Raw genomic sequence first — 115,343 nt, forward strand, 5'->3', positions numbered from 1 at the left:
TACTCTATATGAGATATCGCTATCGTTATCCCTCTCGCCTTCTCCTCAGGCGCCTTGTCTATCTGATCAAATGGAACATACTGCGCTAACCCATGCTGCGATAAACAACGCGTTATCGCAGCAGTTAAAGTGGTCTTCCCATGATCTATATGCCCTATGGTACCTACGTTAACATGCGGCTTCTTCCTTTCAAACTTCTCCTTAGCCATATCTATACCCCCTTGTTAAAGATAATAACAGGCAAAAATAAAAAGGTGGAGCCCACGACCGGAATCGAACCGGTGACCTTGTCCTTACCATGGACACGCTCTACCGATTGAGCTACGTGGGCCCATTTGGTTTGGTGGGGAGGGGAGGATTTGAACCTCCGAAGGCAATCCGCCCGCGGATCTACAGTCCGCTGCCTTTGACCCCTTGGCTACCTCCCCACTTTGCATTAAAAACGAAAGTTTGGAGCCGACGGCCGGACTCGAACCGGCAACCTACTGATTACAAATCAGTCGCTCTGCCAGTTGAGCTACGCCGGCAAACTTCGCCAACCCAAGCCGAAATACATTATAAAAGAGAACTTCTTTTAAGTCAATAGGGTTACGGCTCTATTATATTAAGAGTGTTAATTGAAATCCTCAAAAAGAATTTAAAAATCAAATTAAAAAGCGACTGGCTGTGAGTAAATACTTTGAAAATAAGTAGCTAACGGACTTACTAAGGGAATAGACCAAATAAAAGTTAAATAATGGGGATTTTTTCAGATGCCTCCACACAAGCTTCTATAATAGAATTCTTATGAAATTACACAGGAAGATAGATTTAAGCTTAGTAATAACAAAGCACAATCTAAAGCTAGCAAAGTTCATAAACAGAAGAACAGCCATAATGAATAAAGGTGAAGTTGTAGAAAAGGGGGCAAATTCTCCACTCCTTGCCCAGAAAGAAAACCCGTGAAGAAAAAACACCAATGGTTAAGTCAGGAGAAAAGGAAAGGGAGATAAAAGCTAGTTATTTATATAAGGAGTGGAGTTTCCCCCGTAGGGGGAGAGACTACGGGGGAAACTCGGCGCTTAGCTAAGCTCCACTCCTTTAAGCGAGGCGGCGGCAAAGAGTCTGTTTAAGGCGTTAACATACGCCTTTATACTCGCTTCTATAATATCCGTGCTTGTACCTCTACCAACCACGGTAAAGTTGTCATACTGGAGAGTTATAACCGCTTCGCCAAGCGCATCAGAACGCTCACTTGTAGCTTCTATTCTATAACTCTTCAAAACAGGATCTATACCAACTATTCTTTTTATAGCCTTATAAGAAGCATCGACAGGACCATTTCCAACAGCAGCATCCACTTTTTCAAGACCATTTTCAAGAAGAGTTACTGTAGCGGTAGCCTTACCCCCATTGTCTATAACCAGGGAAAAACCCTTAAGCTCAAATCTCTTTGACGCAGAAACACCTATAATTTCATCAGCAATGAAGGCCTCTATATCACTATCTGTAACTATCTCCTTCCTGTCACAAAGCTCCTTAAATAGTTTAAAAGCCCTCTCAAAAGATTCTTCATCTAAGTTAAACCCCATCTCTTCTAGACGTTTCTTAAAAGCATGCCTACCAGAGTGCTTACCTAAATATAAGCGAGTTCCAGGAAAGCCCACATCTTCTGGGCGCATTATCTCATAAGTAGCTCTATTACAAAGAACCCCATGCTGATGAATTCCAGATTCATGAGAAAAGGCATTAGCACCAACTATAGCCTTATTAGGAGGAACAATCACACCTGTAAGTCTCGAAACAAGCCTGCTTGTCTCATAAAGTCTTTGAGTATCTATCCTAGTATCCAACCCAAATATATCCTTTCTAGTTTTCAATGCCATAACTATCTCCTCTAATGCAGCATTTCCTGCTCTCTCTCCGAGACCATTTATAGTACACTCAACCTGACGAGCTCCAGCCCTAATCCCAGCAAGGGAATTAGCTACAGCAAGCCCAAGATCATTATGACAATGAACTGACCATATGGCAGTTTTCCCACCGTCAACTCTCTCTATGATAGCCCGAACAAACTCCCCAAACTCACCTGGATAAGCATAACCTACCGTATCTGGAATGTTCAAAGTAGTCGCACCACAATCTAAGGCCAACCTAAAGATTTGGACAAGGAAATCCAAATCCGATCTACTTGCGTCTTCAGCTGAAAATTCGACATCATCAACTAAACTCCTAGCATAAGTAACTGCCTCTTTAACAGCTTCAAAGACTTGCTCTCGCGACATTTTAAGTTTATACTGCATATGAATATCGCTTGTAGCTATAAATGTATGAATCCTCGGTCTATCAGAGTATTTAACTGCCTCATAAGCTGCCTTTATATCTTCTTTACGAGCACGAGCTAACCCTGCTATTATAGGTCCTTTAACTTCCTGAGCTATTCTCTTAACTGCTTCAAAATCCCCCTCTGAAGCTGCAGGAAAACCTGCCTCTATTACATCTACCCTTAAACGCGATAATTGATGAGCAATCTGGAGCTTCTCAGCTATGTTAAGATTGATACCTGCTGCTTGCTCTCCGTCCCTCAGGGTCGTGTCGAAAATAATAACCCCATCATCACCCATCATTTAATCCCCCCTATACTGGTGGCTTTTTGTTTTCAAGCCAAGGCATCATCTCTCTAAGTTTAGATCCTACCTTCTCTATAAGATGCTCTCTTTCTTTAGCAAGCCAAGCCTTAAAGCGCGGCCTTCCACACTGATTTTCAAGAATCCAATCCTTTGCAAAAGACCCGTCTTTAACTCTTTTAAGAAGCTCCCTCATTCGATTTCTCACATCTTCATTTATAATATAATTTCCAGCTATCAAGTCTCCGTACTTAGCAGTATCGCTAACCGAGTACCTCATCCAGGAAAGCCCACCCTCATATATAAGATCAACTATAAGCTTAAGCTCATTCAAACATTCAAAATATGCAATTTCCGGCTGATAACCCGCTTCAACAAGTATTTCGAAACCAGCTTTAATAAGCTCGCTAACCCCACCACATAAGACAGCCTGTTCACCAAAAAGATCCGTTTCTGTTTCCTCAGCAAATGTAGTTACAATAACTCCTGCACGACCTGCACCTATGGCACTTGCATAGGCTAAACCGATCTGCTTAGCTTTACCCGAAGCATCCTGATGTACAGCCAGCAAAGCTGGAACACCTTTTCCCTCCTTATACATCCTTCTAACTAAATGACCAGGACCTTTAGGGGCTACCATGAAAACATCAACGTTCGGAGGAGGCTCTATCTGATGATAGTGAATAGTAAACCCATGAGAGAAGCCCATTGCAGCACCAAGCTTTAAATTATCCTTCACATATGTCTTGTAAACATCTGCTTGAACGCTATCCGGAATAAGGAACATAACTATGTCTGCAACCTTAGTAGCCTCGTCCACTTTCCTAACGTCAAATCCATCATTTTTTGCAATCTCCCAAGATCTACTCCCATTATAAAGCCCAACTACCACATCAACACCGCTATCTCTTAGGTTTTGCGCATGAGCATGCCCTTGGCTACCATACCCTAAAATCGCTACCTTTTTCCCTTTTAAAAGGGATAAGTCCGCATCCTTATCGTATAAAACTTCTGCCATAATAAAACTACCTCCTTTCAAGGCTTTCCTCAGTTATGATATCTTTAAGAGTACCACCAGGGACCATCATCGGTAAAACCTTCTCCTCTTGGGGAATAAGAAAGTTCACAACTACAGGCCCTGGTGTCTCTAAAGCCCTTTCTATCGCACCTCTAACCTGTGATGCTTCGCGGACTGTCCAGCCTTGAGCCCCTAAAGACCTCGCCAAACCTTCATAATCAGGTTCCTTTGAAAAAATCGTTTCAGAGTAACGCTTACCAAAGAATAGCTCTTGCCACTGTCTAACCATACCTAAAGCCCTGTTATTAAGTAAAAGAACCTTAACAGGCAAGTTATAGCGAGCACAGGTATCAAGCTCATGAACGGACATCATAAAACTACCATCCCCCGCAATATTAAAAACCGGCATCTCACAACCACAAGCTATACAAGCTCCCATTGCCGCAGGAAGACCATATCCCATCGTTCCAAGTCCTCCTGAAGTTATAAATCTTCGTGGTTTATTTACCTTGTAGTACAGAGCCGCCCACATTTGGTTCTGTCCTACCTCTGTAGTTAAAATAGCTTCCCCTTTGGTGATCTCCATAACAGCTTTTAATACATGTTGAGGTCTAACCTGACCAGAATATTCCAAGTCAAATCTCAGCTCCTCTTTCCAATCAGCAATTTTCTTCAACCACTCCCTTCTACGACTTATATCAACTTTACCAACAGAATCTACTATCTCCTTGATGATCTTCCTAGCATCTCCAACAAGATAAATATTCGGTCTAACATTCTTTCCCACTTCCGCAGGATCGTAATCTATATGAACTACCTTAGCTGAGTTAGCAAACTTATCAGGCCTTCCTATGCTTCTATCACTAAATCTCACACCTATAGCAACAATAAGATCGGCCTCACAAAGAGCTTTATTAGCTGCTGGAGTTCCGTGCATTCCAACCATTCCCAAAGAAAGCCAGTGTTCTTCAGGAAAAGCTCCCTTCCCCATTAAGGTCGTCGCTACAGGTATTTCAAGCTTCTCTGCCAAGTTTAGTAACTCAGTGCAAGCATTAGATATGATAACTCCACCTCCAGCTAAGATAACCGGCCTTTCACAATTCAGGATTGCCTCAATTGCTTCTGGCATCTTATCTAAATTCCAAAAACCCTCTGGATTATATCCCCTGAAGTTTAAATCCGTCCCTCTAAAAACCCCCTCCTGCCTTTGAACATCCGATGGCAATTCAACCAAAACTGGACCAGGTCTCCCTGTCTTAGCTATATAAAAAGCCCCTCTAATTGCGAAGTAAATATCACCAAACTTTTTCACTTTAAAGCTGTGTTTAACTATTGGTAAGGTGATGCCAACTATATCAGTTTCTTGAAAAGCATCCTTCCCTACAAGGGAAGTAGCTACTTGACCAACTATTGCAACAAGAGGAACAGAATCCATATAGGCTGTTGCTATACCGGTAACGAGGTTAGTACTACCTGGGCCAGAAGTTGCAATACAAACACCTACTTCCTTACTTACACGGGCATAACCATCAGCTGCATGAGCTGCAGATTGCTCATGCCTAACCAAAATATGCTTAAAGCTCTTTCTCTTATAAAGCTCATCATAAAAGGGCATTATAGCACCACCTGGTAGGCCAAAAGCTACTCTAACATTCTCAAGCTCCAAACATCTTAATACAGCCGCAGCTCCTGTCATTCTCTCCTCGCTCATGATTTTCTAACCTCCATTAAAACCAACTCTTTTCATAGCAACACTACCACTACAGGCAATTTCTCTAATTCCATAAGGTTTGAAAGCACTAATACAAGCATTTATCTTATCCTTATCACCAGTAACTTCTACAACGATTCCTTCCTCACCCACATCTATCACATGAGCTCTAAAAACATCTACAAGTTGAAACACTTCCAGCCTTTTAGCAGCATTAGCCTCAACTTTCACCAAGGATAGTCCCCTCTCAACAAAGTTTCCACTAGTTAAATCCTCAACTGCTATAACCTCTACTAACTTCCTAAATTGAGCAATAATTTGCTTTACAGCCTCATCATCCCCTTCAAAAACTATAGTAAATCTAGAGATTCCAGCACCATTTATTCTTCCAACGCTTAAACTTTCAACATTATATCCCCGTCTAAAAATCAAGCTAGCAATCCTACACAATACGCCGGGGTGATCCTCTGTCCAAATACTAATTACATGCCTCACTTCCATCCCTCCCAAAAGTCGTGTAAAAGTAAAATAAAAGGGGCGGGGGCCCCTTTCCCTTACGGCGGGGCCCCCGCCCCTTAACTACTCTCATCAGAGGAGAAACTCGGCTATACGCCGATCACCCCTGGAGGGGACCCGCGCCGCAGGCTAATAATAACTAGAACTAGAGCTATAATAACCATAAAGCCCATTGAACTGTTATAAGCCTGCATCTGCAAGTCCTCCTTCCTCCAAGGATTTGATTAGAATTTTAAACAGTAATTCTCACCTTGTCAAGAGGATTAAAAAAATTTTATTTATCAAAATTAATACATTCCTATAAATAGCCTAGTTCTCAACTTCGTATCCCATTCTATTTACTTATAAGTTTAGCATCTCACTTTTATGCTATCTTTCCTCTCTCTTTGAGAACAACAACTGCTTGTTCTACATCTGCAGTGCTACCCCAAAAGACTATAGTATTAAACTGTTGAGGGCAGTTCCCCACAATTTCTGCTGCTTTAACGTTAACAACTTTAGTAACTATATCAACAATTTCTATTATCTCAGCAACACTTCCTTGAACAAGTAACAAAGCTTCACATCCTTCCAAACCCATATCAACCCTAGGCCTCAATCTACTTTTAATTATTTCAAGACAAATATCCGTTGGCCTGAGTATCACGTGAGCCTTTACGCTCAAATATATCCCCTCTTTCCTTAGCAAGCTAATATATCATCTATCCTTTTTTTTAACTCAATCAAACCAAACCCGGTCAAAGCTGAAACCTCGAATACTTCTTTGACACCTGCATCTCTTAAAAACTTCCTTGCCAAATCTATTTTCAGCTCTTTACCGTCGTAAAGCAGATCTATCTTATTTATAACTCCTAAAGCAACTGCACGTAAAACCTTAGATATTCCTGAAGGAAAAGGCTTAGGATCCACAGCATCCACAACGAGAAGAACAATCTTCGCCTTTGATGAAAACACTATTAAGGCATTATAAAATCGAGGTATATCCAGAAATTCACCAGGAGTATCTATTGAAAAAGCATCGACATCGACGCTCTCAGTTTTTTTTACCCTCTTATTCCTTAACCCCAATTTCTCTAAAAGCGTAGTTTTTCCAACACCTGTGCTGCCTATAACCATCACTCTTTTCTTCATGAAGACGTCACCTTCGCAGGGAAAAAACCAAGTACTTCATGCAAAAATTTCACCACATTATAAAGGGCCACTTCTACCGAGGAAACATCTCCACTTATAATTACACAACCAGTAAACCTATCAACAAACTCGATATGAACAGCAGCCGTTTTAGAGGCTATATCAGCAGCTATAATAGCTCCCTCACCGGGAGTTATAGTCATAATGCCAATAGCACCTTTGTTGTCAATACCTATTCTGTCACAAATATCGTCACGTGGATTTCTTATAATATGGGCTAATGTTACCTGTTTACCAGGAACATATTCCTGGACTATACGTTGCTTCCCATTACTATTTAAGAGCTTTTTAACTTCATCCGTCACGCTGATAACACCCCTTAAGATATTTATCAAATAGGGGTGTTGTCCTTTCTAGAACAACACCCCTACACTAACTAAAACAGGTTAAAAATTATAAATAAAATCTAAACGTGAATATATACTAGATCACATCACTTACCTTTGGAACCGAAAATCATATTAGCTACCATAACTGCCGTTATACCAGCAGTAAGCTTTCCAACTATCATAGGGAAAATCATCTCTTTTGCTACACCTGCAGTAAAGCCCAGATGATCTCCGAATGTAAAAGCTGCGCTCACCGCAAAAGCACAGTTAAGAATCTTTCCTTTTTCATCCATTCTATCTAAGATCTGAAACATAGGAATATTATTAGCCAATGTAGCTACAAAACCAGCAGCAGCAAAGTCATTAACACCTAATCTCTTTCCAACAGCCATAAGAGGCTTATTGAAAACCGTCGTAAGAAACTTAACTAAAGGAAATGCGCCCGCAAGCATTATCGCTATAGAGCCAATAATCTGTATACCATCCCATATAGGAGCCATACCAGGAATCACAACTACTCCTGTAAGGGTCTCAATGATAGCCGATGCTAATCCCACAGTGATAACAGCTACTATGAATACCCCAAATTTTTTGAATCCAGCTATCATTTTTTCCGGAATAAGCCACAAACCTATAGCTATAAGTGCAGCTACTATGATTATAGGAACAAGATTAGAAAGAACCATAGAAATTGGAAAACCAGCTGTTAAGCCTCCAGCCAAGCATCCCAAAGGTATAGTTATCATCCCAGCAAGAATTCCCTTAGCTAAAGGTGTACGATCTTCTGGCTTTATTATTCCCAAAGCCACCGGTATTGTGAAAACTATCGTTGGACCCATCATAGCACCTAGTATTAGACCTGCGAATAACCCAGCTTCCTTTGTAAGGGCTAATTGCATAGCTAAGGGATACCCACCCATATCATTAGCTAGAAGTGTAGTAGCAAACATCGCAGGATCTGCACCTAACGCAGTATATATAGGAACAACAACAGGCCTTAATATCTTTGCCAAAACAGGTGCAAGCGAAACAACACCCACCATAGCTAAAGATAAAGCTCCCATCGCGTTAAATCCCTCTTCGAACTTCTCTCCATAACCAAAACGATTACCTAATATCCTATCTATTGCTCCCAGTGCCATGAAAAAAACCATTATATTAACTATCCACTGATTTATCGCTTCCACCGATCCTCCCCCCTTACCGACATCTTTTACTAATTCTCCTTAACCTTCTTCCAGCTTAGGCAAAATAAGCTCTACCTCAGGATGCGGTCTCGGAATGACATGAACTGCTATGAGTTCTCCCACACGCTTAGCAGCAGCTGCTCCTGCATCAACAGCCGCTTTAACTGCCCCAACATCACCTCTAACCATAACTACTACAAGTCCTCCCCCCACATGTTCTTTGCCTATCAAGGTAACATTTGCTGCCTTAACCATTGCATCGGCAGCCTCTATTGCACCAACCAAACCTTTAGTTTCAATCATTCCAAGAGCTATTTGTGTCGACATAAGCACACCTCCTCTCCACTGCTTTAAAATTACTTAGCTAAATAAGAAATAATAACCCCTCTCTCAATTCACCCCCTTTCTGTATGTAGGTCTTAACCTTCAAGCTCAACCTTTTTAACCCTCTCGCCTTCAAACAGTTTGATAACCCGTTTAACTATTTCATCAACAACACTTTTATCTTTAACACCATACTCAGCACACAGTGCCGAAACTATATTAGGAAACTCACTGGTTTCCACATAGATAAACTTTATACCTAAGCTCCTCGCTAAGTCCATAACACCGGGAGGGATTATAAGGTTTCTGCTAACAATCATACTTTTACTGCCTCCATAGTAACATTTCTCCACGTCCTGTTTTGAAAGAATCTTTTTACCCATATATTCACCTCCCCGAAACCTATATCAAATTGACAAGTACATACTCCGATATATAAGGTATGATTGAAAAAGTAAGTATCATCCCCTCTCCAGCAATTCTATCTCTACCAGCATTAATAGCAGCTTCCACAGCACTAACATCCCCTATCATAGTTACAAAGGACTTTCCCCCTATACCTATAGCTGGTCTAATCTCAAGTAAATGGATATTCCCTGTTTTTACAGCAGCATCAGCAGCATATATACATGCTGTAACAGTAAAAGTCTCTATAACCCCCAATGCCCAATGAGTTTTAAAATCTTTTGGAGCAGCAATTTCAGTCATTCCCTCTAAAGCCCTGAGAACCTCTTCATGGACTCCCGAAATAACCACAGCATCTGCCTTATACTCCCTTACAACATCTACTCCACGATCAACAGAACTATTAACAGCCGCCACATCTCCACCCACCATCACTAGAAATTTTCCGGGACATATAGTCTTCGCAACATACAGCTTCACTGGTGCGACCTTCACCATTGCATCGGCAGCTTCTATTCCCTTAGCTATACTTATACTCTCTAATATTCCTAGTGCCTTACCCATTCTTTCTCTCCCCTTTTATCACTACCGCCTCATCCGAAACAGAAATAACTTTACCTGATATACTAGCATGAACATTAACTCCAAGCTTACCCTCTGGTACTTTTCCTAAAACATCACCTTCAACTACATAATCCCCAACTGAAACAATAGGAGTCGCCGGAACCCCAATGTGCTGCTTCATCAAAATGGTAACTTCCTTTGCCTCAATTCTATCCTCTAAAAGAGGAGCATAGCGATCAAATTCATAAATACCTATCCTCATCATTAACCTCTTAGTAGGAACCTTCCTATATTCTCTATCCTCTCTTACAACTATATCAGCTTTAGGTGGATACCTAACTCCTTCCTGAATAAGCTTAGCCTTTATGTATTGATTAACTCTTCTTGGAGATAAAAGTTGAGGGCAAGAGTATGCTTCGCAAACACCACATTCAGAACATAACAAAGCACTCTTTCTAACCTCTATTCCCATATCAAAAGCCATAGAAATCATAATTCTATGAGGCTCCAAATCATGTCCTAAAAGATAACGAGGACATTGATCGGTACAGTATCTGCATTGTATGCAACAAGTACGTGCTCTTTTTAGAATATAATCAAGAGGAGCAGTAAACTGAGAAACCGCCGGGTGCCCCTTTTCAAAAATAAGTATTCCCCCTGTAGTTTTGGTAACTGGCACATCTGGAGATATTACTCTACCTGTCATAGGACCTCCTTCTATCAAAACCTTTCCATCGTAATTAATACCAATAATATCAAGAACCTCTTTCACTTTAATCCCCACAGGAACCCTGACAGTAACAGGATTTCTCACATCGCCACCAATAGTTATAAACTTATCAATTACAGGTGCTCTTTCTACAAAAGCCCTATACACGTTATATATAGTCTCTACATTGTTTACTACGGCTCCCACCATTATCGGAATACCAGCAGCTGGTACCGGTCTCCGAAGAATTTCATAAACCAGTACATGTTCATCACCTTCTGGATAGTAATCCCCACATTCAAAAATATCAAAGGCATAATTACGCTCACTCAATGAGTCTTTAATTAACTTCACTATTGATGAATACTTACCTTTAAGGGCTATTACTCCCCTCTTAGCCCCAACATAATCCACAAGTATCTTAAACCCCTCAAGAAATTGGAAAATCTTCTTAGCCAGCAGTTCTTTAGTAACCCAAAGGAGAGGCTCACACTCTGCACCGTTAGCAATATACTCATTAATACCCTCTTTCCTGAGCTTTGCATATGTGGGAAACCCTGCACCCCCTGCTCCTACAACACCCATCTCTTGCAGAATCAAAGCCAAGTCTTCCAAAGCTCTCACTCCTAAATCAAATCTACTTAACATCCATAGAATCTACTATTCCCACAACAGCAGCATCCACAGGTATTTCCTCGCCCGTAGATATCTTTCTCGCAGAACTTCCCGTGGTCACTATAACTAACTCTCCTACACCAGCTCCTATAGTGTCCACCGCAACGAAAGCCTCCCCTATCTCACGCTGATACTCATCTATCTGCTTAACGATAAGAAGCTTATAACCCTGTAGACTTTCCTCTTTACGAGTAGCCCAGATACTTCCAACAACCTTCGCTATTAACACCTATCCCATCCTCCTAACTACTTCTATCTTTTTGTCTCGTATAATATCAGCAGCCAATGGGGTAATTAAAGAGCAAGAATCGATGATTATCTTGGAGCACCCCATCGATACAACACCGTTTACAGTTTCAGATGTTAAGACTCTGCCCTCAAAAATAAACTCTTTTTTCTTAACGCCCTCACTTAGGCCAGACTTACTAATCTCTACAGAAGATTTACCATTTTCTAAACACAATGATACTTCCTCAACTTTACAGAGGATTACTCCCAGTTTAACAAGTTTCTTGGCTATCTCTTCTAAAAGGAAAGCGTAATCAGTACTTACCCCTTCAGTGCTTAACGATTCACAGACAGCTATTACTTTCTTACCCATAATTAAAGCGCAAGCAGCTATTTCACTTGCTAGACAATCTCTTATACCCCAAGCTATCTTAGCAGCCGTATTTTGAGTAAGCGTCGGGAAAATCACAACTTTAGCCTCATTTACCTCTTCATAGAAGCGCTCTTCATTAAGCAAGTCAACCTCAAGTCTTGACCTCACCTCAGAAAACTGCTTCATTCTCCTTGCAGACTCAGAAAAAGCAACAACTAATTGGAATCTCTCCTTAAGCTTCAAAAGTTCATCTATTGCTTTTTCAATCAATCCAGGTGCTCCAGTAAACACCACTATTACCTTTTCTTTAGGAGAAACTTCTTTCTTTAATTTCTTTAAAACCTCATTAACAATTTCTTCAACTATAATCTTCTTATCCTCAGCTTTTAGCGATACCATGTCATTCCTCACCTCCTCAGGCAGCTAAGAGCTATGCCCAAGGGAGTAACAAATAATGGATTTCTAGGCTTCCATACAGCAAGACCAAGCTCCTGGGATATTATATCCTCAATGCCTTGCAAACACGCAGTTCCTCCCACTAAATAAACGCATTCAACTTCAAAGCCATTTAAATGTCTATGAATAATGCTCGCTACTTTCTGTACAACTGGCTTAACAATCATAAGTACGTCTTTTGCATTCTTTGGATCCTTTTTATACTCTTCCGCCTCCTCAAAGCTAATCTTTAAAGCTCCAGCTATGACTAAAGAGAAGTGAGTCCCCCCTGTAGGTTCATCAGCTGTATAAATAACCTCACCATTATTAACCACAGCTATACCCGTTGTGCCTCCCCCAACATCAACTATTACCCCATCTTTCACTCCCAAGACATAATTTGCAGCCGTAGGTTCATCTATCATCCTTATAACTTCAAAGCCAGCACCCTCAGCAACATAAAAGTGAACCTTTTCAACCGCTTTACCCGTACCTGGAGGAAAAGCAGCAGCAGCTTTTCTTAATTCAACGCCAAGTTTCTTTTCTAATTCCGATTTAAGACTCCTTACAATCCTAACCGCTCCAGTAAAGTCCACTACAACGCCATCTCTAACAACCTCAGCGAATCTATAAGCGCCAGCTACTGGGTTACCATTAGAATCTACTACTGTCACCACAACATAAGCCGTCCCTAAGTCTACACCAGCAAAGAGCTCTCCTTTCCATGCTAATGGAGATTTTATTGCTTCATCCATTAAAGCCAATAAGCTTTCAGCATTTTCAGGAGAAAAGGAAGACATACTTATATTCCCCCCACCTCCATGTAAACTATATCACCTGTCTTAACCCCCAACGCATTAGCTTCCTCTACATCGAGATGACATTCTAAAGCATAATTTTCACTAACTCTAACTAATACTCCACCTAAAACTCCACATCTTATACCTTTCTCAAATCGTATTCTCACTATATCACCATCTTTAACCCCTAAAGATCTAGCCTCTTCAGGTTTCATATGAATATGCCTTTGAGCGACTATTACTCCTTCCTCAAGCTTAATTACACCAGCCGGTCCTATAATATATATTCCAGGAGTTCCCTTAAGCTGGCCTGAATCCCTAACTACCGGCTCAACACCTAGGTGATAACAATCGGAAATTGAGACTTCAACTTGACAACTCTTTCTAACAGGTCCCACTATCCTAACGTTATCTATCATTCCCTTAGGACCTAACAATTTTACAGTTTCATTTGCAGCAAATTGTCCCGGTTGCCTAAGATAAGCTTTCACCGTTATTTTATTCCCCCCAAAAAGTATCTTCTCCGCATCCTCAGATATATGAACATGTCTATTGGAAACACCAACTATCACAGGTACTCTTCTTTCCCAAGCTAAAATCTCTTCGACTATTTTTTTTACGAGTTCCTCCCCAAAATCCGCCATGTTTTATCCTCCTTTTGGATACCTGCCAGCTCGTAACCAACACATCATTACATACAAAGCGCTGCTAAGTCTATTAAAGGCTATCAGTATATCCTCCCTCTTAACCCCTTCAAATTCATCATAAAATGCTTCACATGCGGCTATCTCACACTCTCTTATCTGTGTTCTAATCAAGTTCAAATAAGCCATAACCTCTCCATTCTCCCAAGATGGAATAAAGTGATCTATTCCTATAAACTTCCTAGGATGGTGTGAAATATCTCTAATATCCGACCATGATAAACCAAACAATTTAAATTCTTCTAAAGGCTCACCTAAAACCTCAGCTCTTAGTATCTTCCTAACTATAGATAAAACCTCTTCCAAGTGACTAACAACTTGTGGGAAGCCAGCCTTTGCTATTTGTGTTTGAGCCAGAATAATATGGGCCTCTAAAGAGTCTATTTTCCCCCTCAACTTAATTCTTGGGTGGCTTTTAGAAACTAACTTATTACCACTTAAGTGAGTAAAGTGCTCTGGCTTCTCATCAACCCCTAACCCTGCACTTAATAACTCAAATCTCGCCTTAGCCTTAGGTTCTTCTTTCTTTTTCTCCGGCTCTTTTTCCTCAGTAGATTCCGCTTCCCCGTAAACAATTTCGATCTTATTTTCATTAAGATAACTCAAAGCTGCCGGCGTAATTATCGTACCTGGCGGCACCACAAAGCGCCGCACAGGCCCCCTTTTTCTTAACTCGTTTCTTAACTCTATTTCTGTGAGAACTTTCAATATCATCTACCTCCCAGGATCAAAAGCTAAGTTGTTGAACCGGCTTCTTCCTCCCCTTTCTTAAGCTTAGGAAGTATGTACTCAACCTCGGGATGAGGCCTGGGAATAACATGAACAGAAACTAACTCACCCACCCTTGCAGCGGCTGCAGCTCCAGCATCTGTTGCAGCTTTAACAGCACCTACATCGCCCCTAACCATCACAGTTACATAACCTCCTCCTATCTTTTCCTTACCTATAAGCGTCACATTCGCAGCCTTCAACATAGCATCAGCAGCTTCTATTGCTGCTACAAGCCCTCTTGTTTCTATCATACCGAGGGCTATCTGATTAACTGCCATTTAAAATCCCCTCCTTTCACACACTAAAAAATTAATAAATATATATCTTTCAAGATAACCTCTTAATTACTTCCTCAACAATACGCCTTACCAACTCTGGATCTAACCTCTTTTCAGAGATTGAGATCCCACCCTTAAGGTATGTTTCCAATTCCTCAACCGTCCTGACAGGATAAGCAAGTCTTTTTATATTCATTAAATGCTGTGGTCCTATATTATCAGAAGTGATATTACCACCTAATGTTCCACAACCAAGCGTTAGGGATGGAGGTAAACCACTCGTTCCACCTATAGCTCCAAAAACTCCTGGTTGATTCACCAATATCCTAAAAGCCGGCTTTTCAAGAGCGAATTTCATAATTATCTCCTCATTACGAGAGTGAATACACAATGTATGCCCCATTCCCCCAGCTTCTAATATTTTTACACAAAGTTTACATGCCTCTTGCCAGTTACCTACCTCGTAAAAGGCTATAACTGGACTGAGCTTTTCTTTTGAAAGTGGATACTCTTTGCCGGCTCCATCAAGAGGAACAACCAAAACCCTCGTATTCTTAGGTACCGGTATACCCGCTGCCTCAGCTATGTAACAAGCAGATTTCCCAACCACAGCTGGATTAAGAGTCCCATCACTTCTAAACATATATTTCTCAAGTCTATAAGCTTCATCGGGCCTTAAGAAAACACCCCCCAATTTTTCAATCCAAGATTTAACCTCAGAAGCGTTTGAATGCTCACAGATTATAGCTTGTTCCGCAGAACATATGGTACCGTTATCGAAAGTCTTACTATCTATAATACATTTAACTGCAGTTGGAACATCAGCACTTGCCTCTATATAGGCAGGTACATTACCAGGACCTACCCCATAAGCGGGCTTACCAGCGCTATAAGCAGCCTTCACCATCTCAGCTCCACCAGTAGCTAAAATTAGACTCACATCTGGGTGCTTCATAAGAGCCTGAGCAGCCTCTAACGTTACTGTACTTAAACACCCCAGAATCCCTTCCGGCGCTCCAGCTCTTACAGCAGCCTTGTGTAAAATTTCAACAGCCTTACCGGTACATTCAATAGCACGCGGATGAGGACTAAATACCACCGCATTTCTTGCCTTAACAGCTATAAGGGATTTATATATAACTGTAGAAGTTGGATTTGTTACCGGTGTTAAAGCAGCTATAACTCCCACAGGCTCAGCTATTTCATAGATACCCTTTTCTTTATCAATATTTATGACTCCCACAGTCTTCATATCTTTTATATGGTCATAAACTGCTCTAGCAGCAAATAAATTTTTGATAATCTTATGCTCGTATACTCCAACTCCCGTCTCTTCCGCTGCAAGCTTAGCAAGCCAATCGGAAGCTTTTATGGCCTCCATAGCCATGGCCTCTACAATTCTATCCACCTGTTCCTGAGAGAAGTCCTCTACAACCTTTTGAGCTTTCTTTGCCTGTATAACAAGATCTCTAACCTCCTGTAGAGCAAGGAGATCTTTATCAATATTCCTCATCTTTCCTCTCACCTCCCCTTCTCTTAGCAACATTAACTAAGAGCTTAAGAAGATCCGGTTTCTTCAAACGATACATACCTGTTCTGTCTATCAATTCACCACCTATAACTCTAAGTATCGCCCTCAGCTTATTAACTCCATAGTCATATATAGGTACTCCCTCCTTAATAAGATCACTTTTCCCAGCCGCTCTAAGTAAGTCAACAATAATACCGGTTAGCTGTGTTAACTCTTCCTTTATATCCAAGGTTTTACAAGCTATCTTTTCAGTCTTTCCAGATTCCTGATGGATCTTCTCCTTCCCATCTACAGGTCTTCTAAAGGTATCTCCCACACGACCATCTATTATTCTTAAAACCTGTTGATCTAAGCGTGGTATAACATGAAAGCTGATTACCTTTCCAACTTTTAAGGCAGCTTTAACCCCTGCTTCAATAGCAGCATTAACAGCTCCCACATCCCCACCTATTATGACTGTAACAAGTCCTCCTGTCACGAATCGACAAGCTAACAGCTCCACCTGCGCAGCTTTTAAACTCGCATCAGCAGCCTCTATTGCAGGAACAAAGCCTATAGTCTCTATCAAACCTATAGCTAAAGCAGACATAAATGTCTCACTTCACTTAGTAGCGTTTGGGTTCCCTAGCCACCTCTATAACAGCAGCAGCAAAAGCATCACAAGCAGCTTTGCAAGCTGACTGAGTTCCAGTAAGATGACCTCCAGCAAAGTTTGTCTCTGTAGGAGGCCCAAAGAACGATGTCATTCTAACCTCCGCAGCCTTGATAGCAGCGTCCAAAGCATACATAGCCTCTAAAGGTGGAGCTATAAGGTAAGCTAATGGGCTTCCCTCAGGAATGTTATTAATTTTAGAGAGATAAGATCCTGTTCTAGATATAGTTTGGGCATAAAATGCTATAGTTCCCTCCTCATTAGCTGCCCAGAAACAAGCCTCTTCCTCTATCATTGCTATAGCAGCATCTAAACCGCTTCTAACCTCTGCAGGATTAGGACCAGCCAGAATTCCTATAAACTCTCCAGATAATGGCCCAGAAGCGTGAGCCGATCCTGCATAAAAAGAACGAGCATACACAACTTCGACATCCGCTTTCTTAGTTGCTTCATCAACAGCAGTATAACCCACATCGTCTATAGTACAGGTTAGCATACCTATACTTCTTTGATGGGGTTTAAGTTTCAAAGCCTCTTTCATAAACTCATTAACATTAGGAATAATCCTAACAGCCAAAACCTTTGCTCTTACTGGTCCAAAACCGTACACTTCTCATCCCCCCTATCCCTAAAATTAACCCTCCATAGCAGCCAACTTAACACCGCTCATCTTAGCATCATAAATCTTTTTAACTATACTAGCTACATGAGCACCAGCCTCTATAGGGGATAAACCTCTATCATGAATATTAGATACTAATGTTCTATCAGACTCTATGGTGCTCTTGTTAGGTCTGTAACACATGTAAGCACTCATGCTCTTTGCAGTTACAAGCCCAGGTCTCTCACCAATCAACTCGACCAGAACTTCTGGCTGCAATAGTTCCCCTATTTCATCCATTATTGCTACTCTCCCATATTTAACAAAGAATGGGGTCCCTAAACTTAAACCATATCCTTTAATAGCACTATAAAATGATGGTAAAAAATCTCTTATATTAGCCTCTATAGCAGTAGAACTAAGACCATCCACGACTATAAGTTGAACCTGGGGATTCTTCTGACAAGATGCCAAGATCTTCTCTTTCGCCTCAGGAGAAAGCTTTCTACCCAAATCTGGACGAGTAAGATGCTCATCCTTATCTTTAACCATGGTCTGAACCGTAAACATGCCAAGCTCCTCTATAAGCTTAGGATCAACTTCTTTCATAACCGCATCTTTTGCAGCTGCTAAATCCATCCTAAACCTTAACCAAGGTTCTAACTTATATCTCGCACCTACCCTCCATAAGCCTATTCTTGCCGGAGTGGTAGACTTTATCCTCTTTAGACCTTCGGGATCGACCGCATTAGGAACTAAACACCACTCTTCCATCTTTATATCAGCCAAATCTGGTAAGCAAGCCTCCTCTACAGAAGATAACCCTTCCTTTTCTTTCCCTGAGGATACCGTTGTTACAGGAGCCTTTCCTCGCTGCGAAAGCTCCTTTATTACACTCTCCACTATCTCCCTTAATTCCTTTTCTGTTATCATCCCGCTCCCTCCTCTCACTTTTTAAGGAATATACTGGGATCCCCAGCCTTCAGCGTAAGCTTTCCTTCCTCCATCAATCCCATCTCTTCCATCCACTTTTCAAACTCAGGAGCAGGTCTAAGATTAAGAATCTCTCTTAAAGCAACAACATCATGATAACTGGTACACTGATAATTCAACATTATGTCATCTCCCATGGGAACACCCATAAAGTAATTACAGCCCGCAGCCGTAAGGAGCACAGCAAGATTTTCTACATCATTCTGATCTGCCTTCATATGGTTAGTGTAACAAGCGTCGCACCCCATCGGAATTCCCGTGAGCTTACCCATAAAATGGTCCTCCAGACCAGCTCTTATAACCTGTTTACTATCGTAAAGATATTCAGGTCCTATGAAACCTACCACAGTGTTAACAAGAAGCGGGTTGTATCTCTTAGCCAAACCATAACAACGAGCCTCTAAAGTAACTTGATCCGCACCATGGTGCGCCTCAGCTGATAATTCTGACCCTTGTCCTGTCTCAAAATACATGTAGTTAGGCCCTTTAGCTGTACTATGCTTCTTAATGAGCTCATAAGCCTCATCTAACATTTCTACATTAATACCAAACGCTTCATTCGCCTTCTGAGTTCCACCAAGGCTTTGGAAAACCACCCCTACCGGAGCCCCCTGCCTTATACACTTCATCTGAGTAGTAACATGCGCTAAAACAGCATGTTGAGCAGGTATCTTCCATTTTTCTATAAACTCATAAAGAGCACAATATAACCTCGTAACGCTTTCTACCTCATCGATACAAGGATTAATGCCTATTACAGCATCACCTATACCTAAACTAACACCCTCCATTACAGCAGCCATTATTCCCTCAACACTATCAGTAGGATGATTTGGTTGGAGTCTTGCTGAAAGCGTTCCAGGTAAACCTAGCGTAGTGTTACACCTACCTATTCTTCTTATCTTCGCCGCTCCATATATAAGATCTAAATTAGAACTTATTTTTGTAACCGCAGCAACCATCTCGCTCGTCAAACCTAGGCTAATGTATTCGATATCTGCAGATGTTGTATTATGATCAAGTATAAACTCTTTTAATTGTCCAACAGTCCAGGATTTGATCTTGTTATACACATGTTCATTAACCTGATCTTGGATAACCCTTGTAACCTCGTCCTCCTCATATGGAACCACAGGATTATTCCTTAAATCTTCTAACGTCAAATTAGCAAGAACATACTTTGCTGCAATTCTCTCTTCCTCAGAATGAGCCGCTATCCCTGCCAATATGTCTCCTGACTTCTCCTCATTAGCCTTCGCTAAAACCTCCTTAACATCCTTGAACTTATAAATCGTACCTTTAACCTTCGCCTTAAGAATCATGCCCGCCCCCCCTTTCTTATTTATGTTGAAAAACAAGTGTCTTCATAACTACTGGTATAACAGCCCCACCATAAAGAGGCTTTCCTATGTCCACATAATCACCCTCTCCTAAAGATATTTCATCAACAACTACTATATTCCACCCGCTACCCAAAATATCCTTTAACACAACACCCATAGCCTTTCCGATGTCATCTTCACACAAAATCACAACAGGTATTCTTACTCCTATAGACTTATATGCTAAAGCAATTGCAGTAGCTATTTTATTTAAATCCTCAAACCTGCGGACTACTCCTTTAGGAATGGCTATCGCTAATATTGAATGACCTTCTACAGTTGTAAAAGTAAAAAACTTTCCCACCAATTCTTTTTTAATGCTTTCAATATCATCGAAGAGACTATCTAAGGTTACAACAGGGACATTAACAAGTGGTAAAATATCTGAGCTCGTATAAAATATAGTAGAACCGCTTAATTCTGTCGTATGCACCCCTGCACCTATCACAGTAGCATATATAGTTTCATAGGGCTTAATAACATCAAGCGGGAAGTTAACCAATAAAAGCCTAAGCTCATTGGCTAAAAACGGACCTAAATCACCGTATTTCAGAAGTTCACTATCTAAGGAATTATTAACATCATAAAAGAGCCTTCCTACACCACCTGAAAACATGAAGCTATCAGCTTTTACCCCATCCCTCGGCAACTCACCTATAGCAGCCTTCGCAGCTATAGGATCAGATTCTCCTACAATAATATTTAAAAGCGCAGATGCTAGCCTTTTTGCTATACGCCTAATATCGAAGATAGATAAATAAATTCCTTGTTTTATTGATATTCCTAAATCTTCACATACAGCCCAACCTATCTCAGTCCAACTTACAACTTCCTGACTATACTCTTTAAACTTTATAACCCTGCTTCCTATATTTGCACAAAAAGTACTTTTAAGCTTACCATTAACAAATATCGCCGCGTTTGTTGTCCCTCCACCTATATCAATATTACAAATCGTCTTATTCCTATCGCGAGAAAAATGAGCTGCACCCGACCCAATCCCTGCAAGATAAGCCTCAAGATGTGGACCAGCGATAGCTACCACAAAAGTTCCAGCTAACGAAGACAAAGCCCGTGCAACCATCTCCGCATTCTTCTTTTTCGCGGTTTCACCTGTTATAATAATAGCTCCCGTTCTTACTTCTTCCGCTTTCACAAGAGCTTTTTCATACTCACTCCGAACTATACCAACTAGCTTATCAAAATCTATAACATCAATATCAAGCAATGGAGTGAAATACACAGGGCTCCTGTAGATTATCTTTCTACCTATAATCTTGATCTTAGGAACTACAAACCCAGCTGCTATATTATCTATTTGTAGTCTACTAAGCACAAGAGAGGTTGTAGTTGTACCAATATCAATACCTACACTCAATATTTCCTCAATCACAGTACCTTTCCCTTCATGCAGACACACTAATAGAGAGATTAATAACCACTCTTACACTAACCAGGAGGATTAATACTTCATTGCTCTAATACGGTCTTTTGAGGAAAATTAGAAGAGAATACTCACCCACTCCCCCACCTTATACACCAATTAGTAATTTTAGTATAACCTTAAAACTAGTTTTCTGTCAAGAGCCTTAATGCTAAAACTAAGCATTATTTTAAGTTATTACTATTCCTATTAAAGCCATTATTTTTAATACTCACTTAGAATACATTATTAAAACATAATTATTTCCACGGTCAATTCTTCCATATGCTATAATACCTTTTGTGTAAAAGCTACTCATGGGAGGTGAACACTAAAATGACAACTCCTTTCAATTATATTTTTGGCTTTAGGGCTACACCTCTAAAGTTTGGTGTAGGAGCTACTGAACTACTAGGTAAAGAAGCCAAAAAACTAGGGGTTAAAAATGCGCTTATAATAGCAGATAACCTGGTATATGAGAAAACAGATGTCATTAAGAGAGCTATAGAATCCTTAGAAAAGGAAGAGATAAAGTATGATATATGGAAGGAGTTAAAGGGAGAACCAACTGAAGAAGATGTTGATAAAGCCTTAGATTATGTTAAAGGAAAGGACTTTGATGGATTCATTGGGATAGGCGGTGGAAGCGCTATTGATCTAACAAAAATCGTAGATGCTTGCTATACTCACAAACCGCAAAGCTTTAAAGATTATCTTGCAAAACCATATGGAAAAGGAGAACCTATACCGGGACCGATAAAACCCCTTATAGCCATTCCAACAACATCTGGAACAGGTAGCGAAACCACAAGAGCTGCTGTAATAATAGTTGAAAATGCTAAAGCTACAGCTTATGATGACTTTATAGCCCCAAAATTAGCTATAGTAGATCCATTAAATACAATAACGATGTCTCCAAAAGTCACTGCTGGTACAGGAATAGATGCTTTCACTCATGCTTTAGAGGCCTACTTAGCAAAACCTACTCATCTTATACCCCCTGGCTCAATAGTCACTGGCTCTAACTTACTTGTGGACATCGTATCAGAAAAAGCAATAGAGCTCATAGGTAAAAGCTTAAGAGTAGCAACCTGGGATGGGAAAAACTTAGACGCAAGGAGCGATATGGCTTTAGCTGCTTATTTAGCAGGCATTGCCTTTGATAGCGCAGGACTTCATGTTATACACTCTATCGGACAAGCAATAGGAGCAATAAAGGGTATATCCCACGGAATATCAGTAGGACTTTTCGCACCTGCCTTCCTGGAGGTTGTAGCTCCAATATGCCCAGAAAAGGTAGCAAAGGTAGCAGAACTTTTAGGTAAAAGGACAAGGGGGTTAGATAAGATTGAGGCCGCGATGTTAGCTTCCGAAGCTGTTAGAGAGTTACTTAGGGATATAGGTTTCCCAAACGGCCTCTCTGAGTTCGATATCAAAGAAAATGACATATCTAAATTTGTTGAAGAATCGGTTAGACGACCAAGGATAAACTCACCTATAGCGATAACACCTGAATTAGCAAAAAACATAATAACTAAATCGATAAAAATATGGTAGAAAGGGAGAATAAAAGTTTAATATTAGGATTAGATGTAGGTGGAACTCACGTAGATGCAGTTGTACTAGAAGGGAAAAGGGTTATAGATAAGGTTAAGATACCTATAGAAAGCGATGACCTTTTTGAACCAATATGGACTGCCTTATTAAAACTTATAAAAGATAAGAAAGATTCTATTTCCCAAATAAACTTAAGCACTACAGTAGCAACAAATGCGATAGCTCAGGATAAACTTGAACCAGTAGGTATGATTATAGAAAGCGGACCAGGTGTTGATCTTTCACATCTAACAGTTAAAGGTGGAGTTTTCTTCATCTCAGGATATATAGATCACAGGGGGGTAGAAATAAAACCCTTTAACACTAACGAAATATTTCTTGCAAAAAATCTATTTAAAAGCAAAGGGATTAACCTTTGTGGAGTCGTAACCAAATTCTCCGTAAGAAATCCCTCTCACGAAATAAAAATATGGGAGCTACTCAAAAATGATTTTGAATTCATAAGCTTAGGACATAAACTTTCCGGAAAGCTCAATTTCCCAAGGAGAATTAATACAACATATTTGAATTCAGCAACCTATCCAAGCTTTAAACGCTTTTACAAGGGAATAATAGAAGCTCTAGAAAAGGAAAAAATAAAGACTCAGGTTAACATTCTTAAAGCTGATGGAGGAACGGTTGAGCTCGAAACCGCTAAAGACTACCCAGTTTATACAATTCTATCTGGACCAGCAGCAAGTATATTAGGAGCTTTAGCCTTAGGTGTACCTAAAGAGGATGGGATAATCATAGACATAGGAGGCACGACCACAGATATAGCTTTTGTAATTCAGGGTATCCCAATGCTTGAACCCTTTGGCATAAAAATAGGAGATTACAATACCTTAGTAAGAGCCTTATATAGCTTCTCCATAGGTTTAGGAGGAGATAGCGCAATAAAGATTATTAAAGGAAAGTTAAAAATAGGACCGGAAAGGGAGGGATTTCCTAAAGCATTGGGAGGCCCATCCCCCACACCAAGCGATGCTATGATAACTTTAGGGCTCCTAGATTTGGGAAATAAAGAGCAAGCTATAAAATCTATAAAAGATATATCTATTATCCTGGGCTTAGATACAAAGTCATGTGCAGAACTTATACTAAAGGAAATGGTAGGATCGATTAAAAAGGCTGTTGAAAAAGCTTTAGATAGCATAAATAATAAGCCAATTACTACAATCAAAGAGTTACTTTATGGTAAAAAGATTTCACCAAAATTTCTTTTCCTTATTGGAGGGCCAGCTAAAGCACTCGCACCCTTTTTAAAAGAAGAATTCGGGGTTCCTTGTTATGTTCCAAAACTTTACGATGTAGCCAACGCCCTAGGAGCAGCACTTGCCAAGAAGACCTTCGAAATCAATTTGTTCATCAACACAGCTGATGAAATTCTATCTGTTCCTGAACTTGGAATTTGCAAAAAGATAAATAAGAGCTTTACCTTTGAGGAAGCTCAAAAACTTTCCTTAAGTCTCCTAAGAGAATGGGCTCTCTCGAAAGGTATGAGAGAGGAAGAATTTGAAAGTGAAATAATTGAAAGTACCAGTTTTAACATAGTAAGGGGGTTTTACACTTGTGGGAAAAACATAAGGATAAAAGCTCAAATAAAACCAGGTTTGCTTTTCAGTTTGGGAGAGATCGAAAATGCTTAAATCTCAAAATAGATTAGCTTTGGTATTTTTCCCGGCCTTCGATTGGGCCATAACCCCAACGCATCCAGAAAGGGAAGAGAGACTTCTATATACATGGGATCAAATCCTCGAAGAAGGAATTCTCGACATTAACGGAATCGAAGTCTACAACCCAACAATTGCTACAGAGAAGGATATCCAAAGGGTCCATTTTTGCATACCAGATGTAAGATCAAGAGTTCCACAACCCCACCTGATATCTGCAGGAGGAGCTATAAAAGCAGCAGAATTGGTACTTAAGGGGGAAGCGGATAAAGCTTTTGCAATGGTAAGACCACCAGGTCATCACGCTCAAAGAGTGGTTTGGGGAGACAGGGGTTTTTGCATAATAAATATAGAAGCCGTTATGATAGAAAATATAAGACAGCGCTTCGGACATAAAAGAGTAGCTATTGTAGATACAGATTGTCATCATGGAGATGGAACCCAGGATATATATTGGAACGACAGAGATACTCTCTATATATCTATACACCAAGACGGAAGGACTCTTTATCCAGGAACAGGCTTTCCCGATGAACTTGGTGGACCAGCTGCGATAGGCTATAACATAAACATCCCTCTTCCGCCAGGAACCGGAGAGGAAGGATTCCTATATGTGCTAGATAATCTTATATTACCCATATTAGAAGAATATAAGCCCGACCTCGTTATAAATTCTGCAGGTCAGGACAATCACTACACCGATCCTATAACGAACATGAATTTCACAGCCCAAGGTTATGCAAAGCTTACTCAAAAACTCAATCCTGATATAGCCGTATTAGAAGGGGGTTACTCAATAGAGGGAGCCTTACCTTATGTAAATGTAGGTATAATACTTGCCTTAGCAGGCTTAAACTACTCTAACGTTGTAGAACCAGATTATAATCCAGAAAAGCTAAGACAGTCTTCCAAAACCATGGACTATATTAAAAGGCTATGCGACAAAATTTATAATATTTGGAGAAACAGAGAAGTTATAAGAGACGAAATGATAAAGGATCAAAAATATATACTGAGAAAGAGAAACGTTTATTATGATACTGATGGGATATTAGAGAAACAAACCCAAATATTTAAGATTTGCCCCGATTGCTCAGGAGTAAGTACTATAGAGTCAGAATCAGACTGGGGAGCAAAAATTTTTGCTGTAACAATTCCTCGGGATGCTTGTGAAAAGTGCTTTAATGAAGGCTACAGGCTTTTCGAAGAAATAGAAAAAGAAAAATATTACAGGGTTTATCTTCAAGACAAAGTTAACGATTTCTTCTCAAGTAAATGAATTTATCTTATAAACCCCAATAATCTTGGTAAAAACATCGATATTGGTTCAAAGAAAGTCACTATAGCTAGGACAGCTATCTCAGCAATAACAAACTTATAAACAGAGGCTGCTACCCTCTCTAATGATAATCCGGTTATTCCACAGCTAACGAAAAGACAAACTCCCACAGGCGGGGTAACCATTCCTATGGCAAGATTTAAAACCATTATGAAACCAAAGTGAAGCGGATGAACTCCCATTTTAACAGCAATAGGAGCAAGTATTGGAGCTAGTATTATTATCGCAGCACCAGTTTCCATAAACATTCCCACTATAAGTAAGAAGATATTTACTAGCAAAAGAAAAACATACTTATTTTGTGAAAGTGTTAAAAATATAGAAGCTATCCTTTGAGGGATCAAATTAGCAGCTATAACCCAAGCAAAAACGTTAGCCATAGAAATTATTAAAAGTATAGAAGCAACCGTTACACCACTTTGAAATAAAACTTCTGGAATATCTTTCCATCTCAATTCTCTATATATAAACTTACCAACTACAAAAGAATATACTACAGCAACTGCTGCAGCTTCAGTAGGAGTGAAAGCACCAAAAAGTATTCCTCCAAGGATAATTAGCGGCGAAAGCAATGCCCAGAACGCTCCTTTAAATTCTTCCCATACTTTCCTTAAAGAAAAGGCTCCAACTATAGGATAATTCCTGGTCCTTGACTCAAGAAATATAACAACCATCATAGCCAAGCCAAGCATCACTCCAGGTATAAAACCTGCAGCAAAAAGCCCCCCTATAGAAACTCCTACAGAAACTCCGTATATAACCATTATTATGCTTGGAGGAATTATGGGACCTATAGTAGCTGCAGCTGCTGTTAAAGCAGCACTAAAATCCTTTTCATAACCGCTTTTTTCCATTGCAGGTATAAGAATAGATCCAATTGCCGATGCATCAGCAATAGCCGATCCGCTTATTCCAGCGAAAAACATATTAGCAACTACATTAGTATGAGCAAGACCACCTTTTATATGTCCGACAAGACTATTAGCAAACCTTATTATTCTTAGCGTGGTACCACCGCGATTCATAAGCTCCCCCGCCAGGATAAAGAATGGAACAGCCATAAGAGGGAAAGAATCTATCCCCGTGAACATCCTTTGAGTAACAACTTGAAGAGGAACGCCCATTGCAAGTATACAGATAAATCCTGTTATTCCTAAAACAAAAGCTATGGGAACACCTAATAAAAAGGTAATCGCAAAGGCAAGAACCATAAGAGTTATCATTTCCCTCTTTCCTCCTCTAACTTCTTAAGTTCCACATTAGACGTAGAAAGAAGCCCAATAGAGCGAGAAAGCAGCATTTCTAAAAGATGAAGGAACATATAAAAACAACCAAAAGGAATAGCAAAATAAGGTATAACCATAGGCAATCCCATTGCAGGAGAAATCTGGTCTTTTAAGGTTAAGAGAAGGTTTATTCCTTGATAAACAAGTAAGAAAAGAAAAACAATAACAATGATCTCCGAAAAAATTATCAATGATTTTCTCAAGGATAACGGAACCTTGCTTATAAACATGGTAACTCCGATATGCCTTCCCTTTTTAACAGCGATACCAGCTCCAAGATAGGTTACCCATACCATCATATACCTTGCTGCTTCTTCAGACCATGTTAAGGGACTATGGAGGATAAATCTAAATATAACAGCTAAAAAGGTAACTATACTCATAAAGGCCATTAAAGCAACTAAGCCCCACATGGCAATAGAGTCAAAAATATTTAATAAGTACTTCACAAAAAACATCTTAAAATAAAGCCCCCTTTAAAAATTCATTGGGGGCAGACTAATTAATTCTGCCCCCACAAAAGTTAAGAAACTAAAGCTTACTTAACCATTTCCTTTTGCTTAGCTTCTGCCGCTTTAACCACCTCAATAATCTCGTTAACCCACTTCTCCCCTACTTCCTTCTTGACGTATTCTAATACAGCGGGTTGAGAGAGATTCCTAAACTGCTTTGCTTCCTCAGCATTGGGGACATAAACCTTCATACCCTGCTTTTGAAGATTTACCAAGCCAGTCTGAACCTGCCTCTCTGTTAAAGCTCTCTGAGCTATCTTAAAGAGCTGGGCTCCTTCATATATAATTAGCTTTTGCTCCTCAGTAAACTTATTCCAAACCTTATCGTTAACAAACATTATAAGCGGATTATACAGGTGCCCATCTAAAACAACATACTTGGAAACCTCATAGAATTTCATGTTATTGATCAATGTGATTGGACACTCAGCACCATCAACAACTCCCTGTTGCAAAGCCATATAAAGTTCACCAAAAGCTATAGGTGTAGGAGAAGCACCAAGTGCCTCAACTAATTTCATGTGAGCCGGATTTTCCATGGTTCTGATCTTTAACCCTTTCATATCAGCAGGAGATTTTATCTCTTTCTTGATGGTAAAGAAATGCCTGTAACCATTTTCACTTATAGCAAGACAACGTATGCCGGTTGCTTTTAACATCTCACCCATAAGCTTCTGACCAAATGGACCATCCAATACCTCCCACGCTACATAAACATTCGGAAATAGATAAGGAATATCAAAAACCATTATGGGCTTAAATAAGGTAGGAATGGGACCCGTAGTTATAGTACCAAATTCGATAGAACCGATTTTCAAACCTTCAAGTATCTCTTTCTCATTTCCAAGTTGGGAAGCATGAAAAGCATCAACTTTTATCTCCCCATTAGTTTTAGTGAAAACATAATTAGCAAAAATATCAACAGCTATAACTGTCCTATCCTCAGGATCTGCAGGCCCGGCATTCGCAAGCTTAAATTTTGTAAGAGCGAAAGAGCTCTCTGAAATAAACAAACCAAACAACACAAAAATTGCTATCAAGAAGCAGATTCTCCTCAACATAAAGTTACACCCCCTCTCCTGAAAACTTTGTTCTTAAGAGGATTATATATCATCTTTTAAAGCTTATCCAGTCCTTAAAAAAAGAAAAACTTATCTCTTCAAGAATCCCCTCTCGCTAGCTAATATTAAAACCTTTTTAATATCTACCACAAGAGGTCCTCTTCTCGTTACCTGAACTTCCCATTTCCCATCAGAAAACTCTATTTCCCTTTCTCCATCAAGCGCTATAACCCCTTTGTTAATACTAATAGGATACTTTTTCAAGAAAGCCACTTCAGAAAAACACTCCACATATACTTCCTTAACCACACCTGGAACCAAAGGGGCAAAAAGTCTTCTTCCCTCTTTACCCAGCCTTACATAAACTCCTCTATCATCTATCTCACTAGTAGGAATGAGGTAACCTCCTATAGAAGAAGCACCTATAGAGTCAGGTTTAGCTATCGTAGAGAAAATTTCTTTCATCTCTTCTGGATGCCATATAGCTCTTGAGCCTATAAAGGAACAATCAAGCGAAACCAAATCAATCAAAGCTATATCTCTTAACTCCCCCTCCTTAAAGAGTTCTACCCTTTTAGCTCTAAAACATCCCTCTTCTTTTGAAACTACACCTTTAGCAATCGCAGCAGCAGCTAGCGCTGCAACAGTACCTTCTATCATATATGGAAAAACGTTATTGGTTCCGGTAGATATTGGAAGTAAAGGAAGCTCACTATCATGAGAAAGCCCCTTTGCAACTACCCTATTCGTACCATCTCCTCCAAGAGTTATCAAACAATCTACTCTTTCCCTTTCTAAAATGTGTGCGGCTTTTGTAGAATCATCCTGAGTAAACTCTACACTCATATCTATAATCTCAACCTTTAACCTCATTTTACCTAAGGCTTTCAAAGCCTTTAAGCCTATCTGAAAATAATCCGGCATAAATAAAACCTCTTTTATACCAACTTCATCAAAAATCGAAAGCATTCTTTTAACTATATTAACTTTCTCATTATTATCAAAAACAGAACCATGAGCAACAAGCCTTCTTATATCCTTACCTGATGCTGGATTAGCTATTATCCCTATTCTCCCCATAAAATATCTTCCCCCTTTAAAAGAAACTGGGGCCCCTTTGGAAGGAGCCCCAGTAACTTAAGGCTTAAAGAATAGACTTTGCAGCCTTGATAATATCCTCAACCTGAGGTATGACAAACCTCTCAAGGGGTGGAGAAAAAGGTATAGGAACATTTTTACCACAAACTCTCTTAACAGGAGCATCAAGATATTCAAAGGCCTTCTCCATTATTATTGAAACTATCTCTCCACCAAAACCGTTTCTCTCAACAGCTTCATGAACGACAACAGCCCTATGAGTCTTTCTAACCGAAGCTAAAATTTTCTCCTCATCAAGAGGGTAAAGCGTTCTAGGATCAACTACCTCAACAGAAAAACCATCCTTCTCAAGAATAGATGCAGCATCTAAAGCTTTATGAACCATCAAAGATGTAGCTATTATAGTAAGATCCTTACCTTCTCTCTTTATATCTGCAACACCTAGCGGTATTATATACTCTTCCTCTGGAACAGGACCTTTAAAACCGTAAAGCATCTTATGCTCCAAAAATACAACAGGGTTGTCGTCTCTTATAGAAGCCTTAAGCAAACCTTTAGCATCGTAAGGGGTTGATGGCATTACAACCTTAAGACCAGGAAGATGAGTAAACCAAGCTTCAAGACTTTGAGAATGCTGAGCCGCAGCAGAAAGCCCTCCTCCCACAGGAGTTCTAATAACCATGGGAAGTTTAACCTTTCCTCCAAACATATATCTCATCTTAGCTGCTTGATTAGTTATCTCGTCCATTGCTACACCCATGAAATCACAGAACATTATTTCTGCTACAGGTCTCATACCTGTGGCAGCAGCCCCAACAGCAGAACCAATTATAGCTGTTTCACTTATAGGTGTATCTCTGACCCTATCATCTCCGAACTCTTCCCAAAGCCCTTTTGTAACTCCAAAGCAACCACCAAATCTTCCGACATCTTCACCACATATATATACCTTATCATCACGCTTCATTTCCTCCCTTAAAGCTTCCCTTATCGCTTCCGCATATGTAATCTCTCTCATTCCAAGCACCCCCTAAGCATAAACATCCTCAAGAGCCTCTTCAGGCTCAGGATAGGGGCTATTTTCCGCAAACCTCACGGCTTCTTCAACTTCCCTAGCTATCATCTCCTCTATATCTCTTATCTTAGCTTCACTCAATATCCCCGCTTTAATAAGCCTCTCTTGAAAACGCCTTATTGGACATTTTTTCTTCCATTCCTCTATTTCGTCTTGTGTTCTATAAGTTTGAGGATCCCCCTCAAAGTGTCCCCTCCAACGAGCTGTTTTAGCCTCTATCAATGTCGGACCCCCACCAGAGCGAGCTTTATTCACTGCCTCCTTAACTGCTTCGTAGACAGCTATAACATCGTTCCCATCTATAACAATCCCAGGCATACCGTAAGCCGAAGCTCTATCTGCCACATCATCGATCGCCATCCCCTTTCGCTGAGGCATCGATATGCCATACATATTATTCTCGCATAGAAATATAACAGGTAGCTTCCATATAGAGGCCATGTTTAAGCTTTCATGGAAAGTACCTCTATTTGATGCACCATCGCTAAAGAAACATAAAGCAACTCTTCCGTTCTTTTGTAAATAACTTGATAAGGCTGCACCCGTTGCTATTGGCAAACCAGCACCAACTATCCCATTAGCTCCGAGTATGCCCAGATCTACATCAGCTATATGCATAGATCCTCCTTTACCCTTACAATAGCCGGTCTTTTTACCGTAAAGCTCAGCCATCATATATTTAAGATCTCCGCCTTTAGCTATTAGATGCCCATGTCCTCTGTGAGTACTAGTTATATAATCAGTGGGTTCTAAAGCTGAGCAAGCCCCAACAGCTACTGCCTCTTCACCTATGTAAGAGTGAACAAAACCCGGTATCTTACCTTGAGCAAAAAGCTCCACAACTTTTTCTTCGAACCGTCTTATCCTTAACATAGAAATATACATGTTAATCCACAGTTTTTCCTCACCCAAGGTTCTCCCCTCCTAACTAAGACTACCCGGGAACTTTGACAATTACACAAGCATTAACGACAACAATTTCTGAAGTCTCCCCAAACTTAGGAACATAAATCCCGGGCACCTTAAGCCCTCCCTTTTCTAACCTTAACTCCACTTTACCTATGGGAATAGCTTTCTTTATTTCTTCCTCTTCTACCTCGCCTCCCTCAGGAATACCAAGTATAACTTCTACAAGAACATCCTCGAGAGGAACGTTCAAAATTTCAATTAAACCACATAAACAAACGCGAGAAATAGCATCTTTAATAGCTTTTACGCTTGCATTAGTGTAATCTCCTCCATGGAGATCCAACCCCATACCAAACTCGATAACAAATCTTTTATAGTTATTCATAGGAAAAACTCATCTCCACTCTTTCCGCCAAGCCCAGGATGAAGATCGAATCTAACAACTCCCACACGAGCTTTTCTCTTAACAGCTTTAGCCACCATACTAACACCTTCGTTGCCAAAGCCACCGCAAAGCTCTATACAAGATATTCCCTCTCTCACTAAATCCACTGCAATTTGAGCACCTTCTTCGTAGCTTCTAACGCCAACCACATGAAGTTCGACCTCTCCGCTTTTAACCACGGTTCTATCTTTCCGAGAGTCTGCCTGAGGAGCTATAAAAATAAAAGCAGCCCTCAAAGCCAATATAAGATCACCTCCTAAACAACTTATATATATGCTGCCTTTATCATACCTCCATCCACATTAATGGCTTGACCTGTTATGTAGCTTGCTTTTTCCGAAGCCAGGAACAAAACCACATTAGCTATCTCCTCAGGATAACCATAACGACCTAGCGGAATATTTCCTTTAGCAAAAGCTTCTATAGCCTCAGCAGAAGATAACCCTAACATTTTACCTAACTGGTCACCAAGCTGTCCTGGCCCTTCCCATAAAGGAGTTCTCACCGGTCCTGGACAAACAGCATTAACGAGTATCCCATACTTAGCCAAATAATTAGCAAAATCTTTGGTCACCATGATCACGGCAGCCTTAGCAGTATCATAATCCAGCAATCCACCTGGCTGCTTACCAAATATAGAAGAAATGTTGATAATCCTTCCCCATTTATTCTCACGCATATAAGGAACCACCGCCCTACTTAAGCGTACAACAGCGTATACCATTAAATCCATATTGAAGAAGAACTGCTCCTCAGGAAGCTCCATAAGATCGCTAAAGCGCGCAGTTCCAGCATTGTTAACTAAGATATCTATACGACCAAACCTTTTAACCGTTTCTTTTACAAATTTATCTATATCCTCCTTCTTAGTTACGTCAGCTCGAACAGCCAAAACTTCAACACCCTTCTTCTTAAGCTCATCAGCAGTCATATACAACCTTTCCTCGTTTATATCGCACAAGGACAATTTACAACCTTCATCGGCAAACGCTACAGCACAAGCCTTACCTATCCCCTGAGCCGCCCCAGTAATCATAACGACCTTATTTCTTATACCCAAATCCATCCTTTCACCCCCTATAGAAATAATCTCTATAAGATAATATAGCATTAAGGTTTACCTATTCAAGTTCGAAAACATACTTTAAAGCAACCATTTACCTATATTCTCATAATTTTCTTTCAAATATTTTTAAGTTCTCTTCTTCTTCAAAAGTTTCAAAAGTTTACTCATAAAAATGCTCCCTTCTTCTATCTTAAATCTTCTACACAGTAAAGCATAAGGTAAAAACATAAAAAGAGAAAAAAACATAGAAAGCCAGGAATTACTAATAAAAAGAAGAGCAAAAATGGAAAAAACTAGAAAAACCAAAGATGGAAGAAATATCTTAAGGGAATAGAAAAAGAGATCGACATGAACAGACCTCATAGCAAGAGCTCTTTTTAAAAAAAGAAAATTCAAAACAAAAGCTATAGATGTAGCAAGCGCAAGTCCAGGAGGACCAAAAAGCTTTCCAAAGATTATATTCAAGATAGCATTAAAGACTACGATCCAAGCATTTATTATCGTGGGTGTTTTAGTATCTTTAAGCGCATAAAAAGCCCTCATAAATATATGAACCAGAGCTGAAAAAACAAGACCCACAGAATAAAACCTTAGCGTCATATAAGTATTTTTAAAAGCCCATTCAGAAAAAGCTCCTCTAAAAAATATGATTTTTACAAGAATTGGAGAATAGAGAAAAATAAATATTGAAGCAGGTATAACGATAAATAAAGCTATCTTTGAAGCAGATAATAAAGTGTCTTTAAACTCCTTAAGTCCATCTTTTAAAACATCTTGAGAAAGTAAGGGAAGAGCCACAGTAGAAAAAGAAACAGCAAACACACCCAAGGGAAGTTGATAAAGCCTAAAAGCGTAATTTATAACAGATATACCTCCAGGGGAAAGCAAAGAAGCTACTATCTTGTCTACAAGATTTTGAACCTGATGTATAGCCAGCCCGAAAGTAAGAGGAGCCATCATTAAAGCTATCCTTCTTATTCCCTCATGGGTAAAATCCAAAAGAGCCTCATGTCTCCAACCAAGCTTTCTTAGCCATAAAAGCTGAAACAACCATTGCAAAAGCCCACCAAGAGTTGAGCCAATAGCAACGGAATATATCCCGAGAGATCTATAAAGAAATAAGGATAAAACTATAATCGAAATGTTGAAGAAAGCAGAAGCCACACCAGGTATGAAAAAGTTACCAAAAGAGTTTAAAACCCCCATTGTCAAGGCAGCAAGGCTTACAAAAAATATAAAGGGCATGGTTATCTTAGCGAGAGAAACACACAAATTATAAGTATCTAAAGAAAATCCGGGTGCTAACAGCTTAACTAAATAGGGAAGAAGAAGATAACCTAAAGGTATAAGTATCCCAAAGAGTAAGAAAAGAAGATTCAAAATAATATTAAGAAGCTTCCAAGCTCCTTCTCTCCCTTCCTTAATAAGATACTCATTAAAGACTGGGACAAAAGAGGAACCTAAAGCTCCCTCAGCTAGAAGCTGCCTTAAAAGATTAGGGATAAGAAAAGCGATTAAAAAGGCATCGTAAGCAGGCGTCGCACCAAAGAGAAAAGCCATTACGCTCTCTCTCAAAAGCCCTAAAAATCTACTTATCAAAGTTCCAAACATCATTATAATAGCATTAGAAAAGATACCTTTCCTATCCATAGCCTATGAGAAGGGAGGGATATCCCTGAAGAGAATACTCCTTGGTGTGGGTAATGAACTTCTAGGGGACGATGGTGTAGGCCCTTGGATAGCTAAAAGAATAAATGGAATAAGAGGATGGATAGGGTTAGATGTGGGAACAGCTCCTGAGAACTTTACTTCCCTCATAAGAAGAGAAAAGCCCTCTCTTCTTGTAATAATCGATGCCACAGAAATGAATTTACTACCTGGAGAAATAAGAATGATACCATTAGAGAAAATCCCAAAGTTAACGTACTTTTCAACCCATACACTATCTCTCTCTTTTCTAATAGAAAGCTTAAAAGGTGATGTCAAAAATATCCTTTTTATAGGAGTGCAACCCAAGGCTATAGCCTTGGGTTGCACATTATCAGAAGAAGTATTAACTTCAGCTAAAAGGCTTCTTAACTTACTTATATCTAACAAATTCCTTGAAGAACTCACTTCACTATGAGAGAATCTGAATATTTATTGTAATCAGCTAATAAAAACTCCGGACTCATGCTTAGACACTTTACTGGACAAATATCATTACACTGCGAGCAAAAAGTGCATCTAGCAACATATATTTTTATCTTTTTCTCTGAGGGAAGAAACTCTATAGCACCTGCAGGACAAACCCTTATACACTGCCTACAACCTATACACTTATCTCTATCGTAAGATATCTTACCTCTAAAGCCTGGCGGAGTCTCTATAGGCGGAATAAGTTTAATTTCTCCACTTTTAACGGCCTCTAAGAACTCTAAAACCGAATCAGGAGCATACTTTGCAGGAAAAAGATTCGTCTCCGGTCCTCCAAAGAGCTGTTTGAAAAGCTCAAGAATCATTGGGGTAGCCATTCTATAATTGCACCTCCTTTAAACTAACTTGTCACAAACCATCAGCAACAAACCAACCATGCTTGTTAAAAGCAAGGGAAACCAATATAGAGATGCTATCTGGTCAACCTTTAGTCTGGCAAACGCAACCCTAACCAAGGTTACAGAAAAAGTAAGTAAAACTAAAACCTTAATCCAGAAAAAGAGAAAATCCAAAATATAAGCACCCATTCCTGAGATTCCTAAAATAGAAGAGAGGTTCCATGGAAAAAACAAGTTAACAATTAAAGCGGTCATTCCTATAGTTTTAACACCATCAGCTATATAAAATAGAGCGTAATTCTTACCAGAGTACTCAACCATCACTCCTTCAGCTATCTCAGTTTCAGCTTCAGCAATATCAAATGGAATCTTCCCAAGCTCTGCTGGAGTAACAACAAGTATAGCTATTAGTATCAAAAGAGCGCCAAACACACCTAAAACTCCCAAATTAGACCAAATTGGTTTAAGTACATAAGTATATAGTGAAAAGGAAGGGAGATCCGGAAAGGTTTTCGAATAATACCAAGCTAAAGCTATAATAGCAGTAGCTAATGGGAATTCATAACTCATCAAAAGAACCATTTCTCTTTGGGCTCCTACTGTAGCAAAGGGAGATCCCGATGCAAAGCCACCAGCAACGATTGCTATAGCAGCAACTGTAAAAATGTATATAATTAAAATTATATCTCCTCTATCTCCCAAAAGCGGTGGTAAGCTTCCCATCGGTTGATAGAAGAAAAGGCTAATCGAGGCAAGCAAGGCTAACCAAGGAGCTCCGTTAAATATCCAAGGGACAGCATTTTCTGGAACGATGTTTTCCTTTTGTAAAAGCTTTATAACATCATAGAAGGGCTGAATTATAGGCGGTCCAAATCTAGCCTGCAACCTAGCAGCTATTTTCCTATCTATACCTTTGTAAAGGAGCCCCACAAACATAACAAAAATAGAAAGAAAAATGGTAAGAAGAATCTTTAAGGCTAACATTTTTTCCTCATCCTCCTTGTTTTTTCAACGCTCATCTTATGCAACTCTTCATGAGTCAGTATCTCTTTTCTACCGGAAGGATAAACAACCGTAACTCTATTGAGACAAGACATACAGGGATCAGTTGAAGCCACTATTATAGGAATATCAGCCACTTCAGCATCTTTAAACATCGGAACCCACGGTAGCAAGTTGTTATACGTCGGGGCCCTTATTTTCCAAACCGCTAGATTTTCACTACCAGCGACTATCTTAACATAGTGAACATCTTCACCTCTTGGTCCTTCGTGCCTACCTACTCCTTCCCCTTCTCCTTTCTTTATGAGATTAAGAAGCTTAACAAGATTCTTTTCATAAACTATGTCTCCTTCAGGCATCATGGTTAACGCTTTATCTATAAGATCTATAGACTGATCTATCTCAAGAAGACGAACCACAGTTTTATCGTAAACATCTCCTACAATCTCACCTGTATATATGTCTGGAGTTATAGCTTTAACACCAATATCTGCATAAGCAATATAAGGCTGATCTTGACGAATATCCTTGGGCACGCCTGAAGCCCTCAAAGTTGGTCCTACAGCACAAAGAGAAAGAGCGTCTTCCTTACTAAGTATACCTACATTTCTTGTCCTCATCATGAAAGTAGGATCCTCAAGAAGTAAGACCTTTATTCTCTCCGAAAGAGTCCTATAGTAATCCAGCGATTTCCATATTTCACGACGGAGCTCCTCATTTATGTCCCTTCTAACGCCCCCTATTTGAACTATAGCATAGTTAACCCTATTCCCAGTGATTTTTTCCAACAGATCCATAACGTTCTCCCTGATCTTCCACAATAACATAAACGCAGAATCAAATCCGACTTCATGCGCTGCAACGCCAGCCCACAATATATGAGAGTGAATTCTCTCAAGCTCAGCCACAATCAATCTTATATACTGAGCTCTCGGGGGAACCTCTATATTAAGAGCTTTCTCAACAGCAAAAGCCAAAGCCAAAGCATGCGTAACGGAACATATACCACAGATTCGCTCGGAAATATAAAGGCACTGTATAGGATTCCTTCTTGTTCCTATCCACTCTATACCACGATGAGCGTGTCCAGCGTATATCTTTACGTCTTTAACTCTTTCCCCCTCTATTTCAAAATGAAACTCTATAGGCTCTTTTAGGGCAGGATGAATCGGCCCTACTGGAACACTATACCCATAGCTTACTTTTCCCATACTTTATAGTCACCTCACTCGTTAACCTTTCTAATCAAACTTTGAGGTCCTTTTTCATCCTTTCTCCATGGATAAATCCCTTCAGGAAAATCATCAGCAAGAAAAACATGTTTTCTTTCCGGAAGGTTCTCATACACAACTCCTATCATTTCTTCCTTCTCCTGCTCTGTTATCAAAGCACCTGGAATAAGATGACTTATAGATGGTAATCTAGGATCGCTTTTAGGAACCTTAACCTTAACATTTATTTGGAGCTCCCTGCTAAACTCTCCCCCATATATAGCAAAATGATATATAACTTGAATATCCTCTCCAATATCCTCAGCAGAAGCAACCATAGAATGAGGATACTCATCTAGCTCTTTAAGTATTGATACAAACCTCGGTAAAGCGAATGGCTTAATTTCTAACCATATTTCCTTATTTTCCAATTTTTTTACTCCAGCATTCCAGGTTTTTATTTCACCATTTATAAAATCTTCCCCTAGTCTTTCCTTAACAAGGGAGATTATCTCCTTCGCTTCAAGAATTTTCATCTCTAAGCTGCCACCTCCTCACCCCTACGTAGCTTCTCAAGCTTTACCCATGCCTGAACAACACCATAAACTATAGCCTCAGGACGTGGTGGACAACCAGGAACATACACATCAACGGGTATTATTCTATCTATAGGACCCCATATATTATATGACTCGTAAAACACGCCACCGGTAGAACCACATCCTCCAACAACCATAACAACTTTGGGATCAGGTATCTGCTCATAAATTCTCTTCAACTTATCAGCCATTTTATGAGTTACGGGACCTGTAACAACTAAAACATCAGCATGACGAGGTGAACCGACAAGCCTTATACCAAATCTCTCAGGATCATGACGAGGCATCAAAGCCGCCAGTATCTCTATATCACAGCCATTACAGGAGCCGCTATTAAAGTGGAATACCCAAAGAGATTTATGGAAATACTCATTTATCATCATTCAACCCTCCCTAAACAAGTAATATTACAAGACCAATTATCATCAACATACCAACAAGCCAACCTACATAATCAGAAACATCACCTGTATGCATTTCTATAAGAGGATCATAATAACCCTTTAAAGCCTCAACGAATCCCCAATATATGTTACTTGCTCTTACGTGAAGCTCACCCTTTTCAGGAGTAGGATTACCGCTTAAAAAGGGCTTTACCTGCTCTGTTCCTTTTTTGTAATCGCTTCTTCCCTTGCTCCATATCCAATAAACCAAGAGAGAGGCCAAAATCATACTCACAAGCCAAACTATAGGATCCCAAAAACCCTGTCCTGTATATATAAGAGTCATTATTACATCCCTCCCAATATCTTAGATACATATGTTGTCTGATCTACCAACGCTTTAGCAGCAGGATCAACAATCGCCTTAACTATAAGCTCGGGGAAAAGCCCAAAGAATACAACCACAAAAGCGAGAATTCCCATACCCACAAGCATGCTTGAAGGAACCTCCTTTAACTCCTTATATTCTGGTAATTGAGGTCCAAGAAAAGCGCTCTGGAAAATTTTAACGAAAGAAGCAAGAGTTAAGACGCTAACAATCATAGCCATTATCGAAAGTATAGGATTAAATTTATAGACTGACTCGTATATCATGAGCTTGGAGGCAAAACCATTAAAGGGTGGCAAACCCGCTATAGCCGCAGCTCCAATGATAAAATAAACAGTAGTCCATGGCATATTATGAGCTAAACCCCCAAGCTTGTTTAAATCCCTCGTACCAGCTCTATAAAAAACAGCACCTGCTGTTAGAAAAAGCAATCCCTTATACATAGCGTGATTTATAATGTGAAATATTCCGCCCTTCATAGCCATAAGCCCATAATCCTTAAGCTCCATAGGATTGCCGAGAACAGCCAAACCAACACCAACTCCTAAAAGCATGTAACCTGTCTGGGAGATAGCATGAAAAGCCATAAGCCTTTTTATCTCCTTCTGAACAAGGGCCATAGTAACACCTATAAACATGGATAAAACTCCAAATATTATAACTATCCAACCAACTGTAAGCGTGGACATCTTGATCCCAAATAGACTAAAGCAAGTTCTAAACAGACCATACAAACTTGCCTGACTAACGCTCACTAAAACAGCAGTAACCGAAGCGGGAGCCTCAGCATAAGCATCAGGTAACCACATATGAAGCGGAACAGCACCACACTTTAAAGCAAGGGAAACTACAAGCAAAATTAAAGCAACCTTATCGGCCCAAGAAAACTCCATCTTTTTAGCGATAGCAGCAAAATTAAGAGCATCATACTTACCATAAAGAAAACCAACTGCAACAAGTACAAACAATGCCGCCAAGCTACTTACAATCATATATTTTATAGCTGCCTCTATAGATTCTGCTTTGTAATATCTAAAACCTACCAAGGCTACAGAAGCTATAGAAGAGATCTCAAGGAAAACGAAGAAGTTAAATATATCACCAGTTAGCTCCATACCAAGCATCCCAACAAACATTAAGAGAAACAGAACATAATATTTATCCCTTCCGGTTTCTCTGCTAGTGTAAGCCATCGAGTAAATAGCACCAGCAAGCGCAGCTATGCTTCCTGAAAGAGCCATAAAGGCGCTCATCCCATCAACCTCAAATATAATTCTTATAGGGAACTTCATACCTGAGGGGAGTACTAAAGAAGGTAAAGCAGCACCAAATACATAAACTTGAGGCCCTAAAGCTGCAACCCTTCTCATAAGAAGAATCATCCCGATAGTAGAGAAAACCAAGGAAGCTATAGCCACACCATCTTGAATATATCTATTCCCAAAGACTTTATTAATTAACGGGATTGCAAAGGCAGCAAAAAGAGGAATAGCTAACACCAAAATAGGTAGATGCTCCATCTTCCATCACCCTTTCAATTTTCTTAATTCCTTAACATCCAAGGTTCCATAATGCTTATAGGCCATAACAATTAAGCTCAATAACATCGCAGTTGTAGCAAGACCGATGACGATAGCGGTTAATGTTAGAGCCTGAGGAGTAGGAAGAACCATCTTTTTTCCAGCAGGCGCCATTGTGTATATAGGAGCAACTGCTCCCTTAACATACCCAAGAGTTATAAGAAAAAGGTTTACCGCCGCCTCCACTATGGATAAACCTATAGCTATTTTAATCAAGTTTCTGTTAAACAATATTGCGTAAAGACCTAAGGCTAACATTATACCAACAACAACGAAGGGCATATACTTCACCTTTTATGCACCTCGCTTTCCTCTTTATTAAATGGTTTCAAGTATGCACCAAGAAACATAAAAAATAGAATCATACTTATACCACCAAAAACCTCAAGTCCAACAGCCATATTCATCGGAGGAAGAGTCCCAGCAGTATTCAAATCGCCATCATTTATCCCTAAAGGAACTGGGTTTCCAAAAACTCCTCCAGAGTTAGCTATAAAGTTATAGAAAAAGGTAGCCCCTATACCTAAGAAAGCTATAGATATAAATAGTATTAGCCCCCCACTTTCTGCAACAGAGAAGAAGGAATCCTTATATTTCCTAAGAAAATCCTCCTTAGAGAAAGCTACTAAAAAAAGAGCTGTTGATGAGGCTATGACTGCACCTCCCTGGAAACCTCCTCCAGGTGTTAGATGTCCATGAATAACAACGTAAAGTCCAAAAACTATGATAGCCCAAAAAGTTAAAGCTGTTATAGTCTTAACTATCTTAGACATGCTCATTTTCTCACCACTCCCCTAAAGGTAGCAGCCACCCCAATAACCGCTGTAAAAAGAACTGTAGCTTCTCCCAAGGTATCAAAACCACGGTAATCAAAAACTATTGATGTAACAACGTTATTAGCAGCACACTCTTTCTGAGCATTTTGAATAAAGTAATCATCCATGTCACTTTGAAGCGGCTCCCCAAAGGGGTGAATGGTTGTCAAACCCCAAATTAATATAAGAGAGAAAAATAAAAAGCTAACCCATTTCAAGGCATTTCCCATTTTCTAATCCCTCCTAACTCCTCTTAAGGCAAAGATAAAAATCGCAGTAGTAAGGCCAGCTCCAATACCAGCTTCAGCTATCGCAACATCCGGAGCATGAAGAAGATAAAATTCTAAGGAAAGCACTAAGCTCATAGCAGATAGAGCTATAACTGAAGCAAGTAGATTTCTAAGAAAAACAGCAAGATAAGCCGCAATAACCAAAATTATCAACGTAAAGAAGTGAGCCCAATATTCTATACCCATCTTTCACCACTTCCCTTCTTTCTCCGCAAGCTTATCAACTACGGCCCTCTTAGGCATGACACCACTTCTATGAGCCGCCCTTGCTATAGCATGAGCTCCCGTAGGGTTAGTTAAAAGCAAAGCTATAAGCGCAAGTATAGCGTGAATAGCAAGAACACAAAATCTTGCTTCACCTGTACTAATCCATTTACTAAATCCGTAGATTATTACCCCAAGAGAGGTAAATATAGAACCAAAAGTTGTAGCTTTAGTAGCACCATGCAAACGAGTGTAAACATCCGGAAACCTATAAAGAGCTATAGCACCGAGACCATTAAAAGTAATCCCTACTATCAAACACAGTATAATGAGCCCCGACATATCTAAATCCCCCTTTCTAAGTAACGAGCTATAAACAAAGTCGCTATGAAAGAAAGAAGAGCATAAACTATAGCTATATCCACGTAAATAACAGAGTCAAAAGCAGCTCCAAAAACTATCATTGCAGCAACAACATAAGTATTAACGGTATCTAAACCTACAACCCTATCTGGAACAGTAGGTCCCAATGCAGATCTCCCTATAGCCAAGAAACTAAATATAACTAAAAACACACCTGTTATCATAAACCATACGCTCAAATCCATCATTCTATTATCCTCCTTGCCCATTGGGGAAAATCTCCACAAATCTCTTGAGGTTCTGGTTCAAGATTTTTAACGTCGATCCAGTGAACATAAAGTTCGTTTTCATTCTCATCCACATCTACACTTAAGGTACCAGGTGTTAACGTTATAGAATTAGCTAAAAAAGTTAAAGCCATGTCTTTTCTAAGCCCTGTTTTGATCTTAACTATACCCGGATTTATATTGCCTGTAAAAACTCTAATTGCCACATCTATATTAGCCTTAGCCATAGCTATAAAGAATGGGACAAATAAATAGTACAAAAAGAGCACCCACCTATAAGGGTTTAAAAGAGTAGCAGGAATATATTCTCCAAAAACCTTACCTCCAGCCAAACCAGCCACAAACGCAACTGGGATACCGATCACGAGTTCACCCAAACTCCACAAACCAATATCTCCACTCCCAATCGTTAGAACCAGATAAAGTAGATAAGATAAAATTGTGACGGCTATATAAGATCCCACTTAGACCATCCCTCCTTCCAAGGAAGCTTCCGAAGCTTTATTTTATCACATTTTCTCGAAAAGAGAAAAAGAAATTTGCTTTAAAAGTTATACAAAACTGCCCTTACCAATCAAAATAACCTTACCACCAACTAAAACTTCTATTTCTTCTTCTTTCCTATTAGTTTTCAGGAAAAGAAGAGATGGCCTTCTAACCTCGTATCCCTGCTCAACTTTGATATTGATTTCATCACTTCCAAAATACTTATACTTAGAAAGATATGCCGCTAAACATCCATTAGCACTTCCTGTCGCAGGATCCTCAGGAACACCATAATAATAGGCAAAAACCCTGACACTTAAAGAAGTATCTGGTCTCCTTGTTTCTGGACAAAAAGCTAAAATAAGCTTCGCGTTAAGTTTTTCCACTAAGGAATTATATTTATCCACATTTACTCTAATTCTCTTCAGTGCAAGCAAGCTTTTCAATGGAACTATTAGAGCAGGAAGACCAGTTGATACCTCTTCTATAGGAAATCTCTCATCTAAATCTTCTACAGCTAATCCTAAAACATCTACCATAACACTCTTTTCAACTCTTTCACCGAAAGAAGGAGATCTTTGCCTCATCCACAAAACTTTTTCACCTCCACTTCCTGAAAAGAAAACAGGTATTTGCCCAACTTTTAGATTCAAGATTACTCTTTCAACCTCCCTCTTTATAATTTCCTGTTGAACCACAAACGCAGTTCCTAAGGTAGGATGACCAGCAAAGGGAACCTCACACTCTGGGGTAAAAATTCTAACATCATAACTACCACTCTTCTCTTGTGAAGAAACAAAGGTGGTTTCAGAATAGTTCATTTCCCTCGCTATAAGTTGCATTTCCTCAGGAGGTATATTCTCAGCATCAAGAAAAACAGCAAGCTGATTCCCCGAGTATTTATTTTCAGCAAAAACATCAACTATGAAAAAGTTTTTAACCATAATCCATACCTCCCTTAAGAAAGCTATCAAAATGATAGCACAAAAATTTGATTTAAAAGTTGCTTTCGGAAAATTGACAGACTTTAAAAATTAACCTATTATGAAAAAAAACCTCTCATAAAAAGGAGGCTTTACAGCATGATTGAAGAAAAAAAGATTAATTTCAAAAAAAGGTTCATCGATCTTAAAGAGGAAGAAGAACAAGCATTAATGGAAGCAAGTAGCTTTTTTGATAAGAGAGTTTCAGAATTAAGCGAAAAGCTCTTTTCCCACCTATCTCGCCTAGGAGAAAAAAGCCATTTTAAGCTGAAAGAAGACTGGAGGGAAATAATAAATGAGTATCTTAAAAGTCTCTTTAAAGATCCTGTAGACGATGCTTACCTTGATAAGAGAAGCTCCCTTGGAGAAAAAATTTATAATAAGGGTATAGCAATAGAAGGCTTCATAGGCATTTATAACCCAATAATTAAAGCCATACTTGAAACAGCTTTTGAAGTATATAGAGAAGAAAAAGAAAAAATAATTCTCCTAATAGCTTCTATCTTTAAGAGAATTAACCTTGATATCCAATTAATCGTAGAAGAATATATGAATTTGATAGGCAAGGGAATAGCTGAAGCAAGCGAGGATCTTAAAAATATAGTTAAAACCATATATAAGATCGCAGGACAGACAAAGTTAATAGCCTTAAACGCAGCAATTGAGGCTGCTCGAGCAGGAACATCAGGAAAAACCTTCACCGTTGTTGCCCAGGAGATAAGTAAATTAGCAGCTTCCTCAGCAAAGGCAGCTGAAGAGGCTGACGAAATGATAAGAAAGCACTTAGAGAGCTTTGTTAAAGGTTGGGAGTAAATATAAATGGATGCAATTCAGATATCAGAAGAAAAACCTCCCAGTCTTATACTTGCAATATGTTTGGTAACCCTAGGAATACTTTCAGAAATAATTTTGATACCAGTGTTTTCAACACTAACATCAGATTTACCAATCTTTTTAGAGAAGAAAGAGTTAGTCAAATCAATTAACTTAATTACCTTATCGCTATTTATAAAAATAGCAGCAGGAATTCTACAACTAATACTTCTATACTCTTGGAGTAAAGCATTAGAAAGAAACATTAAAAACACTATGTTAGTTTTCCAATTAGTATACGAAAATATTAATGAAGACAAAAGAGGAACTCTATCCCTCTTTTTATTTAGGCTTTCTCAAATGAAAATAAACTCTTGGGCTTTTCCCATTTATGCGTTTCTTTATGCTTTTGGAGCTATAATTCCTGTATTAAATGTAATGAATATACCAGCATTAATATTCTTAGCCATATACTTACACTCGTTATTTTCCGTGAGTTCTGACCTTTCAAAGTTTAAAAATATGATCTACTTCCATCTCTTAGGTGGCATACCATTCCCAATACCAGAAATAAGAGAAAGAAACGTAATAGTAGTTGCTATACTTTCCATCATAACACTCAATATATATTGGCTTTACCTCCTGATAAAGCTCACCAAAGAAATATCAAATTTCATAAACGCCGATATGAAAATAAGAAAACACTTAACAGAGACTTTAAAATAAAGAGGGGATCACCTTTTAAAAGGTGATCCCCTCTTTAGCTTACCGCGTTATTTCTAGACAGTTTCCCCACACATTTTAAGAACGAAGTTCCATTCCCTATCTACATGCTTCTGTATTTCATCAATAAGATGTCTTTTTTCAGGAACAAATAGGTGACGGAACCTTCCCTGAATTTTCAGGAATTCTTCGATAGGTTTTTTCTCCTTAGGTTTGTAAGAAAGCTTCCACTCGTCATTGATAATTTCAAACACAGGCCAGAAGCAAGTGTCAACAGCAAGCTTACAGAGTTTAATCATATCTGCAGGATCTACCCTCCAGAACCTTACGCAAGGAGCAAGGACGTTTATAAAGGCAGGTCCCGGTGTCTCGATAGCTTTCCTTACCTTATTAACCAGATCTAGAGGGTTATGTAATGTAGTTTGAGCAACATAAGGTATATGATGACCAGCAACTATAGCAGTCAGATCCTTTCTCCACTGTGTTTTACCAGGTATAACTTTTCCAACAGGTGCAGTAGTTGTATCAGCACACATCGGAGTTCCTCCGGATCTCTGAGCCCCTGTATTCATATAACCCTCATTGTTATAGCATATGTATAGGAAATCATGTCCTCTCTCAAGGGCTCCAGAAAGCGACTGAAGTCCTATATCGTAGGTTCCACCATCACCGCCAAAAGCCACAAACTTCACATCTTTGCTTATCTTACCCTTCTTTTTTAGAGCCCTATAGGCAGCTTCTACTCCAGATATCGTAGCAGCAGCATTCTCGAAAGCGCTATGAATCCAGGAAACTCTCCAAGCAGTATAAGGGTAAATAGTTGTAGAAACCTCAAGACAACCCGTAGCACAAGAAACCACAACAGGCTCATTAATAGCGAGCATGGTTAGTCTGGCCGTTAAAGCTGCTCCACAACCAGGACACAATCTATGTCCATAAACGAACTTTTCTTCCCTTTTAAGAAGGTCTCTAACAGTTAAAGGCATCAAAGCACACCTCCTTATTCCCTAACCCCGAGATACTTCTCTTCCTTGGATATATTACCATTCATCAAATCCTCATAAACGCTTCTTATAAGAGATGGAGGAGTATCTCTTCCTCCAAGACCATAGATATAAGATGCTAAAACAGGTTTCGCCTTTACATCATAAAGTGCAGACTTTATTTCACAGAAGAGAGGAGCTTCTGCACCTACAGAGTAAGCCCTATCTAAAACAGCCACAGCCTTCTTACCTTCTAGAAGACGAGATATTTCTTCTTTGGGGAACGGACGATAAAGTCTTATCTTAAGTAGACCAACCTTTTTACCTTGAGCCCTTAATTCCTTAACAACATGCTTTGTAGTTCCAGCTGTGGAAGACATAACAACTATTACATATTCAGCATCATCCATGTAAAACCCCTCAACTTTAGGATATTTTCTACCTGTAATTTTAGATAGCTCTTCAGCTACCTCCTCGTAAGCCTTCGGAACATGCTTCATTGCCTCAAACTGTTGACGTTTATGCTCAAAGTAGTAATCAAAAAGATCAAGAGCTCCATAAGTCTTCGGATTATCAGTATCAAGTAAAGGATTCCAAGGCTTAAACTCCCCTATAAACTTCTTAACCACCTCATCATCTAATATCTCAACAGGTTCAACTCCATGAGAGGTTATAAACCCGTCTTGGCAAACCATAACAGGTAAACGAACATCTTCACGCTCTGCAAGTCTTATAGCCAAGATGGTATGATCGTAAACCTCTTGAGCTGTTTCACTATAGATCTGGATCCAACCAGAATCCCTCTCCGCCATTGTATCAGCATGATCACAATGTATGTTTATAGGAGCAGAAAGAGCTCTATTAACCACACCCATAACAATCGGTAGCCTTAAGCCAGATGCTATATAAACTACCTCGTGCATCAAAGCCAAACCCTGAGCAGATGTAGCAGTCATAACCCTTGCACCTGCAGCAGAGGCTCCAACGCAAGCCGACATAGCAGAGTGCTCACTCTCAGCAGTGACAAGCTCGGTATCTACAAGACCGTCGGCAACAAATTCAGCAAAGGTCATCATTATCTCCGTCTGAGGAGTTATGGGATAAGCAGCAACCACATCAGGGTTAATTTGTCTCATAGCCTCAGCAAAGGCTGCATTACCAGTCAAAGGTATTTTCTTTTTCATTTCTTCTCACCTTCCTCAAAAAGTGACTCCGGTTTCATCTCTATAGCACTTTTTGGACAAATAGCAGCACAGACTCCACAACCTTTACAATAATCATAATTTATACCACTTACCTTATTGTCCCTTACAAGAATAGAGCCATCCGGACAGTGAAGCCAACACATAAAACAATTTATGCATTTATCCTTATTCCATACAGGTCTTATACTTCTCCACGTCCCAGTTTTATACTTAATGCTGTTTCCCGCTTCAAGTATTACACCCCCAGGCGGGAGTTCCTTCCAACCCTTAAGACTCATTCTCCCTGCACCTCCTCATAGCCACGGCGCATGGCCCTTAGATTCGCTTCCACTCTCTCAGGAGTAAGTCTCCCCTCAAACTTACTTCTAAAATGTTCCTCAAAGCTTCTAAGAGGAACTTCCCCTATTATCTTAGCAAGAGCCCCAAGTATCGGCGTATTAGGGAAATTAACTTTCATTTCCTCAAGAGCAATCTTAGTAGCATCAACAACATAAACTTTCTGAGACTTCAAGCCTAATTTTCTCTTCACATCAGCAGGAGTCAATGTGGTATTTACAAGCAGTACGCCGTCTTCTTTTAAACCCTCAGCTACATTAACAGCTGTAAGCAATGTAGGATCAATTACCACAACAATATCAGGATTCTCTACCTGACAGTGAAGTAAAATTTCCACCTTACTTAACCTATCAAAGGCTTTCATAGGAGCTCCCGACCTCTCCGCGCCATACTCAGGAAAGGCCTGAATGTGATATCCCTGCTCAAAAAACACCTCAGCTAAAATCTGGGCCCCTGTTTTAGCCCCTTGGCCTCCTCTACCATGCCAACGTACTTCAATGAGCCTCTCCAAGACCTTCACCTCCCAACCTTAAGCCAAATAAACCCTTAGTATTATACCCTTACAACCCTAACTTTTCAATCTCTAAACCTCTTCGACAACAAAATCTATCAAATGTTTGGTTTCATTAAGTAAAACCAAGGTGAAACCTCTTTCCCTTCTATACTCAACGATACTATAAGAAGCCGTGTCAAAATGAAACTTCCAGAAATAAGGTTTCTTAACCTCAAACATAGCTGCAAAGAGAGGTTTCAAAACTGCCCTATGAGTAACAATAGCTATCGTTTCCCTCTCATGCTTCTCAAGAATCTTTAACAAGGCAGAAAAAGCTCTTTCTTTAACGTCATCTACCTTCTCCGCCCCAGGAATATTCAGATCCTCTGGAACTGTAATCCAGATTTTCCATTCGCGTGGATACTCTTTTTCTATCTCCGTTTTAACCCTGCCCTCCCAAAAGCTAAGAGAGATGTTATTAAAACCTTCCTCCACTATGGGAGTTAAATTATGAGGTTCTCCTATTATCTCTGCGGTTTTTAATGCCCTTAGAAGAGGGCTCGTATAAATCGCATTAATCTTAAATTTCTTTATCTCATCTCTTAGAAGTTCAGCCTGTTTTATTCCATTTTTGTTTAAAGGAAAATCTATTCTTCCCCTAAAAAGACCTACTCTATTACCCTCACACTCACCATGTCTCACAAAAATAAGGGTGGTTTTCACAGCTTCACCTCCCTACATACAATGAATCTCTTTCAAAATTATATCAGTTTTTTCTTAAAACAGGTAGCAATTTATGACCTTCTGGAATAATATAAGTAGAGGGGTTAGGGCCAAGCAAACTCTTAGCTTCCTCTATTCCTTTCCTCAAGCTTCTTACCGGTTCCATACCCATTTTTTTAACCTCATCTTCAGGCAAATTAGAGATAAGATAAACCTTAAACTTTTCCGCTATCAGCGCCATATGAAAAGCCATATGCCCACCTATAGTATAATTTTCTCTTAAAGCCATCTCTCTTTCCTTACTATCTCGATAATTAACAAGGGTTTGATAAAAATCCTCATTACCTATGCCCTCTCTACATTCAGATAAAAGTATTATGACCCCTCCCTCTTTAGTAGCTTTTTCTGCGTTATAAAGTGTTTTATAAGTTTGATAAAGATTTATATCTTCAGGATAACCGCCACAAGAGATTATCGTAAGTTCAGCAAGCTCTTCTATTTCAACACTACAATACTCATTATAGAGTCTTGCGCCTTCCTCATGAGCAGCCACATAATCTCCTGCAACAACATGAGCTATCTTTCTTTCTGGATTCACAATAGTGTTAATAAGAAAAGCCGGCTTTATAAAGCTTGCTACCTCAAGAGCATCTTCGCTTACTCTGTTACCACGCATTACACCTGAACAAACTGATGGATCAAGACCTTTACCAGGTTCAGGATGAAGAGCAAGCCCGTGATTTTTCATTATAGAGTCCCTTGAGGAAACACCAGGCATTATCGATTTTTTCCCTCCACCAAAACCATATAAGAAGTGATGAACTATTCCACCAGTTAAAATGACCTTGTCAGCTTCAAGAAGTCTCCTGTTTATCTCCACAGGAGTTCCATAGCTTGTCTTTCCAAGATAAACAACTTCCTTTTTGTTTCGAGCACGATGGTTATATATTCTTCCTTTAAGAAATGCGTAAGCTTCCTTCCCGAGAATTTTTTCAAACTCTTCCTCAGTATGATCCCGATGATCACCATTAGCACAAATAGCAAATATATCTTCATCTATAACACCAGCGTTCTTAAGTTCCTTCAAAATAAACGGCATAAAAACATGATGTCTAACCCAAAGTCTCGTCATATCGCTAAAGAGAATGCATACCTTTTCTCCCTTCTTAACTATTTCCCTTAAAGGAGCAGAGTTTATAGGTTTAGTAAGGGCCTCTATAACTGGTTTTTCTTCGCTCTGATGTTTTGGCATTTCCTTGGGCTCTAGGATCCCTATTATATTATCCAACTCATAATCGAACTCTATAAAACCATTTCCAAATGCCAAGCCAAAAGGTTTTTTCATTTTTTTTTCGCCTCGCTTTTTAAAATATCTTACCAGGATTCATTATATTATTAGGATCAAAAACTCTTTTCATCTTCTTCATCAATTCTACTTCTTTTCTTTTGGTTTCATTTAAGACCCTTTTCTTAAGAAGACCTATCCCATGCTCGCCGCTTACAGCTCCACCAAGCTCTGCTGCTTTTAAAGCTAACTTATCAAGAATCTCCTCAGAGATATATCTCCATTCCTCCAAAGATACATGCGATGGTTTTAAAGGAGCTGGGTGGAGGTTACCATCAGCTACATGAGCTGCAACTGGAATTTTAACTTTATACTCATTTGACATCTCACTCAAAAAGGACATCATATCAGGAATACTTGATGTAGGAAGAACCACATCCCCTGTGGAAACATAAGGATCAACTGCCTTAAGAGCCTCAAGCCATGTTCTTCTAACCTTCCAAATGCTTTCAGAGGCGCTTCTATTATCAGCTACAAAAACATCAATTGCTCCTTTAGACAATAATGCTTTTCCCACTTTTTCATAAATATTTTCCAATTCCGTTCTATTTTTTCCTTCCAGCTGAACTATTAAGAAAGCCTCAGCCTCGCCTTGAAACGGAAAACTCGTGTTGTTATACTTAGCACTAAGCTCAATAGAAACCTTATCTATAAACTCTAAAGCTGATGGAAGTTCTTTACTTTCCATTAGGATCAAAGGCACGCTATCTACAGCATCCTCTACCTTCTTAAAAGGAATCAATAAATCTACCGTTTTGCCCGGTAATGGTATCAAGTTAAGGTAAATTTTAGAAAACACCGCTAAGGTCCCTTCAGAACCTACTAACAGCTTCACAAAGTTATAACCGCTTGAATCCTTTCTTCTTTTACCTCCAAATATTACAACCTCCCCATTAGGAAATACAGCTTCTATTCCTAAAACATGGTGTCCCGTACTTCCATATTTTATTACCTTACTCCCTCCCGCATTTGTCGCCACATTTCCTCCTATAAAACTTGTCTCAACGCTCATAGGATAACCTGCATAATATAATCCCTCCTCCATAACTCTCCTACACAAGTCGTTTGTTACAACCCCTGGTTCAACCACAGCAACAAGGTTCTTCTTATCCACCTCTATAACTCTATTCATCCTTTCCAAGGAAAGAACTATTCCACCAAATAGAGGGATGCAACCTCCTGAAAGTCCACTTCCCGCGCCTCTTGGAGTAACAGGTATCTTTTCCTCATTTGCCAATTTCATTATCTCTGAAATCTGCTCAACCTTTTCAGGTTTAACAACTACATCAGGCATACGAGCATAGTATTTGAAAGCCGATTCATCATGAGAGTAGGCCTCAAGAGCATCTTTATCTTCGTAAATAACCCCTCTTTCTCCAACTATCCTTATCAACTCCCTAACAAAGGAGGGAGTAACCTTCCCAAATTCCTCAATCATACTATCTTCCCTCCTTATAACTTTTAAGCCTCTCTATTAAAAGAGGAACCACTTCAAACAAGTCTCCTACTATTCCAAAATCACAAACCTTAAATATGTTAGCCTCAGGATCATTATTTATAGCAACGATCGTCTCAGAGGAGGACATACCAGCAATATGTTGAACAGCACCAGAGATCCCTATAGCCATATAAAGCCTTGGGCTAACCGTCTTCCCACTTAAACCTACCTGATGAGGATAGGATACCCATCCCATATCAACAGCAGATCTCGAAGCTCCTAAAGCCCCTCCCAAGAGCCTAGCAAGCTCACGAACCATCCCAAAGTTCTTCTCGCCTTTAAGTCCTTTACCACCAGATACAACTACATCAGCCTCCTGAATGGGAGCCTCCAACGAATTATCTTTAATAAATCTAACAAATCTTACTTTAGACTCATAAAGGCTTTCAGGATACTCCTTTAATATAATTTCCCCAGAACGAGATGTATTCCTTGACAGTGGTTTCCTCGATCTAGGTCGAACGGTGGCCATTTGCGGTCTATGATTGGGAGTTTTAATAGTAGCCATTACATTACCCCCAATAGCTGGTCTCGTTTGAAGAAGAAGCCCCGTCTCAGGTTCTATATCGAGTCCAGTACAATCAGCTGTAAGGCCAGTCCTTATTCTTGCAGCAAGTATAGGCATAACAGTCCTGCCAACTGTAGTTGCCGAAGCAATAAATATCTCTGGGTTAAACTCTTTTACCAGTTCCTCAAGAACACGGGCATAAGCATCAGGCTTAAAACGCTCAAGGAGAGGATGATCCACAAGGTAAACTTTATCAGCCCCTCTATATATTAACTCCCTTACTTTATCCTTTAGCCCACAACCTATAATAACACTTGAAAGCTTAACACCAAGCTTGTCTGCAAGCTCTCTACCCCAATTTAAAAGCTCATAAGAAACAGAGCTTATTTCGCCCTCCCTTTGCTCTCCAAGAGTCCATACCTCCCTAAGTATTCCAGATTCGTTCATCAAAATCCCTCCTATAATATTCCCTTACTTTCAAGAAAAACTATAAGCTCACTAACTGCCTTATAGGGATCCTTGCCAGAAATGATTTTCCCACCTCTTGATAACTTAGGATAAAATATTTTAACAACTCTTGTAGGAGAACCCTCTAATCCTATTAATTTCCTATCCAGGTTCAGCTTTTCCACTGTTAGAATCGGAATCTGAATCTCCTTAGCCCTAAGCTTTCCAGAAAGATTAGGTAATCTCGGTTCATTTATTTCTTTTACTACACTTAACAATGCAGGTAAATCCGTTTCAACTACCTCATACCCTCCTTCAACTACCCTCCATACCCTTATATATCCCCTTTCGAGCTTTTCTATTTTACTTACATAAGTTAGAGCTGGAATTCCAAGAAAAGAGGCAACACTTGGTCCAACCTGACCAGTTTCCCCATCTGTAGCTCGTTCGCCACAAAATATAAGATCGAATCCTCCTAGATACTTTATGGCTTCTGAGAGAGTATAAGCAGTAGCCCATGTATCAGATCCTGCAAGAAGCTTATCGGAAATAAGATAACCTTCATCACAACCCATAGATATAGCATCTTTAATAGCATCAGCTGCCATAAGTGGTCCCATAGATATCACGGTAATCTTGGCATCTCCACCCATACGCTCTTTAACTCGAACGGCTTCCTCAACAGCATACATATCTAATGGGTTAAGCTCCGCCTCCATTTCTGTTCTTATCATGGTTCCAGTCTTCTCATCCATCTTTACCTTATCCGTCGCAGGAACCTGTTTCACCAATACACAAATTTTCAAGGTTCTCCCCTCCCAATCCCCTTAATTCTCTTAAGCACATTTTCTATATGCTCCCTCATAAGCTCTTCCACTTCCTCAGCCTTTTTCTGACTAACGAGACTTATGATCTCTTCGTGATCTTTAAGAGAGCTCTCCATAACCCCAGGAACATAAAGAGACTTAAGCCTATAAGCATCAATATAAGACATCATACTCTCAAGCACCTTTAAAAGCCTATCATTTCCGGAAAAGGCCCAGATAAACTTATGGAAACTCGCATCTAAATCAGCATAAGCTATAACATCTTTTCTCTCACATGCTAATTTCATCTCTTTCAGTTTAAGATTTAACTTCTCTATCTCAGTGATGCCACATCTACTCGTAAATAGCCTTACTGCAAGTCCCTCTAAAGCGCTCCTTATTTGAAAGACATCCTCTATATCCTTCAAGGAAATTTCAGCCACAAAGGCACCCTGATTGGGAAGAAGTTCTACCAATCCTTCCGCGGCAAGACGATGAATAGCTTCTCTCACCGGTGTTCTACTTGTGCCTAACTGAGAAGCAAGCTGAGACTCTACCAATCTACTACCTCCTTTAAGATCCCCTTTTAAGATAGCCTCCTTAAGAATCTCATAAACCTTATGATTCAGCAGATCCCGTCTTTCAACCTTCCGTAGAGATATTTACCATCACCTCCCTGTGGTATACTGTATACAGTATACCACAAGCGGCTTAAAAAATAAAGCTCACCTTAAAAGATGTATATTTCCTATAGCAACGTTTTTCAAGCCCATTTTTATAGCCACATCATAACATCTATAAGCTAGCTCTTTAGACGTTAATGGCAAATCACTCATATAAAAATGGGGGTAAAAAGCAAGCAACCTGTAAGGGATATTCTTATCTATTTGGGCTATAAATTTAGCTATCCCCTCTACCTCTCTCTCATCTATATAACCAGGGATGAGCAATGTGCTTGCTATAAGGAGAGGAACTTGAGGTCTTCTATCTATATACTGAGCTATAAAAGCAAAATTATCGAGTATCCTTTCATTAGAAATTCCTGTTAATGCAACGTGAAGGTTTTTATCCCAGGCTTTTAGGTCAATTTTTATACAACCTCCAGAAATCAAGGAAAGCTCAATCACCCTCTTTAGAAGCTCTCTATTCATTAAGCCATTGGTCTCCCAACATATTCTTAAAATTCTTCCCTTAGTGTTCTCTAGAGTTTTTTCAGAAACTTTTATAGCAAAGGGAAGTTGAGGGGATGGATCTCCACCGAAAAAGCAAATACATGAAACTTTGAAGTTTACAGAATCAACTAGCTCTTCCACTTTTCTAGTCTCAGATCTAAGGCTAAGCTCCTTAAATTGCCAGTTCTGACAGAAAAGGCAATTCAAGCTACAGGCGTGGAAGAATACAGCTAAGTTATAATAACCATATTCAGGACCATTTTTATAAGCGTACTGAGGATAACCACAACCGGTTCCTGCAGGACATACCCAATCAGCCACGCAATTAGTAGGAAGAGGATCTAAATACCACGAAACCTTAGCTTCCTCAGATAATGGACCTATCAACCTCCCACCAATATTCCTCCTCAATCCACAAAATCCAACCTCACCCTCAGGGACTTGACACTCATTAGCACATAAATTACACTTTAACCCTAAAGGATCATGCGGAATAGGAAATGGAAGGTGGTATTTCTCTCTACTTTCCCTATGAGCTTCCTGAACAAAGGGAAAGGCCTCTTCTGGAAAATTTCTGATACAATTCAAACAAACTTTTAAAAACTTTGAAACTATGGGAAGCTCTTTTCTACATATCTGACAGATCATTTCAAAATCCCAAAAACATTTTATCATAAAGAGGTGAAAGACTTGAAGCTCTGTAAAATTTGTAAGAAAAAGTCTGTAGTATTTTTAAAGTCACATAGAATAGCCCTTTGCGAGGATCATCTTAAGAGCTTTGTAGAAAAAAGAGTGATTGAAAGCATAAAATCTTACAAAATGATAAATAATGGAGAAAAGGTTCTTATAGCCGTGTCAGGAGGAAAAGATAGTCTAAGTTTATGGCAGATATTAACAAACATCGGATATGAAGCTGATGGTATGTTTATCGATCTTGGAATACCAGGATTCTCCCAGGAATCCTGGAAAAAGTGCGAAAATTTATCTAATAAACTCTCTAGAAAGCTTTTTAAAGTAAATTTAGAGGAAATCCTAGGTATGAACTTGCTTAGTATATCGAAGTTAGAGAGAAGAGTACCATGCGCATTCTGCGGCATGATAAAAAGATATATTATGAATAACTTTGCTTTGCAAAACGGCTATAAAGTTATAGCTACGGGACATCACCTTAATGATGAGTGTTCGATTCTCCTTGGAAACATACTTAATTGGCAAGTGGAATACCTAAAGAGACAGAATCCAACCCTTGAAGAATCTAATGGCTTTGTTAGAAAGATAAAACCGCTTGTCTTATGCAGTGAAGAAGAAATAGAAAGTTACGCTAAAATTATGAACATAGATCATGTCGGTAAAGGCTGTCCGCTTTCTGAGGGAGCCACATCACACTTTTATAAAAGTATTATAAACCAAATAGAAGAAAGAATGCCCGGAACTAAGCTACGCTTTTACAAGGGTTTCTTAAAAATCAAAAATGACATTTTCGGAGAAGAAAAACCAGCTCAACTTAAGCCCTGCATTAAGTGCGGATACCCCACAACAACTGAAGTGTGTTCTTTCTGTAGACTTCTTGATAGAATAAAAGCTAAATCTCAAATTTCGAAAGAAAATCTTCAAAAGAGCGAGGAATCCTAATTCTTACATAAGAAGAGTTAAGACCTGTAAAGTTCTTACCATCAATGCAAAGTATCCCTCTTTCCTTAAAATAAAGATAAAGGTTCTCTTTCTCTCTCCACAAAAGAAAAATAGGAACGCTTAAGCTGGTTTTAGAGCAATCAAAGCCTCTATCACAAAGAAACCTTATGACTTTTCCTTTTATTTCTGCTATGTAAGCCCTGCTTTCTTCTATAAGGGATATGTTTTTTATTGCTTTTAAAGCTATTTCTTCAGAAAGGGAACTTATAGCAAATGGTAAGTTTACCTTGGAGTATAATTTTTTAAGCTCTCTACCCTTTATAACAGCGTACCCCACCCTTAAGCCTGCTAAGCCAAAACCCTTAGAGAAAGATCTTACAACTATAAGATTAGGATAATCAAGATTAATAGCGGAACTCTCATCATCGATGAAATCTCCATATGCTTCGTCTATCACAACTATAACCCCCAATTTATAAGCCTTATCTAATATAGCCCTTATACTCTCTATCGGAATTAATTGACCTGTAGGATTATTGGGATTATCTATGTAAATAAGAGCATACTCTTCAGAAAGCTTGTCCAAAAACATATCAGCATTAAACTCAAAGCCGTCTTTAGGACTTAAAGGAAGATATTCATATACACCGCCACAAATCTTAACCTCAGTGATGTACTCCGTAAACTGAGGGGTATAGCCTAAGACCAAAGAGTTTTCCTTAAGAAAGGCTTTGTTTATCTTCTCCAAACATCCCATTGAACCAGAACCTACAAAAACATCTTCCTCTTTAAAGCGATTTTTCCATCTTTCCACAAGAGCCTGTTTAAGACGATGATGATAAGGATCAGGGTAACTGCTTAAATCGAAACCTTCTAAATCTAAACCCTCTAAAATATTCTTAAATACCCCAAAAGGATTTTGCCCCAGGGAACAATCAAGCAAGTTGTTCCCTGGGCTTTCTTCTTCAACATAACTTTCCCTCTCCAAAACAAGTAAACTTCTCCTTATTTTATTTCCGGACAGATAAAAACTTACCATCCCCTTAGAAATCTTAAAACCTCATCAGAAACCTTCCCATCACGAACGTCCCTCATAGAGGACTCTATTACATCCAGAGCTCTTTCTAGTTCCTCTTCTTTTATTGTCAAAGGCGGGGCGATTCTTAAAACGTTTCCTCCCTTACCAAAGGTTACCAATATAAGTCCCTTCTCCCAAGCCCTCCAACAAATCTTAAGAGCTGTATTCCTATCGGCCTCTTTTTTATCCCTATCTTTGACTATATCTATACCTATTAAGAAGGCCACTCCTCTTACATCACCTATGAAACCAAATTCATCTTTCATCCTATTAAATTCATCTAAAGCTCTCTTCCCAAGCTTATTCGCCCTTTCAAGAAGGCCTTCCTCTTCCACAACTTCAATCGTAGCCAGAGCTGCTCTTGCATTAACAGCATGTCCACAATGCGTGAAAACAAAAAGTGGTGGAGGAACACTTTCTATTATATCCTCTTTACCAATAGTAGCCGAAATAGGCATACCTCCTCCCAAGGCTTTTGCAGTAACTATAATATCCGGAACAACATCGAAATTCTCTATAGCCCACCACTTACCTGTCCTTCCTATACCGGTCTGGACCTCTTCATCCACTAAAACTATTCCATATTTATCGGCTAAGTTTCTTAAGCCTACGATAAATTCTTTAGGAGGAATAACTACCCCAGCATCTCCCTGCATGGGTTCAAAAACTATAGCAGCAACGTCACCATCAAGTTCCTTAATTTTGCTTTCGATTTCCTCCAAAGCTTTAGAGCTCAAGACCTTAGGATCCTTGTATCCATCGATATTCCAAATATTTCTATAGGGATCAGGATATTCGACGAAGTGAACATCAGGTATAGGGAAAACCTTTCCTCTAACCTCAGGTTTAACTATACCTGTTAAAGACAAGGAACCATAAGTTGTACCATGGTAAGAATCCCTGAAAGCTATAACCTTTCTCCTACCTGTATAAGCCCTTGCAGCCTTAATTGCAGAATCGACCCCATCAGAGCCAGAAAACCCAAAGGTAACCCTCTTCTTGAAATTACCAGGAGTTATCTGAGCAAGCTTTTTAGCTAACTTAACGGGTGGCTCCTCATAGAGATAAGCGATAGTGTAGTTTAAAACTTTCTCCACCTGATCCTTTATAGCTGCTACTACCTTAGGATGCCTGTGCCCTACATTATAGACACAAGCGCTAGTTAAGAAATCTATATACTCGTTTCCATCCTTATCCCAAACTTTAGCACCCTCAGCTCTTTCAACACATAATGGATAATACTTAAGACCTGAAGCAGATGCTATATACTCATCAGAGTCTTTAACCTGCTTCAGATTCTCACTAACCTTAATAGACACATACCTCTCTACATCTTCCCACCGCATAAGAACACCCCCCATAATCAAACTTTTGATTAAAGCTCTTTTCTTACCCTCAATTCGCTATCCTTATAATACCAAATAGCAACAAAAGAAACAAAGTAGATTAGCAAAAATGGGGAGGTTAAACCTCCCCATTTTAACCAAAAGCTTATTCATTAAGCAAAATAGCTCCCCTATTAGCTGAAGTAACGAGCTTAGCATACCTGGCTAAATATCCAGTTCTATACTTGGGAGGTGGCGGAGTCCAACGAGATAACCTTCTTTTTATTTCCTCATCAGAAACACGAAGGGTAAGCTTTCTATTTGGTATATCTATTTCTATTTCATCCCCATCTTCAACTATAGCTATGGGTCCTCCTCTTTGAGCCTCAGGGGAAATATGCCCTATAACCGCACCCCTACTTGCTCCAGAGAATCTTCCATCGGTAACCAAAGCAACGCTCCCATCAAGTCCCATTCCGGCAATCGCAGAGGTAGGTCCAAGCATCTCCCTCATTCCAGGGCCACCCGCTGGTCCCTCATATCTAATTACAACTACATCTCCTTCTCTAATCTTTTTACCATATATAGCTTCTATGGCTTCCTCCTCAGAATTAAAAACCTTCGCCTTACCTACATGATAAAGCATCTCCTTCTTTACTGCAGACTCCTTAACCACAGCGCCATCAGGAGCAAGATTCCCCCAAAGTATAGCAAGTCCACCTCTTGGACTATAAGGATCTTCAACGCTTCTTATGACACTCCTATCAAGAACCTCTGCCTTCTTTATAAGTTCCCCCATAGTCACTCCCATAACAGTTAGTGCATCAAGATGAAGAAGGCCAAGCTTTGAAAGCTCTTTTAATACCGCTGGTATCCCTCCAGCTCTGTTTAAATCCTCTACATGTTGTTTACTTGCAGGAGAAATCTTACATAAAGTTGGGGTCTTCTTTGAAAGCTCATCGAACTTAGACAAGGGAAGCTCTATACCAGCCTCATGTGCTATAGCGGTAAGATGCAAAACTGAATTAGTAGAACCACCAAGGGCAAGATCTAAAACTATAGCATTTTCAAAGGCCTTTTCTGTCATTATATCCCTTGCTTTTATACCTTTTTGCACCATTTCAACTACCCTAATCCCAGCCCTAAAAGCTATTCTCTTTCTTATTCCATCGAACCCAGCTGGAACGGTACCATTTCCGGGAATGGCCATACCAAGCCCCTCTGATAAACAGTTCATCGTATTAGCGGTAAACATTCCCGCACAGGAACCGCAGCCAGGACAAGCAACCATAGCAAGACCCTCAAGATCTTCCTCCGTTATTTCTCCCTTCTTTTGTTTTCCTACCCATTCAAAAACAGTAGAAAGATCTACACTTTCCCCCTTATACAAGGAGGAAAACATAGGGCCACCGCTAACTATAGCTGCAGGAATATTAAGTCGAGCAGCAGCCATAAGCATTCCGGGTATTATCTTGTCACAATTGGTGATAAGAACAACACCGTCAAACTGATGGGCATTAACCATAAGCTCTATAGAATCAGCAATAACTTCCCTTGAAGGAAGAGAACTTTTCATTCCCTCATGACCCATGGCAATTCCGTCACATATACCTATAACAGGGAATTCTACGGGTGTCCCACCAGCATACATTACCCCTCTTTTTGCAGCATAAGAAATAAGATCAAGATGAACGTGTCCAGGGATAATTTCGTTTGCAGCATTAACGATACCTATAATTGGCCTTTTAAGCTCCTCTGGAGAATACCCTAGAGCATAAAAAAGCGACCTATGAGGAGCCCTTTCAACCCCTTCGACCACCTTTCTACTTCTTAACATTAGAATCACCCCCATTACTTAACATAATGGCGGGGTAGCTTTTCACCACCCCGCCAATTCATAAACACGTATGCTAACTAAAGCAGATTTATGGTTTCGGCCAAACTGATCTAAACTTCTCCTTGAAACCATTATAAGATTCCAAAACCTTAGCGGTGAATGGATCTTTCTTCGCCTGTTCTGCATAATACTTATCAGCCTCTGCTATAAAGGCATCTTCTATCTCCTTAGGTAACTGAAGAACCTGAATTCCAGCCTTACGGAACTTTTCCAAGGCCTCCAGGTCTGCCTTTACAGCCCTAGCATAGTAAGCAAAGGCTTCCTCGCTCCAAGCAGCTTCTATAATGTTCTGCAAATCTTTAGGAAGTTCTTCCCATTTCTTCTTATTGAAGAAGAACGGATTCCATTCATAAGGATGCCTTACTGGAGAGAGATAGATGTACTTTCCAGCCTCCTGAAGACCCATAGTCCAGTTAACAGCAGGACTCGCTACTTCATAAGCATCGATAACACCACGATGCATGGCCTCGAAAACCTCACCAACAGGCATTAACGTACAGGCAGCTCCTAACCTATCTAAGATAGCCGCACCATCTCCAGCCGAGCGAATCCTCATTCCCTTAAGATCCGCAACAGTCTTAAGAGGTTTGTTAGTAGTAAGGAATATCTCTGGCGGTGCCATCTGACCAGCGCTTCTAAGTATCTGAACGTTATAATCCTTTACCATTTCTAATATAAGCTCATGTCCTCCTCCTTCGAGAACCCAAAGTAAGGCTTCAGCTGGAGACATACCAGCGGGTTTAGCCGTAAATATAGGAGCTGCAGGCCACCTATCTCTATAGTACATATAACAGGTATCAGCAAAGTCTAGAACCCCCCTATGAACTCCATCTAGTTCTTTAGTAGCTGGATAAATAGCTCCCGCTGGATTAACCTTAAGAACCAACCTCCCACCACTTGCAGCCTCAGCTCTCTGACAAGCCCGTACTAAAGACTCATAGAAAACGTTTCCTGACGGCATACGAGATTGACCTGTAAAGGTATAGACCTTCTGCTGCTGTGCATAAGCTAACCCGACAAAAAGAGCAACTATTAGGCAAACAACTACTATTAACCACCATACCCTTTTCTTCATGACTCACCTACCTCCTCTCTTTAAAATTACTAACGAGTAAACATCTTGCTTGGCAGCCAAAGAATTATCTGCGGGAAGGCTACACACAAGGCTAACCCAATCATTATCAAAACTATAAAGGGTATAACACCACGAATAATATGATTTGTCTCTATACCGAGTTCCGGTGGAGCTGTACCTTTAAGGAAAAATATAGCATAAGCAAAAGGTGGCGTTAAGAAGGACATCTGAAGGTTCACGCAAACCATCATAGCAAACCATATAGGATCAAATCCTAATTTTGCTGCAATAGGAGTAACGATAGGTACAAGAAGGAGAACTATACCAAGCCAGTCTATGAACATGCCAAGGAAGAAAAGTATAGCCATTATTACAATAAATACTCCCCACTTTCCTCCAGGCGATTTCAGTATTAGGTTTCCTACCACATCACCGCAACCAGCCTTAAGAAAAACTCCTACAAAGGCAGAAGCCATCGCTAATATAAGGAAAACCATTCCGCTTAAGCGAAATGTATCAATAGCAACGCTTTTTAGTATCCCCCAACTAAACCTACGATAAGCTATAGCTAAAATGATGGCTGCAAAGCTTCCAACGGCCGCTGCTTCCGTTGGGGCTGCTATACCAAAAAATATACTACCAAGAACAGCTAAAATCAATATAACTGGTGGAACAAGAGAAACAAGAAGCATCTTAAGTTTCCTCGATAAGGGTATACCTATGATTTCCTCAAGAGGGACAGCCGGACCAGCATCCTTGTTTATCAAACAGTAAATAAGTATGTAAAGACAATAGAGGAAAGAAAGTAAAAATCCAGGGAAAAACGCTCCAAAGAAAAGCTTACCTACGGAAATACCCGCAGCAGGTCCATAAACTACAAGCATTATGCTTGGAGGGATGAGAATTCCTAAAGTACCTGCAGCACAAACAGTACCACTAGCTAAAGCTTTATCATAGCCTCGCTTAACCATAGGACCTAAGGCAAGCAAGGCCAAAGCTGTAACAGAAGCAGCTATGACACCTACACAAGCTGCCAAAATCGTACCCATTAAAACGGTAGCTACAGCGAGCCCTCCACGCAATCTGCCAAGCAAGATATAAAGGGTCTCGAAAAGACTCTCCGTTATTCCAGATCGCTCAAGCATATTACCCATGAACACAAAAAGAGGAATAGCCAATAAAGTATAGTTAGTAATCTGAGCAAATATTCGGCTATAATATAGCTCTATGGTGCTGGGAAGACCAAAAACCAAGGCTCCTAACGCAAATCCGACAGTACCTATACCTAAGGCAAATGGAAAACCGCTTATAACTGCTAAGAAAACCCCTAAAAACATTAAGACAGTGATAGTCTCCGGAGTAAGAATCATAACGACTCACCCTTTATCGCGTAATAAACATTACGAATGAAAAAAGCAACCCCTTGAAGGAAAAACAATAAAAAGCCTATAAAGATTATTGTCCTTAAAGGATAAAGTGGAGGATAAACATATGTGGTTGCTGATGTTTCTTTAATAGAGATTGAGAAAACCATCCAAGAATAAGAAGAGGTAACCATCGTACCTATTAAAGGAAAGAAAAGAAAGATAGAACCTATAGCATCTATTAACGCTCTCCCCCGAGGGGATAAACGAGCGTAGAGGATGTCAACACGAGTATGAGCATTCCGAAGAAGCACATAGCCCCATGATAAAACATACATGGCTGCTCCTGACATAATTATAAGCTCATACTCCCATGCAGTAGACTGATGAAGAAGGTATCTTCGAATGACACCTATAACTCCTATTAAAACTAAAACCGCAGCTAACCACCCAACTTGCATTCCTATCTTCTCATTAACAAGATCGATGAATTTAAGAATGCTTCTCAAACAGAACCACCCCCTTTTTATACCCTAACCCCCATATCAAGCTGAACAAAAACCTTCACTTATACTAAAACCCAGTACACTATTCATTATACACCTATGAAAATTATAGCGTCAAGGTACAAATCCCCTTGATACAAAAACTTTTTAAACACTAAATATCAGGATTACCACTAAAGCTTCTTCTAACATAATACCTAAAAAATTAATTCAGCATACCTATACAGGAGAATCTTGTCCCCATCTTTAATCCAGGGGGCAAAGGCGAGTGCCAAATTTATAAGAGCAGAGTAAAGAATATAGAAAACAAGATGGTGGTTGTCGACATTACTACACATGAGATCCTAAGATACTTAAACCTGTAATAATTGATTCTGAAATACAGCTTTATGAAGATAAAGAAATGAATAACTATAGCAAGAGAAGCTCAGCGAATTTTTAATAAGTCAAAAAGAAGCTGTCAAAAGCTCAATAAAAAGAAGTTAAGAGAGGAACAACTAAAGAAATGGTGAAAATAAAGAAAGAGGGAAAGAACCAAGCATTAACGCCTGTAAGTTTCAGGAAGGAATATAAGCAATATAGCGTAAAGCTCAAGTCTTCCAGCTACCATACAGAAGCTTAATAACCACTTAGCAAACGGATTAAAGAAAGCGTAGTTTTCGGCAGGACCAACCCTTCCTAGACCAGGTCCAATATTTCCTAAGGTAGCTGCAACTGAAGCTATAGAGGTGATTAGGTCATATCCCATAGCAGCTATTACCAAAGACGATACAATAAAAACTAACATATAAATCATAAAAAAGCTTAAAACAGAATCAACCATGTTAGAGTGAAGCGGTTTACCATTTAACTTAATAGATATAACAGCTTCAGGATGAACTAACCTATAAAGCTCTTTCTTAAAAACCTTAAGCAAGATTAAAATTCTAACGTGTTTCATGGCTCCTCCTGTAGATCCAGCGCACCCACCGACAAACATTAAAATCAAGAGAAGATACTGAACAAAGGGAGGCCATGATGAATAATCTGTAGTAACATAACCTGTAGTCGTTAGGATAGAAACTATCTGAAAAGAGGCATAGCGAATAGAGTCTCCTATATTACTATAAGTTCCACTTAAATACAAAAACACCGTAGCAAAGACTACACCAACTAACACAAAACCTACATAAAACCTAAACTCATCGTCTTTAATAAACCCCTTTAGATCTCCCTTTAACGCGCGATAATGAAGAGCAAAGTTGGCTCCTGCTATGAACATAAAAGCTGTTATAACTATTTCAAAGTAAAGATTATTATAATAACCTATACTTTTATTAAAGGGTGAAAAACCACCTGTTGCAACAGTTCCAAAGGTGTGACACAAAGCCTCATATAAGTTCATACCACCCACATAAAGCAAGATGGTTTCAGCTGCCGAAACTATGAAATAAACTTCCCAAAGTATCTTTGCAGTCTCTCTAACACGAGGTTTTATCTTTTCCGCCACAGGACCCGGAACCTCAGCCTTAAAAAGGTGCATACCACCAACACCAAGAGCCGGAAGAATAGCAAGAGAAAGAACTATTATTCCCATACCACCAAGCCAATGAGTAAAATCTCTCCAAAAAAGTATCCCCTTGGGGAGAACTTCTATATCTTTAAGTATACTTGCTCCTGTAGTAGTAAAACCCGACATAGACTCAAAAAAACAATCAACGTACTGCTCAAAAAATCCACTGAAGTAATAGGGAAGCGCCCCTAAAGCAGCACAACCCAACCACCCAAAGGCAACAACCCCAAAACCTTCCTTTGGAGTAAACTCCTCTCCTTTCTCCCCAAGAAGTATTAAAGAGCTACCTGAAGCTATAGATACAAGAATAGCTTTAATAAAAGGAAAAGCACTTTCATTAAAATAATACGACCAAGCCATAGAAGGGATCATTGATAAACCTAAAAAGAGGAAAAGCCAGCCTACTGGATATGAAACAACTCTGAACCGCAACTTTAAGATTCTCCCCTTTCAGAAAACCACTCTGGAATTTCCTTAATCATTTCGCCCATCAAGAAAACCACAGCTTCATCTCCCTCTTCAAGTTTCGTTTCGCCTCGAGGAATTATAACATCCTCCCCTCTAACGATAGCTCCCACAAGAAAACCCTCAGGTAACGGAAGATCACGCAATCTACCTTCCGTGATTCTCGCACCCTTACCAACTTTAACATCTACAACTCTAGCATTAGCTTCCTCAACCAGAGCAATCGATAAAATATCCTCTCGCCAAACATGCTTAAGTATACTACTTGCCGTAGCAAGTCTCGGGTTAACTATTGCATCGATCTTCTCAAGATAATCTACAAGCTTAACATAATCAGACTTTTTAACTAAAGCTATTCCCTTTTTGGCACCCTGGCTTTTTGCGAGAAGAACGGAAAGAAGATTCACTTCATCATTTTGAGTCAAAGAAACAAAACCATCTACTTCAGAAACTCCTTCTTTTTTAAGAAGAGCTAAATCCGTTCCATCTCCCTGAATTACCAAACTGGAAGAAAGACTATCTGCAAGCATACCACATCTTTCAGCACTCTTACTTATTACTTTCAAACCAGAAAAGCCATGCTCCTCTAACATCTTAGCAAGCCAATAAGTCGTTTCCCCTCCCCCAATAAGCATTATTTTCTTAGGCTTTTTCCACTCAGCCCCTAAATAGATGGAAAGCTTATAAAGATCCTCTCTCTTCCCTACTACAAAAACTTTATCTCCAGCTTCTATTTTATTTCTACCATGCGGGATAAAAGCTCCACCACCACGTATAATACCTACTACTAAGAAAGTGCCATCAATCTCTTTAGATATCTCAACTAAGCTTTTCCCTAATGCAGGAGCATCACTTGAAACCCTAAGTAAATATACTACAACCCTACCAGAAGCAAACTCCATAACCTGAGATGCTGGAGGAACCTGAAGCAGGTGAAATATCTCAGAGGCGACCACCCTTGTAGGGTTAATAATTAAATCTATACCTATTCTTTGAGCAACCATTCCTGTAGGTTCATCATACTCCAAAGTTTGAACTCTTGCTACAACTCTCTTAACGCCGAGCTGTTTAGCTATAAGGCAAGCTACGATGTTAGTTTCATCACTATCTGTAACGGCTATAAGCATGTCAGACTCGCTAACTCCTGCTTCTTCAAGAACGGAAAGTTGGGAACCACTTCCTTGTATAGCAAGTACATCAAGTCTTTCTTGAATATCGGAGATCCTTTTCTCATCTTTGTCTATAACCACAACATCATGTCCCTCATTGGAAAGAACCTTTGCAAGATTAAAGCCTACTTCTCCAGCACCCACAACTATAACCCTCATCTAACGCCCCTCCTCATCTAAAGAAATAATAAGTTGAGCAAGCCTTAAGCCAATACTATCAACGAGCAATGGATCTTTCCCTTCAACCATAATTCTAATGAGAGGCTCCGTTCCAGAGGGCCTTAAAACGACACGCAGACTCTTTTTCCAGCTTTCCGAAATCCTATTTAACTCCTCTTGAAGCAAAGCTGATGAAATAATGCTGTTTTTATCTTTAACCCTTATATTCCAAATTCTTTGTGGGTAACGGGGAAAACTATCTATATAATGTTCAAGGCTCTCACCGAAGGTTAGTATCTTTATTGCTGTAACCATACCGTCACCCGTACAAACTTCAGGTCTAAAGATTACATGGCCTGAAGGCTCTCCTCCTAAAGGCAAATCCCTTTTTTTCACCTCTTCATAAACCCACCTATCTCCTACAGGAACCCTTATAAAGCCTATTTTCATGGAAGACAACACTTCCTCTAGTCCAAGGTTGCTCATTACCGTTCCAACCACAGCACTAGGCTTAAGTTTTGAAGCTGCAAGATAAAGAATCACATCCCCATCAGCTATCATACCTCGTGAATCAGAAAGCATAACCCTATCTCCATCACCATCGAAAGCAAAACCCAGATAAGCTTCTTCTCTCGCCACTGCCGATACCATCTCACCTGTAGAGGTAGATCCCACTCCAGCATTTATATTTATTCCATCAGGTTCACAACCTACTTTTATAACCTCAGCACCAAGGTTTTCAAATACTAAGGGAGCTATCTCAAATAAAGCACCATTAGCAGCATCAACTACAACTTTTAAGCCATCAAGTTTAAGACCCTTGGCTACTTTAAGAAGAAAAGGAACATAGTATTCCTTTGGATCTACCTTATAGAGCTTGCCCAAATATATCCCTGTTGGCAACCCCCAATCTTTTTCAAGCATCCTTTCTATCATTAATTCTGACTCAGGAGACAATTTCTCTCCAAACGAATTAAAAAACTTCACCCCATTATACTCATAAGGATTGTGTGAGGCAGAAACTACTGCTCCGCCATCAGCTTTAAGCTCCCTAACTAAGAAAGAAATTCCTGGTGTAGATAAGATTCCAACATCGATTACATCACAACCAGATGAAAGAAATCCTGCTATTAACGCAGAGATAAGAGCATAGCCACTTAAGCGAGTATCCTTACCAACTACCACTATAGGTTTCTCTTTACTCTCCTTAAGCAAAAAACCATAAGCTCTAGCTACTTTTAAAACCACCTCTGGCTTCATGTTTCCCGAGTTAGCTATATCTCTAATTCCATCAGTTCCAAAAAGCTCCATATTTCATCCTCCTTCCTTAACGATTGAAACTTTTACCATTTCAGGAGTAACAGAAATCACTTCTAAACCAGGAGGTAGGGAAATAGATACCGGAAGAGTGGCTTCCTTAACATCCACACCCGAAACATCTACTAGAACTAAAATATCCTGAATATTAAGAGACATTATCTTAGTGTACGGACCTTTAACCTTAACTTTAACATGATTAGGAGATACTCTCCACTTCAAAAAGACGCTGCTACCATGAATTCTAACAGGAAGAAAATACTCCCTCTCCAAAACTCTTTCCTTAAGCTCCACTATTACTCTAATATTAGGTTTTTCAACGAACTTTAACTCTGCAGGGGCAGAAAGAGTCATATCAAAAATCTCTGTCTTACTAAGCTCGGAAACATCTAGCGGCGGCGTCACTATCTCATTTATCTTATCTAATGCAGAAGATGGTCCCATTACAGTAATATGAGATGGAATCGCTTCAACAGAAACGATTTCAAAAGCTTCATTGGGCTTCCCCTTTATATCTACTTTAACCTTGACTATCTTAGTTGGCCACCCAGGTTTTAAAGAAACAGAAGCTCTAACTCTAGATGGTATTATCATAAGCTCAGATAAAGAATTTTCAGAAACTCCTTCCGCTCTTAGCTCTAAAACAGCATCGATATTTCCCACAGCCCCACCAATATTCAAGGTAGCAAAAACGTAAGGCACCTTCTCCACCACATCCTTAGGACCTCTAATGATCACGCTGTTAGGAACCGCTTTCACCTCATTAACCAAAAAACCTTCAGCAGGATTTCCCACCGTTAAAACTCTTACAGGAACCTCTCGATCTATAAGCTCCCTTATGGACACCACTAAAAAGGGGGGTTTAATCCTAACTACATGAACTCCAGGAGGAACAAGAGCCTGAACTTGAAGCCTATATATACCTGGATTCAAGCCCTGAAGATCCACAAAGGCTTCAAGATCTCTTGATGTTAATCCTCCCAAAACATTTTTACCCCCCTTTAAGTTAAGCTCGACGCTTTTGGTTTCATACTCTACTAAGATCTTCTCAGGGGGATTCTTGACCTTTACAGGAACTTCAATTATTCTCTCCACAACTTGTGGCCCCTCAATCCACACCGTATAGTACCAAAATATTATAGAAATCATTAAAGAAACTATTAATAAAAAAAGCTTACTTTCAAGGATATTCCATATGCCCCTCAACTCTATTCCCCCTTCAACCAAGACAAAAGCCTATCTTTAAAGTTCTCTCTTTGTTTAGTGAAATAGTATCTTTCAAGAAGCCTTCTTATAGCCTCCTCATTAAGATTCGTTACCAATCTACCATTAACTGCAAAAGAAACTTCTCCCCTTTCCTCTGAAACCACTAAAACCCAAGCATCTGTAACCTCACTTAGCCCTAATGCAGCCCTATGTCTTGTACCAAACCGTCTATCTATCTCTCTATCAGACAGCGGGAAAAAACAACTTGCAGCTAAAATTTTATCCTCCCTAATTACAACAGCACCATCATGAAGCGGACTTCTAGGATTAAAGATCGAAAGAATAAGCTCAGCAGATATCTCTGCACCTAATTTGACACCCTTATCCCAAAAATCCTTTAAGCTGCTCTTCCTCTCGAAAGCAATTATAGCACCTATTTTACTCTCTCTAAGAGAAGTTATAGCAATAAAAAGCTCACTAACGATCTGAGCTCCTCTCCTGGGAGAAACCCCTTTACTCTCCCAAAAACCCCCTCCCAGCCCTTCAAGACCTCTTCTAAGCTCCGGTTGAAAAACTATAGGTATGACTATAAAAGACAAACTTATGACTCTTTCAAGAAAGTAACTTATAGCCTGAAGCCCCATAAATTTTGCTAATCCATTCAAGAGAAGAATCAAAAGAAGCCCTTTAACAAGTTGAAATGCTCGCGTTCCTCTCAAAAAGAGCAAAACCCTATAAACAACATAAGCTATTATTAAAATGTCCGCAATATCCTGCCACCTAAGAGGCATTCCTCCCCACCTTTCCCTCTATCTCCTCAAGAGCTTTATGCGCCTCCTCATCCGTTGGATATACCTTAAGAACCTTTAACCACTCTACTTCCGCTTCCCTAAACATTCCTCTTCTCATATACCCTCTTGCTAAGAGCCTATGTGCTTCCACATGCTCAGGCTTAAACTTCAAATCCGCCTTAGATATGGAAATCTCTTGCCTTGAAATTTTATCGATCGCTTCGAGAGCTTCCTTATCCTCCGGATCGATATCCAAAATGTTCCTCCAGCAAGAAACCGCATCCTCAAATCTCCCCTGCCTATGGTAAAGCTTTGCAAGCTGCCTTAAGATATCCACATTCCTAGGCTCCTTATGTGACAACTCCTCAAGAATAGCCAGTGCCTTACCAGGCTCCCCTATCTTTATATAACTCATGGAAAGCAAAAGAGAAATTTCTCTATCACTAAAACCCCCTTTTATTGCATCCTCAAAAACATTCGTAGCATTCTTAAACCTTTCCACGAACATATAACTTTTACCGAGAAGATAGTAAAGATCTCTACTTTTAAACTCCTTACTTTTTGCTTTTTCAAGAAATTCTATAGCCTTGTCATAATCCCCCACTCTATAATAATGCCCCCCTATAAGATAATAAACCTCACCATTCTCTATTCCAAGTTTCAAAGCTTTCTCCGCCTCTTGTAAAACCATCTCCCACGCATCTTCCTTAGCGTAAGCCCAAGCCATCTTAAGATGAATATCTCCCCTTTCTGGGAAGATCTCGGCAGCCTTTCTCCATGACATTAAGGCTTTAACCCAAAGTTCCTTAGAAGCATAAGAATCTCCCAAGAAAATATAAGCATTAACATCTTGAGGGTTCAATTTTATTACTTCTTTCCAGATGTCTATAGCTCTGGAATAAAAGCCTCTTTCCATACAAAGCAAAGCTAGATTAACCTTAGCACCATAATGATTAGGATTCACCTTAACTGCCTCCTCTAATTTTTCCATAGCCTCATCTATCAACCCTTGCTTTAGAAAGACAACAGCAAGATCATTGTAAGCATCTGCATTATAAGGATTAACCTTTATAACCTTCCTATAGCAATTCACAGCCTCATCAAGTCTTCCTATTTCATCATATACGTAGCCCATATTCCACCAAGCTCTATCAAAATTAGGATTTAATTCCACAGCTTTCTTAAACTCCCTAAGCGCTTCCTCCACCCTCCCAAGCTTAAAAAGAATCTCCCCTAAGAGATTCCTCGCCTCTACGTAATAAGGATCTATAAAAACGGCCTTTTCGATCTCCCTTTTTGCCTCTTCCACATTCCCAATGTTTAACAAAGCTAATCCCAGCTTATATCTATACTCACTATTCTTAGGATCCATGCGAATAAGGGTTTTACCTATAGATATGGCTTTACTCCATTCCCCCCTATCTACAAGCTCCCTAAACTCCTTTTCTAAAACTTCCTTTTCTTCCAAACGTTCTCCCCCCATGAAAGTTAAGCTTGCTGTGGGAGTCGCTTATAAACCCCCACAGCTTTAACTATCCCCTATTGCTTTAATAACTCATCGCTAGGCTTAAATTCAACATCAAGGCTCTTTAAATCGGTTGGCTTACCTAATACTCTAACTACAAGAATAAGCATTCCAAATATCATTAAAAGAGAAATCCCAGGATTAAGCCCATAACCCGCAGGTATATAACCAACCAGTGCAGCAACTACTGCCACAGTAATAGCATAAGGTAGCTGAGTATTAACATGATCCATATGATCACAAACTGAAGCCATAGAGGACATTATGGTAGTATCAGATATAGGAGAACAGTGATCACCAAAAACAGCCCCTGTAAGCACAGCACCTATAGTTGGAATTAACGGAGCACCAAGAGCATTAGCTAAGGGAACAGCAAGAGGCATGAGAATTCCCATCGTCCCCCAAGACGTTCCAGTAGCAAAGGAAACAAAAAGCGCTACCACAAAGACAACCAACGGAGCAAACTGAGGTAAAAGACGCCCTTTAGTTAGACCTATTATATATTCAGCTGTTTTCATGTCATCGCATACTCCTTTTATAGACCATGCAAGAGTTAGAATAATAAGAGCTATTATCAAGCTCTTTGCTCCTTCTACCCAGGCTTCGAAAGCTTGGGATAAGGTCAAAATTCTTTGAGAAATGGCCAGCAATATAGCAACAGCACTCGTAGTAAAGGAAGACCATAATAAGACAAGGGATGCATCCGCATTACCTATAGCATCACGAATTCCTGAAAAGGTAAAAGGTTTTTCAAGCCCTCCGCCATTATACCAAAGACCGACCAAAGTAACGATTATCATAGTTAAAATTGGAAGCCAAGCATTTATAGCCCTTATAGACTTTCCTTCAGGAACATAAAACTTGGCTAACTCAGGCGAAGCCAAAGGCTTAGCATCATCCCTCAAAAGCTTACCTGTGGTTCTAGCTCTAACTTCAGCTTGATACATAGGACCATAATCCCTTTGAAGCAAGATTATTACGAGAACCATGAAAACAGCTCCTAAACAATAAAACCTATAAGGAATGCTCTTTAAAAAGATAAGATAAGCGTTCTCCTGAATCCCTACCTTCTCAAGAGCCTGCTGAATTAAACCCAATTCGTACCCTACCCATGTTGATATTATAGCCCAACTTGCTACAGGAGAAGAAGTAGAATCAACTATATAAGAAAGCTTTTCTCTTGAAACCCTTAAGCTATCTGTTAAAGGTCTCATAGTATGCCCTACTAAAAGGGTATTTGCATAATCATCAAAAAATACTATCAGGCCCATAAGCCATGAAAAAAACTGAGCTCCTCTTGGAGTCTTAGCTCTCTTAGCTAAGCTTTGAGCTATCGCTAATGTTCCTCCGCTCCTACTCATTACACCAACTGCACCAGCTAAAGTCATAGAGAAAATCAATATTGACATGTTCCACGTCCCCCCATCCTTGGGGACAAGGGCTCTTAAAACGTAACTATCAAAGGTAGAAAGGAAACCACTCCATGGGTTCCAACCAGCAAGAATTGTTGCTCCAATCCATATACCCATGAATAGGGAAAAAAGTACTTCCTTAGTCAAAAAGCAAAGTAAAATAGCCAAAACTGGGGGCAGTAGCGATAAAAAACCATATGGATGTACATCCATGTCTTATCTCCTCCTTTCAAAAACTTAGTTTATAAAAACCTTACTCACATATGGAGATGTAGAAGCAAGAAGCATAGCTCCATAACTCAAGTTAAAGGTGAGAATGTCACCTACCTTTAAGGGGATAAGGCAATCGCTAACATCAAGAATAGTATGATCGCTTGATCCTCCTAGGACGTTAATACCTTCGAGCTGAGGGATTAACCCGTCAATATCCACATCTTGTCTACCTAATGCCAATATAGCTTTCTTTCTCACCCCCTTATCCTCAAAGCAGGTTTTTTTCCCAAAAGCATCTTTTCCTCTCTCTCCTATTGGGAAAGAAGGTTTAAACTTGAGCTCTACTATTTCAGCTTTAAGTAAAAAAGTATCCTGTCTCAAGTAAGAAATCTCCCTATCCCTACTTGAGTCTTTGCCCAGAAGTATAGCCTCTCCTACCCTAAGTTGGTTTATCCCTTTTGGCATAACTCCTTTCTCTAGAAGATATAAACTAACGGTTCCTCCAACCGAAACTATAGGAATATCAAATTTAGTATACTCTCGAGCTAAGGAAGCATAGTTTACTAACATAGATAAAGACTCCTCTGTAGGAAGAATGCCACTAAAACAACCGAAATTAGCTCCTATACCCCAAAGCTCTACACTCTTAAGAGCTTTGAAAATATCTAAATAGGATAAAAGATTGGTTGGCCATATACCTTCCCTTAGATCTCCCATATCTATCATTAGAACCGCTCTAAACCTCTTTCCAAGCCCACCAGCTCTCTCATCCAAAGCCCTTATAACGCTTATATCACTAACCAAGGCTATATCAGCAAGCTCAACAACATCCCTAATCTCCGAGAGCATAGGTATTCTTAAAAGCATAAGAGGGCAGGCTATTCCTGCCCTCCTAAGCTTCTTTACATTTTGAATCCTTGAATCTCCTAGCACTTTCACCCCAGCATCAAGAAAAGCAAAAGCTACTTCTGGAAGAGCAGAACATCCTTTAACAACACCAACAAGATCTACATCGCTCTTATTACAAAGCTCAAGAACCTTAGAGGCATTTTCTTTTATTCTTTCAAGATATATCTCCAAAGCGGGGTACATAACTAAATCACTATCAACGCCAATATAGCCTTGTGAGCATGAAGCCTGTTCTCAGCCTCATCAAAAACCACAGAAAGCGGTCCATCTATAACATCATCAGTTATCTCTTCCCCTCTATGCGCAGGAAGACAATGCATTACTATAACATCATCCTTAGCAAGAGAAACTAAAGCAGAATCTACCCTATATGGCTGAAAAAGCCTTACCCTTTCTTCCCTTTCAGATTCCTGCCCCATACTTACCCAAACATCAGTATAAATTATATCCGCACCCCTAACTCCCTCTTTAGGATCGTTCACTATTTCTACCTTAGAGCCACTTCTTTTAGCAAACTGCTTTGCTCTCTCCAGTACATCCTCATCAGGGTAGTAGCCTTTAGGGGTACATATCGTTATATCCATACCCATTATGGTGGAGCCATAAAGAAGAGAGTGAGCCATGTTATTAGCCCCATCACCTACGTAAACCAATTTTAACCCTTCAAATCTCCCTTTCTTCTCCCAAATAGTTAAAAGATCTCCCAAAACTTGGGTTGGGTGACATTTGTCAGAAAGACCATTTATAACAGGAACTGAAGAGTACTTGGCAAGCTCCTCTACTGTAGAATGTGAGTAAACTCTTGCCATTATACAATCAACATACCGTGAGAGAACCCTTGCCGTATCCGCTAGTGTTTCTCCCCTTCCAAGCTGAAGATCATTCTTACTTAAGTAAAGCGCATATCCTCCAAGTTGATACATAGCTACTTCAAAAGAAACCCTTGTTCTCGTCGATGGCTTCTCAAAAATCATCGCAAGCGTTTTTCCAGCAAGAAGAGGTGGAAACTCTCCCCTTTTAGCCTTAAGTTTAAGATCTCTAGCGGTTTCAAGAAAGGTTTCTATCTCCTCTCTTGTAAAATCCGCAAGGGTCAAAAAATGCCTACCCTTTAGTTTACATACCATCTGTATAAAACCTCCTTCAGGCTCCATATTTCTTTAGCCTTAAAGCATTTGCTAGAACTAAAGGCATAAGGTCAACAGCGTTCATTACACCTAAGCTCCCTCTTAAGCATTCGGATTCCCCAAATTTAGAGACCTTGCTTGGCAAAACATAAGGAGACCATAGCAATACCGGCACTGGATGCCAGCTATGAGCTTTAAGCAAAGACGGGGTTGAATGGTCCCCAGTAATAACCAGAACATCAGGTTTAGCTTCAATTAAGATTGGTATAGCCTTATCCACTTTCTCTATCATTTCTACCTTTTTATCGAAGGCTCCATCTTCGCCGTAAGAATCGGTTTTCTTTATATGAATATAGAAGAAATCATATTTATCCCGATTATCTTTTACTACTTTAAAGGCATCCTCAGGTTCCGGTCCTGCACTCAAGGAGCTCATACCAAGAAGCTGAGCTAAACCTCTGTACATAGGATAATAAGCTACCGAAGCACACCTTAGTCCATAAAGCTCCTCCATGCTTGGTATATCTGGTGGAAGAGAAAAACCCCTTAAAAGAATAGTATTAGCCGGAAACTCATCTTTTAAGACCTCCGTAGCCATGTCTATAAACTTATTAACTATCTCTTCAGATCTTTTAGCTTCAGGAGATAGGGCTCTAGCCTTTTCAACAGGCAAACCATTTTTCTGAGGATCTGCGTCAGTGAGCTTATCAGAAAGATTTTCACCCCTAAAAACAATCGCAAACCTATGTTCCATACCTGGATAAAGAAAAACCTGAACCCCATCTATCTCCTTTATCTTATCGGCAAGCTTGGCCGTTAGCTTCTGATTAACTTCTGTAGAAATTCTCCCAGCTCTCCTATCAGTTATAATACCATCTTTCAGAGTAGCGTAATTCCCTCTACAGGTTAAATCTCCCTTCCTAACATCAGCCCCAACTCCAAGCGTTTCTAATATCCCTCTACCGATGTCATATTTAAGAGGATCATAACCAAACAGAGCTAAGTGACCTGCTCCACTTCCAGGAGTTAAACCTGGAAAGATCGGATGAAGGAGTCCACAAGCCCCATCATAAGCAAGCTTATCCATGTTAGGAGTATAAGCAGCTTCGAGCTCAGTCTTACCGTTCACTGGCAATCCCCCGATTCCATCCACTACCAAGAAGAATATCTTAGTGTTCGCATCCCTTATTACAAGATCCCTTAATACAGACTCCCTGTCCATCAATTCCCCCTCCTTTAAAGCCCTACCTCTTCTCCTCTTCCTGCTCTCTTTGAGCTTCCTCAATTATTCTTTTAGTTATCTCAGGAGGAACCTCTTCATAATGAGATAGATTCATTCTAAAACTTCCTCTTCCAGAGGTAATTGAGCGAAGAGTTATAGCATAGCGAGCCATCTCCGCCATAGGAACTAAGGCTTTTACCGTTTGAAGCCTTCCTCTCGCTTCAATACCTAGAATCCTCCCTCGCCTGCTATTTAAGTCCCCCATAACATCGCCAAGATAATCCTCAGGTACGGTTACCTCTACCTCCATTATTGGTTCAAGCAAAACAGGGTTAGCCTCAGAAATACCTTTCTTAAAGGATAGAGATGCTGCTATTTTAAAGGCCATCTCTGAAGAGTCTACTTCGTGATACTTCCCATCGTAAAGAACAGCTTTAAAATCTACAGTGGGATAGCCTGCTAAAACACCCTTCTGCATAGCCTCCCTCAATCCCTTTTCAACCGCAGGTATATACTGCTTAGGAACAACTCCACCGACGATTCTATCCTCGAATTGAAAACCGCTCCCCCTCGGCAGAGGCTCATACTCAATCCAGACCCACCCATACTGACCACGACCTCCACTCTGCTTAACGTATTTACCCTCTGCCTTAGATCTACCTTTTATTGTCTCCCTATAAGGTATCTTAGGCATTCTAACATTAAGTTCAACATTGTACCTCGACCTCATCCTGTCTATGGCAACCTCAAGATGAATATCTCCCATACCAGCTATAATTGTGTCTCCCGTTTCAACATTCTTGTAAGATTTAAAGGTAGGATCCGCTTCCATAAGCCTCTGAAGAGCATTGCTAAGGCGATCTTCGTCACCCTTGGTTTTAGGCTCTATAGCTAAGAAATAAACTGGATCTGGAAATGTAACGCTTGGGAAAACTATAAGAGCATCCTTAGAGCATAAAGTATCTCCAAAACCGCTAACCTTAGGTTTTGCTATAACAACTATATCTCCAGCAATAGCCTTTTCAGCCTTAACAAGAGATTTACCGAGAGGATAAGACAAGTTACTTAGTCTTTCTTCTTCTCCTTTTGTAGAGTTAAAAACAGTCGCATCAGCTTGGACCTCTCCTGACCAAACCCTCAAATAAACGAGCTTACCTACATATGGATCTAAAGCTACTTTAAATACCCAAGCAGAAAAAGACCCTCCCGAGTTTGCCTTTCTTTCCATTTCCTCTTTACTATCAGGATGGATCCCCTTAACAGGAGGCCTTTCTACAGGAGATGGAAGAAGATCTACTATATATTCCATAAGTTGCTTTATCCCAATATTCTCAGTAGACGAACCACATAAAACAGGGATTATTTCTCCCTTTAGCACCGCTTTCCTCATTGCCTTAACTATTTCATCTGGAGACACCTCTTCTCCGTTAAGATACCTCTCCATAAGCGATTCATCAGTTTCTACGACCTTTTCTACAAGCATCTCCTTCATCTCAGAAACTCTATCTTTCAAATCAGCAGGAATCTCTTCTTCCTTAAACTTTCCGCTCCTATCTTTCTCGTAAACATAAGCCTTGCCTTTGAGAAGATCAATGACACCCTTAAAAGTTTGCTCAGATCCTATAGGAATGAGTATAGGAATAGCATCTCTGGAAAGGTAATCCTTTATCATTTCATAAACCCTATAAAAATCTGCTCTCTCCCTATCAAGCTTATTTACGAAAACCATTCTTGGCAAACCAAGCTCAGCAGCATATTCCCACGTCTTTTCTGTATTAACTTCAACACCAGAGACAGCACAAACCACACTTATCAAGCTATCGCAAACCCTTATCGAAGCAAGAACCTCTCCTATAAAATCAGCATAACCAGGCATATCTATAACATTTATCCTTTTGCCCTTATAATCAACAAAGCCAACCGCAGCGTTAATGGAGATTTTTCTCTTAATCTCATCAGGATCAAAATCCATAACAGTATTACCCTCATCAACTTTCCCTAACCGCGTAATAGAACCTCCATTAAAAAGAATGGCTTCCGCTAACGAAGTTTTACCAGCACCACCATGAGCTATCAAACCTACATTTCTAATGTCAGAAGAGTTATACCCCATAATTTTAACCTCCTCCTTTACATAATATTCCAATTGCCTCTATATGAGACGTCTGAGGGAACATATCAACCCATTTAAGGGCTACTAAATTATAGCCCGCTTCTTTCAAAACATTCGCATCCCTTGCCAAAACGGGAGGATGACAAGAAACGTAAATCAGCTTTCTTATGTTACTTCTTTTAATGGCATCTATCACTTCCTTTCCCATTCCTTCTCTAGGCGGGTCAGCAACAAGAGCCTCAGCTTCAAAATCAAATAAAAGAGAAGGGAAAATTCGCCCTACGTCTCCTCTTATAACTTCCACTTTTCCTAAAAGGCCATATCTGCGAAGATTTTCCTCCGCATCTTCAACTGCAGAACTATTTACCTCTATAAGCTTAACCTCCTTACCATCAATAGCAAGCAACATAGCTAAAATTCCAACCCCACCATAAAGATACCATACTTTCTTAACTTCCTTAAGCTCCTTGACTATAAAAAAATAAAGCTCTTCACCTACCTTAGGATTAACCTGTGAGAAAGAATCATAAGAAAATCTAATGTCAAGATTGCACCATTTCCCAAATATATAAGGCTTTCCTTTCAAAACAGACTTCCTTTCAATTATGGAAAAAGGAAGCTCCTTAAGTTTTTCTCTCTTCCTTTTCTTCACCCCCTCCTTAATATGAACAAGAACTTCACCACTTCCATAACTACATATAATAGAAATCTCTTCCCCTTTTTCGAAACCTCTTATCTCCTCTAAACTCCTTTTAGCCTCATTTATGGAAGACACAAGAATTGGACAATCTCCAACCCAAACAATTTCATTGGTTCCTTCTTTAAAAAAACCTAACCTTCCTCTATGATCAGAATGAAAACGAGCTCTATATCTATAACCCCACGGCTGCCCTTCAGAAATCAATTCCGGTTTAATAGAAAAACCCCCTATTCTCTTAAAAACATCCTCTAAAACCTGATTTTTAAGGCAAATTTGAGCTTCGTAGGATATATGTTGCCAATCACACCCCCCACAAATTCCAAAATACGAACATCTTGGAGAAACTCTAAAAGGAGAAGGCTCTATGACCTCCACAATATTAGCAAAAGAATAACTTTTCCTTCTATCCTTTATCCTAGCCTCAACTACCTCTCCACTAATACCCCCTTTAACAAATATGAGACCATCCGGTGTTCGACATAATCCATATCCGCCATAAACCATCTTTTCAATAAAAAGCCTCATGAAAGAGCTTTAAGCTCCTCCTCCAATACTTTTCTTACTACAGCCGGATTAGCTTTTCCTTTCGTTACCCTCATAACCTGCCCCAAGAGAAAATTAAATGCTTTATCTTTACCACTTAAGTAAGAATGAACCGCATCTTGATTCTCAGCTAAAACGGACTTCACCGCTTCCCTTATCGCACTTTCATCACTAACCTGCTCTAATCCTTTAGATTTAACTATTTCATGAGGAAACCTCCTCAATCTAACGGCTTCCTCAAAAACGGATTTCGCAATTTGAGCGTTTATCACCCCATTATCAAGAAGCTCCAATATTTCTTTAAGATAAGGAACCACAAAAACGCTTTCCTCTATTCTAAGATTAAGCTCATCAACTATCCTAAGAAACTCCACTTGAAGCCAATTAGAAACCTCTTTCGGCCTACCTATCTCTCTAACACAGGTATCAAAGAGATCTCCTAGGGGCTTAGAAGAGCTTAAAACTGAAACTTCATAATCCCCTAAGCCATAGTCTCTTTTCCACCTTTCTCTTCGAGCCTTCGGAAGCTCTGGCATAGTTGCCCTTATCTCGCTAATAAGCTCATCAGTAATAGTCAATGGCAATAAATCAGGCTCAGGAAAATAACGATAATCATGAGCTTCTTCTTTACCTCTTAAAGAGGTGGTTATACCCCTTGAATCATCCCAATGTCTTGTCTCTTGAACAACTTCTCCCCCAGAAAGAATCGTATCTATCTGTCTTCTAATCTCGTAAGCCAAGGCCCTTTCAATAGCCTTAAAGGAGTTCATGTTTTTGATCTCCGTTTTTGTACCCCATTTACCATCAACGGATATAGATATATTAGCATCACATCTTAAGGAACCTTCTTCCATATTACCATCTGAAACCCCTATATGTTGAACCAAGCTCCTTAACTCCATAACGAAAGCTTTAGCTTCCTCTGGAGAGGAAATATCAGGTTCTGTAACTATTTCTATAAGAGGGACACCACACCTGTTAAAGTCAACTAAAGAGTATTGCGCTCCTTCTAGCCTACCAGTCTTTGTAGGGTGAACAAGCTTTCCTGCATCTTCTTCCATATGGATCCTTCTTATCCTAACTTTTTTACCATTAACTTCAAGATAACCATGCACCCCTAATGGTATATCGTACTGAGATATTTGGTAAGCTTTAGGAAGATCAGGATAGAAATAGTTCTTTCTATGAAACCTCGTTTTTCTTAATATATTACAATTTAAAGCTATAGCAGCCCTAAGGGCAAGCTTTAAAGCCTCCTTATTAAGAACAGGAAGAGAACCTGGAAGTCCTAAGCAAACAGGACAAACTATAGTATTAGGCTCCCTTCCCACATAGTCAGTAGGACAAGAACAAAAAAGCTTGGTCCTCGTGAGAAGCTGACAGTGTATTTCAAGACCTATAACAGGCTTAAGCTCCAAGGAAGATCACCTCCCGTATGGCCTATAAGCGTGAAGTTCTGTTTCTCTTTCAAAAGCTGATGCTACTTTCAAAAGACCAAATTCATCTAAAGCCCTACCCATAATCTGAATTCCTATTGGTAACCCCTCTTGAGAAAAACCACCATTTATCGATATAGCAGGTATACCAGCTAAGTTAACTGGAACCGTGAATATATCCGAAAGATACATAAGTAGAGGGTCCTCCACCTTCTCCCCTATCCTAAAAGCCGGAGTTGGCGATGTAGGTGTTAGAATGTAATCTACAACTTTAAAAGCTTCATCAAAATCCATTTTAACGAGTCTTCTAACCTTAAGAGCTTTAAGATAGAAAGCATCATAATACCCAGCACTCAGAACGTAAGTGCCTATCATTATCCTCCTTTTCACCTCATCACCAAAACCGTTTGTTCTTGTTTCAAGATACATTTCCCTCAATGACTCCCCTTTAATCCTCAAACCGTATTGTACACCGTCATATCTAGCAAGGTTAGAACTCGCCTCAGCCGGAGCAATTATGTAATAAGTAGGAAGCGCATATTCCGTATGAGGTAACGATATCTCACATATCTTTGCCCCAAGCCTTTCAAAAGCTCTCTTTGCCTCCTCTACTACTTTAGCTACCGAAGGATCAAGAGCTTCACTTATATATTCTTTTGGTATACCGAGCTTTATACCTCTAAGATCCCCAGCTTCACAGGCATCAAGATAATTAGGTAAGGACACATTAAGCGAGGTCGAGTCCATGTCATCCTTTCCAGCTATAACTTGAAGCAACAAAGCACAATCCTTAACATCCTTAGTCATAGGCCCTATCTGATCTAATGAAGAAGCATAAGCTATAAGGCCATACCTTGAAACCAAGCCGTATGTGGGTTTCAACCCCACTATCCCACAGAAAGAAGCAGGTTGCCTAACTGATCCTCCCGTATCAGAACCCAAAGAGAGTATAGTTTCACCAGCTGCAACTGCTGCAGCCGATCCACCGCTTGAACCACCTGGGACACGTTCCAAACACCAAGGATTTCTTGTAGGACCAAATGCCGAGTTTTCCGTTGATGAGCCCATAGCAAACTCATCTAGGTTGGTTTTGCCTATAATTATAGCTCCGGCCTTTTTAACCCTATTTACAACAGTAGCATCATATGGAGGATAAAAACCTTTTAAAATCTTAGAGGCACAAGTAGTTTCTACACCTTTGGTGCAGATGATATCCTTGATCGCAATCGGAATTCCTCCCAAGGGAAGATCTTCACCCTTTTCTAATCTTCCTCTAATAATTTTTGCTTGATCATAAGCTTCTTCTTTCAAAATCGTTATATAGGAATGCAGATCCCTTTCAACCTCATCTATTCTTCTAAAAATGGAATCGAGTATATCCTCTGGAATTATCTCCTTTTTATCTATCATCTCCTTAAGTCTCCATGCAGGTAGATCACATAGTTCCAAGTTATATCCCTCCTCATTCAACTATTCTAGGAACCTTTATATAACCAAATTCCCTTTCCGGAGCCATTTTTAAAACATCTTCTTGATCAAGACCTTCCCTAACTTCATCTTCTCTTAAAGGAGTCGACTCTTCTATAACATGACTTAGAGGCTCAATTTGCGTGGTATCAAGCTCTTGCAACTTAGTGAAATAATCAAGAATTCTACTAAAATGCTTAAGCATTTTCTCTTTCTCTTCTCCTTTCAAATCCAGATTAGCTAATTTCATAACGTGCTCTACATCTTCCATAGTTACTCTCATAAAATCCAACCTCCTTAAAAGAGAGTAAGTCCCTTCTCCCGTTTAACCTCCACTCCTGCTTCCTTCAATTTCTCAAGAAACTCTTCTTCCTTCAAAATAGGAATTCCTAAAAGCAGAGCCTTATCATACTTGGAACCAGGGTTCTCCCCAACTATGACTAAATTAGTTTTTCCGCTTACGTTATCCAAAACCTGTGCTCCAAGACTCTCGACAAGCTGAGAAGCTTGTGCTCGAGTAAAATTCTTAAGCTCCCCAGTGAAAACTACAGTTTTACCTTTGAAAAAGTTTTCCCTAATTTCCTTAGGAATCTCTTTCTCTTTACCAAGATTTACTCCAGCTCTCTTAAGCTTCTCTATAAGATCTAAACTCTGTGGCTCTCTGAAAAACTCAATAACACTCGAAGCTACCTTTTCTCCTATGCCCTCTATTTCCATGAGCTCGAGATAAGAGGCATTAACAAGCCTATCTATCGTTCCAAACTTATCAGCTAGAAGCTTTGCAACCACTTTACCAACATATCTTATACCAAGACCGAAAATTAAATTCGCAAGAGGCCTGCTCTTACTAGCATTTATAGCTCTAATTAAATTTGATGCGCTTTTTGGTCCCATCCTCTCTAGTGAAAGAAGCCGATCATAAGTTATATAGTATATATCAGCAATATCCTTCACAAACTTCCTTTCTACAAGTTGGTCTATTATAGCTGGGCCGAGTCCCCTTATATCCATGGCATCTCTACTAGCAAAATGCCTTATCCTTTCCTTTAACTGAGCCGGACAGTTTATACCTATACACCTATAGGCTACCTCTCCCTCAGGTCTAACGACACTTGCTCCACAAACAGGACATTTATCTGGCATTTCAAAATCCACTTCTTCACCTGTCCTTCGCTCAGTTACAACCTTAACGATCTCAGGTATAATCTCCCCAGCCTTTCTAACTACAACCCAATCACCTATCTTAACGTCTTTGCGACGGATCTCATCTTCATTGTGAAGAGAAGCTCTCTTAACTACAGTACCCCCTAAATGGACTGGTTCAAATATAGCAACTGGGGTTAAAACCCCTGTTCTACCAACATTTATAACAATCTCTAGAACCCTAGTAACAGCCTCCTCAGGAGGAAATTTGAAGGCTATAGCCCAGCGCGGGCTCTTACTTGTAAAACCGAGCTTCTCCCAGAGATCTATACGATTTACCTTAAGAACTACCCCATCAATAGCGTAACTCAGGTCCACTTTCTTCTTTTCCCAATCTTCACAATAACTCCAAACTTCTTCTATGTTTTTACATAACTTTGAATGCGGGTTTACCTTAAATCCAAGCTCTTTTATAAAGTTAAGCGCATCCCAATGTCTATAAATCCCCCATTTTTCTGGATTTATCAAATAGTAAACATATATATCCAAAGCACGAGAAGCTGTAATTCTTGGATCAAGCTGGCGAAGAGAACCTGCAGCAGCATTCCTAGGATTAGCAAAAAGAGGCAAGCCTGCTTCTTCTCTTTCAGCATTTATTCTCCTAAACTCTTCCTTTGTCATAAAAACCTCTCCTCTAACTTCTAGTCTACCAGGAACATCCTTAATTAGTCTTAAAGGTAGCGTCTTTATAGTTCTAAGGTTAGCAGTTACATCCTCACCTGTTATTCCATCACCCCTGGTAGCTCCAACCGTGAAAACCCCGTCTTCATATATAAGAGATACGGAAACCCCATCTATTTTATGCTCAACAACATACTCTATCTCACTTTCTCCGCTCCACTTCTTTATCCTCTGGTCAAAAGCCAAAAGCTCTTCTTTAGAAAAAGCATTATCAAGACTAAGCATAGGCTCTTCATGTCTGACCTTCTTAAACTCAGGCGCTGGAATCCCACCAACCCTTTGTGTAGGAGAATCAGGAGTTATAAGCTCTGGATATTTAGATTCAAGCTCTCTTAGCTTACGCACAAGCTCATCGTATTCTGCATCAGATATAATGGGATCGTTTAATACGTAGTATCTATAGTCATGATAAGCTATCTCCTTTTTTAACCTTTCAACATATTCAACTATTTCCCTCGGTATCTCCCTCCCCATCTTCAATCCCCCTTTCTGGCCTAAGATGAGGAAAGAGGATTACATCCCTTATTGAAGGAGCACCTGTTAATATCATCACAAATCTATCTATACCGATGCCTATCCCTGCCGCAGGAGGCATACCGTATTCAAGAGCCCTAACGAAATCCTCATCCATTGGGTGAGCTTCTTCATCTCCCTTTTCGCGCTTCCTAGCTTGCTCTTCAAAGCGAGCCTTTTGATCAAAAGGATCATTAAGTTCAGAGAAAGCATTAGCTATTTCAAATCCTCCAATGAAAAGCTCAAACCTATCAGTTAACTCAATCTTATAAGGATTTCTTTTAGCTAAAGGAGAAACCTCAACAGGATACTCTATTACAAAGGTAGGCTGAATAAGCTTCTTTTCGACAAGCTCTTCAAAAACCTCAAACATGAGAGCAGGAAGGCTATCTGCCTTCTCAACATTTATACCTTTACCCCGGACAACCATTTTCGCTTCTTCAAAACTACTTATGGAGTCAAAATCTATACCTGCGTAAAGCTTGATCGCATCCTTCATGGTAATCCTTTTCCAAGGAGGAGTGAAATCTATAATTTCCCCATTGTACTCTACCCTTAGATCCCCTATCACTTCCTTCACCACATAGCTTATGCATTCCTCAAAAAGTTTTATCATATCATCATAATTGGCATAAGCCCAGTAAAGCTCAAGAGATGTAAACTCTGGATTGTGTTGAGTAGAAATCCCTTCATTCCTAAAGTTTCTCCCTATCTCGTAAATCCTCTCAAACCCTCCCACAAGCAACCTTTTTAAGTAAAGCTCAGGAGCTATCCTTAAGTAGAGCTTCATATCAAGTGCATTATGATAAGTTACAAATGGTCGCGCTGCTGCTCCCGTAGCTATAGGTTGAAGTATAGGAGTTTCTACCTCTATAAACCCTTTTGAATCAAGAAACTCTCTAAAAAGCTTTATAACTTTACTTCTTATTAAGAACCTCTTCCTGCTCTCAAGATTAGCAATTAAATCAAGATATCTCTGTCTATAGCGAGTTTCCACATCCTTTAGACCATGCCACTTTTCCGGTAAAGCTCTTAGAGCTTTAGTTAAAAGAGAAAAATCGGTAACCCATACAGAAAGCTCTCCTCTTCTCGTTCTAAAGGGGAATCCTTTAGCACCTATGATATCACCTGTATCAACCCAATTCTTAAAAAAGCTATACTTTTCCTCACCAAGCCTATCGTATTGAAAATAAAGTTGGATATCCCCTGTTTGATCCCTCAAATGAGCAAAACCAGCTTTGCCGTGAATTCTAAGAGTAATTATTCTCCCAGCTACTGAAACCTCTTCATTTGCTACTTCATCTCCCTTAAGGTAAAAAAACCTCCTCTTTATCTCATCAGCACTATTCCTCTTCTCATACCTATCAACCTTAAAAGGATCATAGCCAGTTTCCTCCCTAAGTCTTTCAAGCTTGCTTAATCTTTGTCTATAGATCTCATCTATCTCGATCAACTTCATTCCCCCCTATCTTTGACTTTAAGGAGTATAAAACCTCCATAATGCCATTAAGGCTGCTGAGCCTAAGAATGTACCCTCTAAGCCAGCTTGCCCCTTTAATATCTCTCAATACCCAAGGAACTAAGGTTTTAACATATTTAGCCCCCCTCGTATCACTATAACACTCCTTAACTTTTGAACAAAACCTTAAAAGCCACTCTAATTTATCTAAAGCTGTCTCCTTTAAATAAAATCCCTTGCTTTCAAGCTCTCTTACCTGCCTTAAAAGTAAAGGATTTCTCAAAACGCCACTTGCAAGCATGATACCATCACATTTAGTGATCTCTACCATCCTAATTGCATCCTCAGGTCGATTTATCCCACCATTACCGATAACGGGAACAGAAACCTCCCCTTTTAGGGTTTTTATACTATCCCAGTCAGCCGGACCAGAGGATCCATCTTCAACGTATCTTGCATGAAGAGTTATCCAGGAAACCCCTTCCCTTTCAAGTTTTTTAGCAAGCTCAAGAAAAACCTCTTTACCCTTCCACCCCTTTCTAATCTTAACGCTAACGGGGATAGAAACTCTTTCCTTAACCTCGCAAAAAAGCCTTACAGCCTTATCTATGCTTAAAAGGAGAGATGCTCCTCCTCCGCTCTTTAATATCTTTCTAGCAGGACAACCCATGTTTATATCTATACTTGAGGCTCCCCACTTCTCAGCTATTATTGCCCCTTGAGCTACTTTTTCAGGATCCCCTCCCACTATCTGAACCCCTACAGGACCTTCCCAGGAAGCAATGTCTATCAAACTCAGTGCTTTTGGATCTCTATGATATAAAGCAACGCCACTTATCATCTCAGTATACGCATAGTCAAGCCCATCTTCCCAAAAAAGGCCTCTAAAAGGAAGCTTTGTTATACCCGCTATAGGAGCTAGGAAAATCCTTATCACGAGTTTCTTTCGTAAATTATTCTAAGTCCTTCAAGGGTTAACCAAGGGTTAACAAGATTAATTTCCTTAGATTCTTCCGCAACCAGATCTATCAAACCGCCCGTTGCAACAACAAAGGCATGTTCTCCTATCTCCCTTTTAATTCTTCTTACCATACCATCTATCATAGAAGCATAGCCAAAAATCAAACCCGATTGAATATTTTCTTCCGTGTTTTTACCAATAGAAGATCTAGGTTTCTTTAACTCTACCCTAGGAAGCAAAGCAGTTTTGGCAAACAGAGCTTCCGAAGCCACTTTAATCCCAGGAAATATTGCCCCTCCAAGCCAATTACCATTCTCATCTATAGCACACCACGTCAAGGCTGTTCCCATATCTATTACTATAACAGGAGCTCCATATAAAAAATAGGCCCCTACAGCGTTTGCTATCCTATCAGCTCCAACGCTTGCAGGATTATCAACCGCTATCCTTATACCCAAATCAAGCTTATAAGAAACCCAGAGAATATTAAGAGAAAGCATTTCTTTAACTACCTTTGTTATAGGCTCTACTAAGGGTGGAACTACACTAGAACCAACTGCTCCTTTAATGTCGCCTGAAGCTATATCAGACATTTTCAATATAGAATTCAATAAAATTGCATACTCATCTTTAGTTTTATCCCTATCAGTAGCCAACCTCCATGCTCGAAGAAGCTCGCTATCTTTGTAAAAACCCAAGACTATATTAGTGTTACCCACATCTACAGTTAAAAGCATGCTCTTCCCTCCTCTAGAAAACAAGCAATCTAAACTAAATTTTAGAGTTAGCATTTAAAAGTGTCAAGAAAAGAATACCAAGATATAGTAATTATCTATTAGACCTTGACAAAATGATACATAAAATAATATACTTAATCCGGAAATATTGAAACATCATTTTCTAAAAAAAGAGAGGTGAGCTCTCTTGGGGAAAACCATAGTAGAAAAGATACTCCAAAACCATACAAGCGACGAAGTTAAGCCAGATAGACTAATAGAAGCAAGTATAGATCTCGCATTTGCAAATGACATAACAGCACCATTAGCCATAGAGGATTTCAAACTTATGGGAGCAAAGAAAGTATTTGACCCAGAAAAGGTAGCCCTGATATCAGATCACTTTACTCCTAATAGAGATGTTAAATCAGCAGAACAAGCTAAACTTATGAAAGAATTTGCCAAAGAATATGGCATTAAATACTATTTTGAAATAGGTAGGGGAGGAATAGAACACGTCCTTTTACATGAGGAAGGTTTAACCTTACCAGGTGATGTCGTTATTGGGGCGGATTCCCATAGTTGCACTTATGGCGCACTCGGATGTTTTGCTACCGGCGTAGGCAGTACAGATCTTGCTGCAGCTTGGGCTCTAGGAAAGCTGTGGTTTAAGGTCCCAAGATCATTAAAGTTTATATATGAAGGAAAGCTAAGAAAATGGGTGGGAGGAAAAGATCTTATACTTTTCACTATAGGACAAATAGGTGTAGATGGTGCCCTCTATAGAGCGATGGAGTTTTCAGGAAATGTAATAAGAGAACTGCCGATGGATGATCGCTTCACAATATGCAACATGGCAATAGAAGCAGGAGCAAAATGTGGGATAATAGAACCCGATGAAAAGACTATAGAATACGTAAAGGGAAGAGCGAAAAGAAATTATAAGATATTTAAGAGCGATCCTGATGCAGAATATGAAAAGATATACGAGTGGGACGTAAGCGATCTTGAACCTCAGGTAGCGCTTCCACATCTGCCATCTAACGTAAAGGGGGTAAGCCAGGTCAGAGGAGTTAAAGTAGATCAAGTTGTTATAGGTTCTTGTACTAACGGAAGGCTAAGCGACTTAGCTATAGCTGCTCAAATATTAAAAGGGAAAAAGGTCCACCCTGATGTCAGAATGCTGGTCTTTCCTGGAACACAAAAGGTTTACATGGAAGCCATGAAATTGGGATATATAGAAACTTTCATAGAAAGCGGAGCAGCGGTATCAACCCCCACCTGTGGTCCATGTTTAGGCGGACATATGGGAGTACTAGCAAAAGGAGAAGTTTGTATATCTACTACAAATAGAAACTTCATAGGTAGAATGGGGCATAAAGATAGCTATGTATATCTATCTTCACCAGCAGTAGCCGCAGCAAGCGCAATAGCCGGTGAAATAATTAGCCCAGAAGAGGTGATGAAGTAATGCTAAGGGGTAAAGCTTGGAAGTTTGGAGATGACATTGACACAGATGTTATAATACCAGCCACTTACCTTAATACTACTGATCCAGGAGAGCTAGGTAAGCATTGCTTTGAGCCCATATTCCCCAACTTTAAGGAAAAAGTTAACAAAGGTGACATAATAGTTGCAGGTAAAAACTTCGGATGTGGCAGTTCAAGACAGCACGCTCCTATAGCAATAAAAGCTTGTGGGATATCTTGTGTAATAGCATCTTCCTTTGCAAGGATATTTTTTAGAAACGCTATAAACATAGGATTACCAATATTAGAATGTGAAGAAGCTTCAAAAAATATAGAAAATGGAGACGAACTTGAGGTAAATCTAGAAAAAGGAATCATAAAAGATCTAACTAAGGGAATGGAATTCAAGGCTGAACCCATACCTGAATCTATTCTTGAAATACTTTCAAGTGGGGGCCTTGTAGAATATGTCAGAAAAAAGCTTGGAGGTGATTAAGTTTTGTATAAGATCGCTGTTATACCTGGTGATGGAATAGGTGAAGAAATAATAAGAGAGGGAGTAAAAGTACTTGATGCTGCAGCAAGAAAGTATGGTTTTTCTATCGAATGGATATGGTATCCATGGGGAGCGGATCACTATCTTAAAACTGGCGAACTTCTCCCTGACAGCGCTATAGAAGAGATGAAAAGTATGGATGCTATATACCTCGGCGCTGTTGGAGATCCAAGAGTTGCACCTGGAATACTTGAAAAAGAAATACTTCTTAAGCTTAGGTTTGAGCTTGACCTTTATGTAAATTTACGACCTATAAAGTTACTTCCTGGAGTTCCCACCCCACTAAAAGATAAAGGACCTGAACACATAAACTTCTACGTTGTTAGAGAAAATACCGAAGACTTCTATGTAGGGCTTGGAGATCGCTGGAAGGGACCAAAAAGAGAGAGCTCTTTTAACCTTAAGAGAAACCTTTATAAAGCAAAGATAAATGTTTCCATAGACATAAACCCAGATGATGAATATGCTTATCAGATAGGGATAAACTCAAGAAGAGGCTGCGAAAGGATAATAAGGTATGCTTTCGAGCTAGCCAAAAGGAAAGGACTAAACAAAGTAACAGCCGTGGATAAGGCCAATGTTCTTACAAACGTTTACTCCCTATGGAGAGATGTGTTTGAAAAAGTTGGGAGCGAATACCCAACTATAGAAAAAGACTATGCCTTTGTAGATGCCATAACTATGTGGATGGTAAAAAGTCCAGAGAATTATAAGGTTATAGTTGCACCAAACATGTTTGGCGACATAATAACTGACCTTGGAGCCATGATTCAAGGAGGATTAGGATTAGCCGCAGGTGGAAACATAAATCCTGGGAAGGTTTCAATGTTTGAACCTATTCATGGATCCGCACCGAAATACAAAGGAACAGGAAAGGCTAACCCCTTAGCCACAATCATGGCAGGAGCAATGCTTCTTGATCATATAGGAGAAGAAGAAGCTGCCAAAGCAATAGAAAAAACCATAGGAAAAGCATTAATAGAAGGCAGAATCAAAACATATGATCTTGGCGGAGAAACAAAAACCTGGGAGGTTGGAGATATACTAGTTAAAATGATAGAGGAGAGCTAAAAGGCTCTCCTCTTCTTTAAGTAAAAGATAATAAGTAAAACTCCTCCTATAGCTGCCCCCATACCAAATTCATTAGAGTACTTAAGTATGAGCTCTTTATTATCACCCGCATAATATCCTATTAAAGCGAGAACAAATACCCATACACCAGCTCCTAAGAGAGTATAAACAGTAAATGGCAAAGCCTTCATCTTAGCCACACCTGCAGGTAAAGAGATATATTGCCTTACTACTGGAATGAGTCTCCCTATAAAAGTACTTATTCCTCCATACTTTTCAAAGAATTCTTCTGCCCTCTTTAAGCTCTTCTCAGAAATCATCAGATATCTCCCATATCTGACCAAAAAGGGTCTTCCAAGCTTGTAGCCTAAAATATAATTAAACCAGGCTCCAGCAAGACTTCCTACGGTTCCCCAAATGATGATGAACTCAAGATCCATCTTCCCTTGAGAAGCAAGATAAGCTGCAGGAGGAACCACAATCTCACTCGGGAAAGGAAAACACGAAGATTCAACAGCCATTAATAAAAAAACCCCAAAGTATCCCCATTTATAAATCAAAGAAGCAGCTTCCTCTAAAATATAATAAAGAAGCTCTATTTTACTTCAAAGCCTCCTCCTTAGGAACTATGACATTTAAATTAGTAAATTTAACCTTAACGCTACCCATAGCAATAACCCCTATACCACCAGAAGGAATAGAAGAGTCACGAACATCAAAGATCTTTCTCTCTCCTTCTCCTGGCACAAGAACATAACAGGATATTCTATCACCCTTTACAACTACCTTCATAGTACTAAAGCTTAAAGGTCCCTTGGTCCAGTCTCTTATCACACGCGGTTTGTTATTATGTAAGACCTGTAGAGAAAAAACTCCGTCCTCCCTATGAAGAAACATATAAAAGTTATTTAGATCCTTAACTCTAAACATAATTCCATAAATAAGCCATGGAGCTGTATATCCGCTTTCCTTAACAGCTACATCCGCGGTATAAATATAATCTGGATATCTATTTATATAGGGCTGAACTTTTGCTGGAATACATAAAGCTGTCAGGTCTTGACGCTCCATCTGAATATAAAGTCCATTATTAGCTACATAAATCTTCCTCTCATATGTATCCACATGAGGCCAACCGTTTCTATTATCTACAAAATCCTCATAAAGAAGATGTAGATCCGGCAAGGATTCTATTTCTGCTTCAGTTATCTTCCCATCCATAGCTAAGTTAAAAAACTTATGCTGAAGCTTTGAATCCACTTGAGCTAAATAGTTAATATAAATCTTCTCGAGCTCGTCAAGCTTTCTATCATCGCCGAGCTTTTTGATAAAGGAAAAGACCTCTGGATTAGGTTGTCTCTCTTCTGCAAACACTCTTTCAGCATAGTTAAGAGCAGGATTTCCAACAGCCCAGGCGAAAGAAACTATTCCAAAAACCATCCAAAGGGTCACAAATACCAAAAATCTTCTCAAATTTTGACACCCCCTTTAAGTTTATTATAACACAATTTAGCATAAAAATCTTCTCATAAAGGCAACTCTGTGGTATCATTTATTAAACGTAAAACTTCCTTAAAAGGGGTGGATATGAAAGATGAAGAAAGCTTTGTTCGCTTTGAAACCACGGGAGTCCAAGAGGTTAATAGCTAAAGCTGTAGCAAACCTGCCGGAGGTAAAGCGAGCGCTCGAAGAGGGCTACATAGTTATAAACCCAGGATCTACAAATGGATATGTAGCTGAAGAGCTCCTCGGAAGGGAAATAGAAAAAGAACGGTTCATAATAGGTTACATAGAAGGAGGAAAACTTTGTATAAATCCTCCTGAAAAGAGAATTCCCCCAATAATACTTTACAAAGGAAAGGAAACAGATGAACCTTATGATAGCGTTTTAGACAAGCTTGGGAAAAATGATGTAATGATAAAGGGAGCAAATGCTATAGATTTTGAAGGCAATGTGGGAATAATGCTCGGAAATAAAGTAGGAGGAACCATAGGAAAGATAATCGGACCGGTAGTCTCAAGAGGGGTAAAGTTAATAATACCGGTTAGCTTAGAAAAGCTCATACCATCAGTTAAGCTTGCCTCCTCAGTCTTAGGTATAGAGGAACTCGACTATTCTGATGGACTTAAAATAGGGCTTATGCCTGTAGCTTACGGAAAAATTATAACTGAGATAGAAGCTTTCTTTATACTTTCTAATGTCGAAGCTTTCCTAGTAGCAAAGGGTGGTCTTAACGATTCTCAAGGGGCTTCAATTATAGCTATATGGGGAGAAGACAAAGATGTGGAAAAAGCCATAGAGATAGTAAACAACTTAAAGGAGTAGATATAAACCATGGATTCAGAAGGTGTGATGCAAAGGTGGCGTGAATTTTTACCTATCACGGAAAAGACACCCATTATTACTCTAGGAGAAGGAAACACTCCTTTGATAAGGGCAAGAAATATCGAAAGAGAGTTTAACTTAAAATTTGAACTTTACCTAAAATATGAGGGAACAAACCCTACAGGATCATTTAAAGATAGAGGAATGGTTATGGCTGTAGCTAAAGCTTTAGAGGAAGGAGCTGTTGCTATAGCTTGTGCATCTACTGGTAACACATCAGCTTCAGCCGCGGCTTACGCAGCAAGGGCGGGATTGAAATGTATAGTTATTATACCTAAAAGAGCCATAGCCTTAGGAAAGTTAGCTCAGGCTTTAGCAGCAGGAGCAACCGTAATAGCTATAGAGGGAAACTTCGACGACGGATTAAAGATAATAAAGGAACTAACTCAAAAATATCCTATAACGCTTGTAAATTCTCTAAATCCCTACAGACTTGAAGGGCAGAAAACAGCAGCTTTTGAGGTCTGTGAAAAGCTGGGAGATGCTCCAGATTACTTAGCAATACCTGTAGGAAACGCAGGAAATATAAGCGCTTATGGAATGGGCTTTAAGGAGTTCAAAAACATCGGTAGAATAAATAAACTACCCAAGATGCTTGGCTTTCAAGCGGAAGGAGCAGCTCCAATTATCGAAAACAAGGTAATAGAAAATCCCGAAACCATAGCAACAGCAATAAGAATAGGTAATCCCGCACATTGGCAAAGAGCTGTAAATACTGTAAAAGAGCTTGGAGGAGGTTTCTACAAAGTTAGCGATGAAGAGATCTTAGAAGCTTATAAAATAGTTGTCAAAAAAGAAGGAGTTTTTGCAGAGCCTGCTTCAGCAGCACCAATAGCCGGCGTATTAAAGCTAAATAACGTCAACTTTTTCCAAAAAGGTGCAAAGGTCGTGTGTGTTCTAACAGGACATGGATTAAAAGATCCAAACTTAGCTATTAGGGTGGTTGGTGAACCACCTTCATGCCCTCCGCTTTTGGAGGAGGTGATAAGGTTAGTTAAACTTTAAGGAGGTGATATTTAGGGTTGATAAGGGTAAGGGTTCCAGCAACCTCTGCGAATTTGGGGCCAGGTTTTGACATTATTGGAGCAGCATGGAATATTTATAATATCTTTGAATGCGAAGAAATCGAAGAAGGAGTTGAAATCAACGTCGAGGGAGCTCCAGACATAAGTAAAGAGGAAGATAACGCCGTATATAAGGCCTTCAAAAAAGCTTTCGAGTACAAGGGAGAAAAACCACCAAAGGGCATAAGAATAAACATAAGGGTCAACATTCCTACTAAAAGGGGGCTAGGCTCAAGCGCAACAGCTTACTTAGGTGGCTTACTATTAGCTAACAGATTTCTAAGCAAACCTTTAAAGAGAAAGGAGCTTCTTTCCCTTGCAGTTGAGCTTGAAGGACACCCTGATAACGTTTATCCAGCGTTCTTTGGCGGCATAACTTTAGCTTACAACAAAGAAAATTCTTTAGAGCCTTATAGACTAAGAGTAAGAGGATTTCCTGCTGAGACGTTTGTCCTTGTTCCACCTTTTGGAGTTCCTACAGAAGAAGCAAGAAAGGTTCTTCCTAAAAGCTATTCTAAAGAAGAAGTAATATTCAATATGCGCCAGGTTAGCTTACTTATAACCGCTCTCGAAGAAAGAGAACCCGAATTACTAAGATGGGCTTTCGAGGATAGAATACATCAACCTTATCGAGCCTCTCTTGTTCCAGGAATGTACGAACTTTTTGAAGAATCTATAAGCTTAGGGGCATATGGCGGTGTATTAAGTGGAGCAGGACCGAGCCTTCTCTTTTTCGCTCCTTTAGGGAAAGGAAGAACGATAGCATCCAAGTTAGCTGAAAAATGGAGTAACATAATTAACGGAGAAGTGAAAATCATTGTTACCGATATAGACTATAGGGGTGCTACCCTAATGGAGGTATCATAAGATGCTTGTAGTCCAGAAGTATGGTGGATCGTCAGTAGCGACCTTAGATTTAATAAGAAATGTAGCCCAAAGAGTTAAAAGAACGAAAGAAGAAGGACATGACGTAATAGTGGTTGTCTCCGCAATGGGAAAAACTACAGATGAACTATTGAAGATGGCTTATTCGCTTTCCTCTTCTCCACCAGAAAGAGAGCTCGACATGCTTGCGTCTACTGGTGAGCAAGTTTCTATAGCTCTTCTTTCTATAGCCTTGCATGAGCTTGGATGTCCAGCCATATCTTTAACTGGAGCTCAAGCAGGTATAATTACTGATAGCTGGTTCACAAGAGCAAGAATAATCAGAATGGATACATGGAAAATAAACGAAGAACTAAGCAAAGGGAAAGTCGTCATTGTAGCAGGATTCCAGGGAATGAATGAAAAGGGAGAAATAACAACCCTTGGAAGAGGAGGATCTGACACCACAGCAGTAGCTTTAGCAGCTGCAATGAAAGCAGATGTATGTGAAATATACACCGATGTAGATGGCGTTTACACAGCGGATCCAAGAATAGTACCTGAAGCGAGATTGCTTAAAGAGATTACTTATGATGAAATGCTCGAGATGGCTATCGCAGGAGCTAAAGTTCTACAACACAGAGCAGTAGAATTCGCCAAGAGATTTTCAGTCCCATTAAAAGTAAGGTCTTCATTTAATTATAATGAGGGAACGTGGGTGAAGGAGGAGATAAGCGTGGAAAGAAAGGGTGTCGTCACCGGAGTAACTGTTGACAAAAAGATAGCAAAGGTAACATTACTTGGGGTTCCAGATGTTCCTGGAATAGCCCATAAATTTACAAAAGCCCTGGCAGACTCCGGAATAAATATAGATATGATAATTCAAAGCGAACCAAGAGGAGGATACAATGATATCTCCTTCACGATAGCCGAGGGGGATCTGGAAAAGGCTATTAAAATACTGAAGGAAATGTCTGACGAAATAGGAGCAGAAGGAGTGACGGGAGACAGAGATGTGGCAAAGGTATCAATAGTAGGCGCAGGGGTATGCTCTAATCCAGAAATTCCCGCTATCATGTTTGGAACGTTAGCTGAAAATAATATAAACATAGAGCTTATAAGCACCTCGGAAGTCCGTATATCTTGCGTTATAAGAGAGGCTAAAGCAGATACAGCAGTGAGAGCTCTTCATAAAGCTTTCAGACTTGAGGAGGAATAATAAAAATGTACAGTATATCCGTCGTAGGGGCTACTGGAGCTGTTGGAAGGGAAATACTTAAAGTTCTTGAGGAAAGGAGCTTTCCCGTAAAAGAACTTTACCTTTTTGCATCGGAAAAATCGGAAGGCACAGAACTTACTTTTATGGGAGAAAGAGTAAAAGTTAAAGCCTTATCTGAAGAAAATCTTAAAAGCATTAAAACAGACTTTACATTCTTTTCAGCTGGAACCTCAATAAGCCAAAAGTTTGCTCCAATAGCAGCTTCGACGGGAAGCGTAGTAATAGACAACAGCAGAGCTTTCAGATATGAGGATTGGGTTCCATTAGTAGTTCCAGAGGTCAATCCAAGAGCAGCCTTCAAGCATAAAGGAATAATAGCTAATCCAAACTGTTCAACCATACAAATGGTGGTAGCCCTAAAACCCTTACACGACTACGCAAGAGTCAAAAGGGTGGTAGTAACAACATTTCAGTCAGTGTCTGGAGCCGGATGGAGGGCAGTTTTAGAACTTCAAAACCAAATTAAAAACCCAGATGAACCTTCTTACGTAATTCCTAAAAAGATAGCATATAATGTGGTTCCTCAAATAGATGTTTTTCTTGAGGATCTTTATACTCGAGAAGAGGATAAAATGAGAAGAGAAACAATAAAAATAATGGAAGATCCTTTTATAAAAGTAACTGCCACTACGGTCAGGGTGCCAGTAATTAGAGGGCATTCGGAATCTATAAATATAGAGTTCGAAAGAGAGATAAGCGTTGAGAAAGCAAGAGAACTCCTTAAAAATGCACCAGGAGTGATACTAATGGATGACCCTAAAAACGGGGTTTATCCAACCGCTCTAGATGTAGACGGAAAAGACGAGGTTTTCGTAGGTAGAATAAGAAAAGATGAAACTATAGAGCACGGACTTAATATGTGGGTTGTAGCCGACAACCTAAGAAAGGGAGCAGCCACAAACGCTGTTCAGATAGCCCAGCTTTTAATAAAAGGAGGTTAAACTTTCATGGATTGGGAAAACAGATTTACAAGCTTAGCAAGAGATCGGATTAAACCTTCTGGCATTGAAAAGATGCTAAAATTAATGAGAAGCCCTGGAACGATATCTTTAGCAGCAGGCGAACCCTATCCTAAACTCTATCCAACAGAGGAATTTAAGAAAGCCATAGCTGAAGTGATAGAAGACCAAGGGCCTCACTCTCTAAGATATACTATAGCGGGAGGTTTACCCGAACTTAAAACGTTTACAATAAACTGGTTTAAAGACTGGGGAATAATAAATAAGAACTTGACAGAGGAAAATATCCTCTTTACCCTTGGCTCTCAGCAAGCTCTCGAGATACTGGGACAAACTTTTATTGAAAAAGGAGATGTTATTGCAGTAGAGGCTCCTACATACGCTGAAGCTATGCTCATATTCAAAAAATACCAGGCTCGCTTATTATCTATACCTATGGATGAAAACGGCATGGTGGTAGAAGACCTTGAAGATAAACTTAAAAAGGAAAAGATCAAATTTGTATATACCATTACCAACTTCCATAATCCAGCAGGCGTTACACTATCCTGGGAGAGGAGAGAAAAGCTTGTTGAACTTGCGAAAAAATATGATTTCTTCATCGTTGAAGATGATCCTTATCACTTTATGAGTTATGAGGGAGAGGCTCTTCCATCAATTACTAAGATAGATGTTGAAAGAGTTGTATCCTTAGGAAGCTTCTCTAAAGTAATGGTTCCTGGATTAAGAATAGGTTGGATAATTGGTCCAAAAGAAGTGATTGAAAAAACGACCTTAGTTAAGTACTCTATGGAGCTTTGTCCGCCTATGATACTACAGAATGCTCTTTACAAAATACTTATAAAGAAAGACCTTAAAGAGCATGTAAATAAACTCAGAAGCGCTTATAAGGAAAAAAGAGATGCTTTAGCTAAAGGATTAAATGAGCATCTTAAACCACTTGGAACAGAATATACCATACCTAAAGGAGGCTTTTTCTTCTGGATTAAGCTTCCCAAAGGAATCGACTCAGAAGAGCTAACACTTAAAGCTGTACAAGAATATAAGGTAGGAATAGTTCCTGGAACAGGTTTCTTCGTAGAACCAGAAAATGGCAAAAGTTATGCGCGCTTAGCTTTTTCCCTACTTGAACCAGACCAGTTAATAGAGGGAGCCTTAAGGCTCGGTAAGGCTTTAAGCAGCTTGCTTTAAAAAAAAGGGCTACCTCTTAAGGGTAGCCCTTCCTCTTTATACCTTAGCTGCGATTCTTTTTTCCTCTAAAGAAGAAAGCTTCGCTAAGATCTTATTTAAGATCCCAACCATATCATTAGAAAGTCTTTCAGCCTCTTCATAATATTTAGAGGCGGCCTTTTTATCCTTAACTTTAACAGCTTCTATAGCTCTTTTCCCAGCATCATGAAATCTCCTATGAATATCCTCTATAGATTTCCACTCAGAAGCTATAGCTTCTATAGTAATAGGAACGGCATAGTAAAAGTGACCGAAGGCACATTTTGTATGGTCTACCTGTAATGGAAGGAGCTCCTCTTTTTCTACAATATTCTTTAAAGTCTTAAGCCAATTTCTATGAGCCTCTATAGCTTTATTTATGATATCCATAAGCTCTCTAATAGAAATAGTATAATAGCACTCTTTTAACTTATCAAAAAGTTCTCTTATAATACCAGAAATTATGCTATCAACTTCAGAAATATATTTGGACTGCTCCATAAGATTTTGCGAAACTTTTTCCGTACTTTCAGCAAGAGCACTTAGATGTTCAGCATCCTTAGCTAAAGAATCCATAGCGGCTTTAACCTCCTCAGAAGAAGCAGTTATAGTCTCAGCAGACTGACTTATCTCTTCTATGCTCTTTGAAATATCATAAAACATATCAATATTCTTCTTAATAGTGTCACTGACCACATCTATTTTCTCACTCATCCTATTAGTTGCGTTTGTCGTTTCCTTCAAGCTCTTTTCGCTCTCTCCAGCTTTTTCCTGAATGCTCTTGGTAAACTGACGCATCTCATTAAGATTATTCTTAGTGCTTTCAGCGAGCTTCCTTATCTCATCAGCAACAACAGCAAAGCCTCTTCCCGCTTCTCCAGCACGAGCAGCTTCTATCGCAGCATTAAGGGCAAGAAGGTTCGTCTGTTCTGCAACCTGTTCGACACTCCCCACGATGTCCTCTACCCTTCGTATCAATTTTATTAATTCTCCCATAGTATTAGCCATAGATTCAGCCTGAGAAACAAGAGCCTCCTTAAGCGAATTAATCTCGAAAAGAAGCTTTATACTTTCGTCGTTCTTCTGTTGAAGTGTTTCAGCTCCTTCCCTCAAACTTGCAAGCTTATTAGTTATAACTTGTATAGATCGAGTGACCTCATCCATACCTGCGGTAGTTTCCTCAACAACAGCTAAGTTAGATTGACTCAAAGAGGACATATCCTGTACAAGCTCCTTCAAACGATTGGAAATATGACTCGTTTCTAAATCAAACCTGCTCATATCAGTTACAGTAGAAAGTAGCTTTCGAGCTATTTCTCCAGCTTTACTTTCCACCTCAAAAATTGATTCGAATGTCTTAAAAAGCCTCTCATGAGGAGCATAACCTATTCTAGGCTTCTCCATCGCCTTTCCTTTCCTCAATGCATCAACATATTCTAATACTCTCAAAGCCTCCTTACAACGAGGAGAAAGACCCCCAAAACCTAAAATCTCTCTTAACCTACCAAGCATACCTTTTAACACCTCCTAATACTCCCTCTCCTCTCTCGCGTAAGGCTTCATCAAAGCAGTAGGAGCTCCTATCCTTTTCCTAACGCTTTCACTAGATATAAACGAAAGGACAACTATGGTTAACACATAAGGAAGCATCATAAGCAGATGAGGAGAAATTTCTGCTCCCATAGCTTGTATCCTAAGCTGAAGAGAAGCCATTCCACCAAACAAATAGGAAGCTAACAAAGCCCTTAATGGATCCCATGCAGAAAATATAACTAATGCTACAGCTATCCAACCTCGTCCCGCACTCATGTTCTCTATCCACATAGAAGTGTAAGCTAAGGAAAGATAAGCTCCACCCAAGGCTGTAAGCATTCCTCCCAGGGTGACATGTAAATATCTAACCTTAGCAACATTTATACCAACAGCATCAGCGCTCCTAGGATCTTCACCAACGGCCCTTAAACTCATCCCTAACTTTGTCTTAAAAATATAAAACCAAGATAGAGGAACGAGAAAGTATGTTAAATACACCAATGGATCATGGCTAAACAAAACTTTTCCGATAAAAGGAACATGACTTAGAAACGGTATATATAGAGAAGAAAACTGTGGGGCCGTTTTACCTATAAAAGCCTGTCCATAATAACCGCTTATCCCCATTCCCAACATGGTCAAAGCTAACCCAGCAACAACTTGATTAACCCTAAAACTCACGGTTAGAAAAGCAAAAAGCAGAGCCAAAGCCCCACCAGTTAAAAGAGCCAGTAATACACCAAACCAAACCGAAGATGCAAGATAAGAGCCAATAAATCCAGCCAAAGCTCCAACAAGCATAAGCCCTTCTAACCCTAAATTAAGGACTCCAGATCTTTCAGCAAAAATCTCTCCTAATGTAGCATAAAGAAGGGGTGTTCCTGCCCTAATAGCAGCAGTAAAAATAGCCTCAAGCAAAATATCTCACCTCACAAATTCAATCTAATTCTATATCTTATCAGAACATCTCCTATTAAAACACAGAAAAACAATATCCCTTGAAATATGTAAACCACAGAAGTAGGCACTTTCATAACAATTTGTAATATTTCACATCCAACAAAGATACCACCTAAGAAGAAGGAGACAAAAAGCGCCGCTATAGGATTTAACCTCGAAAGCCATGCTACTATTATAGCTGTATAGCCATAGCCGGGTGAGAAAGCATGTTGAAGCCTGTGCTGAACTCCCATAGCATAAAGCGCTCCAGAAAGCCCTGCTATTCCACCACTAAGCACAAGAGTTAATATAATGTTTCTTTTAACATTCATACCTGAACAAAAAGCCACGTCAGGATTATCTCCTATCACCTTTATTTCATACCCCAATTTTGTGCGTTCCAAAACCACTCTCAGAACAATAGCTAAAACTATGGGAACTAAAACACCGATATGAACCTTCCCCCACAGGTAAGGAAGCTTAGCTGACTCAGGAAAGATAGCGGTCATAGGAAATCCAAAACTAGCAGGATCTCTCCAAGAACCATAAACTAAATAATCGACCCATAGCATAGCTATATAGTTAAGCATTAAAGTTACTACTATCTCATCTGCACCAAGACAAACTTTCATAAGAGCAGGTATAAGAGCCCACAAGCTTCCACCAATAAAACCCCCTAAAGGCAAAAGAAACAACAAAAAAATATGCGGAAGATGAGGAAACCAAAACAAAGCTAATAAAGTCGTAACCATAGCCCCTAAATAAAACTGACCCTCTCCACCTATATTCCAAACCTTCATCCTAAAAGCCAATATTAGTCCCAGACCTATCGTAGAAAGGGCTGAGAATTTTATTAAACTTCCCTCTAATCCCACCTTCTTAGCAAAGGCCCAAAAGAACATAGTCTTATAAGCACCAAAAGGATCTCTCCCAGTAATAAGCATAAACAGAGTGAATATTAAAAAAGCTAAGATAACTGACATAAACATAATTGAAACTTCTAAAACCTTACTGCTTTCAATCCTCGGTTCGAATTTCAATTTCATCCTTCCTTCTCCCCTAACCCAGCCATAAGCATTCCAATTTCATAAATACACTCCTCTTTTGGAGGAAAGTCACCATAGAGCTTGCCTTCATAAATAACTTTCACTCTATCGGATAAATCAAATATCTCATCCAAATCTCCAGCTAAGAGTAAAACAGCCGCTCCAGCAGATGCCACATCAAGTATTTTCTCATAAACAAATTCAGTAGCACCCACATCGAGCCCCCATGTCGGGTGAAAAGCTATCAAAAGCTTTACTTTGCCTTCAAGCTCCCTCGCAAGGATTAATCTCTGAAGATTCCCTCCAGAAAGAAGCTTAGCAGGCGCATTTTTATCAGTAACCTTAATATCATATTTTTCTATCAAGGAATCAGCAACCTCTTCCATACGCTCAAGATTCAAGAAAAACTTTCTTGAAAAATAAGGCCTTCTATAGCTCTTAAGGAAAAGATTTTCAATAACCGTCAAATTAGGAGCTATCCCATGCTTTATTCTGTCCTCTGGAATGAAACTCCCACCTTTATCTATAAAAACCCTTGCACCTTTGTTAGTGATATCCTCTCCATCTAAAATTACTTTGCCACTTGAAGCTTTTCTTAGACCCACTAAAACTTCAGCAAGCTCCCTCTGCCCGTTACCTGTAACACCAGCTATACCAAGTATCTCTCCCTGTCTTATTGAAAAAGATACCCCTTTTAAAGCTTTAACCCCCTTATCATTATAAGCCTCAAGGCCTTCAACCTGAAAAACTACATCTCCAAAGCTTTTTAACCTCTTTTTAACCTTAAAAAGTACCTCCCTACCCACCATCATCTTAGCAAGTTCAGGCGGAGACGTTTTCTGCTTATCCACAGTATCTACAACCAATCCCTTTCTCATAACTGTTACTCTATCAGATATTCTCATAACCTCATTAAGCTTATGAGAAATAAAGATAATTGCTTTACCTTCTTCTTTAAACTTACTTAACATAGAAAAAAGAGCCTCTACCTCCTGAGGTGTTAAAACAGCAGTAGGCTCATCTAAAATTAATATATCTACATCTCTAACAAGAAGCTTAAGAATCTCAACCTTTTGCATCTCCCCCACGGAAAGTTGCCAAACTTTAGCATTGGGATCAATAGAAAGCCCATAAACTTGAGAGATCTCTTTTAATCTTGAAGCTACTTCCTTAGAAGAAACCCCTTTAAGGCCTAAGGCAATATTTTCAACCACAGAAAAAGAGGGAACAAGAGTAAAATTTTGTTGTACCATACCTATACCAAGGGAGAGCGCCTTAGCAGGAGAAGATATTTCTTCTTTCTTACCCTTTACCCAGATCTCTCCTGCATCAGGTTGATACAATCCATAAAGTACATTAACAAGCGTAGTTTTCCCTGCCCCATTTTCCCCTAAAAGAGCATGGACTTCACCGAACTTGAGGTCAAAATTAACTCCCCTATTAGCTATAACCCCAGGAAATTTCTTAACTATTCCTTTAAGTACTACAGCAAAAGAATTAGGGGAAGGAATGCTTTTCCTTCCTTCCCCTTTAATTTGAGCTTCCATTATTTCTTTGGGATCTTTCCTATCACTCCTTCAACAAAGTAGTTCATCTCGCGAAGTTCGCTATCTGTGGCAACCTTACCATCAGGAATTCTTACTTTACCATCCTGATCAACTATTGGACCAGTAAAAGGATTAAACTTGCCCGAAACGATAAGCTCCTTATATTTTAAAACCTCATTTCTTACGTCTTCAGGAACCATAGGGCCAAAGGGAGCTAAACCAACTACACCCTTATCCATCCCCCACCATATATCCTCGCTTTTCCATTTACCTTCTAAAACATTTTTAATAACATAAGCATATATTACGCCCCAGTTCCATACAGGAGCAGTTAAGTGTGCCTTCGGCGCAAAAGCGCTCATATCAGAATTATAACCTATAGAGTATACCCCCTTTTCCTGCGCTGCTTGTTGAGGAGCTGGTGAGTCCTGATGTTGAGCTATAACGTCACAACCAGCTTCTATTAAACTTAAGGCTGCTTCCTTCTCCGTAGCTGGGTCATACCAAGTGTTAGTCCAAACCACATGAACCGTAACTTTAGGGTTAACCTTCCTCGCACCCAAGGTAAAAGCATTTATTCCTCTTATAACCTCAGGTATAGGGTGAGCTGCAACATAGCCAAGCTTATTGCTCTTAGTCATTCTACCAGCTACAATACCACTCAAAAAGCGAGCTTCCTCAATCTTCCCAAAATAAATACCAACATTTGGAGCCATCTTAAATCCAGAACAGTGCATAAAGACTACATTGGGGTACTTTTTCGCTACCTCAATCGTAGGATCCATAAAACCGTAACTTGTTGTAAATATAACCTTACATCCCATGGCTACAAGATGCTCTATGGCTCTTGCAGCTTCAGCTCCTTCAGGAACCGATTCAAGATATACAGTTTCAACGTTCGGAAACTGCTTCTCAAGGTACTTCCTCCCTTGATCATGAGCGTAAGTCCAACCAGCATCACCAACAGGGCCAACATAAACAAACCCAACCTTAAGCTTCTCCTGAGCAGCAAGAACCGACACACCGAAAGAGCCAAAAGACAAAGCAAAAACCAATAAACCTACTAACCATAACTTTTTCAAGAGATACACCTCCTTTGTTATTTTATTTTATCACCTCAAACTAAGATAGATATTCCACCTGCTTTATTCTCTTCTAAATCAGAAGAAATACGAAAATAACCCTTCCTATCTATAAAGTTAGCTATCCTTCTAAAATAAAGATAACGACAAACAGCATAAAATTTAGGAACCCTTTCACACTTACGTTAGCGTATACACTTTCTTTTCAACAAATGAAGCTTTAAACACCTTCAATCAAAGCTTTTCTGGAGGAAATAAATTAAGTAACTCCTCCATTGTAGATGGAACCAGTATCTTTCCAGCTATAAGTTTCTCCTTGATATTTTCGATTAAACTAAGAATTTCCTGTGGTATAACCCTTTTCAGAGCAGGTATCCCTTCTACGCTGAAAACTCCCTCACGTAAACCCATATAACAAACCTCACTATTAAAACCCACCTTAGCTAAACTAATTATAGCTAAATAAGTTGCTAAGTCCACTCTTCTTACTATATTTAACACGTTACTGTTTGTATTTACCAAGCCCCTATCAAGATCTACACCAATAACAAAAAATTCTTTTTCTCTCTCTTTGGCTACTTCCAGAATACCAAGCCCGCTTTTTCCAGCCACTTGAAAAATTACATCTACCCCCTGACCGAACAAGAATTTCCCTGCTTCCTTTCCCTTTTCAGGATCATTAAATGTACCAACATAGGATTCCAAAACCTCCACATCTTTTCCAACTAGTTTAGAATAAATTTTAATCCCAGCTTTATACCCTATGAGAAACTTATCATTTCGAGATGCTTTTACCCCTCCTAAATATCCAACTTTATTAACTTTAGTGATCGCAGATGCAAGAAGCCCGGCAAGAAAACCTATCTCTTCATCTTTAAACAATATCGATTTCACATTTGCTGATTCCACTTCCCCATCAATTAAGAGGAACTTTTTCCCAGGACACAGAGATGCGACCTTAAGAAGAGGGTCAGACATCAAAAAACCAGCAGTTACGATTATATTCCCCTCACTTGCGCTTTCATAGAGATTTAAGAAATAATCATCCTGTTTAAAAGATTGAACAACTTTTGCCTTTAAACCAAGTTCCCTTGCAGCCTGTTGAATTCCAAGCCAGCATCTATCGTTAAGTCCGTTATCTCCAAGACCACATATATCCGTCACCAAAACTATATCAAAGGAAGATGCCAAAGCAGAAAAAGGGGAAATATATAAAAAACAAAGAAAAAATACTAAAAATCTCACCAAAAGCGATCCCTCCCATAAGAAAGCTTAAAGCGAGAAAATAAAGAGGGCACTCCCTTAAGGAGCGCCCTTCTTGAGGTCAGTGGTGGGTGGTGCTGGAATTGAACCAGCGGCCTCTTCCGCGTCAGGGAAGCGCTCTCCCACTGAGCTAACCACCCTGCTGGTCTCATTATATCCAAGCTTCCTCTATCTGTCAAGAAAAAAGATCGATTATAAGCTCCTCTCATCTTTCTTATATACTATCAAAAACACATCTTTAATCCTCTTTAAAGAACATTCCCATAATCTCTTAAGCTTACCCCCTCAGAAAGAGAAAACTCTCTCCTTATAACATTAATCCATCTCATTATAGTATCCTTACCATAAAGTATAAAAATACACCGCTTTTTCACATATTTCTCTAACACAAGCACTCTAAGCTATTTCATTCCATTTATTCTGCTGGTTCAAACTCCTCCTTTGGAGCCCCACATAAAGGACAAACCCAATCATCAGGAAGATCTTCAAAAGGCGTTCCTGGAGCAATATCGTTTTCTGGATCACCCTTCCTCGGATCATAAACGTAGCCACAAACTATACACCTATACTTCATCTTTCTCACCTCACTCTACTGATATATCAAAACTACTCTCCCAAAGGCCATGAATGTTACAATAGGATAAAGCTATAAGCTTTCCACTCTTATTAAGTTTAAGAAGATTAACCACTATTGGTTCACAATAGACAGCACCAGTATTAGGTCCCTGAACGTGTTCAGCATGAGCACTAAATTCGTAATTACCTACCTCATAAACGTAAGGATCTCCCTCAGGATGGAAAAAGAGCTTAATCCACCTTATATGATGCTCAGTAGTATTAGGATGAGGTATCTCCTTACCTACTGTAACCTTAACTTCAAAAATCTTGCCTTTCTCGACTTTAGCTGGAGCTTCTATGACAGGAACATGCTTCTCCTTTTTAAAATCCTCCGACTTTATGAAATTAGATAACATAAAACATGCACCTCCATTCCTTATAAAGATTTAAAATAATTTCACCTTTCATTATAACACAAACTCAAATTTTTTTAAATAATAAAAACTAAAGAGGAACTTCACCAACTACAGCTGGAATAAGTTTGGCATACTTAACTCCCTTTTGAGAACCAATTTTCGAGGCTATATCCTTAAGATCTTGAACATCACCCTTAAGCAATATCACCTCTAGACAGTTATCTTCATCTACGTGCAAGTGTAAAGTAGAAACTATCTCTTTCAGATATCCATGCTGCATCTCTGTAACATCTTTCTTATGGTGATCATAAACTATTACTAAAACTGCCATGGCCTTCCCAGTAGTTTTTTCCCACTCTTCTTCAAGTATAAAGTTCCGCATAAGATCCCTAATAGCTTCTGAGCGATTTTCATATCCCTTTAAAGCTATAATTTTATCAAATCTCTCAAGTAAGTCTTCCTCCATAGAAACACCAAATCTAACAAGCTTACTCAAAGATTTCCCTCCTTTCGGAGTGGAAGTTATGAGAATATATTACACCTTTTGAGAGAATCAATCAATATGTTAAAATTTAATATATCCAAAGAGGAGGTGATATTACTTGAAACCTTCCATTGAAAACTGGATCAAAGAAGTAAAAGAAACAGCTAATCCTGAAAATTTAGGAATGATATTAATTCACAATGGAATAGTAAGAGAAACCTCCAAAAGAGAGGATAAAAAGGTAAAGGGGATTAACCTTTCATATAATAAAGAGCTCCTTGAAAAAACTATTGAAGATTTCTCAAAAAAGGAAGGTATTGAAAAGATAAAAGCTTGGATAAATGAAGGAGTACTTAAGGTTGGAGATGATATAATGCTTGTCCTTGTAGCAGGAAGATATAGAACGGATATCCTACCAACCTTTGAAGCACTAATAGAAAAAATTAAGAAAGAGATAGTAAACGAAGAAGAAATATTCTAAAAATAAAAGGGGAAAGGTTTTTTAAACCTTTCCCCTTTTGCTCCCCTTATCATCAATCTTAAATACGTCTTACTTTAGAGGCTTGTGGACCCTTTTTCCCAGAGGTTACTTCAAAAACAACCCTATCGCCCTCATCAAGGCTCTTAAAGCCATTCATCTCAATCCCAGTATAGTGCACAAAAACATCCTCCCCACTCTCTGTGGTGATAAAACCATAACCTTTTGTTGGGTTAAACCACTTAACAGTTCCTTTTACCATCTTTCTTTTCCTCCAGCTTTCTTTAAAATTACTGCAAACTTTTTCCTGCAGCGTGCATAGTATAACACCTATAGATGAAAAAGTCAAGAAAAATTTTATAATAACTATGAAAGGAGGGATAAAATTGAAAGCTTGGATCATCCATAGAATTACTGAAGTATCTTCAGATCCTGAGCCTTTGAAACTAATAGAGACAGAAGATCCGCAAATCGGGGAAGACGAGATACTAATTAAGGTAAAGGCTTGTGGAATCTGCCATACTGAGATAGATGAAATCGAAGGGCGTGCTCTCCCTACAATTTTACCAGTAATACCAGGACATCAAGTCGCTGGAGAAATAATACAAGTTGGAAGAAAAGTAGGGAAATTTAAAATAGGAGATAGAGCTGGGGCAGGCTGGATATATTCATCGTGTGGCAAGTGTGAATTTTGCTTAAAGGATTTGGAAAACCTTTGTCCAGAGTTTAAAGCAACGGGCAAAGATGCTCATGGTGGATACGCTGAATTATTTAAGATAAAAGAGGCTTTTGCCTTTAATCTTCCCAACAATCTAACTTACGAAGAAGTAGCTCCTCTCTTTTGCGCTGGAGCTATAGGTTATAGATCACTAAAACTCACAAATCTAAAGAATGGAGAAAATCTTGGCCTTATAGGCTTTGGAGCATCAAACCACCTGGTTTTAAAAATAGTTCAAATCCTTTATCCTGACTCTAAAACCTTCGTCTTTTCAAGATCTGCGCAGGAAAGAAGCCACGCCTTAGAGCTTGGGGCACACTGGGCAGGAAATATTGGAGATGAACCTCCAGAAAGCCTAAATTCGGCATTGGATACAACACCTGTATGGAGCCCACCACTAAAAGTGCTTAGATACATTAAACCCGGTGGAAGGTTAGTAATAAATGCAATAAGAAAGGAATCTATCGATAAAGAAGCTCTCTTAGAAATGGACTATCCTAGAGATCTCTGGCTCGAAAAGGAGATAAAGTCTGTAGCTAATATAACAAGAAAAGACATCGAGGAGTTTCTTTCTTTGGTTGAAAAAACTTCCTTAAAACCAACAATAGAAGTCTACCCATTTGAGAAAGCAAACCAAGCCTTAAAGGACATAAAAGAAAGAAAAATCAAAGGAGCAAAAGTATTAAAGATAGGTTAAAATTTGGGAGGGATCCTTCGTGATGAAAAGCGTTATAGGAATAGTAGGAAGTCCTAGACGAGGAGGTAACACAGATATATTAGTAGATGAAGTTTTAAAAGGCGCATCTTTAAAAGGAGCCAAAATTAAAAAATATTTTTTAAATGAGCTCAACATCAAAGGATGTCAAGGGTGTTTCGCTTGTCAAAAGGATGGCAAATGTGTACAGAGTGATGACATGAAGTTAATTTACGAAGACCTAATAAGCGAAGAAGCTTTTGTAATTGGCTCTCCTATATATATGAATTACGTGACAGCCCAGACGAAGCTCTTTCTCGATCGCCTACTACCTTTCTTTAAAATAGGAGTCGGAACAAGATTAGATAAAGAGAAGAAATGCATTTTAGTTTACTCTCAAGGTGGGGGAAAGAATGGGCTAGAAATAATGAAGGGCTTATCGCTATTTCTTGAAGCACTGGGGATCAAAGTCTTAGACATAATTGGAGGGAACGGTTTAAATGAAATAGGAGCGGTAAAACGATATGAGGATCTCCTTAGAAGAGCTTTCCAATGTGGTCAAAAGCTAATTTAAATTATTGCCTTTTAGGGGAAATAAGGGTATAATATAAAAAGTGGTGGGCGCTTAGCTCAGCGGGAGAGCGCTTCCCTCACACGGAAGAGGCCGCTGGTTCGATCCCAGCAGCGCCCACCATTTTATATATTTAACTTCATTAAAAGTGCATCTTCACCATTATCCATATAGTAGTTAGGTATAACTCCTATAACTTTAAAGCCGTATTTCTCATAGAGACCTATAGCAACTCTATTAGATGGTCTAACTTCCAAAATTACCTCCCTGACCTTTCTCTCTTTAGCTATTTCAAGAATAGCTAATAACAGCTGCTCACCTATTTGGTTCCCCCTCCATCGAGATGCTACAGCTATAGTAGTAATATGTCCTTGTCTACCATAAAATCTTATCCCTGCATATCCAACTACCTTATCTTTTAAACGCGCTACTAAGTAAACATTCTCAGGGAAACTTAACTCATTCAAAAAGGTCCTTTTACTCCAAGGTATACTAAATGATTCTCTCTCTATCTCAAGAACTTCATCAATGTCTCCCAAGTTCATAAAATCAATATCTACCAGAATCATACTCCTAAATGAGAATCACATCTCCTCTTCCCGGACCAACACCTATAAAGAAAACCTTACATCCAGATATCTCTTCTATAAGCTTAATGTAGTTTCTAGCCTCAGATGGCAATTCCGAGAAGTTTTTTACCTTGCTTATATCTTTACTCCAACCGTCTACCTCTTCATAAACAGGTAAAACTTCATCAAGAAATGGAGTAAACTCCTCCGTCATCCTCCCATTAACTTTATAAGCTACACATATTTTTATTTTTTCAAGCCCTGTCAACACATCAAGCTTAGTAAGAGCAATTTTGTCAATACCGTTAATCTTAACGGAGTATTTCATCATAACACCATCAAGCCATCCACACCTTCTCGGCCTACCTGTCGTAGCTCCAAACTCCCCACCTTTTTCTCTTATAATAGATCCAAGAGGTTCTTCCATCTCAGTCGGAAATGGTCCCATACCAACCCTTGTAGTATAAGCTTTTAGAACTCCTATCACCTCATCTATATCTTTTGGAGATATACCAGAACCGATACAGGCCCCACCCGATATAGGATTAGACGAAGTAACGTAAGGATAAGTTCCATAGGTTATATCGAGAAGTGTACCCTGAGCTCCCTCAAGAAGAATAGTTTTACCCTCATTTATAAGGCTTCTTAAAAGATGAACAGTGTTACAAACTTTGTCCTTTAAAAATCCAACATAGCCAAGATAAGAATCCCTTATCTCTTCAAAACCGAGAGGGGCCTCCCCGAATATCTTAGTTATCATCTCGTTTTTTCTTTGAAGTACAAACCGTAACTTCTCCTCGAAAATAGAAGGCCTTAAAAGATCACCCACACGTATTCCAGTTCTTTCAGCCTTATCAGCATAAGCAGGCCCTATCCCCCTTTTAGTAGTCCCTATCCTTTGACTCCCCCTCTTTCTCTCCTCAAGCTCATCTATCAACTTATGATAAGGCATAACAAGATGAGCAAGCTCACTTATCTTAAGCTTACCAATGCTCCCAACCTCTTTCTTTAAAGCCTCATACTCTTCCACTAAAAGAGGAAGATCGATAACAACCCCATCTCCTACAATACAAAGCTTGTCAGGATAAAGCATACCAGAAGGAAGTAGATGAAAAATATACTTTTTACCATTAAGAACCACAGTGTGTCCTGCATTACTTCCCCCTTGATACCTTAAAACCACATCAGCATCCTTAACTAAAAAATCTACTATTTTCCCTTTTCCCTCATCTCCCCATTGCATACCAACTATTGCAATTACGCTCATTTTTTAACAACCTCACCCCTATGGTAGACTATCTCGGAGGCAAAAACTACCTCCACATACTTGCTTATCACAGGTAAAAGCTTGTTTAAGGCATTAAACGTCTCACTTTTAGCATGACCTATTCCTATAGTCATCGTCCTTCTTCTAGCCAAGGAGACAAGCTTAAGGATATACTCCTCAACTCTGTTTTCTCCACTATATCTATCTATGAACAAAGAATTATAAAAACATGGTAACCCCACATCCAACGCAATATGATAAGCTACGCTATCAGGAGTAGTATAGCTGTCCACAAAAAATAATCCTTTTTCCTTCAAAACGCTCATAACCTTTCTCATAAGTACCGGATCAGTAGTAGCCAGAGAACCCATATGATTATTAACGCCAACAGCATAATCAACACTCGAAAGAGCTCTATTTATTAAATCCCTTATTTCCTCCATATCCATACCTAAACTCACAACATCCCGATTAACAACATGCTTGTAGGCTTGCATTGGAAGATGAAGAATAATCTCTTTTCCACCCCTGTAGCCTTTCTCCGAAACAAAATTTGACCATCTAAGAAACGGAAGCACCGCCAGATTCACCTTATAAGGAAGAGATATAAACTTTGAGGCCAAGTGAGCATCATAACCAAGATCATCTATTATTATGGCAAGCTTTGGAAGACCGCTCTTCCTTCTATCTGGTTCAAGAAAACCAGCAAAATGTAAGCTACCCCTTTTCCCCACACCACCACTAATATCGAGCTTCAAATCTCGAGATCTGATCTCAACAAAAGTTGAAAGAAAAGCATACTTCTTCTTCAACTTGGACCATATTTCATGCTCTGCATGAAACTCACTTATTTCCAAGTAAAGAATTTCGGTTCCGACCAGGAGTACTAAACCAACTACGGCTATAATAAATAGATATGTTGAAAACCTCATTAAATCCTTTTCATCTCTTTTAGAAGGATTTCCTTAGCTTTTTCAAGCTGTAAATCCTTCTTAGAATCCTCTGATTGCTCAACTACCACATCAGGATTAAGCCCCTTATCATGAATTAATCTACCGCTAGGGGTATAATAATAAGCAACTGTAATGTGAAGAGCAGAACCATCATTAAAAGGTATAACTGTCTGAACAGAACCTTTGCCAAACGTCTTAACCCCGACAAGCTTTGCCCTACCATGATCTTGTAAAGCTCCTGCGACTATCTCTGAAGCGCTTGCGCTCCCTTTATTAACAAGAACTACCATCGGACAATAGGGAATAGCGGTCCCATCAGCCTCATAAACAACCGTATGCCATGGATACCTTCCCTTAGTACTAACTATAACACCCTTATCTATAAACATTTTAGCTACAGAAATAGCTTCGTTTAAAAGGCCACCTGGATTATTTCTTAAATCCAGAATTATTCCCTTAAAGCCATTTTTCTTTAACCCTTCTAATGCAGCTTTAAGTTCCTGAGTAGTATTTTGATTAAAATAGGTTATTCTTAAGTAAGCTATATTCTTATCAATTAATTCACTTTTAACAGCTTTAAGCTTCACTTTTGCCCTTGTTATCGTAAACTTCAAAAGTTTATCTTCCCCAGCTCTTCTTATCCAAATAGTAACTTGAGTACCAGGCTCTCCTCTAAGAAGTTTAACAACCTTAGAAAGTCCCATCCCTTGCGTAGGCTCATCTCCAATCCTCACTATCTCATCATCAGCTTTTAAACCCAATTTATATGCAGGGGTATCCTCTATAGGAGATACAATTACAATCTTCTCGTCTTTCTTAGTTATTATTATCCCTATGCCACCATACTGCCCCTCCAATTGAATCTGCTCTTCCTTATATTCTTGAGGATCCTCGTATCTTGTATATGGATCACCCAAAGCTTCAACTAAACCTTTTAAGGCACCGTATTTGAGCTTTTCAGAATCTATTTTACTAGGATCTACGTAATAATT

At 39.5% G+C, this 115,343-nt stretch carries 121 protein-coding genes, 5 tRNA genes and 1 pseudogene (1 of these 127 running past the window's edge); 20 read left to right on the forward strand and 107 right to left on the reverse strand.

What is annotated here, in order from left to right; genetic code table 11:
* The 28 genes and pseudogenes from NZ900_00005 to NZ900_00140 form a co-directional block, all read right to left on the reverse strand.
* Nucleotides 1-209, reverse strand: a 209-nt coding sequence (locus NZ900_00005; GenBank protein ID MCS7232482.1) for a GTP-binding protein, incomplete at its 3' end; no start/stop codon positions are given.
* Nucleotides 210-255: 46 nt separating this feature from the next.
* A tRNA-Thr gene (locus NZ900_00010) sits at nt 256-331 on the reverse strand.
* Nucleotides 332-341: 10 nt separating this feature from the next.
* Nucleotides 342-428 (reverse strand) — tRNA-Tyr (locus NZ900_00015).
* 23 nt (nt 429-451) lie between these two features.
* A tRNA-Thr gene (locus NZ900_00020) sits at nt 452-527 on the reverse strand.
* Nucleotides 528-1,061: 534 nt separating this feature from the next.
* On the reverse strand, nt 1,062-2,603 hold the full coding sequence (locus NZ900_00025; protein ID MCS7232483.1) for a 2-isopropylmalate synthase: 1,542 nt from the start codon (nt 2,601-2,603) through the stop codon (nt 1,062-1,064).
* Nucleotides 2,604-2,616: 13 nt separating this feature from the next.
* On the reverse strand, nt 2,617-3,624 hold the full coding sequence (gene ilvC / locus NZ900_00030) for a ketol-acid reductoisomerase (protein MCS7232484.1): 1,008 nt from the start codon (nt 3,622-3,624) through the stop codon (nt 2,617-2,619).
* 7 nt (nt 3,625-3,631) lie between these two features.
* Nucleotides 3,632-5,335 carry a biosynthetic-type acetolactate synthase large subunit gene (gene ilvB, locus NZ900_00035; GenBank protein ID MCS7232485.1) on the reverse strand — a complete coding sequence of 568 codons (1,704 nt, stop codon included), beginning with the start codon at nt 5,333-5,335 and terminating at the stop codon, nt 3,632-3,634.
* A gap of 6 nt (nt 5,336-5,341) precedes the next feature.
* On the reverse strand, nt 5,342-5,830 hold the full coding sequence (gene ilvN / locus NZ900_00040; protein MCS7232486.1) for an acetolactate synthase small subunit: 489 nt from the start codon (nt 5,828-5,830) through the stop codon (nt 5,342-5,344).
* 385 nt (nt 5,831-6,215) lie between these two features.
* Nucleotides 6,216-6,515 (reverse strand): BMC domain-containing protein, encoded by a 300-nt coding sequence (locus tag NZ900_00045; protein MCS7232487.1) that lies wholly within the window; start codon nt 6,513-6,515, stop codon nt 6,216-6,218.
* Nucleotides 6,516-6,532: 17 nt separating this feature from the next.
* A complete protein-coding gene (locus tag NZ900_00050; protein MCS7232488.1) occupies nt 6,533-6,982 on the reverse strand; it encodes a EutP/PduV family microcompartment system protein in 450 nt (149 codons plus the stop codon).
* On the reverse strand, nt 6,979-7,347 hold the full coding sequence (locus NZ900_00055; protein MCS7232489.1) for a BMC domain-containing protein: 369 nt from the start codon (nt 7,345-7,347) through the stop codon (nt 6,979-6,981). Before NZ900_00055 ends, NZ900_00050 begins: the two co-directional genes overlap by 4 nt.
* 128 nt (nt 7,348-7,475) lie before the next feature.
* Nucleotides 7,476-8,558, reverse strand: a complete 1,083-nt coding sequence (gene eutH, locus NZ900_00060) for an ethanolamine utilization protein EutH (GenBank protein MCS7232490.1) — start codon at nt 8,556-8,558, stop codon at nt 7,476-7,478.
* A gap of 39 nt (nt 8,559-8,597) precedes the next feature.
* The gene (locus tag NZ900_00065; protein ID MCS7232491.1) at nt 8,598-8,885 is read right to left on the reverse strand and encodes a BMC domain-containing protein; all 288 of its coding nucleotides are present in this window, start codon (nt 8,883-8,885) and stop codon (nt 8,598-8,600) included.
* Nucleotides 8,886-8,977: 92 nt separating this feature from the next.
* The gene (locus NZ900_00070; protein ID MCS7232492.1) at nt 8,978-9,265 is read right to left on the reverse strand and encodes a hypothetical protein; all 288 of its coding nucleotides are present in this window, start codon (nt 9,263-9,265) and stop codon (nt 8,978-8,980) included.
* 19 nt (nt 9,266-9,284) lie between these two features.
* Entirely contained in the window at nt 9,285-9,851 is a 567-nt protein-coding gene (locus NZ900_00075) for a BMC domain-containing protein (GenBank protein MCS7232493.1), read from the reverse strand.
* Nucleotides 9,844-11,208, reverse strand: coding sequence for a 4Fe-4S dicluster domain-containing protein (locus NZ900_00080; GenBank protein MCS7232494.1), 1,365 nt, complete (start codon nt 11,206-11,208; stop codon nt 9,844-9,846). The genes NZ900_00075 and NZ900_00080 overlap by 8 nt, the downstream gene beginning before the upstream one ends.
* On the reverse strand, nt 11,198-11,464 hold the full coding sequence (locus NZ900_00085) for a EutN/CcmL family microcompartment protein (GenBank protein ID MCS7232495.1): 267 nt from the start codon (nt 11,462-11,464) through the stop codon (nt 11,198-11,200). Before NZ900_00085 ends, NZ900_00080 begins: the two co-directional genes overlap by 11 nt.
* Nucleotides 11,465-12,235, reverse strand: coding sequence for a hypothetical protein (locus NZ900_00090; GenBank protein ID MCS7232496.1), 771 nt, complete (start codon nt 12,233-12,235; stop codon nt 11,465-11,467). It abuts the gene before it with no gap.
* A gap of 8 nt (nt 12,236-12,243) precedes the next feature.
* The gene (gene eutJ, locus NZ900_00095; GenBank protein MCS7232497.1) at nt 12,244-13,071 is read right to left on the reverse strand and encodes an ethanolamine utilization protein EutJ; all 828 of its coding nucleotides are present in this window, start codon (nt 13,069-13,071) and stop codon (nt 12,244-12,246) included.
* Nucleotides 13,072-13,073: 2 nt separating this feature from the next.
* Nucleotides 13,074-13,715 carry a phosphate propanoyltransferase gene (pduL, locus tag NZ900_00100; GenBank protein ID MCS7232498.1) on the reverse strand — a complete coding sequence of 214 codons (642 nt, stop codon included), beginning with the start codon at nt 13,713-13,715 and terminating at the stop codon, nt 13,074-13,076.
* Nucleotides 13,716-13,718: 3 nt separating this feature from the next.
* Complete coding sequence (locus tag NZ900_00105) at nt 13,719-14,483, reverse strand: cobalamin adenosyltransferase (protein ID MCS7232499.1); 765 nt, start codon at nt 14,481-14,483, stop codon at nt 13,719-13,721.
* A 26-nt stretch (nt 14,484-14,509) separates the two neighbouring features.
* Nucleotides 14,510-14,824: an ethanolamine utilization microcompartment protein EutM gene (gene eutM, locus NZ900_00110; GenBank protein MCS7232500.1), complete on the reverse strand. Its 315-nt coding sequence runs from the start codon at nt 14,822-14,824 to the stop codon at nt 14,510-14,512.
* 49 nt (nt 14,825-14,873) lie between these two features.
* Nucleotides 14,874-16,337: an acetaldehyde dehydrogenase (acetylating) gene (locus tag NZ900_00115; protein MCS7232501.1), complete on the reverse strand. Its 1,464-nt coding sequence runs from the start codon at nt 16,335-16,337 to the stop codon at nt 14,874-14,876.
* Between the two features lie 370 nt (nt 16,338-16,707).
* A pseudogene (locus NZ900_00120) lies at nt 16,708-16,944 on the reverse strand (BMC domain-containing protein).
* Between the two features lie 16 nt (nt 16,945-16,960).
* The gene (gene eutL, locus NZ900_00125) at nt 16,961-17,617 is read right to left on the reverse strand and encodes an ethanolamine utilization microcompartment protein EutL (GenBank protein MCS7232502.1); all 657 of its coding nucleotides are present in this window, start codon (nt 17,615-17,617) and stop codon (nt 16,961-16,963) included.
* 24 nt (nt 17,618-17,641) lie between these two features.
* On the reverse strand, nt 17,642-18,541 hold the full coding sequence (gene eutC / locus NZ900_00130; GenBank protein ID MCS7232503.1) for an ethanolamine ammonia-lyase subunit EutC: 900 nt from the start codon (nt 18,539-18,541) through the stop codon (nt 17,642-17,644).
* A 14-nt stretch (nt 18,542-18,555) separates the two neighbouring features.
* Nucleotides 18,556-19,923 carry an ethanolamine ammonia-lyase subunit EutB gene (locus tag NZ900_00135; GenBank protein MCS7232504.1) on the reverse strand — a complete coding sequence of 456 codons (1,368 nt, stop codon included), beginning with the start codon at nt 19,921-19,923 and terminating at the stop codon, nt 18,556-18,558.
* Nucleotides 19,924-19,939: 16 nt separating this feature from the next.
* Nucleotides 19,940-21,376: an ethanolamine ammonia-lyase reactivating factor EutA gene (locus NZ900_00140; GenBank protein ID MCS7232505.1), complete on the reverse strand. Its 1,437-nt coding sequence runs from the start codon at nt 21,374-21,376 to the stop codon at nt 19,940-19,942.
* 366 nt (nt 21,377-21,742) lie between these two features.
* Between NZ900_00140 and NZ900_00145 the strand changes: the two genes are divergently transcribed.
* The 3 genes from NZ900_00145 to NZ900_00155 are packed head-to-tail and all read left to right on the forward strand — an operon-like array spanning nt 21,743 to nt 25,954.
* Nucleotides 21,743-22,963 (forward strand): iron-containing alcohol dehydrogenase, encoded by a 1,221-nt coding sequence (locus NZ900_00145; GenBank protein ID MCS7232506.1) that lies wholly within the window; start codon nt 21,743-21,745, stop codon nt 22,961-22,963.
* The gene (locus NZ900_00150; GenBank protein MCS7232507.1) at nt 22,957-24,651 is read left to right on the forward strand and encodes a hydantoinase/oxoprolinase family protein; all 1,695 of its coding nucleotides are present in this window, start codon (nt 22,957-22,959) and stop codon (nt 24,649-24,651) included. Before NZ900_00145 ends, NZ900_00150 begins: the two co-directional genes overlap by 7 nt.
* Nucleotides 24,644-25,954, forward strand: a complete 1,311-nt coding sequence (locus NZ900_00155; GenBank protein MCS7232508.1) for a histone deacetylase — start codon at nt 24,644-24,646, stop codon at nt 25,952-25,954. The genes NZ900_00150 and NZ900_00155 overlap by 8 nt, the downstream gene beginning before the upstream one ends.
* Before the next feature lie 2 nt (nt 25,955-25,956).
* Here NZ900_00155 and NZ900_00160 read toward each other — a convergent pair whose 3' ends face one another.
* The 10 genes from NZ900_00160 to murJ all read right to left on the reverse strand — a co-directional run bounded on the left by NZ900_00160 (nt 25,957) and on the right by murJ (nt 35,116).
* The gene (locus tag NZ900_00160; protein MCS7232509.1) at nt 25,957-27,237 is read right to left on the reverse strand and encodes a TRAP transporter large permease; all 1,281 of its coding nucleotides are present in this window, start codon (nt 27,235-27,237) and stop codon (nt 25,957-25,959) included.
* The gene (locus NZ900_00165; protein ID MCS7232510.1) at nt 27,234-27,758 is read right to left on the reverse strand and encodes a TRAP transporter small permease; all 525 of its coding nucleotides are present in this window, start codon (nt 27,756-27,758) and stop codon (nt 27,234-27,236) included. Before NZ900_00165 ends, NZ900_00160 begins: the two co-directional genes overlap by 4 nt.
* 80 nt (nt 27,759-27,838) lie before the next feature.
* Nucleotides 27,839-28,873, reverse strand: a complete 1,035-nt coding sequence (locus tag NZ900_00170) for a DctP family TRAP transporter solute-binding subunit (protein MCS7232511.1) — start codon at nt 28,871-28,873, stop codon at nt 27,839-27,841.
* Nucleotides 28,874-28,963: 90 nt separating this feature from the next.
* Complete coding sequence (locus NZ900_00175) at nt 28,964-29,953, reverse strand: NAD(+)/NADH kinase (protein MCS7232512.1); 990 nt, start codon at nt 29,951-29,953, stop codon at nt 28,964-28,966.
* Nucleotides 29,954-30,017: 64 nt separating this feature from the next.
* Entirely contained in the window at nt 30,018-30,989 is a 972-nt protein-coding gene (locus tag NZ900_00180) for an alpha-ketoacid dehydrogenase subunit beta (protein MCS7232513.1), read from the reverse strand.
* 12 nt (nt 30,990-31,001) lie between these two features.
* The gene (locus tag NZ900_00185) at nt 31,002-31,931 is read right to left on the reverse strand and encodes a thiamine pyrophosphate-dependent dehydrogenase E1 component subunit alpha (protein ID MCS7232514.1); all 930 of its coding nucleotides are present in this window, start codon (nt 31,929-31,931) and stop codon (nt 31,002-31,004) included.
* Between the two features lie 49 nt (nt 31,932-31,980).
* Complete coding sequence (locus NZ900_00190; GenBank protein ID MCS7232515.1) at nt 31,981-32,340, reverse strand: Lin0512 family protein; 360 nt, start codon at nt 32,338-32,340, stop codon at nt 31,981-31,983.
* Nucleotides 32,337-32,642: a DUF6506 family protein gene (locus NZ900_00195; GenBank protein MCS7232516.1), complete on the reverse strand. Its 306-nt coding sequence runs from the start codon at nt 32,640-32,642 to the stop codon at nt 32,337-32,339. Before NZ900_00195 ends, NZ900_00190 begins: the two co-directional genes overlap by 4 nt.
* A gap of 23 nt (nt 32,643-32,665) precedes the next feature.
* Nucleotides 32,666-33,466 (reverse strand): SDR family oxidoreductase, encoded by an 801-nt coding sequence (locus tag NZ900_00200; GenBank protein MCS7232517.1) that lies wholly within the window; start codon nt 33,464-33,466, stop codon nt 32,666-32,668.
* A 126-nt stretch (nt 33,467-33,592) separates the two neighbouring features.
* Nucleotides 33,593-35,116 (reverse strand): murein biosynthesis integral membrane protein MurJ, encoded by a 1,524-nt coding sequence (gene murJ / locus NZ900_00205; GenBank protein ID MCS7232518.1) that lies wholly within the window; start codon nt 35,114-35,116, stop codon nt 33,593-33,595.
* Nucleotides 35,117-35,162: 46 nt separating this feature from the next.
* On the opposite strand from murJ, the gene hycI reads away from it, so the two are divergent.
* Nucleotides 35,163-35,591: a hydrogenase maturation peptidase HycI gene (hycI, locus tag NZ900_00210; GenBank protein ID MCS7232519.1), complete on the forward strand. Its 429-nt coding sequence runs from the start codon at nt 35,163-35,165 to the stop codon at nt 35,589-35,591.
* On the opposite strand, the gene NZ900_00215 is transcribed toward hycI, so the two are convergent.
* The 15 genes from NZ900_00215 to NZ900_00285 all read right to left on the reverse strand — a co-directional run bounded on the left by NZ900_00215 (nt 35,578) and on the right by NZ900_00285 (nt 44,552).
* Nucleotides 35,578-35,979 carry a 4Fe-4S binding protein gene (locus NZ900_00215; GenBank protein MCS7232520.1) on the reverse strand — a complete coding sequence of 134 codons (402 nt, stop codon included), beginning with the start codon at nt 35,977-35,979 and terminating at the stop codon, nt 35,578-35,580. The two genes, hycI and NZ900_00215, sit on opposite strands and share 14 nt — an antisense overlap.
* An 18-nt stretch (nt 35,980-35,997) precedes the next feature.
* Entirely contained in the window at nt 35,998-36,984 is a 987-nt protein-coding gene (locus tag NZ900_00220) for an NADH-quinone oxidoreductase subunit H (GenBank protein ID MCS7232521.1), read from the reverse strand.
* Nucleotides 36,978-38,213, reverse strand: a complete 1,236-nt coding sequence (locus NZ900_00225; GenBank protein ID MCS7232522.1) for a nickel-dependent hydrogenase large subunit — start codon at nt 38,211-38,213, stop codon at nt 36,978-36,980. The genes NZ900_00220 and NZ900_00225 overlap by 7 nt, the downstream gene beginning before the upstream one ends.
* Nucleotides 38,214-38,227: 14 nt before the next feature.
* Nucleotides 38,228-38,749, reverse strand: a complete 522-nt coding sequence (locus NZ900_00230; protein ID MCS7232523.1) for an NADH-quinone oxidoreductase subunit C — start codon at nt 38,747-38,749, stop codon at nt 38,228-38,230.
* 2 nt (nt 38,750-38,751) lie between these two features.
* Nucleotides 38,752-39,195 carry an NADH-quinone oxidoreductase subunit B family protein gene (locus NZ900_00235; GenBank protein MCS7232524.1) on the reverse strand — a complete coding sequence of 148 codons (444 nt, stop codon included), beginning with the start codon at nt 39,193-39,195 and terminating at the stop codon, nt 38,752-38,754.
* A gap of 10 nt (nt 39,196-39,205) precedes the next feature.
* Nucleotides 39,206-39,541: a hydrogenase gene (locus NZ900_00240; protein MCS7232525.1), complete on the reverse strand. Its 336-nt coding sequence runs from the start codon at nt 39,539-39,541 to the stop codon at nt 39,206-39,208.
* A gap of 2 nt (nt 39,542-39,543) precedes the next feature.
* Nucleotides 39,544-41,103 (reverse strand): NADH:ubiquinone oxidoreductase, encoded by a 1,560-nt coding sequence (locus tag NZ900_00245; GenBank protein ID MCS7232526.1) that lies wholly within the window; start codon nt 41,101-41,103, stop codon nt 39,544-39,546.
* Between the two features lie 6 nt (nt 41,104-41,109).
* Nucleotides 41,110-41,445, reverse strand: coding sequence for a sodium:proton antiporter (locus tag NZ900_00250; protein MCS7232527.1), 336 nt, complete (start codon nt 41,443-41,445; stop codon nt 41,110-41,112).
* Nucleotides 41,446-41,450: 5 nt separating this feature from the next.
* Entirely contained in the window at nt 41,451-41,942 is a 492-nt protein-coding gene (locus tag NZ900_00255) for a sodium:proton antiporter (GenBank protein MCS7232528.1), read from the reverse strand.
* Nucleotides 41,939-42,208, reverse strand: coding sequence for a hypothetical protein (locus NZ900_00260; protein MCS7232529.1), 270 nt, complete (start codon nt 42,206-42,208; stop codon nt 41,939-41,941). The genes NZ900_00255 and NZ900_00260 overlap by 4 nt, the downstream gene beginning before the upstream one ends.
* 3 nt (nt 42,209-42,211) lie before the next feature.
* The gene (locus tag NZ900_00265; protein MCS7232530.1) at nt 42,212-42,454 is read right to left on the reverse strand and encodes a DUF4040 domain-containing protein; all 243 of its coding nucleotides are present in this window, start codon (nt 42,452-42,454) and stop codon (nt 42,212-42,214) included.
* A gap of 3 nt (nt 42,455-42,457) precedes the next feature.
* Complete coding sequence (mnhG, locus tag NZ900_00270) at nt 42,458-42,814, reverse strand: monovalent cation/H(+) antiporter subunit G (GenBank protein MCS7232531.1); 357 nt, start codon at nt 42,812-42,814, stop codon at nt 42,458-42,460.
* A 2-nt stretch (nt 42,815-42,816) separates the two neighbouring features.
* On the reverse strand, nt 42,817-43,083 hold the full coding sequence (locus NZ900_00275; protein MCS7232532.1) for a cation:proton antiporter: 267 nt from the start codon (nt 43,081-43,083) through the stop codon (nt 42,817-42,819).
* Nucleotides 43,080-43,586, reverse strand: a complete 507-nt coding sequence (locus NZ900_00280; GenBank protein MCS7232533.1) for a Na+/H+ antiporter subunit E — start codon at nt 43,584-43,586, stop codon at nt 43,080-43,082. Before NZ900_00280 ends, NZ900_00275 begins: the two co-directional genes overlap by 4 nt.
* 87 nt (nt 43,587-43,673) lie before the next feature.
* A complete protein-coding gene (locus NZ900_00285; protein ID MCS7232534.1) occupies nt 43,674-44,552 on the reverse strand; it encodes a PhzF family phenazine biosynthesis protein in 879 nt (292 codons plus the stop codon).
* A 138-nt stretch (nt 44,553-44,690) separates the two neighbouring features.
* Between NZ900_00285 and NZ900_00290 the strand changes: the two genes are divergently transcribed.
* Entirely contained in the window at nt 44,691-45,404 is a 714-nt protein-coding gene (locus tag NZ900_00290) for a globin-coupled sensor protein (protein ID MCS7232535.1), read from the forward strand.
* Between the two features lie 17 nt (nt 45,405-45,421).
* Here the strand turns inward: NZ900_00290 and NZ900_00295 are convergent, their stop codons facing one another.
* Nucleotides 45,422-45,724: a hypothetical protein gene (locus NZ900_00295; protein MCS7232536.1), complete on the reverse strand. Its 303-nt coding sequence runs from the start codon at nt 45,722-45,724 to the stop codon at nt 45,422-45,424.
* Nucleotides 45,725-45,764: 40 nt separating this feature from the next.
* On the opposite strand from NZ900_00295, the gene NZ900_00300 reads away from it, so the two are divergent.
* Entirely contained in the window at nt 45,765-46,130 is a 366-nt protein-coding gene (locus NZ900_00300; GenBank protein MCS7232537.1) for a DUF4234 domain-containing protein, read from the forward strand.
* 53 nt (nt 46,131-46,183) lie between these two features.
* Here the strand turns inward: NZ900_00300 and NZ900_00305 are convergent, their stop codons facing one another.
* From NZ900_00305 to NZ900_00355, 11 genes are all read right to left on the reverse strand, one after another.
* Nucleotides 46,184-47,113 carry a thiamine pyrophosphate-dependent enzyme gene (locus NZ900_00305; protein MCS7232538.1) on the reverse strand — a complete coding sequence of 310 codons (930 nt, stop codon included), beginning with the start codon at nt 47,111-47,113 and terminating at the stop codon, nt 46,184-46,186.
* Between the two features lie 14 nt (nt 47,114-47,127).
* Nucleotides 47,128-48,294 (reverse strand): pyruvate synthase subunit PorA, encoded by a 1,167-nt coding sequence (gene porA / locus NZ900_00310; GenBank protein ID MCS7232539.1) that lies wholly within the window; start codon nt 48,292-48,294, stop codon nt 47,128-47,130.
* On the reverse strand, nt 48,291-48,593 hold the full coding sequence (gene porD / locus NZ900_00315; protein ID MCS7232540.1) for a pyruvate synthase subunit PorD: 303 nt from the start codon (nt 48,591-48,593) through the stop codon (nt 48,291-48,293). Before porD ends, porA begins: the two co-directional genes overlap by 4 nt.
* Nucleotides 48,590-49,171, reverse strand: a complete 582-nt coding sequence (locus tag NZ900_00320) for a 2-oxoacid:acceptor oxidoreductase family protein (protein MCS7232541.1) — start codon at nt 49,169-49,171, stop codon at nt 48,590-48,592. The genes porD and NZ900_00320 overlap by 4 nt, the downstream gene beginning before the upstream one ends.
* Before the next feature lie 63 nt (nt 49,172-49,234).
* Nucleotides 49,235-49,867, reverse strand: a complete 633-nt coding sequence (locus NZ900_00325) for a histidine phosphatase family protein (GenBank protein MCS7232542.1) — start codon at nt 49,865-49,867, stop codon at nt 49,235-49,237.
* Nucleotides 49,868-49,910: 43 nt separating this feature from the next.
* Nucleotides 49,911-51,212, reverse strand: a complete 1,302-nt coding sequence (gene larA / locus NZ900_00330) for a nickel-dependent lactate racemase (protein MCS7232543.1) — start codon at nt 51,210-51,212, stop codon at nt 49,911-49,913.
* Between the two features lie 19 nt (nt 51,213-51,231).
* Nucleotides 51,232-52,650 (reverse strand): FAD-binding oxidoreductase, encoded by a 1,419-nt coding sequence (locus tag NZ900_00335; GenBank protein ID MCS7232544.1) that lies wholly within the window; start codon nt 52,648-52,650, stop codon nt 51,232-51,234.
* A 1-nt stretch (nt 52,651) separates the two neighbouring features.
* On the reverse strand, nt 52,652-53,665 hold the full coding sequence (locus NZ900_00340) for an electron transfer flavoprotein subunit alpha/FixB family protein (protein MCS7232545.1): 1,014 nt from the start codon (nt 53,663-53,665) through the stop codon (nt 52,652-52,654).
* A gap of 11 nt (nt 53,666-53,676) precedes the next feature.
* Nucleotides 53,677-54,471 carry an electron transfer flavoprotein subunit beta/FixA family protein gene (locus NZ900_00345; GenBank protein MCS7232546.1) on the reverse strand — a complete coding sequence of 265 codons (795 nt, stop codon included), beginning with the start codon at nt 54,469-54,471 and terminating at the stop codon, nt 53,677-53,679.
* A complete protein-coding gene (locus NZ900_00350) occupies nt 54,468-55,100 on the reverse strand; it encodes a GntR family transcriptional regulator (GenBank protein ID MCS7232547.1) in 633 nt (210 codons plus the stop codon). The genes NZ900_00345 and NZ900_00350 overlap by 4 nt, the downstream gene beginning before the upstream one ends.
* 96 nt (nt 55,101-55,196) lie before the next feature.
* Nucleotides 55,197-56,291 (reverse strand): radical SAM protein, encoded by a 1,095-nt coding sequence (locus NZ900_00355; GenBank protein ID MCS7232548.1) that lies wholly within the window; start codon nt 56,289-56,291, stop codon nt 55,197-55,199.
* A 42-nt stretch (nt 56,292-56,333) separates the two neighbouring features.
* On the opposite strand from NZ900_00355, the gene NZ900_00360 reads away from it, so the two are divergent.
* Complete coding sequence (locus tag NZ900_00360; GenBank protein MCS7232549.1) at nt 56,334-57,275, forward strand: TIGR00269 family protein; 942 nt, start codon at nt 56,334-56,336, stop codon at nt 57,273-57,275.
* Here NZ900_00360 and NZ900_00365 read toward each other — a convergent pair.
* From NZ900_00365 to NZ900_00485, 25 genes are all read right to left on the reverse strand, one after another.
* A complete protein-coding gene (locus NZ900_00365; protein MCS7232550.1) occupies nt 57,226-58,263 on the reverse strand; it encodes an aminotransferase class I/II-fold pyridoxal phosphate-dependent enzyme in 1,038 nt (345 codons plus the stop codon). The two genes, NZ900_00360 and NZ900_00365, sit on opposite strands and share 50 nt — an antisense overlap.
* Before the next feature lie 44 nt (nt 58,264-58,307).
* Nucleotides 58,308-59,699 carry an aminotransferase class III-fold pyridoxal phosphate-dependent enzyme gene (locus NZ900_00370; protein ID MCS7232551.1) on the reverse strand — a complete coding sequence of 464 codons (1,392 nt, stop codon included), beginning with the start codon at nt 59,697-59,699 and terminating at the stop codon, nt 58,308-58,310.
* Between the two features lie 145 nt (nt 59,700-59,844).
* The gene (gene ilvD / locus NZ900_00375) at nt 59,845-61,515 is read right to left on the reverse strand and encodes a dihydroxy-acid dehydratase (protein ID MCS7232552.1); all 1,671 of its coding nucleotides are present in this window, start codon (nt 61,513-61,515) and stop codon (nt 59,845-59,847) included.
* Between the two features lie 88 nt (nt 61,516-61,603).
* Nucleotides 61,604-62,650 carry a TRAP transporter substrate-binding protein DctP gene (gene dctP, locus NZ900_00380; GenBank protein ID MCS7232553.1) on the reverse strand — a complete coding sequence of 349 codons (1,047 nt, stop codon included), beginning with the start codon at nt 62,648-62,650 and terminating at the stop codon, nt 61,604-61,606.
* A gap of 29 nt (nt 62,651-62,679) precedes the next feature.
* On the reverse strand, nt 62,680-64,020 hold the full coding sequence (locus NZ900_00385; protein MCS7232554.1) for a TRAP transporter large permease subunit: 1,341 nt from the start codon (nt 64,018-64,020) through the stop codon (nt 62,680-62,682).
* A complete protein-coding gene (locus NZ900_00390) occupies nt 64,017-64,523 on the reverse strand; it encodes a TRAP transporter small permease subunit (protein MCS7232555.1) in 507 nt (168 codons plus the stop codon). The genes NZ900_00385 and NZ900_00390 overlap by 4 nt, the downstream gene beginning before the upstream one ends.
* Nucleotides 64,524-65,061: 538 nt before the next feature.
* Nucleotides 65,062-66,504: a TrkH family potassium uptake protein gene (locus tag NZ900_00395; protein ID MCS7232556.1), complete on the reverse strand. Its 1,443-nt coding sequence runs from the start codon at nt 66,502-66,504 to the stop codon at nt 65,062-65,064.
* A 2-nt stretch (nt 66,505-66,506) separates the two neighbouring features.
* The gene (trkA, locus tag NZ900_00400; GenBank protein MCS7232557.1) at nt 66,507-67,865 is read right to left on the reverse strand and encodes a Trk system potassium transporter TrkA; all 1,359 of its coding nucleotides are present in this window, start codon (nt 67,863-67,865) and stop codon (nt 66,507-66,509) included.
* Nucleotides 67,866-69,176 carry a phosphoglucosamine mutase gene (glmM, locus tag NZ900_00405; GenBank protein MCS7232558.1) on the reverse strand — a complete coding sequence of 437 codons (1,311 nt, stop codon included), beginning with the start codon at nt 69,174-69,176 and terminating at the stop codon, nt 67,866-67,868.
* A 3-nt stretch (nt 69,177-69,179) separates the two neighbouring features.
* Nucleotides 69,180-70,388 (reverse strand): CdaR family protein, encoded by a 1,209-nt coding sequence (locus tag NZ900_00410; protein MCS7232559.1) that lies wholly within the window; start codon nt 70,386-70,388, stop codon nt 69,180-69,182.
* A gap of 2 nt (nt 70,389-70,390) precedes the next feature.
* Nucleotides 70,391-71,179: a diadenylate cyclase CdaA gene (gene cdaA / locus NZ900_00415; GenBank protein ID MCS7232560.1), complete on the reverse strand. Its 789-nt coding sequence runs from the start codon at nt 71,177-71,179 to the stop codon at nt 70,391-70,393.
* Entirely contained in the window at nt 71,169-72,647 is a 1,479-nt protein-coding gene (locus NZ900_00420; protein ID MCS7232561.1) for a tetratricopeptide repeat protein, read from the reverse strand. The genes cdaA and NZ900_00420 overlap by 11 nt, the downstream gene beginning before the upstream one ends.
* Before the next feature lie 71 nt (nt 72,648-72,718).
* On the reverse strand, nt 72,719-74,329 hold the full coding sequence (locus tag NZ900_00425) for a Na+/H+ antiporter NhaC family protein (protein MCS7232562.1): 1,611 nt from the start codon (nt 74,327-74,329) through the stop codon (nt 72,719-72,721).
* A gap of 24 nt (nt 74,330-74,353) precedes the next feature.
* Nucleotides 74,354-75,421, reverse strand: a complete 1,068-nt coding sequence (locus tag NZ900_00430; GenBank protein MCS7232563.1) for an alanine/ornithine racemase family PLP-dependent enzyme — start codon at nt 75,419-75,421, stop codon at nt 74,354-74,356.
* 2 nt (nt 75,422-75,423) lie between these two features.
* A complete protein-coding gene (argF, locus tag NZ900_00435; protein MCS7232564.1) occupies nt 75,424-76,362 on the reverse strand; it encodes an ornithine carbamoyltransferase in 939 nt (312 codons plus the stop codon).
* A gap of 16 nt (nt 76,363-76,378) precedes the next feature.
* The gene (locus tag NZ900_00440) at nt 76,379-77,584 is read right to left on the reverse strand and encodes a 2,3-bisphosphoglycerate-independent phosphoglycerate mutase (GenBank protein ID MCS7232565.1); all 1,206 of its coding nucleotides are present in this window, start codon (nt 77,582-77,584) and stop codon (nt 76,379-76,381) included.
* A gap of 22 nt (nt 77,585-77,606) precedes the next feature.
* Nucleotides 77,607-79,697: an elongation factor G gene (fusA, locus tag NZ900_00445; protein MCS7232566.1), complete on the reverse strand. Its 2,091-nt coding sequence runs from the start codon at nt 79,695-79,697 to the stop codon at nt 77,607-77,609.
* Nucleotides 79,698-79,701: 4 nt separating this feature from the next.
* The gene (locus tag NZ900_00450; GenBank protein ID MCS7232567.1) at nt 79,702-80,922 is read right to left on the reverse strand and encodes a class I SAM-dependent RNA methyltransferase; all 1,221 of its coding nucleotides are present in this window, start codon (nt 80,920-80,922) and stop codon (nt 79,702-79,704) included.
* Complete coding sequence (gene gatB / locus NZ900_00455; GenBank protein MCS7232568.1) at nt 80,919-82,358, reverse strand: Asp-tRNA(Asn)/Glu-tRNA(Gln) amidotransferase subunit GatB; 1,440 nt, start codon at nt 82,356-82,358, stop codon at nt 80,919-80,921. Before gatB ends, NZ900_00450 begins: the two co-directional genes overlap by 4 nt.
* 6 nt (nt 82,359-82,364) lie before the next feature.
* Nucleotides 82,365-83,786 (reverse strand): Asp-tRNA(Asn)/Glu-tRNA(Gln) amidotransferase subunit GatA, encoded by a 1,422-nt coding sequence (gatA, locus tag NZ900_00460; GenBank protein MCS7232569.1) that lies wholly within the window; start codon nt 83,784-83,786, stop codon nt 82,365-82,367.
* 52 nt (nt 83,787-83,838) lie between these two features.
* Complete coding sequence (gatC, locus tag NZ900_00465) at nt 83,839-84,126, reverse strand: Asp-tRNA(Asn)/Glu-tRNA(Gln) amidotransferase subunit GatC (protein MCS7232570.1); 288 nt, start codon at nt 84,124-84,126, stop codon at nt 83,839-83,841.
* 14 nt (nt 84,127-84,140) lie between these two features.
* A complete protein-coding gene (gene ligA / locus NZ900_00470) occupies nt 84,141-86,201 on the reverse strand; it encodes an NAD-dependent DNA ligase LigA (GenBank protein ID MCS7232571.1) in 2,061 nt (686 codons plus the stop codon).
* Nucleotides 86,170-87,699, reverse strand: coding sequence for a lysine--tRNA ligase (lysS, locus tag NZ900_00475; GenBank protein ID MCS7232572.1), 1,530 nt, complete (start codon nt 87,697-87,699; stop codon nt 86,170-86,172). The genes ligA and lysS overlap by 32 nt, the downstream gene beginning before the upstream one ends.
* On the reverse strand, nt 87,677-88,636 hold the full coding sequence (locus NZ900_00480) for a tRNA-dihydrouridine synthase family protein (protein MCS7232573.1): 960 nt from the start codon (nt 88,634-88,636) through the stop codon (nt 87,677-87,679). Before NZ900_00480 ends, lysS begins: the two co-directional genes overlap by 23 nt.
* Nucleotides 88,633-89,397 (reverse strand): type III pantothenate kinase, encoded by a 765-nt coding sequence (locus tag NZ900_00485; protein MCS7232574.1) that lies wholly within the window; start codon nt 89,395-89,397, stop codon nt 88,633-88,635. The genes NZ900_00480 and NZ900_00485 overlap by 4 nt, the downstream gene beginning before the upstream one ends.
* A 187-nt stretch (nt 89,398-89,584) precedes the next feature.
* Here NZ900_00485 and leuC point away from each other — a divergent pair, with 187 nt between their 5' ends.
* The 3 genes from leuC to NZ900_00500 are packed head-to-tail and all read left to right on the forward strand — an operon-like array spanning nt 89,585 to nt 92,472.
* The gene (gene leuC / locus NZ900_00490; protein ID MCS7232575.1) at nt 89,585-90,847 is read left to right on the forward strand and encodes a 3-isopropylmalate dehydratase large subunit; all 1,263 of its coding nucleotides are present in this window, start codon (nt 89,585-89,587) and stop codon (nt 90,845-90,847) included.
* A complete protein-coding gene (gene leuD, locus NZ900_00495) occupies nt 90,847-91,341 on the forward strand; it encodes a 3-isopropylmalate dehydratase small subunit (protein ID MCS7232576.1) in 495 nt (164 codons plus the stop codon). The genes leuC and leuD overlap by 1 nt, the downstream gene beginning before the upstream one ends.
* Nucleotides 91,342-91,344: 3 nt before the next feature.
* Nucleotides 91,345-92,472 carry an isocitrate/isopropylmalate family dehydrogenase gene (locus NZ900_00500; protein MCS7232577.1) on the forward strand — a complete coding sequence of 376 codons (1,128 nt, stop codon included), beginning with the start codon at nt 91,345-91,347 and terminating at the stop codon, nt 92,470-92,472.
* Here the strand turns inward: NZ900_00500 and NZ900_00505 are convergent.
* Together NZ900_00505 and NZ900_00510 are read right to left on the reverse strand one after the other, a co-directional pair.
* Nucleotides 92,469-92,993 carry a DedA family protein gene (locus NZ900_00505; protein ID MCS7232578.1) on the reverse strand — a complete coding sequence of 175 codons (525 nt, stop codon included), beginning with the start codon at nt 92,991-92,993 and terminating at the stop codon, nt 92,469-92,471. The two genes, NZ900_00500 and NZ900_00505, sit on opposite strands and share 4 nt — an antisense overlap.
* Nucleotides 92,994-93,072: 79 nt before the next feature.
* The gene (locus NZ900_00510) at nt 93,073-93,945 is read right to left on the reverse strand and encodes a hypothetical protein (protein ID MCS7232579.1); all 873 of its coding nucleotides are present in this window, start codon (nt 93,943-93,945) and stop codon (nt 93,073-93,075) included.
* Between the two features lie 121 nt (nt 93,946-94,066).
* Here NZ900_00510 and NZ900_00515 point away from each other — a divergent pair, with 121 nt between their 5' ends.
* Genes NZ900_00515 through NZ900_00540 form a run of 6 tightly spaced genes read left to right on the forward strand, consistent with a single transcriptional unit; the run spans nt 94,067 to nt 100,215 of the window.
* Nucleotides 94,067-94,798, forward strand: a complete 732-nt coding sequence (locus NZ900_00515; protein MCS7232580.1) for a hypothetical protein — start codon at nt 94,067-94,069, stop codon at nt 94,796-94,798.
* 9 nt (nt 94,799-94,807) lie between these two features.
* Entirely contained in the window at nt 94,808-95,863 is a 1,056-nt protein-coding gene (gene thrC, locus NZ900_00520) for a threonine synthase (protein ID MCS7232581.1), read from the forward strand.
* Nucleotides 95,864-95,880: 17 nt separating this feature from the next.
* Nucleotides 95,881-96,789 carry a homoserine kinase gene (gene thrB, locus NZ900_00525; GenBank protein ID MCS7232582.1) on the forward strand — a complete coding sequence of 303 codons (909 nt, stop codon included), beginning with the start codon at nt 95,881-95,883 and terminating at the stop codon, nt 96,787-96,789.
* A gap of 1 nt (nt 96,790) precedes the next feature.
* The gene (locus NZ900_00530) at nt 96,791-98,005 is read left to right on the forward strand and encodes an aspartate kinase (protein MCS7232583.1); all 1,215 of its coding nucleotides are present in this window, start codon (nt 96,791-96,793) and stop codon (nt 98,003-98,005) included.
* Nucleotides 98,006-98,010: 5 nt separating this feature from the next.
* Nucleotides 98,011-99,006, forward strand: coding sequence for an aspartate-semialdehyde dehydrogenase (locus NZ900_00535; protein MCS7232584.1), 996 nt, complete (start codon nt 98,011-98,013; stop codon nt 99,004-99,006).
* Between the two features lie 6 nt (nt 99,007-99,012).
* Complete coding sequence (locus tag NZ900_00540; GenBank protein MCS7232585.1) at nt 99,013-100,215, forward strand: PLP-dependent aminotransferase family protein; 1,203 nt, start codon at nt 99,013-99,015, stop codon at nt 100,213-100,215.
* 36 nt (nt 100,216-100,251) lie between these two features.
* On the opposite strand, the gene NZ900_00545 is transcribed toward NZ900_00540, so the two are convergent.
* The 10 genes from NZ900_00545 to nikR form a co-directional block, all read right to left on the reverse strand.
* Nucleotides 100,252-101,745, reverse strand: coding sequence for a methyl-accepting chemotaxis protein (locus NZ900_00545; GenBank protein MCS7232586.1), 1,494 nt, complete (start codon nt 101,743-101,745; stop codon nt 100,252-100,254).
* A 15-nt stretch (nt 101,746-101,760) separates the two neighbouring features.
* Nucleotides 101,761-102,684: an ABC transporter permease gene (locus tag NZ900_00550; GenBank protein ID MCS7232587.1), complete on the reverse strand. Its 924-nt coding sequence runs from the start codon at nt 102,682-102,684 to the stop codon at nt 101,761-101,763.
* Nucleotides 102,685-102,695: 11 nt separating this feature from the next.
* Nucleotides 102,696-103,751 carry an ABC transporter permease gene (locus NZ900_00555; protein MCS7232588.1) on the reverse strand — a complete coding sequence of 352 codons (1,056 nt, stop codon included), beginning with the start codon at nt 103,749-103,751 and terminating at the stop codon, nt 102,696-102,698.
* Complete coding sequence (locus NZ900_00560) at nt 103,748-105,298, reverse strand: ABC transporter ATP-binding protein (GenBank protein MCS7232589.1); 1,551 nt, start codon at nt 105,296-105,298, stop codon at nt 103,748-103,750. The genes NZ900_00555 and NZ900_00560 overlap by 4 nt, the downstream gene beginning before the upstream one ends.
* The gene (locus NZ900_00565) at nt 105,298-106,380 is read right to left on the reverse strand and encodes a BMP family ABC transporter substrate-binding protein (protein MCS7232590.1); all 1,083 of its coding nucleotides are present in this window, start codon (nt 106,378-106,380) and stop codon (nt 105,298-105,300) included. The genes NZ900_00560 and NZ900_00565 overlap by 1 nt, the downstream gene beginning before the upstream one ends.
* Nucleotides 106,381-106,614: 234 nt before the next feature.
* Nucleotides 106,615-107,625 (reverse strand): BMP family ABC transporter substrate-binding protein, encoded by a 1,011-nt coding sequence (locus NZ900_00570; protein MCS7232591.1) that lies wholly within the window; start codon nt 107,623-107,625, stop codon nt 106,615-106,617.
* An 83-nt stretch (nt 107,626-107,708) separates the two neighbouring features.
* Nucleotides 107,709-107,783 (reverse strand) — tRNA-Val (locus tag NZ900_00575).
* Between the two features lie 275 nt (nt 107,784-108,058).
* Nucleotides 108,059-108,217 carry a rubredoxin gene (locus tag NZ900_00580; GenBank protein ID MCS7232592.1) on the reverse strand — a complete coding sequence of 53 codons (159 nt, stop codon included), beginning with the start codon at nt 108,215-108,217 and terminating at the stop codon, nt 108,059-108,061.
* Nucleotides 108,218-108,227: 10 nt separating this feature from the next.
* Entirely contained in the window at nt 108,228-108,617 is a 390-nt protein-coding gene (locus NZ900_00585) for a class II SORL domain-containing protein (protein ID MCS7232593.1), read from the reverse strand.
* Nucleotides 108,618-108,705: 88 nt separating this feature from the next.
* The gene (nikR, locus tag NZ900_00590; GenBank protein MCS7232594.1) at nt 108,706-109,113 is read right to left on the reverse strand and encodes a nickel-responsive transcriptional regulator NikR; all 408 of its coding nucleotides are present in this window, start codon (nt 109,111-109,113) and stop codon (nt 108,706-108,708) included.
* Between the two features lie 106 nt (nt 109,114-109,219).
* On the opposite strand from nikR, the gene NZ900_00595 reads away from it, so the two are divergent.
* Nucleotides 109,220-109,582 carry a molybdenum cofactor biosynthesis protein MoaE gene (locus NZ900_00595; GenBank protein MCS7232595.1) on the forward strand — a complete coding sequence of 121 codons (363 nt, stop codon included), beginning with the start codon at nt 109,220-109,222 and terminating at the stop codon, nt 109,580-109,582.
* Between the two features lie 58 nt (nt 109,583-109,640).
* Here the strand turns inward: NZ900_00595 and NZ900_00600 are convergent, their stop codons facing one another.
* Nucleotides 109,641-109,841 (reverse strand): cold-shock protein, encoded by a 201-nt coding sequence (locus tag NZ900_00600; GenBank protein MCS7232596.1) that lies wholly within the window; start codon nt 109,839-109,841, stop codon nt 109,641-109,643.
* 124 nt (nt 109,842-109,965) lie between these two features.
* On the opposite strand from NZ900_00600, the gene NZ900_00605 reads away from it, so the two are divergent.
* From NZ900_00605 to NZ900_00615, 3 genes are all read left to right on the forward strand, one after another.
* Entirely contained in the window at nt 109,966-110,994 is a 1,029-nt protein-coding gene (locus tag NZ900_00605; GenBank protein MCS7232597.1) for a zinc-dependent alcohol dehydrogenase family protein, read from the forward strand.
* Nucleotides 110,995-111,016: 22 nt separating this feature from the next.
* On the forward strand, nt 111,017-111,565 hold the full coding sequence (locus tag NZ900_00610; protein ID MCS7232598.1) for a flavodoxin family protein: 549 nt from the start codon (nt 111,017-111,019) through the stop codon (nt 111,563-111,565).
* A 45-nt stretch (nt 111,566-111,610) separates the two neighbouring features.
* Nucleotides 111,611-111,685: transfer RNA gene (locus NZ900_00615), tRNA-Val, on the forward strand.
* Nucleotides 111,686-111,687: 2 nt separating this feature from the next.
* On the opposite strand, the gene rimI is transcribed toward NZ900_00615, so the two are convergent.
* The 4 genes in view from rimI to NZ900_00635 are tightly spaced (at most 4 nt apart) and all read right to left on the reverse strand, a layout consistent with a single transcriptional unit that may run on beyond the window.
* Nucleotides 111,688-112,131, reverse strand: coding sequence for a ribosomal protein S18-alanine N-acetyltransferase (gene rimI, locus NZ900_00620; protein ID MCS7232599.1), 444 nt, complete (start codon nt 112,129-112,131; stop codon nt 111,688-111,690).
* Nucleotides 112,132-112,135: 4 nt separating this feature from the next.
* On the reverse strand, nt 112,136-113,398 hold the full coding sequence (locus tag NZ900_00625; GenBank protein MCS7232600.1) for an adenylosuccinate synthase: 1,263 nt from the start codon (nt 113,396-113,398) through the stop codon (nt 112,136-112,138).
* Nucleotides 113,395-114,330 carry a divergent polysaccharide deacetylase family protein gene (locus NZ900_00630; GenBank protein ID MCS7232601.1) on the reverse strand — a complete coding sequence of 312 codons (936 nt, stop codon included), beginning with the start codon at nt 114,328-114,330 and terminating at the stop codon, nt 113,395-113,397. The genes NZ900_00625 and NZ900_00630 overlap by 4 nt, the downstream gene beginning before the upstream one ends.
* Nucleotides 114,330-115,343, reverse strand: partial view of a S41 family peptidase gene (locus tag NZ900_00635; protein ID MCS7232602.1) — the 3' portion only. It continues 177 nt past the right edge of the window; only the last 1,014 of its 1,191 coding nucleotides appear in the window; its start codon lies off the right edge, out of view; its stop codon occupies nt 114,330-114,332. Before NZ900_00635 ends, NZ900_00630 begins: the two co-directional genes overlap by 1 nt.

This window comes from Synergistota bacterium, from assembly GCA_025060595.1.
In the GTDB taxonomy this organism is placed as follows: Bacteria; Synergistota; GBS-1; order GBS-1; family GBS-1; genus 42-11.

Excerpts from the sequence above, each read along its gene's own strand:
- NZ900_00025 (MCS7232483.1), bottom strand. The coding sequence starts at position 2,603 with ATGGGTGATGATGGGGTTATTATTTTCGACACGACCCTGAGGGACGGA.
- ilvC (MCS7232484.1), bottom strand. The coding sequence starts at position 3,624 with ATGGCAGAAGTTTTATACGATAAGGATGCGGACTTATCCCTTTTAAAA.
- ilvB (MCS7232485.1), bottom strand. The coding sequence starts at position 5,335 with ATGAGCGAGGAGAGAATGACAGGAGCTGCGGCTGTATTAAGATGTTTG.
- NZ900_00050 (MCS7232488.1), bottom strand. The coding sequence starts at position 6,982 with ATGAAGAAAAGAGTGATGGTTATAGGCAGCACAGGTGTTGGAAAAACT.
- NZ900_00065 (MCS7232491.1), bottom strand. The coding sequence starts at position 8,885 with ATGTCGACACAAATAGCTCTTGGAATGATTGAAACTAAAGGTTTGGTT.
- NZ900_00070 (MCS7232492.1), bottom strand. The coding sequence starts at position 9,265 with ATGGGTAAAAAGATTCTTTCAAAACAGGACGTGGAGAAATGTTACTAT.
- NZ900_00075 (MCS7232493.1), bottom strand. The coding sequence starts at position 9,851 with ATGGGTAAGGCACTAGGAATATTAGAGAGTATAAGTATAGCTAAGGGA.
- NZ900_00080 (MCS7232494.1), bottom strand. The coding sequence starts at position 11,208 with ATGTTAAGTAGATTTGATTTAGGAGTGAGAGCTTTGGAAGACTTGGCT.
- NZ900_00090 (MCS7232496.1), bottom strand. The coding sequence starts at position 12,235 with ATGGTATCGCTAAAAGCTGAGGATAAGAAGATTATAGTTGAAGAAATT.
- eutJ (MCS7232497.1), bottom strand. The coding sequence starts at position 13,071 with ATGTCTTCCTTTTCTCCTGAAAATGCTGAAAGCTTATTGGCTTTAATG.
- pduL (MCS7232498.1), bottom strand. The coding sequence starts at position 13,715 with ATGGCGGATTTTGGGGAGGAACTCGTAAAAAAAATAGTCGAAGAGATT.
- eutM (MCS7232500.1), bottom strand. The coding sequence starts at position 14,824 with ATGGCAGTTAATCAGATAGCCCTCGGTATGATAGAAACAAGAGGGCTT.
- NZ900_00115 (MCS7232501.1), bottom strand. The coding sequence starts at position 16,337 with ATGAGGAATATTGATAAAGATCTCCTTGCTCTACAGGAGGTTAGAGAT.
- eutC (MCS7232503.1), bottom strand. The coding sequence starts at position 18,541 with ATGATAACAGAAAAGGAATTAAGGGAGATAGTGGAGAGTGTAATAAAG.
- NZ900_00135 (MCS7232504.1), bottom strand. The coding sequence starts at position 19,923 with ATGATTCTTAAGGCGAAGGTTAAAGGTACGATTTATAAGTTCAAGGAT.
- NZ900_00145 (MCS7232506.1), top strand. The coding sequence starts at position 21,743 with ATGACAACTCCTTTCAATTATATTTTTGGCTTTAGGGCTACACCTCTA.
- NZ900_00150 (MCS7232507.1), top strand. The coding sequence starts at position 22,957 with ATGGTAGAAAGGGAGAATAAAAGTTTAATATTAGGATTAGATGTAGGT.
- NZ900_00155 (MCS7232508.1), top strand. The coding sequence starts at position 24,644 with ATGCTTAAATCTCAAAATAGATTAGCTTTGGTATTTTTCCCGGCCTTC.
- NZ900_00160 (MCS7232509.1), bottom strand. The coding sequence starts at position 27,237 with ATGATAACTCTTATGGTTCTTGCCTTTGCGATTACCTTTTTATTAGGT.
- NZ900_00165 (MCS7232510.1), bottom strand. The coding sequence starts at position 27,758 with ATGTTTTTTGTGAAGTACTTATTAAATATTTTTGACTCTATTGCCATG.
- NZ900_00170 (MCS7232511.1), bottom strand. The coding sequence starts at position 28,873 with ATGTTGAGGAGAATCTGCTTCTTGATAGCAATTTTTGTGTTGTTTGGT.
- NZ900_00175 (MCS7232512.1), bottom strand. The coding sequence starts at position 29,953 with ATGGGGAGAATAGGGATAATAGCTAATCCAGCATCAGGTAAGGATATA.
- NZ900_00180 (MCS7232513.1), bottom strand. The coding sequence starts at position 30,989 with ATGAGAGAGATTACATATGCGGAAGCGATAAGGGAAGCTTTAAGGGAG.
- NZ900_00185 (MCS7232514.1), bottom strand. The coding sequence starts at position 31,931 with ATGTATATTTCTATGTTAAGGATAAGACGGTTCGAAGAAAAAGTTGTG.
- NZ900_00190 (MCS7232515.1), bottom strand. The coding sequence starts at position 32,340 with ATGAATAACTATAAAAGATTTGTTATCGAGTTTGGTATGGGGTTGGAT.
- NZ900_00200 (MCS7232517.1), bottom strand. The coding sequence starts at position 33,466 with ATGGATTTGGGTATAAGAAATAAGGTCGTTATGATTACTGGGGCGGCT.
- murJ (MCS7232518.1), bottom strand. The coding sequence starts at position 35,116 with ATGGATAGGAAAGGTATCTTTTCTAATGCTATTATAATGATGTTTGGA.
- NZ900_00215 (MCS7232520.1), bottom strand. The coding sequence starts at position 35,979 with ATGGCTACCCCAATGATTCTTGAGCTTTTCAAACAGCTCTTTGGAGGA.
- NZ900_00220 (MCS7232521.1), bottom strand. The coding sequence starts at position 36,984 with ATGTTAGCCTTAAAGATTCTTCTTACCATTTTTCTTTCTATTTTTGTT.
- NZ900_00225 (MCS7232522.1), bottom strand. The coding sequence starts at position 38,213 with ATGGGAAAAGTAAGCTATGGGTATAGTGTTCCAGTAGGGCCGATTCAT.
- NZ900_00230 (MCS7232523.1), bottom strand. The coding sequence starts at position 38,749 with ATGAAAATTCTTGAAGCGAAGGAGATAATCTCCCTTGTTAAGGAAAGA.
- NZ900_00235 (MCS7232524.1), bottom strand. The coding sequence starts at position 39,195 with ATGATGATAAATGAGTATTTCCATAAATCTCTTTGGGTATTCCACTTT.
- NZ900_00240 (MCS7232525.1), bottom strand. The coding sequence starts at position 39,541 with ATGACTCTTATATATACAGGACAGGGTTTTTGGGATCCTATAGTTTGG.
- NZ900_00245 (MCS7232526.1), bottom strand. The coding sequence starts at position 41,103 with ATGGAGCATCTACCTATTTTGGTGTTAGCTATTCCTCTTTTTGCTGCC.
- NZ900_00250 (MCS7232527.1), bottom strand. The coding sequence starts at position 41,445 with ATGCCCTTCGTTGTTGTTGGTATAATGTTAGCCTTAGGTCTTTACGCA.
- NZ900_00255 (MCS7232528.1), bottom strand. The coding sequence starts at position 41,942 with ATGAGCATGTCTAAGATAGTTAAGACTATAACAGCTTTAACTTTTTGG.
- NZ900_00260 (MCS7232529.1), bottom strand. The coding sequence starts at position 42,208 with ATGGGAAATGCCTTGAAATGGGTTAGCTTTTTATTTTTCTCTCTTATA.
- NZ900_00265 (MCS7232530.1), bottom strand. The coding sequence starts at position 42,454 with ATGGGTATAGAATATTGGGCTCACTTCTTTACGTTGATAATTTTGGTT.
- mnhG (MCS7232531.1), bottom strand. The coding sequence starts at position 42,814 with ATGTCGGGGCTCATTATACTGTGTTTGATAGTAGGGATTACTTTTAAT.
- NZ900_00275 (MCS7232532.1), bottom strand. The coding sequence starts at position 43,083 with ATGATGGATTTGAGCGTATGGTTTATGATAACAGGTGTGTTTTTAGTT.
- NZ900_00285 (MCS7232534.1), bottom strand. The coding sequence starts at position 44,552 with ATGGTTAAAAACTTTTTCATAGTTGATGTTTTTGCTGAAAATAAATAC.
- NZ900_00290 (MCS7232535.1), top strand. The coding sequence starts at position 44,691 with ATGATTGAAGAAAAAAAGATTAATTTCAAAAAAAGGTTCATCGATCTT.
- NZ900_00300 (MCS7232537.1), top strand. The coding sequence starts at position 45,765 with ATGAAAATAAACTCTTGGGCTTTTCCCATTTATGCGTTTCTTTATGCT.
- NZ900_00305 (MCS7232538.1), bottom strand. The coding sequence starts at position 47,113 with ATGCCTTTAACTGTTAGAGACCTTCTTAAAAGGGAAGAAAAGTTCGTT.
- porA (MCS7232539.1), bottom strand. The coding sequence starts at position 48,294 with ATGAAAAAGAAAATACCTTTGACTGGTAATGCAGCCTTTGCTGAGGCT.
- porD (MCS7232540.1), bottom strand. The coding sequence starts at position 48,593 with ATGAGTCTTAAGGGTTGGAAGGAACTCCCGCCTGGGGGTGTAATACTT.
- larA (MCS7232543.1), bottom strand. The coding sequence starts at position 51,212 with ATGAAAAAACCTTTTGGCTTGGCATTTGGAAATGGTTTTATAGAGTTC.
- NZ900_00335 (MCS7232544.1), bottom strand. The coding sequence starts at position 52,650 with ATGATTGAGGAATTTGGGAAGGTTACTCCCTCCTTTGTTAGGGAGTTG.
- NZ900_00340 (MCS7232545.1), bottom strand. The coding sequence starts at position 53,665 with ATGAACGAATCTGGAATACTTAGGGAGGTATGGACTCTTGGAGAGCAA.
- NZ900_00355 (MCS7232548.1), bottom strand. The coding sequence starts at position 56,291 with ATGATCTGTCAGATATGTAGAAAAGAGCTTCCCATAGTTTCAAAGTTT.
- NZ900_00370 (MCS7232551.1), bottom strand. The coding sequence starts at position 59,699 with ATGCGGTGGGAAGATGTAGAGAGGTATGTGTCTATTAAGGTTAGTGAG.
- ilvD (MCS7232552.1), bottom strand. The coding sequence starts at position 61,515 with ATGTTAAGAAGTAGAAAGGTGGTCGAAGGGGTTGAAAGGGCTCCTCAT.
- dctP (MCS7232553.1), bottom strand. The coding sequence starts at position 62,650 with ATGAAGAAAAGGGTATGGTGGTTAATAGTAGTTGTTTGCCTAATAGTT.
- NZ900_00385 (MCS7232554.1), bottom strand. The coding sequence starts at position 64,020 with ATGATTCTTACTCCGGAGACTATCACTGTCTTAATGTTTTTAGGGGTT.
- trkA (MCS7232557.1), bottom strand. The coding sequence starts at position 67,865 with ATGAGGGTTATAGTTGTGGGTGCTGGAGAAGTAGGCTTTAATCTTGCA.
- glmM (MCS7232558.1), bottom strand. The coding sequence starts at position 69,176 with ATGGAGCTTTTTGGAACTGATGGAATTAGAGATATAGCTAACTCGGGA.
- cdaA (MCS7232560.1), bottom strand. The coding sequence starts at position 71,179 with ATGCCTCTTAGGTGGCAGGATATTGCGGACATTTTAATAATAGCTTAT.
- NZ900_00425 (MCS7232562.1), bottom strand. The coding sequence starts at position 74,329 with ATGGATGTACATCCATATGGTTTTTTATCGCTACTGCCCCCAGTTTTG.
- NZ900_00430 (MCS7232563.1), bottom strand. The coding sequence starts at position 75,421 with ATGTACCCCGCTTTGGAGATATATCTTGAAAGAATAAAAGAAAATGCC.
- argF (MCS7232564.1), bottom strand. The coding sequence starts at position 76,362 with ATGGTATGTAAACTAAAGGGTAGGCATTTTTTGACCCTTGCGGATTTT.
- NZ900_00440 (MCS7232565.1), bottom strand. The coding sequence starts at position 77,584 with ATGGACAGGGAGTCTGTATTAAGGGATCTTGTAATAAGGGATGCGAAC.
- fusA (MCS7232566.1), bottom strand. The coding sequence starts at position 79,697 with ATGGGGTATAACTCTTCTGACATTAGAAATGTAGGTTTGATAGCTCAT.
- NZ900_00450 (MCS7232567.1), bottom strand. The coding sequence starts at position 80,922 with ATGAGGCTTTTTATTGAAAAGATGGTTTATGGCGGATATGGATTATGT.
- gatA (MCS7232569.1), bottom strand. The coding sequence starts at position 83,786 with ATGATAGATAAAAAGGAGATAATTCCAGAGGATATACTCGATTCCATT.
- gatC (MCS7232570.1), bottom strand. The coding sequence starts at position 84,126 with ATGAGAGTAACTATGGAAGATGTAGAGCACGTTATGAAATTAGCTAAT.
- ligA (MCS7232571.1), bottom strand. The coding sequence starts at position 86,201 with ATGGGGAGGGAGATACCGAGGGAAATAGTTGAATATGTTGAAAGGTTA.
- lysS (MCS7232572.1), bottom strand. The coding sequence starts at position 87,699 with ATGAAGTTGATCGAGATAGATGAGATCTATAGACAAAGATTAAGCAAG.
- NZ900_00485 (MCS7232574.1), bottom strand. The coding sequence starts at position 89,397 with ATGCTTTTAACTGTAGATGTGGGTAACACTAATATAGTCTTGGGTTTT.
- leuD (MCS7232576.1), top strand. The coding sequence starts at position 90,847 with ATGCTAAGGGGTAAAGCTTGGAAGTTTGGAGATGACATTGACACAGAT.
- NZ900_00505 (MCS7232578.1), bottom strand. The coding sequence starts at position 92,993 with ATGGCTGTTGAATCTTCGTGTTTTCCTTTCCCGAGTGAGATTGTGGTT.
- NZ900_00515 (MCS7232580.1), top strand. The coding sequence starts at position 94,067 with ATGAAGAAAGCTTTGTTCGCTTTGAAACCACGGGAGTCCAAGAGGTTA.
- thrC (MCS7232581.1), top strand. The coding sequence starts at position 94,808 with ATGGATTCAGAAGGTGTGATGCAAAGGTGGCGTGAATTTTTACCTATC.
- NZ900_00530 (MCS7232583.1), top strand. The coding sequence starts at position 96,791 with ATGCTTGTAGTCCAGAAGTATGGTGGATCGTCAGTAGCGACCTTAGAT.
- NZ900_00535 (MCS7232584.1), top strand. The coding sequence starts at position 98,011 with ATGTACAGTATATCCGTCGTAGGGGCTACTGGAGCTGTTGGAAGGGAA.
- NZ900_00540 (MCS7232585.1), top strand. The coding sequence starts at position 99,013 with ATGGATTGGGAAAACAGATTTACAAGCTTAGCAAGAGATCGGATTAAA.
- NZ900_00545 (MCS7232586.1), bottom strand. The coding sequence starts at position 101,745 with ATGCTTGGTAGGTTAAGAGAGATTTTAGGTTTTGGGGGTCTTTCTCCT.
- NZ900_00555 (MCS7232588.1), bottom strand. The coding sequence starts at position 103,751 with ATGAAATTGAAATTCGAACCGAGGATTGAAAGCAGTAAGGTTTTAGAA.
- NZ900_00560 (MCS7232589.1), bottom strand. The coding sequence starts at position 105,298 with ATGGAAGCTCAAATTAAAGGGGAAGGAAGGAAAAGCATTCCTTCCCCT.
- NZ900_00580 (MCS7232592.1), bottom strand. The coding sequence starts at position 108,217 with ATGAAGTATAGGTGTATAGTTTGTGGCTACGTTTATGATCCGAGGAAG.
- NZ900_00585 (MCS7232593.1), bottom strand. The coding sequence starts at position 108,617 with ATGTTATCTAATTTCATAAAGTCGGAGGATTTTAAAAAGGAGAAGCAT.
- NZ900_00600 (MCS7232596.1), bottom strand. The coding sequence starts at position 109,841 with ATGGTAAAAGGAACTGTTAAGTGGTTTAACCCAACAAAAGGTTATGGT.
- NZ900_00610 (MCS7232598.1), top strand. The coding sequence starts at position 111,017 with ATGAAAAGCGTTATAGGAATAGTAGGAAGTCCTAGACGAGGAGGTAAC.
- rimI (MCS7232599.1), bottom strand. The coding sequence starts at position 112,131 with ATGATTCTGGTAGATATTGATTTTATGAACTTGGGAGACATTGATGAA.
- NZ900_00625 (MCS7232600.1), bottom strand. The coding sequence starts at position 113,398 with ATGAGCGTAATTGCAATAGTTGGTATGCAATGGGGAGATGAGGGAAAA.
- NZ900_00630 (MCS7232601.1), bottom strand. The coding sequence starts at position 114,330 with ATGAGGTTTTCAACATATCTATTTATTATAGCCGTAGTTGGTTTAGTA.